We start from the raw sequence: 115,343 nt of genomic DNA on the forward strand, positions 1-115,343 counted from the left end.
CCGAACCGGGGGCAACTGTTCAGTCGATCGATAGTCCGCATTAACCGCACGGTTGCTGTACCCCGTCAAAGTCTGCCGGGTGCGAACAGGTCCGGAACGGGTGCTCCCGCGACCGCGAGGCAAGGGCCTGCGGAATCGTCCATGGCAGGACTACGCGCTGTTCGCCGTGCTCGTGGTGCCGAATCTGGCGTTGCTGACGCTGTTCGTGTATCGGCCGCTGCTGGACAATATCCGGCTCTCCTTCACCGACTGGAACATCTCCGACCCGGTCGCCACCTACATCGGCTTCGAGAACTACCGGGAGTGGTGGAGCAGGGCCGACTCGTGGGAAATCGTCACCAACACGGTGGTTTTCACCCTCGCCGCGGTGGTGGGCAGCATGGTGCTGGGCTTGGCGCTGGCGCTGCTGCTGGACCGGAAGTTGTTCGGGCGCAACGTGGTGCGCTCGGCGATCTTCGCGCCGTTCGTCATCTCCGGCGCCGCCATCGGCGTGGCGTTCCAGTTCATCTTCGATCCCAGCTTCGGCCTGGTGCAGGACGTGCTGCACCGAATCGGCGTCACCGCGCCCGATTTCTACCAGGACCCGGGCTGGGCGTTGTTCATGGTGACGGTCACCTACATCTGGAAGAACCTCGGCTACACCTTCGTCATCTATCTGGCCGCGCTGCAAGGAGTTCGGGCCGAATTGATGGAGGCCGCCGAGATCGACGGCGCGAGCCGCCTGCGCACCTTCACGAAAGTGCTGCTGCCGCAATTGCGTCCGACGACGTTCTTCCTGTCCATCACGGTGCTGCTGAACTCGCTGCAAGTGTTCGACATCATCAATGTGATGACCAGGGGCGGGCCGCTGGGCACCGGCACCACGACGATGGTCTACCAGGTCTACAACGAGTCCTTCCGTAATTTCCGCGCGGGCTACGGCGCGACGGTGGCCACGATCATGTTCCTGGTGCTGCTGGTGGTGACGCTGGTGCAGGTCCGCGTCATGGATCGGAACGAGCGATGAAACACACCGGTGTGCGGACACTTTCGTATCAGCGGCGCCAGCGCTTGGTGACCGTACTCGGTTACGCCGCGATGCTGTGCGTGCTGGTGATCGTGGGCGTGCCTTTGTTCTGGATCCTCATCACCTCGTTCAAGGACCGCCCGGACATCTACACCCAGCCCGCCATCTACTGGCCGCGCTCCTGGCATCCGGAGAACTATTCGCACGCCACCACGACGTTGCCGTTCTGGACGTTCCTGCGCAATTCGGTGATCGTCACCGGAATCGTCGCGGCGGTGAAATTCGTGCTCGGCGTGTTCAGCGCGTACGGATTGGTGTTCCTGCGCTTCCCCGGCAAGAACATCGTGTTCCTGGTGATCATCGCCGCGCTGATGGTGCCGAACCAGATCACCGTGATCTCCAACTACGCCCTCATCGCCCAACTCGGCTGGCGGAATACCTTCCAGGGCATCATCATTCCGCTCTGCGGCGTCGCCTTCGGCACCTTCCTGATGCGCAACCACTTCCTCTCGCTGCCCGCCGAGGTGATCGAGGCGGCGCGCATGGACGGCGCGGGCTGGTGGCGGCTGCTCACCCGGGTGGTGCTGCCGATGTCGGGCCCGACCATGGTCGCGTTCGCGGTGGTCACGCTGGTCAACGAGTGGAACGAATACCTCTGGCCGTTCCTCATGGCCGACGACACCCGCGTGGCGACCCTGCCGGTCGGCCTCACCCTCTTGCAGAACACCGAGAACCCGAGCGTCACCAACTGGGGGCCGGTCATGGCGGGCACGCTGCTCACCATGCTGCCGATCCTGGTGGTGTTCCTGCTGCTCCAGCGCCACATGATCAAAGGCCTCACCTCCGGTGCGGTCAAGGGTTAACCGATACAGGAGAAAGCACGTGTCCACATCACAGTTCCCCGCGCTCTCGCGGCGCGGATTCCTCGGACTGGCGGGCGGCATCGCCGCGGGTGCGGCGCTCACCGCGTGCGCGGGCACCGGCGGGGGCGGCGGTCAGGGCGGCGACGCGAACACCATCACGTTCTGGTCCAATCACCCCGGCACCTCGAAGGATTTCGAGTCCGAGCTGATCAACCGCTTCCAGGCGAAGTTCCCCGACCTCACCGTCAATCTGGTCGACGCGGGCAAGAACTACGAGGAGGTGTCGCAGAAGTTCAACGCGGCGCTCTCCGGCGGCGAACTGCCCGATGTCGTTGTGCTGTCTGATGTCTGGTGGTTCAACTACGCGCTGAACGGCACCATCGAACCGCTGGACGGGCACTTCGGCGACGCCGGGGTGGATCTGAGCGACTACGTGGACTCGCTCGCCTCCGACTACGCATTCAACGGCAAGCACTACGCGTTGCCCTACGCCCGCTCGACGCCGCTGTTCTACTACAACAAGGACGTGTGGGCCCAGGCCGGTCTGCCCGATCGCGGACCGGAGAGCTGGCAGGAGTTCGACGAGTGGGGCCCGCGCATCCAGGAGATCGTCGGCGACGGCAAGCTCGCGCACGGCTGGGGTGACGCCAAGAACTACCTGGCCTGGACCTTCCAGGGACCGAACTGGACCTTCGGCGGCGCGTACTCCGACGAGTGGACGCTGAAGTTCACCGACCCCGGATCTGTCGCGGCGGGCACGTTCCTGCGCGACATGATCCACACCAAGCGCTACGCGGGCATCAAGCCGCAGATCGCCGTCGACTTCGGCACCGGCGTGATCGCCTCGACCATCGCCTCCACCGGCGATCTGCGCGGCATCCAGAAGAACGCCGAGGGCAAGCTGGAATTCGGCACCGCGTTCTTGCCGCACCCGAACGGGCCCGGCGTCACCACCGGCGGTGCGGGACTGGCCATTCCGGCGCGGATCTCCGACGAGCGGAAGGTGAACGCGCTCAAGTTCATCGAGTTCATCACCAATACCGAAAGCACCGTGTACTTCTCGCAGAACACCGGGTACATGCCGGTGCGCAAGTCGGCGGTGAACGACCCGGCCGAACAGACCTTCCTCGCGCAGAATCCGAAGGCGAAGGTGGCCATCGACCAGCTGTCGGTGACGAAATCCCAGGACTACGCACGGGTTTTCGTGCCGGGCGGCGATCAGATCATCGGCACCGGGCTCGAGCAGATCGGCTTGCAGAACGCCGATCCGGCCGCCGCGCTGGCGAGTGTGCAGAGCCAGATCCAGACCATCATCGACCGGCAGATCACGCCGAAGCTGCCCAAGTAAGCACAGACGAGGAGATCGACGGCCATGGCGAGCGTGCGTTTCGACGGGGTGACCCACCGGTATCCGGGGGCGCCGTCGCCCGCCGTCGATCGACTCGAATTGGACATCGCCGACGGGGAATTCATCGTCCTCGTCGGCCCGTCCGGCTGCGGGAAGTCGACCAGCCTGCGCATGCTGGCCGGACTGGAGGCGGTGGCCGACGGGCGCATCCTCATCGGCGACAAGGATGTGACCGGCTTGCCGCCGCGCGCCCGTGACGTGGCGATGGTGTTCCAGAGCTACGCCCTCTACCCGAACATGACCGTGGCGCAGAACATGGGCTTCGCGCTGCGTAACGCGGGAATGAGCAAGTCCGACACCATGATCCGGGTCCGCGAGGCCGCGAGGATGCTGGAGCTCGAGGAGCTGCTCGACCGCAAACCGGCGAAACTCTCCGGCGGCCAGCGCCAGCGGGTGGCGATGGGGCGCGCCATCGTGCGCCGCCCGCAAGTGTTCTGCATGGACGAGCCGCTGTCGAATCTGGACGCCAAGCTGCGGGTGAGTACCCGCTCGCAGATCGCCGCCTTGCAGAAACGCCTGGGCACCACCACGGTTTACGTGACCCACGACCAGGTCGAGGCGATGACGATGGGCGACCGGGTGGCCGTGCTGCGCGACGGCAAGCTCCAGCAGATCGCCGCGCCCCGCGAACTCTACGACGATCCGGTCAACACCTTCGTGGCCGCGTTCATCGGCTCGCCCGGCATGAACCTGCTCGAGGCGCCCGTCGAGGACGGTGCGGCGGTGCTGGAAACCCTGCGAATCCCCTTGCCCCGCACCGTGAAAACGGGCGAGCGGGTGATCGTCGGCATCCGCCCCGAGTCGTGGGAGGTGACCACCGACCCCGTCGGTTCACTGACCGTCGAGGCCGAACTCCTCGAAGAGCTCGGCGCCGAATCGTTCGTCTACGCCCACGGCGTCACCGACACCTGGCGCAGCCGGTCCACCAAACTCATCACCCGGGTGGACCGCCGCTTCCAGGTCTCGCTCGGCGACCGCCTGCACCTGCGTCCCAACCCCGAGGAAGTGTTCTTCTTCGACGCCGAATCCGAGAACCGGCTGCGCTGAACAGTATTCACCGCACCGCTTCATCGAGGGCGCGGCGGTGGTCGGCCGGTGCGCGCAACGCCTTCGCGGCCGACCCCTGGAATGCGCCGATCCCGCGACGGAATCGGCGCGCGGCCCGCCCTCACCAGATCTTCACGCGCTCCGCGGGCGGGAGGTAGAGGGCGTCGTCGGGTTGGATGGCGAACGCCTCGTGGAAGGTGTCGATATTGCGCACCACCGCGTTGCAGCGGAACTCCGGCGGGGAGTGCGGATCGGTCGCGAGGCGGCGGATGGCCTCCTCGGGACGGGCCTTGGTGCGCCACACCTGCGCCCAGCCGAAGAACACGCGCTGCAAGCCGGTGAGCCCGTCGATGACCGGGGGCTCCTGGCCGTTCAGTGAGATCTTGTACGCCTCCAGCGCGATCGACAGACCGCCCAGATCGCCGATGTTCTCACCGATGGTGAACTCGCCGTTGACGTGGTGATCGTCGGCGAGATCCTTGGGGGACAGGGCGTTGTACTGGTCGATCAACGCCTTGGTGCGCTTGCCGAATTCGGCGCGATCGGCGTCGGTCCACCAGTCGACCATGTTGCCGTCGCCGTCGTACTTGGCGCCCTGATCGTCGAAGCCGTGGCCGATCTCGTGCCCGATCACCGCGCCGATGCCGCCGTAGTTGGCGGCGTCGTCGGCGTTCATGTCGAAGAACGGCGGCTGCAGGATCGCGGCGGGGAACACGATCTCGTTCATGCCCGGGTTGTAGTAGGCGTTGACGGTCTGCGGCGTCATGAACCACTCGTCGCGGTCCACCGGGCCACCCAGCTTGCGCAGATCTCGGTCGTGCTCGGCGGCGTAGCCGCTGCGGTAGTTGCCGACCAGATCGGCCGGGTCCACGGTCACCGCCGAATAGTCGCGCCAGCGGTCCGGGTAGCCGATCTTGGGCGTGAACTTCTCCAGCTTCACCAGCGCGGCCTCGCGCGTGGCCGGGCTCATCCAGTCCAGCTGGGAGATGTTGCGCCGGTAGGCCTCCTGCAGATTCTCGACCAGCTCGAGCATCCGCTCCTTGGCCTCGGGCGGAAAGTGCTCGGCCACATACAGTTTGCCGACCGCCTCGCCGAGCAGTTCCTGCACCAGCGACACGCCGCGCTTCCAGCGTTCGCGGTTCTCCTGCGCGCCGGTCAGCGTGCGGCCGTAGAAGTCGAAGTTCTCCTCGACCAGATCGTCGGTGAGATACGGTGCGCGAGCGCGCAATACGCGCCAGGCTGCCCAGGCCCGCCAGTCCTCGAGGTCCTCGGCGGCCCAGGTCTGGGCGAAGGTGCGCACGTAGGAGGGCTGGCGCACGACCAGTTCGGCGAACAGCTCCGCGCCCGGCTTCTCCACCGCCTCGGCGGTCGCGGAAACCCAAGCGGCCCAGTCGAACTCCGGGTAGTCACGGGCCAGGTCGGCGAACGTGGTGAGGTTGTAGCCCAGTTCGGCGTCGCGGCGGCGCACCACATCCCAGTGGCCCGCGGCGAGTTTGCGCTCCAGCTCGAACACCCGCTGCCCCACGCCCTCGAGGTCGGCGGGCAGCAGCGCGGCGATCCTCGGGTCGGCGGCGGCCAGCGCGAACATGCGCCCGATGTGGGCGATGTAGGCGGCGCGGATCTCGGCGAACTCGTCCTGCCGGTAGTAGGACTCGTCGGGCAGGCCGATCCCGGACTGCACGGCGTGCACCAGGTAGCGGCTGGAGTCCTTGTCGTCGGTGTCGACGTAGAAGCCGACCGCGCCGCCGATGCCGACCCGCTGGAACCGGCCGAGCAGGGCGGCGAACGCCGAGCGGTCGGGCACCTCGCGCACCGCGGCCAGCTCCGCCGAGATCGGCGACAGGCCCGCGGCGGCGACCGTCTCGGTGTCCATGAAGCTGGTGTACAGGTCGCCGATCTTGCGCGCGTCGGTGCCAGGCTCGGCGTCGGTGGCGGCGGCGTCCTGGATGATCTTCTGCACGTCCAGCTCGGCCTGGTCGTACAAGGCGCGGAAGGCGCCGTCCACCGCGCGGTCGGCCGGGATCTCGTAGGAGTCCAGCCATTTGCCGTTGACATGCGCGAACAGGTCGTCCTGGACCCGCACCGCCTGGTCCAGATAGCTCAGATCGATACCGGAAGGGCTGGTCAGTTCGGAAGTCACGACCTCCAGTATGCCCATCAGCGTGGGGTGCGCGGGACGGTTGCCCGCGGCCCGCGCCGAACTCCGGACACTGAAGAGCCCCGGGCGAGCCGGGGCCGGAGACGGTCAGACGGACAGGGGAGCGCGGTCGAATTCGCCGTCGCGAGCGCCGGCGAGGAAGGCCTCCCATTCCTCGGGGGTGTAGTCGAGGGTGATGTCGCCGTGGCGCAGCGTGGTGGCGCCGTCCGCGGCGGTGTGGGCGATCAGCTCGGTATGAGCGCGCCCGCTGTCGAGCAGAGCGAGGAACGCGGTCCAGACGCTCGCGGTGACGGTGATGATGGGCTCGTCGGCGGGGCGGTTGGCCGGATTGCGGCGGTATTTGCTGTCACGGATGAGCACCGCATCACCATCGAACCGGATCTCGACGCACTGGTTCCCGTTATTGGATCGGGTCGACGTATACCAGCCGGTAGTGCCCGGCCGGAGGCTAGCGGTGGTGGCCATGCGCAGGATTTTACCCGAGTGCGCACCGTCTGATCAGCGCGGATGATTCGGTGCGTGAGAGCGATTGCTCGACGGCGCGCTGATAGGCGAAGCGCAGATCGCGCACCAGATCGGGATCGTCGACCGCACCGCCGAAAACGGCGCTCTCCGCCCAGCCGAAGGTGGGCAGTCCCTCCCCGGGGAAGTCGATGAGATGGAAGCTGCAGCCGCCCAGCGTGGCGCCCGCGGTGGCCGAGAACGGGATGACCCGCACCTCGAGGGTGTCGAGCTCGTCGATCAGATCGGCCAGGTGCTCGAGCTGGCCGCGCAGTACCTTGGGACCGCCGGTCTGCTGGTGCAGGGCGGCCTCGCCGATCACCGCGGTGAGCTCCACGCGGTCGGGTCCGTGCAGTCTGGCCTGTCTTCGCATCCGGATCGCGACCAGCTGCTCCACCTGCACCGGCCGGATCATGACGTCGGCGCTGATCAGGGCTCTGGCGTAGTCCTCGGTCTGCAACAGGCCCGGCACGATGAGGCTGTCGTAGCTGCGGATGCTGTGCGCGCCGAACTCCATGCCGTAGAGGCGCTGCAACTCGGGGCCGATCAGCGCGGAGGATTTGGCCCACCAGCCGCGCTCCTTGCTGGCGTCGAGCAGGGCGAGCAGTTCGGCGCGTTCCTCGGCGGTCACCTCGAGCAGGTCCAGCACGGGTTCGATGGTGTTGGTGGTGAGCACGCGTCTGCCCTTCTCCACGTGCGACCAGTTGGCCGGGGTGAAGCCGACCTGTCTGGCGAAGCCCGCGGAGTCGAAGCCGCGTTGTTCGCGCAGCTCCCGCAGTCGCAGCACCAGTTCCCAACGCGCGACGGTAGGCGAGACGGGTGCCATGACACGCGATGCTACGCCTCATCGTTTCCCCCGCTTGTGACTATTGTCATAGTAGTTGCCCAGGGCTAGGGTCCATGGATAGCGGCCGATTCACCCGTCACGTTCACTCCGCATCGAGGCGAGGTACGTCATGAGCAGGTCCCGCATCGCATCTGGCAGTCACCCGCAGGCCGGGCCACCGGACATCCGGTCACCGCAGGCCGCCGCGCAGGAATTCACCGCCACCCAGGACGCCTTCGCCCGCTGCCGCCGCTACCGCAAGGAGAACGGCCTGTTCGCGGTGGTCGAGCCCGCGCTCGGGCGCATCATGCTCGAGATCGGCTCGGTCGGCGCCGTGGTGATGCCGGGCGTGCTGGGCGAGCGGGTCCGCACCCTGCTCACCGCGCACGGTCAGCCCGGCGGGCCGATCATCGCCCACCCCCGCTCGGGGCGCTGGACGTTCCTCACCGGCCCGACCGACAACTCCTACCTGGACATGGCGCTGTTCGCGGACCTGTTCCGGGTGTGCGCCTCGGTCGCGCTGCCCGGCAGCCGGATCGTGCTGCCCTCACCCGCCGACGAGCACAGCGGCTACCGCACCTGGGTGGCGCCGCCCGCCGGCGACCACCGGCCCGACCTGCCCGAGGTGATCGCCGCGACCAGGGCCGCGGCGCTCCCCTCACCGCCCTGAGGTCTACGGCGTGGGCTGCGGCGTCAGCGTGATGCTGAAGCGGTCCTCGATGTTCTGCTCCCACTTGCGTTCGCACTCGTCGATCGCCGCCTGGTCGTTGCCCGCCTTGTTCAGGCAGTCGATCAGGTCACGGCCGCCGGACTCCACGAAGAAGCTCCAGCCGACGATGCCGATGAGGATCGACCCGATGATGGCCAGCACGCTCAGCACCAGACCGGTCACGGCCATGCCGGTGCCGCCGCCGGTGCCGCGGCGGGTCTTCACGAACGCGATGATGCCGAAGATCAGGCCGAACAGACCGAACAGCAGGCCGCCGACCACCGACCAGAAGGTCAGCAGCGCGAGGATGCCCAGCACCAGCGCGGTGATCGCCATGCCCTTGCCCTTGGGCGATTCCTGCCAGTACTGGCCCTGGCCGGGGGGCGGGTAGTTGCCGGGCGGCGGCGGGTAGTTGCCGGGCGGCGGCGGGTACTGACCGGGCGGGGGATATTGCGACATGGACTTCCTCTCAGTCGGTGCCGCTGGACAGGACTCACGCGACAATGCGCACCCGGCGGACGCGCTCGACAACTGATCGCGCACACCGGGTTCGGATGTTAATGGGACAAACCGTACGTCGCGCTACGCCGCGCTCACTGGCCGCCGAGGCGCGCGTGCATCTCCCACACCAGGATCTCGGCGGGGCCGCGCGCGGTGATCCGCTGCCCGCCGCTGCGGGTGAGGCGCACGGCGTCACCCGCGTACAGCGCGCCGACGCCCTCCATCTCGACCTCACCGCGCGCGACGAAAAGATGCAGGTAGGGGGCCTCGGGCAGGTCTATCGCGGCGTCGGTCCTGGCGACGTGCAGCGCCGAATGCGAGCTGTTGATGGCGATGGCCGTGCGGTCGCGGTACTTCGGCAGCCCCGAGGCCACCGTGACCAGGCCGCCGCGCGCGAGCTCGTCATCGATCTCGAGCTGCTGGTAGCCGGGGGTGAGGCCGGGCTCGTCGGGCACCACCCACATCTGCACGAAATGCACCGGGTCGTCGTGTTCGGCGCCGTTGTCCAGGCGCCAGGAATCGTTCTTCTCCGAATGCATGATGCCGGTGCCCGCGCTCATGCGCTGGGCGAGGCCCGGATAGATGACACCCGCGTGGCCGAGCGAATCCTGGTGCACCAGGCTGCCGTCGAGGACCCAGGTGACGATCTCCATATCCCGGTGCGGGTGGGTATCGAATCCCTGGCCGGGCAGGACTATGTCCTCGTTGTTCACCAGCAGCAGGCCGTGGTGGGTGTTGTCGGGATCGTAGTGCTCGCCGAAGGAGAAGGAATGCTTCGAATCCAGCCAGGACACCCGCGTTTTCCTGCGGTCGCCGCCGCGGTGGACGTCGATGTGCGGCGTCGTGAGTGTGGACATCGCGGTCCTCCTCTCCACGGCGTGGCCCGGTTCGCCATTCGGGGCGCGCGCTCGACGTCGCGATACTCGCCATTCCTAGTAGATTGTGCTGCACTCGGCATTTTACGCGAGCGACGCGGGGGTGAACGGCAGGCGAGCACTGCCGCCTACTGTCGCCCTCGGCGGCGGCCACCGCGTGGCGTACGACCGACCGGAACGGGCCCGTCCGGCGTGTTTCCCGCGTAACCCGATGCGTCCCAACGGAACCGGAGGTGAGAGCGGCATGCGACCCGAAGCGCTCGCGCGGATCGAACGACGGCTGCGCACCGAGGCGCACCGCGACGGCATCAACGATTTCGTGGTCGGCGTGGCGGTGTTCCGGCAGCGCCGCCTGCTGGTGGTACGGCGGGTGCCCGACGACTACAACGGCGGACTGTACGAACTGCCGGGCGGCGGCGTGGAATCGGGCGAGACCTTCGCCGATTGCGCGGCCAGGGAATTGCTCGAGGAGACCGGACTGCGCTTGCGCGGTATCACCGAATTCCTCGGCGGTATCGATTACGCCACCCGCACCAAAGCCCGCGTCCGCAAATTCAGTTTCGTCGCCGAGGTGGAGCCCGGCGAGGTCGAGCTGGCCCCCGGCGAACACGACGATTACGCCTGGATCGACGCGAACGAACTGGAAGACCTCCCCATGGCCCCGGATATGCGCGCCTCCGTGCGCTCCCTGGTCCACGCCATTTGAGCGGTACGCGCGAACCATCCCGACACGCCCAAGCACGGCAACGCAACGCAACGCAAGATACGCGCTCTCCCAGCCACGTCGGGGAGGGAGCCCGACGACCGACCGTTCGCGCGCGCCAGCGCGCCAAAAACACAGCCCGTACACCCGCCCCGGGCTCGGCCCAACCATCACCGCCACCGAACCGTCCGACCCCGTCCTTCGAGCGCGCCGAGAACACTGCACAATCGGGGCGGTGTCGATCGGTCGCCCAGAGGATGCGCAGTCACTGCCGCTGCGGACAGCGTTGCGGGAGAGTCCCGGGGTGGGGCGGCTGGCGATCGTGCGGTTCGCGGGGCAGTTCGGCGACGGGATGTTCCAGGCGGCGCTCTCGGGGGCGATCCTGTTCAACCCGGAGCGCGAGACCGATCCGCTGGCGGTGGCGGCGGGGTTCGCGGTGCTGTTGCTGCCGTATTCGCTGATCGGGCCGTATGCGGGGGCGCTGCTGGACCGGTGGGATCGGCGGGCGGTGCTGCTGGTGGCGAATGTGTTGCGGGCGGCGCTGATCGGTGTGGTGAGCGTCGGGCTGCTGGCCGGCGTGGGGGAGACGCCGCTGCTGTTGCTCGCACTGGCGGTGGTGGGTATCAGCCGGTTCGTGATGGCGGGCGTGTCGGCGGCGTTGCCGCGGGTGCTGGCGCAGGAGTGGCTGGTGCCGATGAATTCGGTGCTGGCGACGGTGGCCTCGGGCTGTGCGGGGGCGGGTGCGGCGATCGCGGTGGCGATCATCGGGGTGATCGGGGCGGGTGATCAGGGTTCGGCGGTGGCCGTCGCGGTGAGTGCGACCGGTTCGGTGCTCGGGGCGGTGCTGGCGGCCGGGTTCCGCCCAAGGGTGCTGGGGCCCGAGGGGAAGATCCGGACGGAGCGCGGCGCGGTGCGCGCGATCGCGACGGGTCTGCGCACCGGCGCGACGGCGGTGTGGCGCTCCAAGCACGTGACCACCGCGATGGTCGGGATCGGCACGCACCGCGTGGTGTTCGGCGCGAACACGCTGATCATGGTGCTGGTGCTGCGCCAGGACGCGTCCGGGCCGACGGGCGGGCTGATCGGTTTCGGGGTGGCGATCGCGGCGACGGCGACCGGCATGCTGGTGGCGGCCGTCCTCGCGCCGCTGCTGATCCCGCGGCTGGGCCGCCCGCGCACGGTGGTGGCCGGGCTGGTGACGGCGATGCTGGTGCAGCTCACGCTGGTGACGCCGACCGCCCTCGCGGCGCCCGACGCGGCGGACCGCGCGCATCAGCTCCTGCTCGCGGGCGCCTTCCTGTTCGGCCTGGCCGGGCAGACCATCAAGCTCACCGGCGACGCCACCATGCAGATCGACATCGACGACGACCGCCGCGGTCAGGTGTTCGCCCTCCAGGACACCGTCTTCAACATCACCTTCGTCCTGGCCATCGCCGCCACCGCCCTGGTGGTCCCCGCCGACGGCCGCTCCCTCCCGGTCGTGCTGACCGGCGCCCTCGGCTACGCCGTCGGCATCCTCGCCATCGCCTTGAACTCGCGTAGGCCGACCAAGTAGCCGAAGAAGCGCCTGGGCGGGCAGGCAGGTGGAACTGCCGAGTCCACGGGACGGTCGAGTGCCCGGTCGAGCCGGTCGGCTCACGCGCCCTGTACCGATCAGGAGGACGGGTGGCGATCGGACGTGGGTTCGGCCTGGTCGGCGGTGGCGAGTGGGTCGCGCAGTTCTGGCCACGGCTGAGTGGGCGGGTACATCGCGATCGGGTCGGTGCGGGGCAGGTAGGCCGGGGGGATTGCTTCGACCGGCAGCGCCGTGACGTCGAGGGGGTAGTCGGCCAGCGCCTCGGTGACCGGGTCGGCCTGCGGTGCCGGGGGTTCGGTGTAGGAGCGGAGGAGTTGGTCGGCGGCCGGGTCGGCGGTGCCGGTGATCTGCTGGTTCCAGGTGCCGAGGCCGGTGGGGTCGAGGAAGAAGGCGTCGAGCAGGCCGTCGTCGTCGAGGTCGAGCGCGGCCACGTCGGCGACGCCGGTGCCGCGCGAATCCCACAGCGCGTCGTCGGCCAGACCGTCGCCGTCGAAGTCCAGCTGGAGGGCGTCGGCGGTGCCGGTGCTCGCCAGATCGAGATCGGCCGGGCTGGTCCAGGTGCTGACGACGCCGTCGCCCGTCCCGAACACGTACTCGATGTCAGTCATACCCGGTTGGACGCACGCGCGGCCCGCGCGGTTCCACGATTTGTCCACAAGACCGCACCGGACCGCGAACCTGTGGACAACCAGCCCGCCGGGCCCGCCGCATACGTCCGATTCCGGTAAGTTGATCTCGCCCCGCACGAATCGACCAGGGAGCCACCGCATCATGGGAGCGATGCCGAAGCGTCTCGACGTGCCCGCGCTGTTCGGCGTCGTGCTCGCCGGCATGCTCACGGTCCCCACGGCCGCGCACGCCGCGCCCCACCCGTGGGCGCCGCCACCGGTGAACATCTGCGGTGAGACCGGCTTCGATCCGCTGGCGCGCGAACCCGATCCGAGCCTGCCGCCGCCACCGCCGATCAGCATCCCGCCGCGCATCGACATCCCGATCCCGTGGCCGGAGATCACCACGGTGCCGATTCCCGATCCGCCGCAGGACAACACGCGCATCGTCGCCGAGCCGCTGCCCGACGACCCGTGCCGCAACCCGTGCCCCGACATCCGCGACACGCCGAAACCCGATCCCGAGGCGACCGAGCCCTCCGATCAGGGCACGGGGTCCGGCTCTGGCTCGGGTTCGGGATCTGGCTCGGGTTCGGGGTCCGGGTCCGGTTCGGGGTCCGGCGGTTTCCAGATCCCCACGATCGAGATCCGCCCCGAGATCGAACCCATCCCGATCCCGGTCCCCGGCGGCCCCGGCGAGGAACCCCAGCCGGCCCCGCCCGCCGTGGTGAACCCGGCCGAGCCCGGCCCGGCCGCCGCCGCGCCCCCGCGCCCACAGGTCGGCGCCGTGGATCTGGTGAGTCAGGTGACCGGCCACGGCTCGGACAACCGCACCGATATGCGCTGGCAGGTCGACGGCACCGACCTCGGCCTGATGTGGGAGACCAAACCGGGCGAGATCGCGATCGTCTTCGGCGACACCTTCGGCGAGGGCTGGCAGCTCGGCGGCGCGGGCGGACCCGACTGGCGCAGCAACGTGCTCGGCTACAGCACCGACCGCGACCTCGCCGACGGCCTGACCATCGACACCATGGTGCAGGACAGCCGCTGCCACGCCGCGGAGTTCCTGAGCAGCCGCAAGATCAAGAACTGGGAGACCACCGTCATCCCGACCTCCGGGTTCGCGATCGGCGAGCGCCAGTACCTGAGCTACATGTCGGTGAACCGCTGGAGCCGCATCCCCGGCCTGTGGGTCACCAACTTCGGCGGTATCGCCTGGTCCGACGACAACGGCAGCACCTGGACCAAGGATCAGCACGCCCGCTGGGACAACCTGTTCGGCCTCGGCCGCTTCCAGGTGGCGGCCATGGTGCCGCACGGCGAGTACGTCTATATGTTCGGCACGCCCAACGGGCGGGTCGGCGTGGTCGGCCTGGCCCGGGTGCCGAAGGACCAGGTCCTGAACAAGACCGCCTATCAGTACTGGGTGGACGGCACTTGGGCGCCCGCCGCCGAGAACCACGCGACGCCGCTGTTCCTCGGCATCGCCAGCGAGGTGTCGGTGCGCTACGACGCCGTGGGCGAACGGTGGCAGATGGTGTACCTGGACTCGGCCGCGGGCGCGATCGTGCTGCGCGAGGCCGCCGAACCGCAGGGTCTGTGGACCGAGGCCGCGCCACTGGCCTACACCTCCGACTACCCGAAGGCGTACGGCGGGTTCATCCACCCGTGGTCGCCGGAGGGCGAGCTGTACTTCACGATGTCGGCGTGGGACACCTACAACGTGTATCTCATGCGCGCCGAGGTGAACTGAGTTCGGCGCTGCGGAAGCGCAGGCGCTGCCCGGGTCTGGCCTGGGCGACGGCGTCCACGTCGGCGTCCAGCACCACGGCGATCACCGGGTAACCGCCGGTGATCGGATGGTCGGCCAGGAACACCACGGGCTGCCCGCCGGGCGGCACCTGCACCGAGCCGAGCGCCACGCCCTCCGTGCGCAATTCGCCCTCGACGCGGCGGTCCAAGGGTGGTCCGGACGCGCGGTCCAAGCGCGCGCCGATGCGGTCGGTGTCGGTGGAGATCGTCCATTCGCCCGCGAACAGCGCCCCGGGATCGGTGAACCAGTCCGCGCGCGGTCCGGGCAGCGCTCTAACCGTCACCAGGTCGGCCGGCGGCGCGAGCGGCGCGTGGTCGACCAGCGGGAGTGCGCGCGGCGGCGGCCCGACCGGCAGCGCGTCACCCGCGCGCAAGGGTTCGGGGCCGAGCCCGGCGAGTGTGTCGCGGCTGCGCGAACCGAGCACCTCCGGCACGGTGAACCCGCCGCGCACGGCGACGTAGCTGCGCAGTCCGCTGGCCGCGTAGCCGAGTCGCAGGGTCTGTCCTTCGTCGAGTTCGAGGACGCACGCGTGCCCGACGGGGATGCCGTCCACGGTGGCCTGCCCGGGCGCACCCGTCACCGCGACGGTGTGGTGACGGTCGGCACGCAGCACCAGCCCGCCGAGCAGCACCTCGAGCGCCGCCGCGCCCTCCGGGTTCCCGACGAGGCGGTTGGCCAGCCGCAGCGACGCCCGGTCGGCCGCGCCCGCCACCCCGACGCCGGAGTGGAACCAGCCGGGCCTGCCCAGATCCTGCACGGTGGCCAGCGGACCGACCCGCTCGACGCGCATCATCGGGCCACCTCGAAACGGACGGTCGCCCCGGCGCGGATCAACGCCGGCGGATCGCGATCGGCGTCCCACATGGTGAGGTCGGTGTGCCCGATCAGCCGCCAGCCGCCCGGCGACACCCGTGGATAGACCGCCGAGAAGCCGCCCGCCAGGGCGACCGCGCCCGCCGGTACAGCCGTCCGCGAGACGGGGTGGCGCGGGACGGCGAGACGCCCGTCGGGCGATTCGAGGTACCCGAAGCCCGGTGCGAATCCGACGAAGGCGCACCGCCATTCGGTGCCGGTGTGCGCGGCGATCACGTCGTCCGTCGTCATGCCGAGCAGTTCGGCGACGTCGTCGAGATCCGCACCGTCGTATCGCACCGGGACGGTCACCACGTGTTCGGCGGACCCGTTGCGCGACAGTGTTCCACGGGAAACATCGCCCGAATCCGTCTCCTGTGCAAGCTCTTCCAGCAGGGTGCCGAGGGCGCGGCGCACCGGTTCGGCGTCGGCGGGGGCGCGCAGGGTGACCAGCACGGTCTCGGCGGCGGGCAGCACGTCCTGCACACCGGAGATCCGCGCGGCACGCAGCACGGTGGCGACCCGCACCGGATCGCCGAGCGTGATCAGGAACGCCCGGTCACCCGCGGGCCGGACACATTCCACCGCAGCCGATTTCCGATCCGCCATACCGCCCCCGGTCACGCGAACGATTCGACCGCGACGCCCGACTCCGCGAGCGCGGCACGAATGCGGCGCGCCATCTCCACGGCGGCGGGTGTGTCGCCGTGCACGCACAGACTCGACGCGGGTACCACGATGGAGCCACCCGCCACGGTGCGCGCCGACCCCGAGGAGGCGATCGAAATGGCTTGGGCGACAGCGTCGTCGGCGTGCAGCACAGCGCCCGGCACGCCGCGCGGCGCGAGCGAGCCCTCCGGTGTGTAGGCGCGGTCGGCGAAACCCTCACCCACGAAACGGATCTTGGCGTCGACGGCGGCGGCCTCCAGCTGCGTGCCCGCCGGGCCGAGCAGCGCCAGGCCGGCGTCGTACTCCGTCAGCGCCGCCAGCACGGCGTCGGCGATCTCGCGGTGCCCGGCGGCCGAATGGTAGAGCGCGCCATGCGGTTTCACGTAGCGCACCCGGTCGCCCGCGACCTTGACGAACGCGTCCAGCGCGGCGATCTGGTACAGCACCTCGTCGCGCAACTCGTCGGGGGAGACGGCGATCTCCCGCCTGCCGAACCCCACCAGATCGCGGTGGCCCACGTGCGCGCCGATGCGCACCCCGCGCTCCACCGCGAGCGCGCAGGTGCGGCGCATGATCGACGGATCGCCCGCGTGGAAGCCGCAGGCGATATTGGCGCTGGTGACGATGTCGAGCATGGCGGCGTCGTCACCCATCGCCCACGGGCCGAAGCCCTCGCCGAGATCGCTGTTCAGATCCAGCGGCATCGGAAATCCCTCCTGCGTCGATCGGTGTCTGCCCTCCATTGTCGTCGCCCGGCGCACGGGCGGACACGCGATCGGCGCGGACCGATCAGGTATGTCACGGTTCACAAGATCGTCCGCGGGGGATTCGGGTCGCGACGGATGGTCGCGCCGAGCGGGGGCTTGTACGCTCGGAGCAATCATGGCCACGTATTTCGATCCGAAGTCATGGTCACCTCTGTGGGCCGTCGACCTCGGCAAGCGGCTGTTCGACCAATCCTGGGTGGAACAGTGGCTCGCGACCACCACCTCGTGGGTGGACCCCGTAGTCGACCTCGGCTCCGGCACGGTCACCGCGCTGATGCCGGATGTGCTGATGACCGTGCTCAGCGAGGGCATCCTGAGCCGCTTCGGCGGGCGGGAGATCGCCGCGACCCTGCTCGGCCACCAGCTCACCGCCACCCTGGACGTGCTGAAAGTGCGCAGGCGCGGCGCGCACTTCCAGACCAAGACCGTGCTGTCGGGCCTGCTGTGGGACGGCCATCCGATCGAGACGGTCACCGTGATCGCGCACGGAATGCGGCTCATCCCGGGCGTACCGACCAAGGTGCGCACTGCCTCGCTCGATATCGAAGGCACGGTCACCACCGCCGCGCTGCTGGGCTGGCTCAACACCCAGCCATTGGACTGGGAACTGTCCACGCACGAGAGCGGGCTGATCCGGGCCGCGCACCGCAAGCGCGGGCTGACCGCGCTGGTGGACGCCACCATCGAGAACAACCTGCTCACCGTGCGCGTGCACCGCGCCACTTGGTTCGGGATCCGGCTGCCGAAGCGGATGATCACCGATCCGGCCATCCTGCTGGAGAACCTGCCGCAGCACGCGCGGATCGCGCACGCCGCGCGCGAGGGGGATCAGGTGCGGTTCCGGGTGGATCTGCCCGAGACCACCGGATCGTTCGACCTGGCGCAGATCCGCGACGCGATCGTCGCGGGCACCACCCTCATCGTGTTCTGACCTGCGAAAAGCTCAGTCCTGCTGGGTCTTCCACCACGCCAGCAGCGCCGCCTCCGCCTCGTCGCGGGTGAGCGGGCCGCGATCCAGGCGCAGTTCCTTCAGGAAGCGCCACGCCGTGCCGACCTCGGGGCCCGGCGCCAGGCCGAGCAGCTCCATGATCGCGTTGCCGTCCAGGTCGGGGCGGACCTTGGCCAGGTCCTCCTCCTGCCGGAGGCGTTCGATACGCGCCTCGAGGTCGTCGTAGGTGGCGCGCAGCGCGGCGGCCCGGCGCTTGTTGCGGGTGGTGCAGTCGGCGCGGACCAGTTTGTGCAGGCGGGGGAGCAGGTAGTCGGCGTCGGTGACGTAGCGGCGGACCGCGGAATCGGTCCACTGGCCCTTGCCGTACCCGTGGAACCGCAGGTGCAGGAAGACCAGGCGGGCCACGTCCTCGGTGAACTGCTTCGGGTACTTCAGCGCGCGCATGCGCTTGCGCACCATCTTCGCGCCCACCACCTCGTGGTGGTGGAAGCTGACACCGCCGCCCGGCTCGTTGCGCTTGGTGTCGGGCTTGCCGATGTCGTGCAGCAGTGCCGCCCAGCGCAGCACCAGGTCGGGATCGCCGTCCTCCAGGTCGATGGCCTGTTCGAGGACGGTGAGCGAATGCCAGTACACGTCCTTGTGCTGATGGTGCTCGTCGATCTCGAGCTTCATCGCCGGGACCTCCGGCAGCACGCGCTGGGCCAGCCCGGTCTCGCACATGATGTCGATGCCGTCGATGGGGTGCGCACCGGCGATGAGCTTGTCCAGTTCGGCGCGGACGCGCTCGGCGGTGATGCGGTCGATCTCGCCGGCCATCGCGACGATCGCCGCGCGCACGCGCGGCGCGAGTTCGAACCCGAGCTGGGAGACGAACCGGGCCGCGCGCAGCATGCGCAGCGGGTCGTCGTGGAAGGAGTCCTCGGGCGCGGCGGGGGTGTCGAGCACCCCGGCCAGCAGCGCGTCCATACCGCCGAGCGGGTCGACGAATTCGAGCGATCCGTCGGAGGCGATCGTCACGGCCATCGCATTGACGGTGAAATCGCGGCGCACGAGATCCCCCTCGAGCGTGTCGCCGAAGGTCACCTCCGGATTGCGCGAGACGCGGTCGTAGGAATCGCTGCGGAAGGTGGTGATCTCCAGCTGCTGATCACCTTTTGCCGCGCTGACCGTGCCGAACGCCAGACCCCCCGTATCCCACAGGTGGTCGGCCCAGCCCCGCATGATCTCCTGCACCACCTCGGGCCGCGCATCGGTGGTGAAGTCCAGATCGGTCCCCAACCGCCCGAGCACCGCGTCGCGCACACTGCCCCCCACCAGGTAGAGGGCGTGCCCCCGCGCCGCGAACAGTTCGCCGAGCGGGGTCAGGATGCCCGACAACCCGCCGAGCGTCACCGCCGCGGCCGCGAGCAACCGCGTACGCCGTTCCTCGGCGGGAATCAGGGCGGAACCGGTCACGTGCGCATCCTCGGACTTGGGCGAAACCACGAAAGAGCAGCTTACCGAGCCCCCGCCACCCCTTTTCCCCCGCACGATCCCCACCCCCGCGCCATATATAAGGACGCCCGCATAGTGCCACGTAGGCCTGCATCCATCCCACCGATTCTCTGGCACAGCCTGCTGAGCCCACCCGAAACCCGCCAACCCGCCACGACACCTACAGCCCTCAACCACAACGCACCATCCGCACTCTCCCAACCACCTCGGGGAGGGAGCCATACGACCGACCGTTCGCGGCCCGGCGCGCCACAAGCACAGCGCCGCACACCAGCCCCCGACCTCGCCTCAACGATCACCCGAAACGCACACTCCGCACTCTCCCAGCCACCTCGGGGAGGGAGCCCGACGACCGACCGTTCGCGGCCGTCTCGCGTTCCAGCGCTCGAAGCGCATGCGCGCAGCGCGAGTCTCGAGCGCTGGAACGCGAGACATCAAGGGCCGCGAACACGCGCGCGCCAGCGCGCAAAAAAACACAGCTAGGATTGCCAGGTGTCTCCGGCGGATCGTGCGAACAGTCGACGCCGCCAGCCGCGGCGCCGCGGTTCGGCGGGGAATGCGGCTAAGCCTCGTATGCGTACGGTGCGGGAGACTTCGGCCGGGGGATTGGTCGTGGACGGTCTGGACGGGCCGAGCGACAAGCGGAGCGCGGCGTTGATCGGGCGGACCGATCGGCGCGGCCGGTTGCTGTGGTCGTTGCCGAAGGGGCATATCGAGGAAGGCGAGACGGCGGAGCAGACCGCCATTCGCGAGGTGGCGGAGGAGACCGGTATCCAGGGGGTGGTGGTGGCCGAGCTGGGCAGTATCGATTACTGGTTCGTCACCGAGGGTCGCCGGGTACACAAGACCGTGCATCATTTTCTGTTGCGTTCGGTGGGCGGCGAGTTGTCCGACGCCGACGTGGAGGTCACGCAGGTGGCGTGGGTTCCCTTGAGCGAGTTGGATTCCCGGCTGGCGTACGCGGACGAGCGGCGGCTGGCCGAGGTGGCGAATCGGCTGATCGATCGGATGGAGATCGGCGAGCGATGACGCGTGGACTGTGCCGGATCATCGTGGCGGTCCTGACCTTGCTCGCCGCGGTGGCCGCGCCCCTGGTGCTGGCCGGGCCGGGGTCGGGGCAGCCCAACGGGTCCAACACCACGTCGGGGCCGCAGTTCTTGAAGTTGTCGCTGGATTCGGTGTCGCCCTCGGCGGTGACGGTGACAAGCGATCCGCTGCTGACGGTGTCGGGCACGGTGACCAATATCGGCGACCGCGTGGTGGACGACATCAGCGTGCGGTTGCAGCGCGCGCCCGCGGTGTCGGAGCCCAGCGGGCTGCGGTCGTCGCTGAGCCTGGACCAGGTGAACTTCGATCTGTCCGGCCCGTTCGAGGAAGTTGTCGACCGGCTCAGTCCGGGGCAGCGCAAGCAGTTCACGTTGAGCATGCCGTTGCGCCAGGACGGCAGTGGTGAAGCGTCGCTGGGGATTTCGGAACCTGGCGTGTATCCGCTGTTGCTGAACGTCAACGGCGAACCGGCGTACGGCACGCAGGCGCGACTGGACGACGCCCGGTTCCTGTTGCCGGTGCTGGGCCTGCCGCCGGTGGAGCCCGACGGCGCGCAACCGGTGCCGCCGCCGGCGAATCCGCCGGTGGCGACGACGTTGCTGTGGCCGCTGGCGGATCGCCCGCGGTGGGTGGCGGGCGTGCCGGGTTCGGTGAACGGGATGGCGGAGCTGACCGATGACGAGCTGGCCGCCTCGCTGAGCAAGGGCGGGCGCCTGGAGCAGTTGCTGGGCGCTTTGGAATCCGCGATCGGCACCGGGGTGACCCGCAGCCGCGAGCTGTCTACCTCGGTGTGCCTGGCGGTGGACCCGGATCTGCTGCTGACGGTGCAGGCGATGACGAGCGAGTACCGAGTGCTGGCGAGCCCGTCGGATCCGGACGGCGCGACGCGCGAGGGTGCGGGCACCGAGGCGGCGCAGAACTGGCTCGACCGGCTGCGCGCGCTGGCGTCCTCGCTGTGCACGGTGGCGTTGCCGTTCGCGCAGGTCGATGTGACGGCGTTGGCGGCGGTGAACGATCCGGACCTGTCGGCGCGCGCCCTGAACGCGCCCGCCGACCTGGTGGATTCGATTCTGGGGGTGCGTTCGCTGCGCGGGGTGAGCCTGCCGGATTCGGGGACCGTCGACGCGGGCGGCGGAATGCTGCTGCGCGGCCACGGTGTCACGACGGCGGTGCTGGCGGATTCGGCGGTGGTGCCCGAGGGTTCGGCGGGTTCGATGACGGCGCGCCAGTCCGTCGATGTGCCGGAGTCCGCCGCGCCGGAGCTGGTGTCGGTGCCGAGCGTGACCGCTCCGCCCGCCCCGGCGCCCACTCCGGAAGCGGCGCAACCGGATCCGGGTCTGCGGGTGGCGACGTTCGACATCTGGTCGGCGACGGCGCTGGCTGCGGTCGGCTCCAATCCGCCGACGCCCTCGTTCACGCCGAACCGGGTGCGCTACGAGGTGATGAACGATTCGCGGACCGCGCGCCTGCAGGACGCGCTGGGTGCGATCTCCTGGAGCGCGCTGAATCCGCAGGCGGGCGGGCCGCGCTCGATGCTGTTGTCGCCGCCGCAGCAGTGGGGCGCCAACCGCGACGAGGCGACCGCGCTGCTGAAGCAGGTGGAGCTGCTGATGCGCGGCAATCTGGCCACACCGCGCGCGTTCGCCGATCTGGTCGCGCTGCCGCCGGATCCGCGTCCGTTCGAACTGTCCTATCTGTCGCAGGCGGCGGCCGACGCGGTGCCGGAACGATTCGTGCTGCCCGTCCGCGACCAGGGCAGGCGCGTCTCGGAGCTGATGCGCGCGCTGGTGGACGTGCCGGAGTTCGAGCCGACGCCGGGGCAGTTCCTGACCCCGTTGCGCGACGACCTGGTGCGGGTGCTCTCCCTCTCGGATCGGCGCTCGGGCAACGCCTCGACCCCGGACACGTTCGCGCAGCGGCGGTTGGACCAGACCACCCGCACCATGGACGAGCTGTTCGGCTCGGTGTCGGTGCTGCCGCCCGGCGGCGTGTACACACTGGCGTCGGAGCAGAGCCCCCTGCTGCTGGTGGCGCGCAACGATCTGCCGGTCGCGATCCGCATCCGATTCCGCATCGAGGCCCCCGCCGAGACGAAGATCACCGATATCGGCGAACAGCAATTACCGCCGAAGGGGACACGGTCGTTCCAGATCCCTACCGAGGTCAGCGACAGCCGTAACCTGGTGATCCCCATCTCGCTCACCACGCCGGAGGGCATCGGGCTGGGCGAGGCCACCTCGGTGTCGGTGCGGTCCAACGCGTACGGCCAGGCCCTGGCGATCATCACGGCGAGCGCGGGCCTGCTGCTGTTCGTGCTGGTCGGACGCCGGTTGTGGCGGCGCTTCCGCGGTCGTCCCGACCCGGCCGACGAGGGTGTCGGCCCGGATCTGCGCCGCCGGGCGAGCAGGTACCGTCGGGCACGCAAACGCGCGCTGCGAAAGGCAGGACAGGAGGCACGGTGAGGGATGATCGATCGGGCGCCCTCACCGTGCGGAACAATCGGTGGGGACGCGCGTCCGCGACGGGGCGGGATCGCGGGACGGCACGACGGGGGACGCTCGACGGGCGAAACGCCGATCGGGCATGCCGGATGCACGGGTCCGGTACGACACAGGAGGCATGATGAGCGACGATGATTCATCCGCTCATCGGTCTCGACCTGATGAACGACCTGACGGGCCGCCCGCCCGCCGGGCCCCCGCCGCGCCGTGGGAACGCGCGCCGCGACCGCCGGAGGAACCCGGTGTGACCCGCCGCGATCCGAACGTCCCGCCCCCGGTGCCCCGGGTGAGCAGGCCGCAGGACGGCCGGATGCCGCCCCCTCCCCAGCGCCCGCCGCATCCCGGGCGCGGTCCGGCGCGTCCCGGTCATCCTGTCCCGCCCGAGTACGATCCGCGCGGCCCCCGTCGCGGTCCCGGTGAGTCGGGCGCGATTCCCGCGCAGCGCGGCCCGGCGCGCCCCGGGCCTGGTCAGCGCGCACCCGAACTCCCGCGTCGCCCGATGCCGGGTGGGCCGGAGGACTTCGCGGCCGGACGCGGTCCCATACCCCGCCCACCCGACGATCTCCCGGGCGGACGCGCACGCGTGCGGGGCACGCCAGAAGACTTCCCGGCCGGCCGCGACCCCATCCCCGGCGGACCCGACGACTTCCCCGATCGCCGCCCGATACCTGCCGAATCCGACGACTACCCGGCGGGGCGTCCCGGCGCGTATCCCGCGCAACGCGGTCCCGGCCCCGGCCAGTCCGGTGCCATCCCGGCGCAACGCGGCCCTCGACGCGGGCCGGAGCCCGGCCAATCGGGAGCGATCCCGGTCCAGCGCGGCCCCGAAGGCGGCCACCCGGGCAACATCCCGGCCCAGCGAGGTCCCGCGTCCGGTGCGATTCCCGTCCAGCGGCCGACCCCGTCGGGCCACTCCGGCCCCATCCCCGCGCAGCGCGGACCTGGTCAGCCGCCGAACCGTGGCCCCGGTGTTCCACCCGGTCCGGCTCACGCCCGCCCGCCCGCGCCACATCCCGGGCAGGGCGCGTACTCCGCCCAGGAAGACGGCGTCCTGGCGAAACCCGTGCGCGTCCCGCCGCAGCGTTTCGCGCCGCCGGACACCCGCCACGACCCGGCCGACGACGTCACCGTGCGCACGGCGCCCCCGCCGCGCTACGAACCCTCGCGCCCGCGCGAACAGGACGAACCGGAGGAGCCGCAGCCCAAGCAGAGCGCGTCGGCGCGCCTGCTGCGCGACTCCGGGTCGATCGCGATCGCCACCCTGGTCAGCCGGATCACCGGCTTCGGCAAGGTGCTCATGCTGGCGGCCGTGCTCGGCCCGGCCATCGCCAGCGCGTTCACCTCGGCCAGCCTGATCCCGAACATGATCGCCGAGCTGGTGCTCGGCGCGGTGCTGACCGCGATCGTGGTGCCCACGCTGGTGCGCGCCGAACAGGAGGACGCCGACGGCGGCGCGGCGTTCATCCGCAGGCTCGTCACGGCCGCGTTCACCGTGCTGGCCGTGGCCACGCTGTTCACCACCGCGGCCGCGCCCATCCTGGCCACCAGGGTGTTCGTCGACTCCGACGGCGCGGTGAACACCGATCTCACCACCGCGCTCACCTATCTGCTGCTGCCCGCGATCGTGTTCTACGGCATGTCCGCGCTGCTCACGGCCGTGCTGAACACCAGGCAGAACTTCAAACCGGGCGCCTGGGCGCCGGTGGTGAACAACGTCGTGGTGCTCACGGTGCTGGCCGTGTACGCGCTCACCCCGGGCGAGATCACCCTCGATCCGGTGCGGATGAGCGATCCGAAGCTGCTGGTGCTGGGCCTCGGCGTGACCTTCGGCGTGGTGTCGCAGGTGCTGATCCTGCTGCCCGCGATCCGCCGCGAGGGCATCGACCTGCGGCCGCTGTGGGGCATCGACAACCGGCTCAAGCAGTTCGCCGCCATGGGCGCGGCCATCATCCTGTACGTCCTGATCAGCCAGGTCGGCATGATCGTGGCCAATAACGTCGCGTCCAAGGCCGACGCGGCGGGCCCGGCCATCTACTCCTACACCTGGCTGCTGCTGCAGCTGCCCTACGGCGTGCTCGGCGTCACGCTGCTCACCGCGATCATGCCGCGCCTGAGTCGCAACGCCGCCAACGACGACACCCCCGCGGTGGTCGACGACCTGTCCGTCGCGACCAGGCTCACCATGATCGCGCTGGTGCCCGTGGTGGTGTTCTTCACCCTCGCCGGGCCCCAGATCGGTGAGGCGCTGTTCGGCTACGCGCGGTTCTCCGGCGATGCCGGGCGCCTCGGCGACGCGCTGAGCTGGTCGGCCTTCACCCTGATCCCGTACGCGCTGGTGCTGATCCACCTGCGGGTCTTCTACGCCAGGGAACAGGCGTGGACGCCGACCTGGATCATCCTCGGCATCACCGGCGTCAAGATCGTGCTCTCCGCGCTGGCCCCGGTGTTCGCCAGTTCCGGCGACCAGGTGGTGATCATCCTCGGCGCGGTGAACGGCGTGAGCTTCGCCGTCGGCGCGGTGATCGGCGGCTATCTGCTGCACCGCAGCCTCGGCGATCTGCGGATGATCAACGTGGGGCGCACCGTCACCCGCGTGGTGCTGGCCGCGCTGGCCGCGGGCGCGGTGATGCTGATCGTGGACAAGGTGCTCGGGCTGGACCGGATCACCAGCGCGCCAGGCTCGCTGCTGCGCGTGACAATCGACGCCATTGTGCTGTTCGCGGTGGCGTTCGGGCTCATGCGCCTGGCGGGGATCCCCGAGATCGTCGCGATCACGGTGGCCGTCTCGCGCCGTCTGGGCATCACCCCGCCCGCACCGGACCTCGACCTGGACGGACCGGTCGAGGACGAGTACGCCACCCAGGTCATGCGCAGGCCGCATCCGTACGCCTACTCCGGATTCGACCCCGTCATGGACACCCAGACGATGGTGCTGCCCGTGATCCGTCCCGGAGCTGTCGACCTGACCGGCAAGGGACAGTTCCCGTACCCTGTTCGGCAGGTGGGCACTCGTGGCGAGTACGCCGAGACCTCGACATACCAGGGCGAAGGAGGACCGAGGGTGAGCGACGACGCGGCGGCGGGCAGCGTCCCAGCCGCCGAACCTCCTGCGGGTGGGGCGGGCAGTCTGTCCACCGACAATCCCCCCGCGGCCGAGCAGCCACAGGGGCCGGGCGAGGCCGGCAGGCCCCCGCACGCGCCGGTGGGTCCCGCCGCGGCGCCCCCGCCCCGCGACGCACCGCCGCCGCAGCAGGCGCCGCCGCGCGATCCGATGTACGACACCGGCATGATCCCGGTGCCGCAGCTGCCGCCGCAGCAGCCCGTCGACCCCGGTCAACGCCGGGTTCCGCGCGGCCCCAAGCTGATGCCGGGCGCGTCGGTGGCGGGTGGCCGCTACCGGCTGCTGGCCAGCCACGGCGGTGCGCGCGGGCTGAAGTTCTGGCAGGCGCTCGACATCAAACTCGACCGCGAGGTCGCGCTCACCTTCGTCGACGCCGACCAGAAGGCCGGCGAGAACTCCGGTCACGACGGCCCGCAGGCGATCCTGTCGCGCACGCTGCGTCTGGGTCGGATCAACTCACCCGGCCTGGCCCGCGTGCTCGACGTGGTGCGCGGCAGCTCCGGCGGCATCGTGGTGGCCGAGTGGACGCCCGGTCGTTCGCTGCGTGAGATGGCCGAGACGGTGCCCTCACCGATCGGCGCCGCCCGCGCCATCCGGGCGCTCGCCTCGGCCGCCGAACTCGCCCACCGCGGCGGCGGTTCGCTGTCCATCGACCATCCCGACCGGGTGCGCATCAGCGCCTCGGGCGACGCGGTACTCGCCTTCCCCGGCACGCTGGCCGATTCCGACGCCCAGTCCGACGTGCGCGGCCTCGGCGCCATGCTCTACGCGCTGATCACGGCGCGCTGGCCGATCCGCTCCGGCGGGCTGACCGGGTCCGCCGCCACCGTCGGCGGCCTGCGTCTGGCCGATTTCGGCGCCGACGGCACGCCGGTGGAGCCGCGCCAGATCCGGCCGGAGGTGCCGTTCGAGATCTCGGCCGTCGCGGTGCGTTCGCTGGAGTCGAACAAGGGCGTGCGCACCGCGGCCACCGTGCAGCACGTGCTGGAGCAGGCGTCCGTGGTCGACCAGAAGACCGATTTCATCCCGGTGCTGCGGCTGGGTCAGCGGGCCCAGCACGTGCCCGCCGACGAGTCGCTGGCCGATCCGGAACTGCTCGCGCAGGAGCGGGAACGCTCGCAGCGCATGATGTGGATCATGGTGGGCCTGGGCATCCTGGCCGCGCTGGTGGTCGGCGTCGTGATCTGGTGGATGGTCAGCGTGTTCGCGCCGGGCGCATCCGACGCGCCGCTGGACGAACAGCGCAATATCGGCCTCACCACCAACAGCACACCGGCGCCCGCGCCCGCCCCCGGCGCGGTGCCGAGCACGCCGACGGGCGGAGTTCCGGTCCCGGTCACCGGCGTCACGGTGTTCTCGCCCGAGGGCACGCCCGACGGTGTGAACAACGTGGCGGCCGTGCTGGACAACGATCCGGCCACCGTGTGGCGCACCGACCAGTACTTCCAGCAGTTCCCCGCGCTCAAGAAGGGCGTGGGGCTGCTGGCCACGCTGCCCAGCCCGGCGCGGCTGACCAACGTCTCGATCACCTCGCCGAGCCCGGGCACCTCGGTGGAGATCCGCACGTCGCCCACGAATTCGCCCACCCTGGACCAGACCCAGCTGATCGGCACGGCCCAGCTGGGCGACGGGGTCACCGAGATCCCGGTGCAGGCCGACCAGGCGGTGCGCTACGTGCTCGTGTGGATCACCGGGCTCGGCACCACCGGCAGCCAGTTCCAGTCGGCCATCGCCGACCTGCGGTTCGACGCCGCCCCCTGACCTTTTCCTTTCTCTGCCACCACCGTTGCGGCGTGGCCGGCATCCCGCTCGGTCTGGTTGCTGCCCCTTCGGCCCTGCCGATATGATCGGCACGCGCTCTCGGCAGGGGAGCTTCCCGGATTCTGGTGACGCGATTCCGGATGCTGCGAAAGTTTTCGGTGACAGGTGATCCACGCTGTCGCCCGGTGAGCGCCGTCGAGGGGTTGGATTGTCGGAGAGGAACGAGGGTTCCCGCGCGGGAAGTTCGCGGCCGGTCGCGGCCCGCGAGCGCTCGTTCGTGCCCGACGACCTCACCGACGCGCAGTTGCTGCGGGCGCACGTCGACGGGGAGCGCCACGCCTTCGCCGAACTGTTGCGCAGGCACAACGACCACCTCTGGCAGACCGCCCTGCGCACTTCCTACACCAGGGAGGACGCGGCCGATTCGCTGCAGGACGCACTGCTCTCGGCCCATCGCACCGCAGGTTCGTTCCGCGCGGAGGCCGAGGTGCGCAGCTGGTTGCACGCCATCGTGGTGAACGCCTGCCTGGACCGCATCCGGCGCAACAAGACCCGGCGCGCGGTGTCGTTCTCGCCGGATTCCATGCCGGAACCGATCGACGAGCGCGATGAGTTCGCCCACCTCGAGTTGTCGATCGTGGTGGATCGCGCCCTGTTCTCGCTGCCGCCCGATCAGCGGACCGCGCTGGTTGCGGTCGATCTGGAGGGGTATAGCGTGGCGGAGGCGGCCGCCATGCTCGGCGTCCCGGAGGGGACCATCAAGAGCCGGTGCGCGCGGGCACGGCAACGTTTGCAGGAACGTTTGGAATTTCTGCGCGATCCGCGGAACCGGAACTAGTGGCGCTGCGTCATTAATAGTGACGAACCACTGAGCGATGTATTCAGGGGCGGCCCGGTAGGCGGTCGCCATGGCGAACGGGACAGCAATGTCCGATGGGAATTACGGAGGTGCGATGGCGACCCGGTCAGTTCCGCAGCCTCCGTTCTCCACGGAGTTGCTGGCCGACCTGCATGCCGACAACATCGACCCCGAACTCGGAGCCCAGCTGTGGCCCCTGGTCCGCGCCGATGCCGACGCCAGCCGGTATCTGGACTCGCTGGACGAGGTGCGCGGCCACGTGCGCGAACTAGGTGCCGTCGACCCGGTACTCCACCCGATGCCCGACGACGTGTCGGTGCGCCTGTTCTCGTTCCTCGAGGATCTGGAGTCCGGCGAGGAGCCGCGCGCCACCGTCCACCGGCTGCCGGAACCTTCCGAAACATCTTCCGCCCCAACAGGTCCGAGTGAACACCTCGCCCCGCCCGTCTCGCTGGACGAACGCCGCGGCCGCCGGTTGCGCTGGCTCGCCGCCGCGGCGGCCGTGGCGGCCGTGGTCGCGGGTGTCGGGATCGGCGCCTCGGTGCTGGGCGGTGACGAGGAGGGCACGCCCGTCGCGTCACCGACCGAGAACCAGATCGGCGACGACCTCACCGCCACCGCCGCGCTCGCCGCGCTCGGCCGCAACGACGTCACCGGCCCGCTCGCCGACTACGCGGCCCGCGACGCCTGCGTGGCCGCGGCGGGCCTGACCCGCCCGGTGCTCGGCTCGATGAACATGACCTACAGCGGCCAGGCCGCGGTGCTCATCCTGCTCGGCGGCGCCGACCGCGGCCAGATCACCGCGCTGGTGGTGGGGCCGGGCTGCGCGCCGGGAGATCCGCAGGTGAAGAACATCACCGACATCGGGTAGCGACGGGGCCGGGCCGCGCGGGAACATCAGCGTTTACCCTGTTGTTGAGTTTCACGTTCCCCCAGATCACCCCAGATCACCTCGGAAGGGCGCCATGATTCGCGACCTGATCATTGTCGGCTCCGGCCCCGCCGGTTACACCGCCGCCGTCTACGCGGCGCGCGCCGAGCTGCAGCCCTTGCTGTTCGAGGGCACCCAATTCGGCGGCGCGCTGATGACGACCACCGAGGTGGAGAACTTCCCCGGCTTCCGCGACGGCATCATGGGCCCCGACCTGATGGACCAGATGCGCGAGCAGGCCAAGCGTTTCGGCGCCGACATCCGCACCGAGGACGTCGACGCCATCGACCTGAGCGGTCCCGTGAAGACGGTCACCGTGGGCGAGGAGACCTACCAGGCGTACGCGATCGTGCTGGCCATGGGTTCGGCCGCGCGCTACCTGAACGTGCCCGGCGAGCAGGAACTGCTCGGCCGCGGCGTGAGCGCCTGTGCCACCTGCGACGGCTTCTTCTTCAAGGGCCAGGAGATCGTGGTGGTCGGCGGCGGCGACTCGGCCATGGAGGAGGCGACCTTCCTCACCAAGTTCGCGTCCAAGGTCACCATCGTGCACCGGCGCGAGGAGTTCCGCGCCTCGCGCATCATGCTGGAGCGGGCCAAGGCCAACGAGAAGATCGAGTTCGTGCTGAACGCGGAAGTCGTTCGGGTGCACGGGGACAACGCGGTGACCGGTCTCACGCTGCGCGACACCCGCACCGGCGAGACCTCCGAACTGGCCGCGACCGGCCTGTTCGTCGCGATCGGCCACGACCCGCGCAGCGAGCTCGTGCGCGGCCAGGTCGAACTCGACGATGAGGGCTACGTGCAGGTCCGGCATCCGGGCACCGCCACGAACGTCGAGGGCGTCTTCGCCGCGGGCGATCTGGTCGACCACACCTACCGGCAGGCCATCACCGCCGCGGGCACGGGCTGCCGCGCCGCGATCGACGCCGAACGCTGGCTCTCCGAGCAGGGCGATATCACCGCGAACACCCTGGACCACGCGGGACAGCCGGTCGCCGCGAACGCCCACTGATCTCGCCCACATCCCGATCAACGAGGAGAAACCCATGGCCGACAACGGCAACACGGTCACCGTGACCGACGCGTCCTTCGCCGACGACGTGCTGCTCAGCGAGAAGCCCGTCCTGGTCGACTTCTGGGCGGATTGGTGCGGACCGTGCAAGATGGTCGCCCCCGTGCTGGAGGAGATCGCCGGCGCGCACGCCGACAAGCTGACCATCGCCAAGCTGGACGTCGACGCCAACCCGTCCACCGCCCGCGAATACCAGGTGCTGTCGCTGCCCACTATGATGCTGTTCCGCGGTGGGAAGCCGGTGAAGCAGATCGTCGGCGCCAAGGGCAAAGCGGCCCTGCTGCGCGAGCTCGCGGACGTCATCTGACGGACGCGCTCGACGACGCGCCGTAGGATGCCCGTGGCGGCGGTAATTGCCGTTTTCGGGGCCAGGTCTGAGACAATCGACCGACGCTTCGCGCGAGGGTGTACGCCGTCGCCTGAGTGGGTACCCGGTTCGACGGAAGGAAAGGGCTCTCACGCATGCACCGACTTCGTCACGGCGATACCGGTCCAGCCGTAGCAGAGGTTCGGAGCACCCTGGCCAGTCTCGGATTCCTGCACGCGCATGCCGCCGATTCGGCCGACGGGCACGAGTACTGGAAAGACACCGAGGCCTCCTTCGACCACCACCTCGATTCCGCGGTCCGCGCGTTCCAGCAGCATCGCGGTCTGCTCGTGGACGGGGTGGTGGGTCCGGCGACCTACCGGGCCCTGAAGGAGGCGTCCTACCGGCTCGGCGCGCGCACCCTCATCTACCAGCTGTCAGCCCCCCTGTACGGCGACGATGTGGCCACCTTGCAGCGCAAACTGCAGGATCTCGGCTTCTACGTGCACCGCGTGGACGGCTATTTCGGCCCGCACACCCACGATGCGCTCACCGCCTTCCAGCGGGAGATCGGGCTGTCCGCCGACGGTATCTGCGGGCCCGACACACTGCGCTCGCTGGAGTTGCTCGGCGCGCGTGTGACGGGCGGCAACCCGCATCGCATCGCCGAGGAAGAGGTGGTGCATCGCGCGGGCCCGCAGCTGACGGGCAAGCGCATCGTGATCGACCCGGGCCTGGGCGGACCCGACAAGGGGCACGCGGTGCCCACCGAATACGGCGACGTGTACGAGTCGGAGATCCTGTGGGATCTGGCCAGCCGGTTGGAGGGCCGCATGGCCGCCACCGGGATGGAGACGTTCCTCTCCCGCCCGTGGGGCGCCAATCCCACCGACGCCGAACGCGCCGAGACCTCCAACGCTTTCGACGCCGATCTGATGATCTCGCTGCGGTGCGCCACCAACCCGAGCCCCTCGGCGAACGGGCTGGCCAGCTTCCACTTCGGCAATTCGCACGGTTCGGTATCGATGATCGGGCAGGTGCTGGCCGGGTTCATCCAGCGCGAGGTAGTCGCGCGAACCTCGTTGCAGGACTGCCGGACTCACTCGCGTACGTGGGATCTGTTGCGGCTCACCAAGATGCCCACCGTGCAGGTCGACATCGGTTATCTCACCAACGAATACGACGCGTCGGTGCTCACCAACCCGCGCATGCGCGACGTGATCGCCGAGGCCATCCTCATCTCGGTCAAGCGGCTGTACCTGCTGGGGCAGGACGATCAGCCCACGGGCACCTACACTTTCGCCGAACTGCTGGCCGAGGAATTGGCGGCCGCCGACCGGACCTGAGGCTGCCCAGTACTTTTCGAGAACGCCCTGCCATCCTTCGGGTCGGCAGGGCGTTCTCGTGTCAGCGGGCGCCCGCGCGGGTGGGCGCGGTGATCGACGCGGCGGCGAGCAACTGGTCGAGCGCGCGCTCCACGTCTTCCTTCCAGCCGTGGTCGGAATCCAGCTCCAGGCGCAGCCGCGGGAACCGGTGGTGCGCCGCGACGACCTCGAAACCGAACTCCTCCAACAGGTCCGCGTCGATCATGCAGGTCTGCGGCGAACACTCGGCCGACGCCGATGCGGCCGATCCGCGCAGCGGCGCGCCGATCCGCTCCATGAGCGTCATCGAACCCACCAACCGGTCGGTCAGGCGCTTGGCCGGCGGCTCGGACCGCAATCCGAACGCCTCCAGCGCGCGCACGCCACGGCGGATCAGATCCGTCACGACGGCCCGTAGCAGCGCGTGCGCGACATCTTCGTCGCGGTAGGGGAGTTCGGTGCGCAGCGTGGTCAGCAGCACCGCGTCCGGGCTCACCGGAGAAGTCGGGAACAGGCCGGCACGCGGCACGGCGCTCGGCGGCGAGTACAGCGCGCAACCGGCGACCTTGCCGTCCACGTTCGCCACCTGTCCGCAGGAACCCCACTCCAGCATGACAGTCGAGAGCCAGGCTTCCTTCTCGAACACCGGGTCGCTGAACGCCCGGGAGTCCTCCGCCACGGCGGGATCGATCTCCCAGAACACGCAGCGGCGGGCATGCGCGGGAAGGTTGTCCAGGCCGCCGAGGGTAAGTGCTGTGACGCTGGTCGACACCGCTCTGCTCAGCCTCCAGCTGTCCGATTCATCCACGCTCACGCCGCATCAATGTCTTCTCGCCAGCAAGGATATGCGATCAACGCGAAGCCGCCTCATTCCAGGTCGCTGTGCTGTTGTGTCCGAGTCCGGCGGTTCCGCGCGAACGCGTCACCGCGGCGGCGAAAACCATGCCGTCACAGTGACGTTTCCGCGCCGGACCCGTCCCTACGGGATACACGGGGCTATTTCCGCCACTTCTGTCACGAACCGAGTTGCTGTTCCATCATGTTCACGATGCGCTCGAGATCTTCGACCGATCCGAACTCCACCACGATCTTGCCCTTGCGCTTGCCCAGGCTCACCGTGACGCGGGTGTCGTACGAATTCGACAGTCGCTCGGCCACATCCTGGAGTCCCGGCATCTGGATCGGCTTGCGCCGGGGGGCCGGGGGAGCGGCCGCATCCGGATCGCGGTTCGCCAGCGTGACCGCTTCCTCGGTGGCGCGCACCGACATTCCCTCGGCGACAATGCGCGCCGCGAGCGCCTCCTGCGCGTCCGCGCCCGCCTCCAGACCGAGCAGGGCGCGGGCGTGGCCGGCCGACAGCACGCCCGCCGCGACCCGCCGCTGCACCGGGATCGGCAGCTTCAGCAAGCGGATCATGTTCGTCACGACGGGGCGGGACCGCCCGATCCGGGTGGCGAGTTCCTCGTGGGTGACGCCGAACTCCTCGAGCAGCTGCTGATAGGCGGCTGCTTCTTCGAGCGGGTTCAGCTGCACCCGGTGGATGTTCTCCAGCAGGGCGTCGCGCAGCATCGACTCGTCGGCGGTCTCGCGGACGATCGCCGGGATGGTCTCGACGCCCGCCTCCTGGCAGGCGCGCCACCGCCGCTCGCCCATGATGAGCTGATAGCGCTCCTCGTCACCGTCCAGGCGGCGCACCACGATCGGCTGCATGAGGCCGAATTCGCGGATGGAGTGCACCAGTTCGGCCAGCGCCTCCTCGTCGAAGACCTGGCGCGGCTGCTTGGGATTCGGCTCGATGCGATCGGGCGGGATCTCCCGGTAGACGGCGCCGCCCTCGGCCAGCTCCGTCTCCTCGGCGGGTTCGGGGACCCGGTGCAGGAACGCCGACGCCGGCTGCGGGCCGATGGGATCGAGCCCGATCACGACGTTCGCCGCCGCGCTGCCCAGCCCCTGGGTGTTCAACCCCTGGGCATTGGCCGGGCCCGTCGGAATCAGCGCCGCCAGACCACGGCCTAGCCCACCCTTCTTCGCCTGACTCATCGACCCACCGATCCCTTCCCTCGTCCGCCACCTGTCCGGGTCGTGCCGACCCGAGCCCGGATCACTCCGCGCCGTTCGCAGCCTGCTCGGCCAGCGCCCGCTGAGCCATCTCGCGTCCGGCGTCGAGGTAGCTCATCGCACCCCGGGAGCCTGGATCATAATCGAGCACCGTCATCCCGTAGCCCGGCGCCTCCGACACCTTCACCGAACGGGGGATCACCGAGCGCAGCACCACGTCACCGAAGTGACCGCGCACCTCCTCGGCGACCTGATCGGCGAGCTTGGTGCGGCCGTCGTACATGGTGAGAATGACGGTGGAGACGTGCAATTCGGGATTCAGGTGCGCCTGCACCAGACCGATATTGCGGAGCAGCTGGCCGACGCCCTCCAACGCGTAGTACTCGCACTGGATCGGGATCAGCACCTCCTTGGCGGCGACGAGCGCGTTGACCGTCAGCAGGCCCAGCGAGGGCGGGCAGTCGATCATCACGTAGTCGATGTCGTAGCCGGCGATATTCGCTTCCTGGATGGCGCCCTTGAGCCGCCCCTCGCGCGCCACCATCGAGACGAGTTCGATCTCGGCGCCCGCCAGGTCGATGGTGGCGGGGATGCACAGCAGCCGCTCGTTGTGCGGGCTCTGCTGGATGGCCTCCTTGACGGAGACCTCACCGATGAGCAGCTCGTAGCTGGAGGGGATGCCCGAGTGGTGGTCGATGCCCAGCGCGGTGCTGGCGTTGCCCTGCGGGTCGAGGTCGATGACGAGCACCTTCATGCCTTGGTGCGCCAGGGCGGCGGCGAGATTCACCGTCGTGGTGGTCTTTCCGACGCCACCCTTCTGGTTCGCGATGGTGATGATCCGTTGCTCGCGCGGTTTCGGCACTGTCACCTTTCCTGGATGCAATATCTGACTGGCACGCTGAGCTTCGGCGGCGATCGGGGTCTCGCTGGGGGAGATGTTCCCGAACGGGGTGCTTCCGAAAGCCTCCGTGTCGAAGTTGCTGGAGTCCAGCATCCCCGGCACTCGCGACGTTGTTTCCCGTGAAACATTCGCCGGACCGCTCGACATAGACAGCTCCTAACCCGAGAACTACAGACCACGCGCCTCGGGCCAACGCCGATGCCGTGTCTTCACACTGCTGTGTCGGATCGAACATGATGCTCCGTCGGGACGGCGCCCGATCAAACGACCGAGCGGAGCAGTCCCGCACACCCACATCCCACCGTGGCACCAACGCTCACGCCCGACGCTCACTAGCTTGCCAGCACTCAGCCCCAGAAGAAAGTTGAATCGCGGCGACACGCGAATACGCGCCGAACGGAGTGCGAGAACGGAGGAATTCCGGCCCGGGGGAGCGGAATTCGGACGATCCGGAGCGCGATTCGGGGAGGTTCGACCATCGATGTTTCCCGTGAAACCTCGGCATCCCTCTCGGCGGAACACGCCGACCGCGCATTCCGCGGATACGCGCGCCGCCGCGATCGCCGAGACTCCCGGGATGGGGTGCGCCCACTTCGGAACTCGTGAGCGATCCGACCGGCGAGCCACTTCCGGGGCGGACGGATTGCCCGCACGCGGGACTTCGCACCGACCGGCCGTCCGCATTGCTTCACGTGAAACATCGCAGCGGCCGACCGTGGTCACCGCGCGGCTCGCGGCGTCCCGATCGATGTTTCACGTGAAGCATCGATCGGACCCCACCGGATCGGAGACCTCAGACCCGCCACACTGGCACCTCGGGCGACCGCCACACCGGCACCTCGAGAGAGGAACGCACCGGGGCCCCGAGGGGAGTGACTTGTCCACGCACGGCACAGCGAGGGAAGAGCCTCCGGCGACTCCGGTCGCTGGCCCGGTCGCCATCCACTCACGACACCACGGGCAAAGGGACTACTTCCCTGAGCGACGCCCCCGCGTAATCCCCCGACGCAGTCCCGGCGACGCATCCCCGGCACCCACCCTGTCTCGGCGACGAGCGACGCGCTCGGCGCGGGGGAGGCGCTCGGCGCTGATCACCAAGGTGGGGGTTTCGACGATGCCGACGCCGCACTCGAGGACTTCGAAATTGCCGGCGCCGGCGCGGGCGAGGGAGTCACCGTCGCGCTCGAGTTCGTCGGCGGCGCTGACGCCCTTGAGCGCGAGCATCCGCCCGTGGTCGCGCAGTAGCGGCAGCGACCACTGCGCCAGTTTGGCGAGCGGGGCGACGGCGCGGGAGGTGACGATATCGGCACCGCCCGCTTCCTTCATCACGCCGGACTGTTCGGCGCGGCCGCGGACGACGGTGATGTCGAGTCCGGCCTCCTCGATGAACTCACCGAGGAAGGTGGTCCGGCGCAACAGCGGCTCCACGAGGGTGATGCGGAGATCGGGCCGGGCGATGGCGAGCGGGATGCCGGGCAGTCCGGCGCCGCTGCCGATGTCGACCACCGTGACGCCCTCCGGCATCAGCTCGGCGACCACGGCGCAGTTGAGGATGTGGCGGTCCCACAGCCGCGGCACTTCGCGCGGACCGATCAGCCCGCGCTCCACACCGGCGGTGGCGAGCGCCGCGCAATAGCGCCGGGCGATATCGAGCCGCGCGCCGAACACCGTCGCGGCGGCCGGCGGTGCCGTCTCGGTCGGCAGCGCGGCACCTGCACCGGGTTCTCGTTCCACGTGAAACATCCTTCCGAGCTCGAGGTCGACCACACATGGAGAAGGCCCCCGGCCCGAGGGGGCCAGAGGCCAATCCAATCATCAATCGTCAGCGTGACGAAACGCGACGGGCTCCCGGGTCAGGACGGGACGACCACCACGTAGCGATTCGGCTCCACACCTTCGCTCTCGCTGCTGACTCCGTCGACGGCGGCGACCGCGTCGTGCACGATCTTCCGCTCGAACGGCGTCATCGGCGACAGCGATTCCGGCGCCCCCGACGCCAGCACCCGCTTGGCCGCTTCCGCGCCCAGCGAGCTCAGCTCCGAGCGGCGCTTGGCCCGCCAGCCCGCGACGTCCAGCATCAGCCGGCTGCGCACTCCGGTCGCCTGCTGCACGGCCAGCCGGGTCAGCTCCTGGAGCGCGTCCAGCACCTCACCGTCGCGGCCGACCAGCTTCGACAGATCGCGCCCGCCGTCGATGCTGACGACGGCGCGGTCGCCCTCCACGTCCAGGTCGATATCGCCGTCGAAGTCCAGCACGTCGAGCAACTGCTCGAGGTAGTCGCCCGCGATCTCGCCCTCCTCGATGAGCGCCTCTTCGGCGTCGCTCACCACATCGTCGGCCTCGGCGTTCACCACGCTCGTCGCCACGGTGGCATCCCCTCCGTCGGTCTCAACAGTCATTTGGTTTCCTTCATCTCCTCCATCGCGCGGGCCGCTCGGCGCCGACGGCGCGCGATCACGAATGGTCGATGGCGATCAGCGACGGCGCTTCTGATTGGCGCGTCCACGCCCGCCGGAGCGCTTGCCGGCCCCCTGCTTGCGCTGCCCCGCGCCGCCCTTGTTCGCGGTCGTCTTCGACTTCGAGGTGCCGTTGGCCGAAGCCGTGCCGTTGGCCGAGGGCTCGGCATCGGACGGCTCGACGGCGTCGGTGACCTTCTCCGTGGACACCGGACGCTTCTTGGTGCTCACCGGTTTGGCGCCCGGCTTCGGGGCATTCTGCGCCCGCTGCTCGAGCTTGGCCTGTTTCTTGGCTTCCTCTTCCTTCTCCATGCGCCCGAAGACCAAATGCTGCTGACCGTAGGTCCAGATGTTGTTGGCGACCCAGTACATCAGGATGCCGATCATCAGGAACGGGCCGCCGACGAGCACACCGAGCGGGAACACGTACAGCGCCAGCTTGTTCATCAGCGCGGCCTGCGGGTTGGCCGCGGCCTCCGGAGACTGCCGCGCCACCGACGCGCGCGCGTTGAAGTGGGTCGCGATGCCCGCGATGATCATCAGCGGGATGGCGACGGCCGCGATGCTGAGCTTGGAGGGCACCCCGCCGTAATCCTCGAACGCGAGCAGTTCGTTGGCCGGGGCGATGATGTGGGCGGCCAGCGGCGCGCCGAAGATGCGGGCGCTCAGGAAGGACTGCACGTCCTCGGGGCTGAACGCGTAGTTGGCCAGCGCGGCGTTCTGCTCGGGAGTGAGGCCGAGCTGACCGAAGCCGTGGCCGGTGCGGTTGAACGAGCGGAGCACGTGGAACAGACCGAGGAACACCGGCACCTGCGCCAGGATCGGCAGGCAGCCCATGAGCGGGTTGAAGCCGTGGTCCTTCTGGAGCTTCTGCATCTCCAGCGCCATCTTCTGGCGGTCGTTCTTGTACTTCTTCTGCAGCTCCTTGATCTGGGGCTGCAGTTCCTGCATCTGTTTGGTGGTGCGCACCTGTTTGACGAACGGCTTGTAGAGCACCAGGCGCAGCGTGAAGACGAGGAACACGACCGACAGCGCCCAGGCCAGACCGTGGTCGGGGCCGAGGAACGGGATGGCCCCGAACACCTTGTGCCAGAACCACAAGATCCAGGACACCGGCCAATAGATGAAGTCGAGCACGGCTCTATGTACTCCCGTCGTTCGTGTCGCCTGACACCGCGTGCGGCGATCCTTTACAAGCGTGTGGCGCCGACGACGTGTCGGCGACTGCCCCGTTCCGCGCGCGGGATCGGCGCTCGGGAACGGGGTCCCACCCACCAGGGTGCCAGGGCGCGCATTTGGCCAAGCGCACGACCGTCAGTCCGAGGCCGACGAACAGGCCTCGGGTGCGCAGCGCGGTGACCGCGTACTCGCTACAGGTCGGCGTGAAGCGGCACACCGGCATGCGGGTGGGGGAGACATAGGTCCGGTACAGCTCGATCAAGAAGATCAGCGTGCGTGCGGGCAACCGGGCCAGGGAGGTCACGACCTTCACGTGCGCCCCGGTGCCTGTGCTACCCCCAGTTTGCGCAATCCGCCGCGCAGTTGGCGCAGCAGTTCGGCGGAGTCGGCGTGGGCGGCGCCGGGCAGCGCGCGGATCACCACGTCGGCGTCGGCCGGGAGTTCGGCGAGCACCTCGGCGCACATATGACGCAGGCGGCGGGCCACCCGGTGTCGTACCACCGCGGAGCCCACCGCCTTGCTGACAATCAAACCGAACCTCGGCCCGCCGACGCGGACGAGCGATCCGGTGTCCACCGGATCGCCGTGCCGTACGTGTGCGCCCACGATTCCTTCGTACTCGCGCACCAGCGCGTGCACTACCAGATCCCGCCTCCCGATTCGCTGGCCACGGCGCACCGTCCGGGAGAAGTCGGCACGATGATGCAACCGATGCGGCTCAGGCAACACCCGAGCGTCCGAGAGCGAGGATCAGGCAGTGAGGGAGGCGCGGCCCTTGCGGCGACGCGCCGACACGATGGCGCGACCCGCACGGGTGCGCATCCGGAGGCGGAAGCCGTGAACCCGCGCCCGACGACGGTTGTTCGGCTGGAACGTCCGCTTGCCCTTGGCCACGGTCAACACTCCTCAGGTAGGTGGGCATCGGTCGACGCCCGAAGTTTTCGGTGATACGTATGTGCGCGATGAATCGCGGTGTCATCATCGGCGCGAGTCGGTCCTGGCGCACACGGTCGTTCAAATGACCACACGCGGTCAGCACGGGACCGCCACCGCACCAAGGGGTGACTGTACGAGGGTACTGACCAGGCTCGGACGGGTCAAACTCGGCCCCCGGCTCGCCATATCGGCCGCCCGATCCGGTGACCTCGTCCACACCCCTGGGCAGGTCCGGCGGTCACCCGATCGTCACGTTGCCGCGAGGTTGCTGACAAACCGCAGGTCGGCGCCCGATACCGCCGTGACCCGGGGCGAAAGGCGAATTCCCCAGGGTTCTCCACATCTGTGGATAATTGTGTGGAAAGACCCTTGGAGTGGCATATTCGTAGAGCCGACGGCGCAGTGCCGCTGCCAGGAACGGGGGAATCCGAGCAGCGTCCCCACCGGCTGCGGACGTACGCGGGATCACAGAATAGCCCATGTCCGCCCGCAACCCCAGCCGTCTGCTCCCATCGACCTACTCCCGGGGAGGACACTGCATGGACGACGAGCAGAACGTGCTGGCCACCGTGTGGCCCGAGGTGATCGCCGAGCTCACCACCGGCTCCGCCGACGGCGCGATCCAGGCCGTGACCAGGGCCCAGCAGGCCTGGCTCAAGCTGGTCAAGCCGATCACGGTGGCGCAGGGGTTCGCTCTGCTCTCGGTGCCCTCGTCGCTGGCCCAGGAGGCCATCGAGCGCGATCTGCGCGAACCGATCCTGCGTTCGCTGGCCCGCAGGCTGGGTCCCCAGGTCGAAGGTCTGGGTGTGCGCATCGCGGCGCCCGCCACCTCGAGCAGCGCGCGAGCGGCGGCCGATCCCCGGCACGCGCGCATGACGAGCAGGCCCGAACGCACCAGGGAGGCCCCGCGCGCGCCCGCCGGATTCCCCGGCGAGCCGCCGAGCCGCACCGACTACCCGGCCCCGCGCTACGCGCAGCCGGGCGAGTTCTCGCCCGCGCCGGAGTACCCGGGCTCCTCGGATTATCCCCAGGCCGCCGAGTACGCGCCGAGCGCCGACTACACGCCGAGCAAGGATTACCCGGGCGCCGACGACTACCCCACCACCGTGTACCGCGCGCCGGTCGCGGGGGAGTACCCGGGCGACGCCGCGCAGGTGCCCTCGGTGTCCACGCCGCCACGCCGCGAAGCGGGCCCCGGCTCGCGACGGGATTCCGCGCCGCCCGGACAGGAGTCGCTGTTCACGCCGGAACCGGTCCGCGGCCCGGCCCGGATGCCGCTGCGCGAGCAGCCCGCCGCCCACGAACCGGTGCGTGAGCAGGGCGAATCGCCGCGCGCCGAGCCCGAGGACGAGCCAGTCGTCGACGTGCGCAACTCGTGGCCCACCTATTTCGGCAAGAGCCAGGAGAGCGCGCCCGCGCCGGCCAACTCCTCGGCCAGCCTGAACGCGAAGTACACCTTCGAGACCTTCGTCATCGGCGCGTCCAACCGGTTCGCCCACGCGGCGGCCGTCGCGATCGCCGAGGCGCCCGCCCGCGCCTACAACCCGCTGTTCGTGTGGGGAGCGTCCGGCCTGGGCAAGACCCATCTGCTGCACGCGGCGGGTCACTACGCGCAGCGGTTGTTCCCCGGGATGCGGGTGAAGTACGTGTCGACCGAAGAGTTCACCAACGACTTCATCAACAGCCTGCGCGACGACCGCAAGGTCGCGTTCAAGCGGCGCTACCGCGAGACCGACATCCTGCTGGTCGACGACATCCAGTTCATCGAGGGCAAGGAAGGCATCCAGGAGGAGTTCTTCCACACCTTCAACACGCTGCACAACGCCAACAAGCAGATCGTGGTGTCCTCCGACCGGCCGCCCAAGCAGCTGGCCACCCTGGAGGAGCGGCTGCGCACCCGGTTCGAGTGGGGCCTGATCACCGATGTGCAGCCGCCCGAGCTGGAGACCCGCATCGCGATCCTGCGCAAGAAGGCACGCATGGACCGCCTCGATGTGCCGCACGACGTGCTCGAACTCATCGCCAGCCGGGTGGAGCGCAATATCCGCGAGCTGGAGGGCGCGCTGATCCGCGTCACGGCGTTCGCCTCGCTCAACGGCCAGCCGCTGGACCTGCCGCTGGCCGAGGTGGTGCTGCGCGACCTCATGCCCGACACCGCGGCGCTGGAGATCAACGCGAGCACGATCATGGCGGTCACCGCCGAGTACTTCAACACCACGCTCGAGGAGCTGACCGGCCCGGGTAAGGCCCGTCCGCTGGCCCAGGCCCGGCAGATCGCCATGTACCTGTGCCGCGAGCTCACCGATCTGTCGCTGCCGAAGATCGGGCAGGCGTTCGGCCGCGACCACACCACGGTGATGTACGCGGAGAAGAAGGTCCGCAAGGAGATGACCGAACGGCGCCGCGTCTACGACCAGGTGCAGGAACTCACAGCCCGGATCAAGCAGCGCTCGCGCTGAGCTTCCTCCACACCCTCGCACCGCCCCTGACCTGGGGCGGTGCTTTTTTGTGGCCTGTGGATTCCTCGAGGAATCCCTGTGGAGTCCTCGAGGAATCCACCGGTTTGTCCACCGATTCGTCCACAGGCCGTCGCGCGCGCTACTCACAGGCGGGTATCCACATCATCCACATCGATTCCACCCACAGGCCCTGACCTGGGCGGGGACCTGTTCATCCCTGTGGATTCCTCGAGGAGTCCGTGTGGAGTCCTCGAGGAATCCACCGGTTCTCCACCGGATGGTGCACAGGTGTGAACAACTGGGTGAATCCGGTGGAACAACTCGAGGACGACTCGAGGATGAACGGTGGACAGTTCGGGGCGCTCCACAGTCGTCCCCGATTCATCCTCGAGTCACCCCACGGTCATCCCCACGCCACCACGCCTACTGACCAGCGACAACGGCCGCAGTCCACAGATTCCACAGTGCCTACTACTACTTCAGTTCTTCTTCTAATAGATCTCTCTTCAAAACAGGGTGTGTGGAAAGTCGGGCCGAGAGGGTCACGTCCGGATCGGGGCGAGTTACACAGGCAAGGAGGAGAAGGGACACGGCCGATCCGATGCGAGGGGCGGACTAGGTTCACGCGCCGCGCGCGGGTAGGTTTTATGTCGGCCGTCTGTGCCAGACTTCGATAGGCGGCCGGACACCCCCTGAGTAGAACCAAGGCTGACCATTGGGGTCGCCGGGCCACACGGCTCGCGCGCCGCGCAGGTACGGATCACGGAACCGGGAGAGGACAGATCGGGCGATGGAGCTTGCCAGCATGAAGTTTCGGGTCGCTCGGGAGGATTTCGCCGAGTCGGTCGCCTGGGTCGCGCGCAGCCTGCCGTCCCGGCCTCCGGTGCCCGTGCTCGGCGGTGTGCTCCTGGTGGCCGGTGAGGACGGGCTGACCGTCTCGGGCTTCGACTACGAGGTCTCCGCGCAGATGCGCGTGGCGGCCGAGGTCGCGGGCCCCGGCGAGGTGCTGGTCTCCGGCCGGCTGCTCGCCGACATCACCAAGGCGCTGTCCAACAAGCCCGTCGACGTGTCCGTCGACGGCACCCGCGTGCTCATCACCTGTGGCAGCGCCAAGTTCTCGCTGCCCACCATGCCCGTCGAGGACTATCCCCAACTGCCCGAGGTCCCGCAGGTCACCGGTGAACTGGGTGTGGATGTGTTCGCCGAGGCGGTCGGCCAGGTCGCCGTCGCCGCGGGCCGCGACGACACGCTGCCCATGCTCACCGGCATCCGGGTCGAGATCGAGGGCTCCAAGGTCGTGCTGGCCGCCACCGACCGCTTCCGCCTCGCGGTGCGCCACATCGAATGGCAGCCCGCCCAGGCCGATATCGAGACCGCGGTGCTCATCCCGGCGCGCACGCTCTCGGAGTCGGCGAAGACCCTCGGCCCCTCCGACTCGCCCGTGCAGCTGTCGCTGGGGACCGGAGCGGGCTCCGACGGCCTGCTCGGCATCGTCAACGCGGGGCGCCGCACCACCACCCGCCTGCTGGACGCGGAATTCCCCAAGTTCCGCCAGTTGCTCCCCAAGGAGCACACCTCCCTGGCCACCCTCGAGGTCGCGGCTCTCACCGAGGCCATCAAGCGCGTGGCCCTGGTGGCCGAGCGCGGCGCGCAGGTGCGACTGGAGTTCTCCACAGAGGGCCTGCTGCTCTCGGCGGGCGGCGACGACGCGGGCCGTGCCGAGGAGTGGCTGGCCGCCGACTTCCGCGGTGAGTCGCTCACCATCGCGTTCAATCCCGGCTACCTGGTCGACGGACTGTCCGCGCTGCACGCCGACCGCGTGACCTTCGGGTTCACCACGCCCAGCCGTCCGGCGGTGCTGCTGCCCGCCGGCGAGGAGGAGCCCCAGGCGCTCGACTCCGGCGCGTTCGCGGCCCTGGACAGCCCGTACACCTACCTGTTGATGCCGGTCCGGCTCCCGGGCTGAGCGCGGGTGCGCGATCGAGCGCCCCGCCTCGTCGGCGGGGCGGGCTAGCCGATGTTCGTCCGGGCACTGTCGCTGCGTGATTTCCGCTCGTGGGAACACGTGGAGCTGGAGTTGTCCCCAGGCCGCACGGTATTCCTGGGGGCGAACGGCAACGGGAAGACGAATCTGCTGGAGGCGGCCGGCTACCTGGCCACCCTCGGCTCGCACCGGGTCGCCGCCGACGCGCCGCTGATCCGCATGGGCACCCAGCGCGCGCGGATCGGCGCGACGGTGGTGAACAACGGCCGGGAACTGCGCGTCGACATGGAGCTCAACCAGGGCGCCGCGAACCGGGCGCAGATCAACCGTTCGCCGGTGCGCCGTTCGCGGGAGATCCTGGGGATACTCCAGACCGTACTGTTCGCACCGGAGGATCTGGCGCTGGTGCGCGGCGATCCGGGAGAGCGGCGTCGCTTCATAGACGAGTTGTGCACAGCCCGTCTCCCCAGGCTGGCCGGTGTGCGCTCGGATTACGACCGGGTGCTGCGCCAGCGGTCGGCGCTGTTGAAATCCGCTGGGCGACAGGCCAGATCGCGCGCCGATCTGAGCACCCTGGACGTGTGGGACGGGCACCTGGCCGGGCACGCGGCGGTGCTGCTGGGCCAGCGATTGCGGCTGGTCCACGACCTGTATCCCCATCTGGCGCAGGCGTATCGGTCCATCGCGCCCGAATCCCGGCCCGCCGCAATCGGTTACCGCAGTTCGTATCTGCCCCCCGAATTCCTCGATCCGGCGCGTTCTCCACAGCCCGACGACGCCGAGACGCTGGAGGCGATTCTGCTGCGCGAGCTGGCCGCGGCGCGTCCCAAGGAGCTCGACCGCGGCGTCTGCCTGGTCGGACCGCATCGTGACGATCTCGAGCTCATGCTGGGTGACGCGCCCGCCAAGGGGTTCGCCAGTCACGGCGAATCCTGGTCGTTCGCGCTGGCGCTGCGGCTGGGCGCCTTCGACCTGCTGCGCGAGCAGGGCACCGAGCCGGTGCTCCTGCTCGACGACGTGTTCGCCGAACTGGACCGCCGCCGCCGCAAGGCGCTGGCCGCGGTGGCGGCGGGCGCGGAGCAGGTGTTGATCACCGCCGCCGTGCCGGAGGACGTGCCCGCGGAGCTGGAGGCCACACCCTTGCGCGTGGAGGCGGTGGGGGATGCCGCGCACCGGATCTCCCGCATCGCCGAACCCACCCCGGGAACCGTCACCTGACGATCTGTCCACAGGTAACCCCGATGTTGTGCACAGTTTCTCGGCCGCCACTGGACGCCGGATTCGTCGGCTGGTTCACGTACAGTGACCCGTACGCCGAGGTCCGCGGCGGTTCGCGGGTTCATCCCCAGGATCTGTGGATAACTTCGGCGGCGTGTCACCGCTCCCGTGCGGCGGCCGCGACCTCGCGGTCTCGGCCACCACCTGGGAAAAGTGCCACGAACAGGCGTTCGACCTCCGGGTCGGCGCGGTGCGGGCCCGGCGCGCGACGCGCCGAACGAGACCGCGCGGCCTGGGGACAAACGGTGAGAACTGGGGACAAACCCCGCGGGTGAAGGGAGCCGGCTGATGAGCGAGCGGCAGGAACCCGTGCCCCAGCAGCCCGGTGGCGAACCGGAGCTGCGCGGCATCGACCTGGCCCGGCGCGCGCTGGAGGAGGCGCGCGCGGCCGCCAAGGCGAGCGGCAAATCGGTGGGCCAGGGGCGCGCCTCGCCGGTCCGCAAACTGCGCACCGGCGCGCGCAAGCGTTCGGGATGGTCCGGCGCCCGCCCCGACGACCGCGATCCCCAGTTGCTCTCCCAGTTGGCCTCGCGCATCGCGAAGTCCAGGGGCTGGGACGGCAAGGTCGCCGAGGGCACGGTGTTCGGCCGGTGGGCCGGTGTGGTCGGCGAGGACATCGCCGCGCATGCCACGCCGGTCGCGCTGCGCGACGGGGTGCTGACCATCGCCGCCGAGTCCACCGCCTGGGCCACCCAGCTGCGCATGCTCCAGAGCCAGATCCTGGCCAAGATCAACGCGGCGGTCGGCCAGGGCGTGGTCACCCAGCTGAAGATCTCCGGGCCCGCGGCGCCGAGCTGGCGCAAGGGGGAGCGCCACATCAAGGGCCGCGGGCCGCGCGACACCTACGGCTGACCGGCCCTGGCGACTGTCCGGTACCTGGTGTTACGTTCATCCACACCATCCACCGGGGACCCACCATGTGGTTCCACGTGAAACGCTCCCGACCCGATGCCGCGTCGGCCTGACGGCCGCGCGGTGCCGGCGACGGGCAGGAAAGGCGCAGCGACGATGACCACCACCACCGCGGGACCGTTCCCCGCCGCGGCCACGGCCACGGTACGCCGTGGCGATGTGGACCTCGCGGTGTTCGAATGCGGTGATCCCCAGGGCATTCCGATCCTGCTGGTGCACGGCTGGCCCGACACGCACGTGCTGTGGAACGACGTCGCCGCCCGGCTGGCCGCCCGCTTCCGCATCCTCGCGGTCGACAACCGCGGCGCGGGCGCGAGCAGCGTGCCCGATGACGTCGCGGCGTACCGGCTCGAGGAGCTGGCCGCCGACGTGCGTGCGGTCGCCGACGCGCTCTCGCCCGACCGCCCGGTGCACATCCTGGGCCACGACTGGGGTTCGGTCATCGGCTGGGAGCTGGTCGCCGACCCCGGCGCGGTGAGCCGCATCGCCTCGTTCACCTCGGTCTCCGGCCCCAACCTGGACTTCCTGGGCGCCTACCTGCGCGGACCGCTCTCCCCGGCCCGGGTGCGCGGCGCGCTGGCCCAGAGCGTCGCGTCGGCCTACACCGTCGCGTTCCAGATCCCGGGGCTGCCGAATCCGGTGCTGCGCGCGCTGTCGAGCCGGTGGCCGCGCTTCCTGTCGTTCTTCGACGGACTCGACCCGGCCGTGGTGCGCACCGCGCCGACTCTGGAGCGCGACATGATCAACAACCTGAAGCTCTACCGCGCGAATATCCGTGCGCGCCTGGGCCGTCCGCATCCGCGCCCGGTGGACGTGCCGGTGCAGCTGATCGTCTCGACCGGCGACCGCGCGGTGCGCCCGGTGGTGCACGCCGAGGCCGACCGCTGGGTCGCCGACCTCACCCGCACCGAGATCCCGGCCCGGCACTGGTCGCCGTTCACCCATCCCGCCGAGCTGGCCGACCGCACCGCGGAGTTCGCCACGCGCCACGCGTGAGCGAACGGATACGCCGGCTCGCCGCGCGCACGCAGCTGAGCGTCAGCGCGGCGGAGACGTGAGCGAACGTGGCGAGCGAACGGATATGCCAGTGCTCCGCGCGCACCGGGGCCCAGTGTCGGCGAGGCGGAACCACGCGCCGCGAGCGGCCGCCGGGCACACCGGTCTGAGAACATCGGAGAGTCCCTGAAACCGTCGCGAGGCGGACCGGACACGTCGAGATCCGATTTCTCGCAGCCACGACGCCGTCAGGGGTGTCGTAGGTGCATTGTGAGTCGGGTCTACCAGTAGGATGGTGGCGTAACTAGCGGCGAACCTTCGGCGCGCCCGCGCATCGTCCGCGTCTGACCGGTGTATCTCGACCATTTCCACACCCCCGGGCCAGACGTGTGCGACGCGGTCGACGCGCACCGTGGTCAGCAAGTAAGGAGAGCTACCGACCAGTGGCTGCCAAGGACTCCAACGAATCGACCCAGGCGAAATCAGGCGATTACGGTGCCTCCTCCATCACCGTCCTCGAGGGACTCGAGGCGGTGCGCAAACGTCCCGGTATGTATATCGGCTCCACGGGCGAACGCGGTCTGCACCACCTGATCTGGGAGGTGGTCGACAACTCCGTCGACGAGGCGATGGCGGGCCATGCCTCCCAGGTGTCGGTGACGCTGCTGGCCGACGGCGGTGTCGAGGTGGTCGACGACGGCCGCGGCATCCCGGTGGCGATGCACGCCCAGGGCGTCCCGACGGTCGAGGTCGTCATGACCCAGCTGCACGCGGGCGGCAAGTTCGACTCCGACTCCTACGCGGTGTCGGGCGGTCTGCACGGCGTCGGCATCTCGGTGGTGAACGCGCTGTCCACCCGGGTGGAGGTGGAGATCGACCGCGACGGCTACCACTGGAGCCAGACCTACAAGGACGCCTCGCCCAGCAAGCTGATCCAGGGTGAGCCGACCGAGCGCACCGGTACCACGGTGCGGTTCTGGGCCGATCCGGAGATCTTCGAGACCACCACCTACAACTTCGAGACGGTCTCGCGCCGCCTGCAGGAGATGGCGTTCCTGAACAAGGGCCTCACCATCGTCCTCACCGACGAGCGGGTCTCCGACTCCGAGATCACCGACGAGGTGGTCAGCGACACCGCCGAGGCGCCCAAGCACGCCGAGCCCGGCACCGAGGCCCCGGTGGAGCACAAGGTCAAGACCAGGACCTACCACTACCCGGGCGGTCTGGAGGACTTCGTCCGCCACATCAACCGCACCAAACAGGCCATCCACAACTCGGTCGTGGGATTCACGGGCAAGGGCACCGGGCACGAGCTCGAGGTCGCCATGCAGTGGAACTCCGGCTACTCCGAGTCGGTGCACACCTTCGCCAACACCATCAACACCCACGAGGGCGGCACTCACGAAGAGGGCTTCCGCGCGGCGCTGACCACGGTGGTGAACAAGTACGCCAAGGACAAGAAGCTCCTCAAGGAGAAGGACGGCAACCTCACCGGTGACGACATCCGCGAGGGCCTGGCCGCCATCGTGAGCGTCAAGGTCGGCGATCCGCAGTTCGAGGGCCAGACCAAGACCAAGCTCGGCAACACCGAGGTGAAGTCGTTCGTGCAGAAGACCTGCAACGAGCACCTCACGCACTGGTTCGAGGCCAACCCGGCCGACGCGAAGACCATCGTGCAGAAGGCCGTGTCCTCGGCGCAGGCCCGGGTGGCGGCGCGCAAGGCGCGCGAGCTGGTGCGCCGCAAGTCGGCGACCGACCTGGGCGGCCTGCCCGGCAAGCTGGCCGACTGCCGCTCCAAGGATCCGAGCAAGTCCGAGATCTACATCGTGGAGGGCGACTCCGCCGGCGGCTCGGCCAAATCCGGTCGCGACTCGATGTACCAGGCGATCCTGCCGCTGCGCGGCAAGATCATCAACGTCGAGAAGGCGCGCATCGACAAGGTCCTCAAGAACAACGAGGTCCAGTCGATCATCACCGCGTTCGGCACCGGCATCCACGACGAGTTCGACATCGCCAAGCTGCGCTACCACAAGATCGTGCTGATGGCCGACGCCGACGTGGACGGCCAGCACATCTCGACCCTGCTGCTGACGCTGCTGTTCCGCTTCATGCGCCCGCTGGTCGAGCACGGGCACGTGTACCTGGCGCAGCCGCCGCTGTACAAGCTCAAGTGGCAGCGCGCCGATCCGGAGTTCGCCTACTCCGACCGCGAGCGCGACGGCCTGCTCGAGGCGGGCCTGGCGGCGGGCAAGAAGATCAACAAGGACGACGGCGTGCAGCGCTACAAGGGTCTGGGCGAGATGAACGCCAAGGAACTGTGGGAGACCACCATGGACCCCGCGGTCCGGGTGCTGCGCCAGGTGACGCTGGACGACGCGGCCGCGGCCGACGAGCTGTTCTCGATCCTGATGGGCGAGGACGTGGAGGCCCGCCGCAGCTTCATCACCCGCAACGCCAAGGACGTTCGATTCCTCGACGTGTAGTGCGCGCGTGCCAACGCCCCGACACGTCCTGCCCTTCTGAGGAGACTTCATGACCGAGACCACGCTGCCCCCGAACGGCGGTGCGGGCGACCGGATCGAACCGGTCGACATCCAGAACGAAATGCAGAGCAGCTACATCGATTACGCGATGAGCGTGATCGTGGGCCGCGCGCTGCCCGATGTGCGCGACGGCCTCAAGCCGGTGCACCGGCGCGTGCTCTACGCCATGTACGACAACGGCTACCGGCCCGACCGCGGGTACGTGAAGTCGGCCCGCCCGGTCGCCGAGACCATGGGCAACTACCACCCGCACGGTGACGCGTCGATCTACGACACCCTGGTCCGCATGGCCCAGCCGTGGTCGCTGCGCTACCCGCTGGTGGACGGGCAGGGCAACTTCGGTTCGCGCGGCAACGACGGCGCGGCCGCCATGCGCTACACCGAGTGCCGCCTGACCCCGCTCGCGATGGAGATGCTGCGCGAGATCGACCACGAGACGGTCGATTTCACGCCGAACTACGACGGCCGCTCGATGGAGCCGACCGTGCTGCCGAGCCGGGTGCCGAACCTGCTGATGAACGGCAGCAACGGCATCGCGGTCGGTATGGCGACCAATATCCCGCCGCACAACCTGACCGAGCTGGCCGAGGCCATCTACTGGGCGCTGGAGAACTACGACGCCGATGAGGAAGCCACCCTCGCCGCGTGCATGGAGCGGGTGAAGGGCCCCGACTTCCCGACCCACGGCCTGATCGTCGGCAGCCAGGGCATCCACGACGCCTACACCACCGGCCGCGGTTCCATCCGCATGCGCGGTGTGGTGGAGATCGAGGAGGACAACCGGGGCCGCACCACGATCGTCATCACCGAGCTGCCCTACCAGGTCAACACCGACAACTTCATCAACTCGATCGCCGAGCAGGTGAAGGACGGCAAGATCGCCGGCATCTCCGATATCCACGACGAGTCCTCCGACCGCGCGGGCCTGCGCATCGTGGTGACGGTCAAGCGCGACGCCGTCGCCAAGGTGGTGCTGAACAACCTCTACAAGCACACCCAGCTGCAGACCAGCTTCGGCGCCAACATGCTGTCCATCGTGGACGGGGTGCCGCGCACGCTGCGCCTGGATCAGATGATCCGCTACTACGTGGAACATCAGCTCGAAGTGATCATCCGGCGCACCCGCTACCTGCTGCGCAAGGCCGAGGAGCGGGCCCACATCCTGCGCGGCCTGGTCAAGGCGCTCGACGCGCTGGACGAGGTCATCGCCCTGATCCGGCGCTCGGCCAACACCGACACCGCGCGCACCGGCCTGATGCAGTTGCTCGACATCGACGAGATCCAGGCCACCGCGATCCTGGACATGCAGCTGCGGCGCCTCTCGGCCCTGGAGCGGCAGAAGATCGTCGACGAACTGGCCAAGATCGAGGCCGAGATCGCCGACCTCAAGGACATCCTGGACAAGCCGGAGCGCCAGCGCGCGATCGTGCGCGACGAGCTCGCCGAGATCGTGGACAAGTACGGCGACGAGCGGCGCACCCAGATCGTCTCCGCCGACGGCGATGTCGCCGACGAGGATCTGATCGCCCGCGAGGACGTGGTCGTCACGATCACCGAGACCGGCTACGCCAAGCGCACCAAGACCGACCTGTACCGCTCGCAGAAGCGCGGCGGCAAGGGCGTGCAGGGCGCGGGCCTCAAGCAGGACGACATCGTCAAGCACTTCTTCGTGACGTCCACGCACGACTGGCTGCTGTTCTTCACCAACAAGGGCCGGGTGTACCGGGCCAAGGCCTACGAGCTGCCCGAGGCCAACCGCACCGCGCGTGGCCAGCACGTGGCGAATCTGCTGGCGTTCCAGCCCGATGAGCGGATCGCCCAGATCATCCAGATCAAGTCCTACAACGACGCGCCCTACCTGGTGCTGGCCACCCGCAACGGCCTGGTCAAGAAGTCGCGCCTGGTCGATTTCGACTCCAACCGCAGCGGCGGCATCGTCGCGGTGAACCTGCGCGATTCCGACGAGCTGGTCGGTGCGGTGCTGTGCTCGGCCGACGACGACCTGCTGCTGGTCTCGGCGCAGGGCCAGTCGATCCGCTTCTCCGCCACCGACGAGGCGCTGCGCCCGATGGGCCGCGCCACCTCCGGTGTGCAGGGCATGCGGTTCAACGCCGAGGACGAGCTGCTCTCGCTCAACGTGGTGCGTCCGGACACGTATCTGCTGGTGGCGACGTCCGGCGGCTACGCCAAGCGGACCGCCATCGAGGAGTACACGGCCCAGGGCCGCGGCGGTAAAGGCGTATTGACTATCCAGTTCGACGCCCGGCGTGGCACCCTGGTCGGTGCGCTCATCGTCGACGACGAGGATGAGTTGTACGCGATCACGTCCGGCGGTGGCGTCATCCGGACGGCGGCCAAGCAGGTTCGTAAGGCGGGACGACAGACCAAGGGCGTGCGATTGATGAACCTCGCCGAGGGCGATACGTTGCTTGCTATCGCGCGCAATGCCGACGAACCCGACGCGGTCGACGGCGGCGACGACACCGGTTCCTCTCAGCAGTAACCCACAAGCGGCGGCAACGAACGGATCTGAGGATTCCCATTGACCACTCCGAATCAGCCGAATGACGGGCACCAGAGCAACGGTGTGACCGAGCGGATCGCACCGTCCCCGATTCCGCCGCGGCCGATCCCCCGGCCGAGCGGTACGGCCGAGAACGGACCGCAAGGCGGGGGCCAGCCGCACGAGGCGCCCGGCAATCCGGGTCCCGAGGGCGGCGAGGCGCCGCAGGAGGGCTTCGACCAGGAGACGGTGCGGATGGGTCAGTCCGAGCAGGCGAAGGGCCCCGAGTCGGGGCCCAAGCCCGGCGCGGGCGGCCAGTCGCAGTACAAGGAGGGTTGGTCGCAGCTACCGCAGCGGGAGCCGCAGTCCAACCTGTACCGGCCCGGTCAGTCGCCGGTGTCGGGGCGACCGCCGGCCAGCGGCAACGGTGGCGGTGTCGGGCTCGGCGGCGGCGTCTCCAACGCGCGCACCACGGCCGACCTGGCCGCCAAGGCCGCGCGCAAGGAAGCCGCGATGGTGAAGTCCGTCGGCATCGACGGGCCCACCCGCAGCATCGCCCGCCCGGAACTCATCAAGGACATGCCCGACCTGTCCGAGATCCGGCACCCGCTGCCGCCCTCCGAACCCGCCGCGCCGTCGGCGCCCACGCCGTCCTCGCCCGCCATGCCGGTCGCCGTCGCGGCCACCGTGTCGGGCGACCCGCTGCGCGCCACCGTGCAGGTCCGCCGCATCGACCCCTGGTCGACGCTGAAGATCTCGCTGGTGATCAGCGCGTCGCTGTTCGTGGTGTGGATGCTGGCCGTCGCGATCCTCTACATCGTGCTGGCCGGTATGGGCGTGTGGGAGCGGCTCAACAACACCTTCACCGACATGGTGTCGCAGGAGAGCGGCTCCGTCGGCCTGATCGACGCGGGCACCGTGTTCGGGTACGCCGGTGTGATCGGGTTGATCAACGTCGTGCTGTTCACCGCCCTGGGCACCGTGGCGGCGTTCATCTACAACCAGTGCTGCGACCTGGTCGGCGGAATCCAGGTCACGCTGGCCGACCCGGACTAGTCCGGTCTGGACGATGACGGCCGGTGTCCGCGAGCTTTGCGGACACCGGCCGTTCCTGTTCCGGGGGGAGTTCCGCGCGGTATCGGGTGCACTCCGATCGCCCGCCCAGGGGCTCGCCCGCCCGTTCGGGCAACGCCCGTTTCGGGCCCTTTACCAGCCGTTTTGGTTCGGTGGGCGGGTGTTGTGTAGTCTCTACTGGTCCGGCCAGCACGGACACGATCGGAACACGGGCCTATAGCTCAGGCGGTTAGAGCGCTTCGCTGATAACGAAGAGGTCGGAGGTTCAAGTCCTCCTAGGCCCACTCCCGAACATCACAGTAGGGTGGGAACCATGAAAATTCTCCTGACGCTCGGCGTCGCGGTGGCGGTTCTCCTCGGCATCTCCAAGCTGCGCAAGCGCGACGACGCCGACCTCTGGCACGAGGTCACCACCCGCTGACTCACCCGATCCCGGGGCCTTAGCTCAATTGGCAGAGCACCGCCTTTGCAAGGCGGGGGTTAGGGGTTCGATTCCCCTAGGCTCCACTCGATGGCGGACCCATGCCCACCGAGGGCGTGGGCCGGTTCTCGTTTCGCGTGTTTTGTGGGGGCGGAGCCCCCACGCCCCGCCCGGAGGGGCTTTGCCCCCCGGACCCCCCTTGTTTGGGCCGCGCCTGATTTGTTGTGCGGAGTCCATATGTCGGTTCCCAGGTGTGCCTGCTAGGTGGTGCCGTGTTCGCAGGTAGTGGTTGCGAGGGCCGTTGAGGCGCGTTGGTTCCTGATTTGGACAGCGTGTTGGTGCGGTTGGTCGCCCGGCCTTGCGGGGGCTTTGGGTCGCGTTGGTTTCTGATTGGACAGCGTGCGGGCTCGGTTGGGTTGGCCGGGGTTGCGGACGCCGTTGATTTGCGTTGAATCTCTCGATCAGCCAGTACGTCGGGCGCGGTCGGTTTGGGCGCTTACCGATGACATCCCTTGGTGTTTCAGCCCTTTCAGTTCCCCCAGCGTTCGGCGTCGTTGGCGGCCAGGACTCGGGCCAGGAGGGTGGTGAGGGTTTTCTGTTCGGCGGGGGTGAGGACGTCGAGGAAGCCTTTCTGGGATTCGGTGGCTACGGGGCGTAGTTCCTTGGCGAGGGTTTCGCCGGTGGGGGTGAGGGCGATCTTGTTGCGGCGGCGGTCGTCGGGGTCCTGGGCTCTGGTCACGAGGCCGCGGCGCTGGAGTTCGTCGATGCGGCCCACCAGGTGGCTCTTGTCCAGGTCCAGGGAGTCGGCGAGCTGCTGCTGCGACAGGGGGCCGAAATCGTCCAGGGCGCTGAGCACGGCCTGATGACCCAGGCGCAGCCCCCGTTCGGCGAGCGCGGCCTCCAAACGCTTACGCCCGAACTTCGACACCTGCGAGGCCAGATACGAAGGCTGGGCGAGCAAAGACGGCGGGCGCTGCCGGTGGACTGCCATCACGCGACTATAGCGACGGCACAAACTGTTGCACTCCGCTACTATTGCGATAGGCCACTAATTGAGGGATACGCTCATGAACCACACGGACCAGGGATCCCAACGCATCGGCGCCGATCGATCAGCTCTCGCATTGCTGACCGGCGACGCTCCCCGATCGCTCATCGACGGCGCTCTCCTACTGCTTCGCCTGGCTCTGGGGGTGATCTTCTTCGCCCACGGGATGGACGCGTTCCAGAATCTCGGGGTGTCGGGGGTGATCGACGCCCAGCGCGAGGCGGGCATCCCGCTTCCGGAAATCGCGGGACCCTTCACGGTGTTCGTCGAGCTCCTCGGCGGCCCGTTGCTGGCTCTCGGAGCGCTCACCCGCCCCGTCGCGACCGCGCTGGGCGTGATCATGGTGGGGGCCTTCGCCTTCATCCACGCCCAGTACGGCCTGTTCGTCGAAAACGGCGGCTACGAACTGGTTCTCGTCCTCGCGGCCGCCTGCGCACTGCTGGCCGTGCAGGGTTCGGGCCGCTTCGGCGTCGATGGCCTGCTCGCCACCCGGCGCACCGGGAACACTCCGGTGCGCGCGAGCGGCCGGGTATGAGTGCGGGAGCACCGAACCGCCGGACGATCCTGACCGCGCTCGGGGTGGGGCTGGCCGCGGTCGGCTGCGGCGTGGACCGTCCGGTCTCGACCGCCCCGCCCGGCGGTTCCGCGCCCGCCTGCGTGCTCACCCCGGAGGGCACCGAGGGGCCGTACTACGTGGACACCGATCTGGTGCGCGGCGACATCCGGGAGGACAGGTCCGGAATCCCACTGGCACTGCGCGTTTCCGTGGTCGACGCGGGCGCGTGCGCACCGCTGCGCGGCGCCGCCGTGGACATCTGGCACGCCGATGCCCACGGCGACTACTCCGGTCTCGGCGAGGGCAGCCGGTTCCTGCGCGGGATCCAGCACACCGATGACGCCGGAACAGCTACGTTCGCCACGATCTTCCCCGGCTGGTACGACAACCGCACCGTCCACATCCACGTCAAAGTGCACGTGGGCGGGCGGGAAATCCACACCGGCCAGCTCTACTTCGACGACGAGATCACCTCGGCGGTCGCGACTTTCGCGCCGTACACCGACCGCACCGAACCCCGCACGCGCAACGACCGTGACTTCCTCTTCCGGCGCGGCCACGCCCTCTTGGCGGTGTCCGGCCACCCGAGCGAGGGCTACCGGGCCGAGATCACCCTCGGGATCGTCACCTGAACGACCGCGAGGTCCGCGTCACCCGATCCCGTCGGCCGTGCCCCCGAAGCCGGATCGGGAATCCTTGCGACAAGCCGTGATTCGGTTCGTTGACCGGGCTCACATCCCCGCGACTTCGATGAGCGGGGGTGGGTAGTCGGTGGATTCGCGCCAGGGGGTGTGGATTCGGGGGCCGGGGAGGTGGGCGAGTTCGGGGATCCAGCGGCGGGTGTAGGTGCCGTCGGGGTCGTAGCGCAGGGCTTGGCGCAGGGGGTTGAGGACGCGGTTGGGGCGGGTGTCGGTGCCGGTGCCCGCGACCCACTGCCAGTTGAGCTGGTTATTGGCGAGGTCGGCGTCGACCAGCCAGTGCAAGTAGTGGGCGGCGCCGATACGCCAGTGCACGCGAAGGGATTTGGTGAGGAAGCTGGCGGCGATGAGGCGGGCGCGGCCCGGCACCCAGCCCTCGGCGCGCAGCTGGCGCATCGCGGCGTCCACCACGGGGTAGCCCGTGCGGCCCTCGCGCCAAGCGTCGAGGCCGGCGGGATCGTCGCGCCAGCGGATGTCGCGCGGGCGGTAGTCGTCGCGGGCGGCGGCGGGGCGGGCCGCGAGCAGCTGGTGGTGGAAATCGCGCCACGCGAGCTGCCGGGCGAACGCCTCGCCGCCCGCGGAGCCCAGGTCGAGGCGGTGCACGAGTTCGGCGGGGGAGAGGCAGCCGAAGTGCAGGTAGGGGGAGAGGTGGGAGGTGGCGTCGGCGGCGAGGTCGTCGTTGAGCTCGTCGTAGTCGCCGATCGGTCCGGAGAGCCAGTCGCGCACCAGTTTTCGAGCCGTGGCTTCGCCGCCCACCGCGAGCTGCGGGGACGACTCGCCGACGGCGAGGTCGCCGGGTCCGGGGAGGGGCTCGCTCGTGAGCCGGGGGACCGTGAGTGCGCGCGGTTCACCCAGCGGCGTGCGGTGGTGGACCTCGGTCCAGCGCCGGAAATACGGTGTGAAGACGGCGAAATGGTCGCGTCCGGTGGAGGGGCGCAGCGATTCCGGATCGACGGCGGTGATGGACGCGGCGTGCGTGCGAACCTCGCAGTCGTGCTCGATGAGCTTGTCCCGCAACGCTTTCACTCTGGCGCGACTGTAGCCGCTCACGTCCTCGGCGAGATGCACACTCCCGGCACCGGTTTCGCGCACCACGCGTGCCACTTCGTCCACCACCGCGCCGCGCCGGATCACCAGCCGGCCGCCGATCGCGCGCAGTTCCTCGTCGAGTTCGGCGAGCGCGGCCGAGAGGAACCGAGCCCGGTTGGGCGGACAGCGATCCGGGACGAGCGCGGTGTCGATCACGAACAGGGGGACGACCTCGTCGGCCGACCGGTGCGCCGCCGTGAGCGCGGGGTTGTCGCGCACCCGCAGGTCGCGGGTGAACAACGCGACAGCGACGCTCATCGCGTGCACAGCGGCTGCAAGGCGGACTGCCCGCCGGTGGCCGGCGTCGTGAGGAACAGGCAGGAGTTCTGACCGTTCGCGCTGATCGCGGCATCGACGGCGGCCCAGGCGTTTTCGTCCAGCGCGGGCGTGCGGGAGAGCACGAAGCCGGACAGCCGCGACGGGTCGGTGACCAGCGCCCACGAATAGTCGGGACCGAGCGCGGTGACGATGTAGTTCGTCGGGCCGTCCAGCTGATCCTGAGAGGGCACGCCGGGGAAGCTGACGTGCAGTTGGGCGCGCGTGACGGGATCGTTCACGCGCGCGGTGCCGCGGATCTCGCTCGTGCCGCCCGTCCAGGTGGTGCAGCGATTGTGGACGGCGATGTCACCGCGCGCGTCGAGCGTGTACTCGGCGGTGGTGTCGCGGGCGCATTCGAGGTTGAAAGGCTGTGGCACCGCGGCCAATTGACGCCAGACACCGAGGTACCGATCGAGCTCGAGCGACGGTACCGGCTGCGGTGGTGCGGCCGAGGCGGCGCCCGCGGCGGCGAATGCCGCGACGCTGACGGCCACGGCGGCCGCAGCGCGGGTGGTGCGGCGAGAGTTCATGGAGACTCCTCGGGTCGGCGATGCGGCCATGCTACCAAACGAACGATGCATAATTGATTCATCGCGAGGAGGTGAGGCGCCGTGACAGTGGGGCGTACACAGCGCACCGCGGGGCGGGTCGCGCGTCCGGCGGGCGGCACCGGGCAGAATGAGGCGATGCCCGCCGGTTCCACGCACGCTTCCGACACGGCCGGTTACACGGTGCGCGCGGTGGCGGACCGTCTCGGCATCCCCACCGCCACGCTGCGCAGTTGGAACCGCCGCTACGACATCGGCCCCGCGCAGGATCGCCCCGGCCGCCATCGTCTGTACACCGAGGCAGATATCGCGCTGCTCGAGCGCATGGTCGAACTTGTGCGCGGGGGTGTGAGCCCGGCCGGTGCGGCCTCGGCGGCCCGTGGCCCCGCCATCGCGCTCGGCGACCGTGTCACGCTGCTGACCGCGGCATTCACGCTGGAAACGAGCACGGTGTCGACCCAGCTGGAATCCCATATCCGCACCTACGGCGTGGTCGACACGTGGGAGCGGCTGTGCCGCCCGGCTTTCGCGGAGATAGTCGAGCGGCAAGGCGGCGGCGAGGGATGCATCGACGTGGAGCATCTGCTCTCGTGGTGCATAGTCGCCGCGGTGCAGCGCACCAATCCGCCCGTGGGTCCGGCCCGCGCCGTCTTGGCTTGCACGAGTGGCGAGACGCATTCGCTGCCGCTGGAAGTGCTGCGCGCCGCGCTGGCCGAACGCGATGTCGGTGCGCGCATGCTCGGCGCCGATGTCCCGACCGCGGCCCTGGTCGACGCCCTCGCGCGCGACACCGCCACCCCGCTGCCCGTCCTGCTCTGGTCGCAGCGGGAGTCCACCGCGCTGAGCTCGGCCCTGCGCGCCTGCCTGGCGGCGGGGTCGCGGGTGCTGGTGGGCGGTCCCGGCTGGGACGAGGTCATCCTGCCCGGCGAGGTCGAGGCGGTGCCGAGTCTCGCCGCCGCCGTCGACCGGCTCGGCTGACGAACGATTCGCCGCGTCAGGCGAATGTCGCTCCCCTCAGCCCACCTTCCCCAGCAGATGACGCAATGTCGGCTCCAGCTCGGCCGTGCGGAACGTATGTCCGCGTTCCCCGAGCCGAGCGGGCAACACACGCTGGCTGGCGGCGGCCAACTCCTGCGCCCCCTGTCGACCGAGCAGGAGGGCGGGGCCGAAGTCCGGTACCGGAAGCACCGCGGGTCGGTGCAGCACCCGCGCCAAAACCTCGGTGTATTCACTGTTCCGGACGGGCTGGGGCGCGACGGCGTTCACCGGCCCCGACAGCTCGGCGTCCCACAGCGCGCGGTGGTACACGTCCACCAGGTCGTCGATCCCGATCCAGGAAAACCATTGCCGCCCATCGCCGATGCGCCCACCGAGTCCGGCGGAGAACAGCGGTCGCAGCAGCCGCAACGTTCCCCCGCTGGGTGACTGCACGATCCCGGTGCGCACCCGCACCACCCGCGCGCCTCCATCGGCGGCGGGCGCGGTGGCCGATTCCCATTCGGTGACCACGTCGGCGAGGAATCCGTCGCCGCGCTCGGCCGATTCGGTGAGCGTCTCGTCGCCGCGGTCGTATCCGTAGAAGCCGATCGCCGACGCGCTGACGAACGTGCCGACGCCCGCGCGGGCCGCGAGTTCGGCCAGGCGCCGGGTGGGTTCGATCCGGCTGTCGGCGATGGCGCGCCGGTGGGCGTCGGTGAAGCGTCCGGCGATGGAGGCGCCGGCCAGATGCACCACGGCGTCCACCCCGTCGAGCAGCGCCGGATCGGGATCGTCCGGCGCCCAACGGCGCTCGCCCGCGTCGCGCGGCTGCCCGCGGACCAGCCGCACCACCCGGTGCCCGCCGGTGCTCAGAAATGCCGCGAGCGCGCTGCCGACCAGGCCGGACGCGCCTGTTATCGCGATGGTCGCCGGCGCGTATCCGGCGCGGGTGTGCGCGAGGAGATCACCGCGAAGCTGGCGGTACCGGTAGTCGAACAGCGGCCGCAGCACGGCGGCCGGAACCGGCGTCTCCACGCGGTCGATCACCCGGCAGTTGTCGGCGTCGACTTCTTCGAATTCGTGCACATGCCGCCAGCGCACCAGGCGCGCCACGGGCTGGGAGGCGAGTCCGTCGGCGGCGACGGCGTCGACGAAACGATGCGGCGGCCGGTATTCGCCGGGATCGTGGCGCGCGACCCAGCGCAGACCGCCCGGCAGGCCGAGCACGGCGGTGCCGTCGGCCAGCGATTCGGCCTCGCGCAGCAGCGTCACCGGCTGCCACGGCGGCGCCAATCTGGCGAAAGCACCGGGACGGGCGTACCAGGCGAAGACGTCCCGCCGGGACGCCGGGACGACGCTCGAACAGTCGATGCCCATCACCCGACTGTAGCTCGCGCCGCGCGAATCGCACCGTTCCTGCAGCGATTCGGCCGCGCGAGTCCGGTACCCGCGCCTCGGCGCCCTGAAGCATTCCCTGCGTTCACGCCCGGTTCCGCGAGCGGTAGCGTGCCCTGCGCGATGAGCACCGCGGCCAGGCGGCGCGACTCGGCCTCTTCGTAGGCGGTAGTCACTCAGTGACACCGACCCGCGCCGGAATCTTCCGACCCGTGCGGAAGCGGGCGTGGGAACCCGCTCCTCACACCGCGGCGGCCTCGGCTTCGTCGTAAGCCGTCCTCGCGGCGGCGATCTCGCGCTGATGCGTCTCGGTCCAGTCGACCAGCGCCTGGATGGTGTGGTGCAGGCTGCGGCCCAGCGGGGTGAGTTCGTAGTCGACGCGCGGGGGCACCACGGGGTACACCGTGCGGCGCACCAAGCCGTCGCGCTCGAGGTGGCGCAGGGTGCGGGTGAGCATGCGCTGGCTCACGCCGTCGATCTCGCGGCGCAACTCGGTGAAGCGCATCGTGCGCCCGGACAGCAGTGCGATGGTGAGCAGTGACCACTTGTCGGCGATGCGGTCCAGGATCTGGCGGACGTCGCAGTCGGCGCGGGTGTCCCACTGGCGCGCCGAATAGTCGGTATCCGCGCAGTAACCGAGTGACTCGTAAGTGCCTTCTTCCACAACAGTCCATGCTGACCGAGGATGCTCATGGTTACAAGAAGTAACCGGCAGGCCTATCGGTAACCGGAGGTGGGAGATGACGGTCGAAGTGGCGGACTACACCGAGATCGAGGCGGAGTTCGACCAGTACGTGGGACGCATCAACTACGCCACCATGGTCACCGTCGACAGCAGGAACCGCCCGCGCACGCGCGTGCTGATCCCGGTGTGGGAGAAGGTGGACGGCGCGCCGCTGGGGTGGCTCGCGACCTATCACACGCCGGTCAAGGCCGCCCATATCGCGCGCAACCCGCACGTCAACTTCTCGTACTGGGATCGGCGCAACGACTCCGTGGCCGTGGACGTGGTCGCCGAGTGGGTGCCCGATCTCGCCGTGAAGCAGCACGTCTGGGATCTGTACGAGCGGACGAGTCCGCGCGGCGCAGGCTATCCGCTCGGGCAGTTCTGGAAGGCGCCCGACGATCCGGAGCTGCACGTGATGCGGTTGGCGCCGTGGCGGATCCAGGTGATCCGGGGCGCGGACCTGCGCAGCCGCATCTGGCAGTCGGGCGGCTAGCGTGCAGGGGTGGAGTGCGTCTTCGATTTCCTGCTGACCGAACCGCCCGCGCCCGCCGCGGATTCCGTCGCCGCGGCGTGGGCGCGGCACCGCGCGGTCGCCGCCCGTTTCGCCACGCCGCTGGACGCGGCCGTCGCGGGTGGGTACAGCGCCGACCGGATCGGGTACGCGTTCCTCTCCGGGTATCAGGAGGCGCTGCGGGCGCTGCTGCCCGCGCTGCCGGAGGGGCCGGGCGCGCTGGCCGCGACGGAGGAGGGCGGCGGGCATCCGGCCGCGATCCGCACCGCGCTGACGGGTGCGGACGGCGCGTGGACCGTCAGCGGCACCAAGACTTTCGCGACGCTCGGCAGTGCCGCGCGATGGCTGGTGGTGATCGCGAGCGCGGGCGCCACGCCGGAGGGGCGCAACCGGCTGCGCGCGGTGCTCGTGGCGAGCGCGGGGCCGGGCGTGACCGTCACGGATCGCCCGCCGCTGCCGTTCGCCCCTGAGATCCCGCACGCCACCGTCGTTTTCGACGGCGCGCCCGCGACCGTGTTGCCCGGCGACGGGTACGCCGATGTGCTCAAACCGTTCCGCACGGTCGAGGACGTCCACGTGCTCGGTGCGGCGCTGGGGTGGCTGGTGCGCGTCGGTCGCGGCTCCGGATGGCCCGCGCCGATGATCGAGCGGCTGCTCGCCGCCGTGGCGTCGGTGCGGGGGATCGACCTCACGCACGCGTCCGCGCCGGGTACGCATATCGCGCTGGGTGGTGTGTACGCGGAGTTCGGCCGGATCGTGGCCGATTCGGAGCCGCTGTGGGAACTCGCCGGCACGGAGATCACGGCGCGCTGGGCGCGCGATCGCCCGCTGTTCGAGGTGGCCGGACGGGTGCGCGCGCAACGGCTGGCAACCGCCTGGCGTGCGGTGGATTCGGCGGTCGGGAACTAGCGCGAGAAGGTCCGGAAATGGGGAGCGGGCCTCGGCGAAGGGGGGGAGTTAGCCGAGGCCCGCGTAAGGTCGGCCCGGGGGGGAGGGGCCGACGTGACTGATCCTACGCGAAGTTCCGCGATTGTGTGTACAGGGGGCCCATTAGTTTCGAAGAAATTTTTCGGCGGTTGCGGAGTGGGAGTCGGGCGTGACCGGCGTCGGTGCCCCCGGCGTCGGTGGTGAGGTCATCCCGCTCACCTGGGCTTTGTCAAAGGTGTTGCGGTGCAATCTCTTCCATTCCCGAACGGCAATTCCCCGGTGTCGCGTTCGTTCCATCAGGAAACAATCCGACCGGTCTGCGTGTGGTGCGAATCCCTTCCGGACGGGGTGTCGGCGGGTGTGCCTGGCGGGTTTCGTCGCGTGTCGCACAGCCCGCGGTGGCCGGGGCGAGCGTCACACGCGGCAAACCTGTCGGACCCCGGTGCCAGGATGTGTTCGTGTTCACGGACGCGGCCTCCACAGCGGTCCCGGCGCGGGTGCGCCGGGCTGTTGCGGTGCGTCCGGATCGAGTAGCTCACCGGGCCGATTCGGGTAGCCGGCTACCCGTGTTCGCACCGCCGCGGCCGGGGGAGTATCGAGCCGGTCGCATCCCGTGCCGGTACCCCGAGCACCGCCTGGTACGGGATGCGGCCTCTGTCGTGTCCGGGCCGGCGAATCGGATGCGAGTCTCGCGCGCCGCGACGATACTGACGCGGGTACGGATCATCAGCCCGATCCGAGCCGCGGGAGTCGACGGGGCGCGCGGGGACGTCGCACGCCGATCCGCCATCGAGAATTCACGAACGTCAGGAGAATCATGCCCGACGCAATAGTCGCCGAGGGGCTGGTCAAGCGATACGGGCGGGTCGTCGCGCTCGACGGTCTCGACCTGCGGGTGCCGGAGGGCACCGTCACCGCGCTGCTCGGGCCCAACGGCGCGGGCAAGACCACCACCGTCCGCGTGCTCACGACCCTGCTCGTCCCCGACGAGGGCACCGCCACCGTCGCGGGCATCGACGTGCTGCGCGATCCGCAACTGCTGCGCTCGCACATCGGTACGTCCGGCCAGTACGCCGCCGTCGACGAGTACCTCACCGGTTTCGAGAACCTCGAGATGGTGGGCAGGCTCTATCACATGGGGGTGCAGCGCAGTAAGGAGCGCGCCCGCGAACTGCTGGACCGCTTCCGGCTCAGCGACGCCGCCGACCGGCCGGTGCGCGGCTACTCCGGCGGTATGCGCCGCAGGCTCGACCTGGCCGGGGCACTGGTCGCCAACCCGCCGGTGCTGTTCCTGGACGAGCCCACCACCGGGCTGGACCCGAGGGCACGGCTCGATCTGTGGGACGTCATCGAGGAACTGGTCGCGGGCGGCACCACGCTGCTGCTCACCACGCAGTACATGGAGGAGGCCGACCGCCTGGCCGACGCCATCGCCGTCATCGACCACGGCAAGGTGATCGCGCGCGGCACCGCCGACGAGCTCAAGACCCTCGTCGGCGGCGATCGCATCGAGCTCACCGTCGACGACGCGGCCAAGCTCGGTGCCGCCCAGCAGGCGCTGAGCGGGCTCGCCGACGGCGAGATCCACCTGGAACCCGGACTGCGCAAGATCATTGTCCCGGTCAGCAACGGCTCCCAGGCGCTGGTCGACGCCATCGGCCTCCTCGCGAAGGCGGGCGTGCGGATCCACGACGTCGGCCTGCGCAGGCCCTCGCTCGACGACGTGTTCCTCACCCTCACCGGCCACGAGGCCGAGGACTACGTGAACGGCGACGACGTGGACGCCGAACGCGCGGAAGCTACGGAAGGACATGCCCGATGACCGCGGCCGTGCACACCCCCGGCGTGGGGCACCGCCCCACCCTGTCGGAACGACTGTCCATCGTCGTCAGCGACAGCCTGACCATCGCCAAGCGCAACGTCATCAAGATCAAGCGCGTCCCCGACGTGCTCATCTTCAGCACGCTGTCGCCGATCATGTTCGTGCTGCTGTTCGCCTACGTGTTCGGCACGGCGATCAAGGTGCCCGGCCTGGAGGGCGGTTACCGCGAGTTCCTGATCGCCGGCATCTTCGTGCAGACCGTGGTGTTCGGCGCCTCGTTCACCGGCGCGGGCCTGGCCGAGGATATGCAGAAGGGCATCATCGACCGGTTCCGCTCGCTGCCGATGGCTCCGTCGGCGGTGCTGGTCGGGCGCACCCTCAGCGACGTGGTGATCAACGTCGTGAGCCTGGTGGTGATGTCGCTGACCGGTCTGCTGGTGGGCTGGCGCATCCGCGGCTCGTTCCTGGACGCCGTGCTCGCCTACCTGTTGCTGCTGCTGTTCGCCTACGCCGTGTCCTGGATCATGGCCGTGGTCGGCCTGCTGGTGCGCACGCCCGAGGTGTTCAATAACGCCAGCTTCATGGTGATCTTCCCGCTGACGTTCCTGGCCAACACCTTCGTGCCGATCAACGATCTGCCCACGGTGCTCAAGGTGTTCGCGGAGTGGAATCCGGTGTCGGCGCTGGCGCAGGCCACCCGCGAGCTGTTCGGCAACACCAGCCCGCTGGGCCCGGCCTCGGACGCCTGGTCGATGCGCAACCCGATTGCGACCACGCTGATCTGGGTGGTCGTGATCCTGGTGGTGTTCGTGCCGCTGGCGCTGCGTCAGTACAAGCGCACGGTGAGCCGCTGAGCGCGGATCAGTGCCCGGTCTCCGCGCCGGCTCCCGGCACCGGGACCGGCGCGGAACCGTTGCGGGAGTAACCCAGGCGCGGCGGTTCGGGCGCGGGCTCCGGCGGCACCGGCCGTTTGCTGCGGACCAGCCACGCCACACCGCCTGCGAGCGCGACGAGGCTCGCGGCGATCAATCGGTTACGAGATCGTGCGGATACGTGCAGACGCCCCTGTGCCATAGCGACCACTTTGGCACAGCCGTGGTGACGGCGCAGTAAGTACTGGTCGCCGACACCGTCGCGGCGCCGCACCGGAACGCGGGCGCGCCCTGGATAGCATGGCGGGGTGACCTCACCGACCCAGACCGCCGGGGTGACGCTGTGCACCGACCACGGCGATATCAAGATCGCGCTCTTCGGCTTTCACGCACCGAAGACGGTGCGGAACTTTCTCGGCTTGGTGGACGGCTCGGCCGCGTACACCACCGAGAACGCGAGCGGTGGCACGTCGGGCCCGTTCTACGACGGCTCCACCTTCCACCGGGTGATCGACGGGTTCATGATCCAGGGCGGTGATCCCGGCGACAGCGGCCGCGGCGGCCCCGGCTACGAGATCGCGAGCGAGTTCCACCCGGAGCTGCGGTTCGACCGCGGCTACCTGGTGGCCATGGCCAATATCGGCGTGCGCACCAGCGGTTCGCAGTTCTTCATCACGGTGAGTCCGCAGCCGCACCTGAATCGCAAGTTCACCATCTTCGGCGAGGTCCTCGACCCCGACTCACGCAAGGTCGTCGACGCCATCGCCGCCACCCCGACCGACCGCAACGACCGTCCCAAGGACGCCGTCCGCATCGCCACCGCCACGATCGATTGAGCAGATGAACCCTCAGCCGCCCGCACCCACATGCGTCCGCCATCCGAATCGTCCCACCGGCCTGGCGTGTACGCGCTGCGGGCGGCCCGCCTGCCCCGACTGCCTGCAACCGGCCGCCGTCGGCCAGCACTGCGTCGACTGCGTGCGCGCATCAGGCAGGCAGGTGCGCCCCGTCCGCACGGTCGCGGGCGCGCCCGTCGCGAAATCGGCCACGCCGCTGGTGACCTACGGGCTGATCGCGCTCAACATCCTGTTCTTCGGCATCACCGCCGCGCAGGCGGGCAGCGTGGTGGACAACTTCCGCTCCGAGCTGTTCCTGCGCTGGGCGCTCGTGCCCACCCTGGTCGCCGACGGCGAGTGGTTCCGGGTGATCGGCTCGGGCTTCCTGCACTGGGGGCCGCTGCACCTGGCGCTCAACATGTTCGCGCTCTACATCGTGGGCATCCAGCTCGAACCGGTGCTCGGGCGGGTGCGGATGCTCTCGATCTATCTGGTGTCGCTGATCGGGGGCTCGGCCGCGGGCCTGCTGCTGGAGCCGGTGAACACGGTGGGCGCGGGCGCGTCGGGCGCGGTGTACGGCATGTTCGGCGCGATCGCGGTGACCATGTTCCGCCTGCGGATGAACCCCACCCAGATCCTGGTGATCATCGGCATCAACGTGCTGCTGAGCCTGTCCATCCCGGGGGTCTCGCTGTGGGTGCACCTGGGCGGCCTGCTCGCGGGCACCTCGGCCACCCTCGGCGTGCTGTTCGTGCCGCAGTGGGTGGGTGCGAAGAGTCAGGAGTCGGCGCGCACGATCGGCTGGGTGTCCATCGGGGTGGTCGGTCTCGCCTCGGCCGCCGCCATCGCCGCGGCCGCGATGATGATCGGGTAGGCGTCGCGAGCGAAAGCTCGCATTGCTTCACGTGAAACTACGCGGGAACTACTCCGACCGCAGGAACGCGATCCGGTGCACGACCAGGGCTTCGAACACGTCCTCCGGGGACGCGCCGAGATCCCAGCGGCCGAAGATCAGCAGGCGTTCGTCGTCGCCGTGGCGGACGTCGATCTCGAGCATCGGCACCTTGCGCCCGAGGCGGCGGTAGCTCACGATGCGCGCCCGGATGATCTGATCCGGGCGGTAGTCGGTGGGGCCGGTGAGCGTGCGCACCACCAGGCGCGGCTGCGCGCCGGGCACGACCGTCAACCGGGGCCGCTGCCGGTAACCCAGCGCGGCCAGGCCCAGCAGTCCCGCCGCGGCCAGCCCGACGAGCAGACGGCTCGGGGCGTCGGCGGCGAAGAAGGTGGCACCGGCCAGCACGACGCCGCCGACGGCCACCGCGACGAGCGCGGGCAGGGGTGTGGTCCACTCCAGGCGCGGCGGTGGATCGGGTGAATCAGGGTTCACGCGGGCAGTCTCCCCGGTCGGTCCTCGATTTGTCCACAGGCTTCATCCACAGGTGTGCATGAATGACACCGCTGTAATCCCCTGGTCCCGGGGCTAGCGCCACCTCATGGTCATGATCAGCCCCACCACCATCAGGCCGAACCCGATCAGGAAGTTCCAGGCGTTCAGATCGTTCATCCAGCTGATCTCTTCGGCCGCCAGGTAGTACACCAGCAGCCACACCAGCCCGGCCAGCATGAAGCCGAGCATGATCGCGACGTACCAGACCGGCGACGGGCCCGCCTTCACCTTCACCGGGATCCGGCTGGCGGGGTTGATCGTGTAGTCGGTCTTCTTGCGGACCTTCGACTTGGGCATGACGTCCTCGTATTCGGCGTGCAGGTCGGTACCGGGGGCTGATTCAGTTGGCGTGTGCCGGGCCGCTCGACGGCCATCCGGCGACAGCACGGACGGCCCGGTCGGGCCGTGGCGCCCTCCGGTGTTCTCCCTAGGCTATCCCAACTGGTAATGGATGCGACGGCCCGCCGGGCCGCCACGTAATCTCGAACCATGCGTGTATTGGTCGTCGACAACTACGACAGCTTCGTGTTCAACCTGGTGCAGTATCTGGGCCAGCTGGGAGCCGAGGCCGTCGTCTGGCGCAACGACGACGCGAACCTGGCGGATCCGCGGGCCGTGGCCGCCGAATTCGACGGCATCCTCATCAGCCCCGGGCCCGGCACGCCCGACCGCGCGGGCGCGAGCATCGATCTCGTGCGCGCCTGCGCGGAGCGCGAGACGCCGTTGCTCGGGGTCTGTCTCGGCCACCAGGCCATCGGCGAGGCGTTCGGCGCGACCGTCACCAGGGCGCCCGAACTGCTGCACGGCAAGACCAGTTCGGTGTACCACCTCGGCGCGGGCGTGCTGGCCGGCCTGCCCGACCCGTTCACCGCCACCCGCTACCACTCGCTCACCGTGCTCGAGGACACCCTGCCCGCGGAGATCGAGGTGCTGGGCCGCACCGAATCGGGGATCGTGATGGCGATGCGCCACCGCACCTTGCCGATCCACGGTGTGCAGTTCCATCCCGAGTCGGTGCTCACCCAGGGCGGGCACCGCATTCTCGCGAACTGGCTCGAGGTGTGCGGCGAGCGCCCGGCCGAGGGCCTCATCGAGGTGCTGGAGGCGGAGGTCGCCGCGCTGGTGACGCAGTGATCCGTTACGGCGGCGAAAAGCTCTGCGGCGGGCGGCCGTACGTGGTGCTGTCGGTCGCGATGAGCCTGGACGGCTACATCGACGACGCGAGCCCCGACCGGCTGCTGCTCTCGGACGCGGAGGATTTCGAACGCATCGACGGTGTGCGCGCCCAGATGGACGCGATCCTCGTCGGTGCGAGCACTCTGCGCCGCGACAATCCCGGGTTGCTGGTCAAGCACCGAGGCCGCCAGGACTCCCGGGCCATCATGGGGATGCCGTTTCAACCGACGAAGGTGACCATTACGGCGAGCGGGGATCTCGACCCCGGCCTGCGGTTCTTCTACGAACCGGGTGCGAAGCTGATCTACACCACCGACGAGGGCGCGGTCCGGCTCGAACGGCACGCCCGCCTGGCCGAGGTGGTCTCGCTCGGCCCGGAGATCGACTTGCGCGCGATGCTGGACGATCTCGGCCGCCGCGACGTCATCCGGCTCATGGTGGAGGGCGGCACGTCGGTGCACACCGCCTTCCTCGCCGCCGATCTGGCCGACGAACTCCACATCGCCGTCGCGCCCATCCTGGTGGGCGATCCGGCGGCCCCGCGATTCGTGCACCCGGCCGAGTTCCCCGGCGGCCCGACCCGCAGGCTGCGCCTGGCCGAGGTGGGGCAGGTCGGTGATATGGCGGTGATGATCCACCGGCGCGCGGAACCCGATCACCATTTCCTGCGCCGGGCGATCGAGCTGGCGCACCGGTGCCCGCCGAGCGACACCGCGTTCTCGGTCGGCGCGGTGATCGTGGCCGACGGCGCGGAGATTGCCACCGGCTACTCCCGCGAGACCGACGCGAAAGTGCACGCCGAAGAGGCGGCACTGAACAAGCTCGACCCCAAAGATCGGCGCCTGGAGCGCGCGACGCTCTACAGCACCCTCGAACCGTGCTCGAAGCGCGGCACGGCCGACCGTTTGCCCTGTACCGACCGCATTCTGGAAGCGGGCATTCGGCGCGTCGTCATCGCGTGGCGCGAACCGGCCACGTTCGTGGAGAACTGCGTGGGTGTGGAGAAGTTGCGCGAGCACGGCGTCGAAGTGGTCGAGCTGAGCGATCTGGCCGAGGCGGCGATGGAGATGAACCGGCATCTGAAGCTGAGCTGACTCCCAGGTCCGGCCGCCGGTCCCACCGGCTGACCTCGCCCGCTGTTGTCAGCGATCGCTACGGCGCGAGCACTCCGGTTCGCGCACAGCACGACCCGGCGTCCGGGACGGCCGCCCGAACGCCGGGGACGCACACCTGTCAGGGTCGCCCGTACACCGCCGTGACGAACTCGCCCAGCTGGTTGTCGTCGAGATGCCTGGCCAGATCGGCCTCGCTGATCATGCCGATCATGCGCTTGTTCTCGATCACCGGCATGCGCTTGATCCGGTGACTCTCCATCTCGTCGAGGACCTGCTCGACGTCGGCGTCGGCCGCGACCCAGCGTGGCGTCGCCTCGCACAGGTCGGCGGCGAGGGTGGTGCTCGGCGCGCGGCCCTGGGCCACGCACTTCACCACGATGTCGCGGTCGGTGATGATGCCGCACATCCGTTCGTTCTCATCCGCGATGACCAGGGCGCCGACCCCGAGTTCCGCCATCAGGCGGGCGGCTCGGCCGACGGTGTCCTGTTTCGAGATCCACTGGGCGCCGGGCTTCATGATGTCCCTGGCAGTGGTCATGGGGCTGCCTCCTGTTCCACGCTGTCGCTGGTTCGGATGGAGCAGCTCAATTCTCACCCCGGTGACACCGACCGGTCGGCTCTTTCGGATAACGATCAGGGCGGGCCCAGCACCGCCGTGGTGATGGTGATGGTCTCGGTCTTGGAGATCGACTGCCCGGCCGAGGGCTGCTGGCTGACGATCCGGCCGACGGTGCCCGCGTCGAAGGTGCCGGTGGTGTTCTGGTTGATCTGACTGGTGCTGCCGGTCCAGCCGGCCTGGCGCAGCCGGTCCACCGCCTGCGAGGGCGTCAGGCCCACCACGTTCGGCATGCTGATCTCGTCGCCCGCCGACACCTGGACCGTCACCGTGGAACCGCGGTCGGCGCGGGTGCCGCCCGCCGGGTTGGTGGCGATCACCTCGCCCTTGGGCCGCGAGGACGCGACCTCCTCGATGACGATCTGGAATCCCGCGCTGTCCACCAGATTCGGCTCGGCGACGCTGATGTCCTGGCCGACCAGGCGCGGCACCGACACCTTCTCCGGGCCCGAACCCACCGACACCACGATGGCCTGGTCCACGTCCACGCGCGCGCCCGCGCCGGGCTCGGTGCCGATCACCTTGTCCACGTCGGCCGCGCTCGACTCGCGGCGCACCACGTTCGGGTCCATCCGCAGCCCGACGGCGTTGAGCTCCTGTTCGGCCTGCTGCACCGTGAGCCCGTCCAGCTTGGGCACCTGCACCTGCGCGGGCCCGGTGGACACCTGCAACGTCACCGTCGAACCCTTGTCGATGCGGGACCCGCCGAGCGGCTGGGTGGCGATGACGTTGCCGTTGGCCACCTTGCCGTCGGGCTTCTGCTGGATGGCGACCGAGAAGTCCAGCCGCTCGAGCTCGTCCTGCGCCTGCTGCGCGGGCATGTTCGACAGATCGGGCACCGCGATCTGCTCGGGCTTGCTGCCCGGCCCGATCAGCACCCAGAACAGCGCGAACACCACGAGCACCGCGGCCGCCGCGCCGAACGCCAGATACAGGGTGCGGCGCGGGTTCTCGGACTCGGCGGGCTCCTGCTCGGCGGTGTCGTCGCTGGTCTCGACGGTGCGGAAGGTGCGCGGGCCGGGCTCCTCCGAGCCGAACACGGTGGTGCGGTCCTCGTCGGTCATCACCATCGGCGCGGCCGGTTTCTGGCCGCCCAGCACACGGATCAGGTCGGCGCGCATCTCGGCGGCCGTCTGGTACCGGTTGGCCGGGTTCTTGCTCATCGCCTTGAGCACCACGGAATCCAGCTCGCGCGGGACACCGGAGTGCACGTGCGAGGGCAGCCGCGGATCTTCCCGGACGTGCTGGTAGGCCACAGCGACCGGCGAGTCGCCCGTGAAAGGCGGCTCGCCGGTGAGGATCTCGAAGAGCACACAGCCCACCGAGTAGACGTCGGATCTGGCGTCCACGCTCTCGCCGCGCGCCTGCTCGGGCGAGAGGTACTGGGCGGTGCCGATGACGGCGGCGGTCTGGGTCATCGGGTTGGCGGCGTCGGCGATCGCGCGCGCGATGCCGAAGTCCATCACCTTCACCGCGCCGGCCCGGTTGATCATGATGTTGGCCGGTTTCATGTCGCGGTGCACGATGCCGGCCTTGTGACTGAAATCCAATGCGGCGCAGACGTCGGCGATGATCTCCATGGCGCGCCGCGGCGCCAGCGGGCCCTTGCCGCGCACGATGTCGCGCAGCGTCTCGCCCTCGACGTACTCCATGACGATGTAGGGCAGCGGACCGCCGTCCACTTCGGCCTCGCCGGTGTCGTACACCGCGACGATGGCCGGATGGTTCAGCGCGGCCGCGTTCTGCGCCTCACGCTTGAAGCGCAGGTAGAACGTGGGGTCACGGGCCAGGTCGGCGCGCAGCACCTTGATCGCCACGTCCCGGCTCAGGCGGACGTCGCGCGCCTTGTGCACCTCCGACATCCCGCCGAAGCCGATGATCTCGCCCAGCTCGTAGCGGGAAGAGAGATTCTTCGGCGTTGTCATGGCTGTCCTTGTGACGGAGTGGCGGGCGCGCTACGAGTGGCATCTGGCCGTCCCTGAGCGGGATTCTCCGGAAATGGTAAGTCGAGAGTCGGGAACCAGGTGCGCGTGGTCGTCGGCGACTGCGTCCTGGTCGGGCGGGTCGTCGTCGGCTCGGCGGTGGGTTCCGGTGTGGTCGTGGTGGGTTCCGGAGTCGTGGTGGTCGGCTCGGGAGTCGTGGGCTCCGGCGTCGTGGTGACGGGCGGAGGCGGCGGCACGAACTGGGTGGTGGTGGTCGGCTGTTGCGTCGTGGTGGTGACCGGGGGCGCCGGCGCGAACGTCGAGGTGACCGGTTCGCGCACCGGATCGGTGTTCGGTTCGCCGCCGAACAACAGCCAGATCGCCGCACCGCCCAGCAGTACCGCGCCCGCGCCGAGCGCGGCCAGCGCCTTCTGGCTCGTGGTCCACGGCTTCTTGCCCGGCGGCGGGGTGGCCTCGCCCGCACCGGAATTCATCATGGTGGCGGGGGCGGCCGCGGTGGACGCGCCGGCGGGCGGGGTGTTGTAGCGCACGGTCGGGCCGTCGGCCTGGCCCGCGGGCAGGATCACGGTGGGGCCGGGCGGCAGCACCCGGGTGGCGCCCTCGGTGAGCGGACCCGCCGCGGCGCCCGCGTTGCGGGGCGGCGGCGGACGGTGACCGGCCCGCACCGCGGCGACCGCGTCGGCGAACTCGCCGCCGCTGGCGTAGCGCAGGTTCGGGTCCTTGCCCATGGTGATCTCGATTAGCTCGCGCACGTTCGGCGGCAGATCGCCCGGCATGGGCGGCGGCGTCTCGCGGACGTGCTTCATCGCGACGGTGATCGCGCCGTCGCCGGCGAACGGGCGCTGCCCCGACAGCGCCTCGTAGCCGACCACACCGAGGGAGTACACGTCGCTGGCCGCGGTGGCGTCCTCGCCGACGGCCTGTTCGGGCGCGATGTACTGGGCGGTGCCCATCACCATGCCGGTCTTGGTGACCGGGCTGGCGTCGACGGCCTTGGCGATGCCGAAGTCGGTGATCTTCACCTGACCGGTCGGCGTCACCAGGATGTTGCCCGGCTTCACGTCGCGGTGCACCACACCGGCGGCATGGGCCACCTCCAGCGCGCGGCCGGTCTGCTCGAGCATGTCCAGACCCTGGCCCACCGAGAGCTTGCCCAGCCGGTTGAGCACCGCGTTGAGCGGTTCGCCCTGCACCAATTCCATGACCAGGTAGGCGGTTTCGCCCGCGCTCGGGTCGTAGGTCTCGCCGTAGTCGTAGATGCCCGCGATGCCGGGGTGGTTCAGCTGCGCCGTGGTCTTGGCCTCGGTGCGGAACCGGTGGCGGAAGGTGGGGTCGGCGGAGAACTCCGCCTTGAGCACCTTCACCGCGACGCGGCGGTCGAGCCGGGTGTCCAGCGCCTCCCAGACCTGGCCCATGCCGCCGGTGGCGATCAGGCGCTGCAGGCGGTAGCGATCGGCGATCATCGCGCCGTTGTTCAGCATCGGGGCCCCCGAACCTCTCCTCGCACGTTCATATCGATCAACTCCCCCGCAGGCCCGCGTCCAGCACCGCGCGGGCGACGGGGGCGGCCACCGAACCGCCGGTCGCGGCCAACGCCCGGTCTCCGCCGTTCTCGACGATCACCGCGATGGCGATCTTCGGGTTCTGCGCGGGGGCGAACGCGATGTACCAGGTGTGCGGCGGCGTGTTGCGGGGATCGCTGCCGTGCTCGGCGGTGCCGGTCTTGGACGCGATCGTGTACGGGGTGTTGCCGCCGCCGGAGAACTGTTCGGAACCGATCATCATGGTGGTCAGCTGAGACGCTACCTCGGCGCTGATCGCCTGTCCGACCGAGACCGGCTCGGTGCGCGAGAGCTCACTGAGGTCGGGTCCCTGACGCTGATCCACCAGGTAGGGCTCCATCCGGACCCCGCCGTTGGCGATGGTCGCGGCGATCACCGCGTTGTCGAGCGGGGTGAGCGCCACATCGCGCTGGCCGATGCTGCTCTGGCCGAGCGCGGCGTCGTCGGGGATGGTGCCGACGGTGCTCTCGGCGACCGGGATCGGGATGCCGCGATGCGGGCCGATGCCGAAGGCGGCGGCCTCGTCCTTGAGTTCGGTCGCGCCGACCCGCAGGCCCAGCTCCACGAACGCCGTGTTGCACGACCGCGCGAACGCCTCCGACAGCGAGGCCGTCGGTCCGTCGCCGCAGGTCGACCCGTTGTAGTTCTCCAGCGTGGTCGAGGTGCCCGGCAGGGTGATGTTGGGCGCGGCGGTGAACTGGTCGTCGGGACCCGCGACCCCGTTGGACAGCGCCGCGGCCGTGACCAGCACCTTGAACGTGGAACCGGGCGGGTAGGTCTTGGAGACCGCGCGGTTGAGCATCGGCTGTTCGGGATCGCTGGTCAGCGTCTCCCAGGCCTGGGTGTTGCGCGCGCCGTCGTGCCCGGCCAGCAGGTTCGGGTCGTAGCTCGGCGTGGACACCATCGTCAGGATCTTGCCGGAGCTCGGCTCGATGGCGACCACCGAACCGGTGTAGCCCTTCGACGTGAGCTGCTCGTAGGCGACCTGCTGCATCACCGGGTTCAGCGTGGTGAGCACGTTGCCGCCGCGCGGATCGCGGCCGGAGACCAGGTCCACCAGGCGGCGGCCGAACAGCTGGCTGTCCGAGCCGTTGAGCACCTGGTCCTCGGCGTGCTCGAGCCCGGCGCTGCCGTACTGCATCGAGTAGAAGCCGGTCACCGGCGCGTACGCCTGCGGGTCGGTGGGGTAGGTGCGCAGGTACTTGTAGCGGTCCTCGGTGGCGACCGAGCCGGCCAGCACCGTGCCCGCGGCCGAGATCTGGCCGCGCTGGCGCGAGTACTCGTCGAGCAGCACGCGGGAGTTGCGCGGGTCGGCGCGGTAGTCGTCGGCCTTGATGTACTGGATGTAGGTCGCGTTGAGCAGCAGCACGACGATCATCGCCATCACGGCGACCGCGACCCGGCGTAGCGGCGTGTTCATCCTTGCGACCTCGTCTCCGATCGGCGCAGCAGTTCGGTCGGCGCCTCGGCGATGGGCGCCGCGGGCTCCTTCCTGCGCACCGGCGCGGGAGCGCGCGCCGCGTCGGACACCTTGATCAGCAGCGCCAGCAGCGCGTAGTTGGCCAGCAGCGAGGAACCGCCATAGGAGACGAACGGGGTGGTGAGGCCGGTCAGCGGGATCAGCTTGGTGACGCCGCCCACCACCACGAACAACTGCACCGCGATGGTGAACGAGAGCCCGGCGGCCAGCAGCTTGCCGAAGCTGTCGCGCACCGCCAGCGCCGTGCGCAGCCCGCGCAGGATCAGCACCAGGAACAGGACCAGCACCGCGGTGAGCCCGATCAGGCCCAGCTCCTCGCCGATGGTGGTGATGATGAAGTCGGTCTTGGAGAACGGCACCTGATTGGGGCGCCCGCTGCCCAGACCGGTGCCCGCCAGCCCGCCCGTCGCCAGCCCGAACAGCGATTGCGAGATCTGGTAGCCGGTGTTGTGGTAGTCGGAGAAGGGGTCGAGCCAGGTGTGCACGCGCACCCGCACGTGCCCGAACATCTGGTAGGCGAAGAAGAAGCCGACCGAGAGCAGCGCGCCGCCGATGATCAGCCAGCCCACCCGCTCGGTGGCGATGTAGAGCATCACCAGCACGGTGCCGAAGATCAGCAGCGAGGTGCCCAGATCCTTCTCGAACACCAGCACCGCGATGCACACCAGCCAGACCGCCACGATCGGGCCGAGGTCGCGGGCGCGCGGGAACTCCATGCCCAGCATGTGCTTGCCCGCGGTGGTGAACAGTTCGCGCTTGGCGACCAGCACCGAGGCGAAGAAGACGATCAGCAGGATCTTGGCGAACTCACCGGGCTGCACGCTGAAGCCGGGCAGCCTGATCCAGATCTTGGCGCCGTTGGTCTCGGAGTAGGCGGCGGGCAGCAGCGCCGGGATCATCAGCGCGACCAGGCCGATCAGGCCCAGGGTGTAGCTGTATCGGGCCAGCGTGCGGTAGTCGCGCAACACGACCAGCAGTGTGATGAACACGACCATCGCCAGGCCGGTCCACAGGATCTGCTGGTTGGCGTCGGGAGAGGGGATCGGCATCGAATTGAACTCGGCGTTCTGCGCCGCGCCCAGATCGAGGCGGTGGATCAGCACCAGCCCGAGGCCGTTGAGCAGCGCGACGATCGGCAGCAGCAGCGGATCGGCGAACGGGGCGAAGCGGCGCACCGCCAGATGCGCGATCGCGAACAGCCCGAGGAAGGCCAGGCCGTACTTGGCGATGTCCCAGGTGATGGACTGCTCCTGGCTGGCCTCCACCAGGAACAGCGACACCGTGGTGATCAGCGCGGCGAACGCGAGCAGCAGCAGTTCCGCGTTACGCCTGGTCGACGGTGGCGGCGCAGGCGCGAACCCGCCCGGGGGACTGGGAAAGGCCCCCGCGGACGGCGGTGGCGGTGCGGACATCAGTCCGTCACCCGGCAGTTCTCCCCCGAGGACTGGGGGTTCGACGCGGGCTCGGACGGGCCGGTCGGCGTCGGCGTCTGCAGGTCGGTCGCCGGCGGAGCCTGCGTGGCGTTCGGATCGGCGGGCGGCGGCGCGGGCTCGGTGGGCGCGGGCTCACCGGTCGGCGTCGGCTCACCGGTCGGCAGCACACCGGGCTGCGGAACGCTCGGCTCGGTCTTGCGCGCGGGGCACGGCGGCAGCAGTTCCTGCTGGGCCAGCAGGCGCATCTGCTCCTCGGCCTTGGCCAGCGAACCGGGCGGCAGCCCGTTGTTGACCTTGTCGCGGCCGGTCTGCTCCAGATCGCTCACCCGCAGCTGCTTGCACCCCGACGGCAGATCCGCGCCGGTGCCCAGCAGCGTCAGCTCGCCGCCCTTGTCGACGCAGCCGACGGTGGCGACGTCGTGGATGGAGTACCCGAGTACCGAACCCGGCAGCCCGCGCAGGATCACCACCTGGCCGTTGTCGGCGCCCACGTAGTAGTTGTTGCGGATCATCTTGTAGCCGACCACCAGACCCACCGCTACGGCCACCACCAGCGCCACTCCGAGCAGCACCCAGCGCAACTTGTGCGATTTGGCGGGCGGCGGCGGCTCCGGCGCGGCCGCGCGGCGCGGCGGGGCGGCGCGCGGCGGGCGCATGGCGGCGGCCCGGCCCGCGGCGGTGTTCGGCGGCGGGGTGTCCTCGTCCTGCCCCGACGCGGCGCCCGCCACGATGGGGTGGCTCTGGCCGTAGTCCAGGTCGATGACGTCGGCGACCACCACGGTCACGTTGTCGGGGCCGCCGCTGCGCAGCGCCAGCTCGATGAGCCGGTCGGCGCACTCGTCGGTGGTGCCCTCGCGCAGGGTATTGGCGATGGTCTCGTCGCTCACCACGTCCGACAGGCCGTCCGAGCAGAGCAGGTAGCGATCGCCCGCGCGGGATTCGCGCATGATCAGCGTCGGCTCGATCTCGTTGCCGGTGAGCGCGCGCATGATCAGCGAGCGCTGCGGGTGGGTGTGCGCCTGCTCCGGCGTGATGCGGCCCTCGTCGACCAGCGACTGCACGAACGTGTCGTCGCGGGTGATCTGGGTCAGTTCGCCGCCGCGCAACAGGTAGGCGCGCGAGTCGCCGATGTGCACCAGGCCGAGCTTCTTGCCCGCGAACAGGATGGCGGTGAGCGTGGTGCCCATGCCGTCGAGTTCGGGCTCCTCCTCGACCTGATCGGCGATGGCGGCGTTGCCCGAGCGGGTCGCGGCGTCGAGCTTGCCGAGCAGATCGTCGCCCGGCTCGTCGTCGTCGAGGTGCGCCAGCGCCGCGATCATCAGCTGCGAGGCGACCTCACCGGCCGCGTGCCCGCCCATGCCGTCGGCGAGCGCGAGCAGGCGGGCGCCCGCGTAGACGGAATCTTCGTTATTGCCTCGGACCAGACCACGGTCGCTGCGCGCTGCGTAGCGGAGAACGAGTGTCACGATCGGAGCTCGATCACTGTCTTGCCGACCCGGACCGGGGTGCCGAGCGGGACGCGGACGGCGGTGGTGACCTTCGCGCGGTCCAGGTAGGTGCCGTTGGTGGAGCCGAGATCCTCGACATACCAGTCGTCACCCCGCGGGGACAGCCGCGCGTGGCGGGTAGAGGCGTAGTCGTCGGTGAGTACCAGCGTCGAATCGTCCGCACGCCCGATCAGCACCGGCTGGGTGCTGAGCGAGATGCGGGTGCCGGCGAGTGAACCTTGAGTCACCACAAGATATTTGGCGCCCTTCTGGCCTCGGCGCAGGGACGGCAGCACCGCGGAACCGCGCGCGGCCCTGGGCTGGATCCTGATGCCGGATGCCGCGTAGATGTCGCTGCGCAAGGTCCGCAATACCGCCCAGACGAACAGCCACAGCAGCAGGAGGAACCCCGCACGGGTCACTTGCAGGATCAGTCCCTGCACGGCGTTCCACCTCCTGTCCAGTCCGTAGGTACGTCGGTGCCGTGGGCGCGGTGCGACCGCCCCACGGCCTCGCCGGCTCCGGTACGGAGCCGCGCGCGTTTGGCAGCATCATAGGGCCGTCGACCGACTCCGATCACGATACGACCGACGAGTACGCCGGAACGATGTCGTGATCCGCATCGCGAGCTTACGGGATCAGACGATACGGATCAGGATCTCGGAATGCCCGGCACGGATCACATCTCCGTCGGCGAGCTGCCAGTCCTGCACCGGCGAACCGTTCACCAGCGTGCCGTTGGTCGAGCCGAGATCCGACAGCATCGCCGTCTGGCCGTCCCAGCGGACCTCGATGTGGCGGCGCGAGACACCGGTGTCGGGCAGGCGGAAATGCGCGTCCTGGCCGCGGCCGATGATGTTGCTGCCCTCGCGTAGCTGGTAGGTGCGCCCGCTGCCGTCGTCGAGCTGGAGCGTGGCCGAGTAGCCCGATCCCGCGCCCGCCGCCGCGCCGTAACCCGGCTCGGCGTACCCGGCCTGCTGGCCGTAGCCGGGCTGTTGCGAGTACGCCTGGCCGTAGCCCTGTTCCTCGGGGGCGGCGTAGCCCTGGTCGCCGTAGCCGGCCTGCTGGCCGTAACCGGGGTCGGCGTATCCCTGCTGGCCGCCGCCGTAGCCGCCGCCCTGCTGGGCGTAGCCCTGCTCGCCGTACCCGGCCTGTTGGCCGTAGCCCTGATCCGCGTAACCCTGGTCGCCGTAGCCTTGCTGGCCGTACCCCTGCTGCTGGCCGTAGCCCTGGTCGGCGTAGCCGCCGCCCTGCTGGCCGTAGCCGGGCTCCTGGTAGCCCTGCGCGCCGTAGCCCTGGTCGCCGTAGCCTTGCTGGCCGCCGCCGTAGCCGCCGCCCTGCTGGGCGTAGCCCTGCTCGCCGTACCCGGCCTGCTGGCCGTAGCCCTGATCCGCGTAACCCTGCTGGCCGCCGCCGTAGCCTTGCTGGCCGCCACCCTGTTGGTAGTCGTAGCCGTTCTGATAGTCGCCGTAGCCCTGCTGGCCGTCGGGCGCCTGATAGTCGGCGGCACCGTACGACGCGCCACCGCGCGCGTAGTCGTCGCGGTACGCACCGTTCTGGGGACCTCCGGGCCGCCCCCCTGGCGGCGGTGCGTACCCGCGATCGCGTGGATCGGACTCCGCGGGCTCACGGCTCGGGTCGTAGCCAGAGTTCTGCGTCATGGGGCCAGCTCCTGGTTGCGGGTGTGCAGGTCGTTGTGGCGTGGGTTCCGGGCGGGGAGCCGACGAGCCCCCACGGCCGGCGTCCGGATCGACGCGGCCGCTCGCCCTGAACTGTCCGGTGTGCAGCGTAGGTGATGCCTCGAACGCTACGTGTACTTCGCCATAGGTCTGCCACCCTTGATCGCGGATGTAGTCCTGGAGATGTTTGGCGAACGCGCGGGTCGTGAGGTCGTGGTCGGAAGCCAGTTTCTCGTGGTCGGACGGGTTGATGGTGATCACATAGCTGTTCGGCACCAGACGGTGTCCACCGTCGAGTTGCCGCACGTTGTCGGTGGCTTCGCGCTGCAGCGCGTCCTCCACCTCCTTGGGCACCACGCTGCCGCCGAACACCCGGGCGAACACGTCGTCGAAACCGCGCAGGCGACGTTCGAACCTCGAGACGATGCCCATACCGGCCTCCCTTCGATGTGCTACACCCTGATGACTTCCCAGCTCCATAACAACGACACGCCGACATGGCGTGTCGCGGCACGACCACGGTCATTGCATGATATCCACGATCCTCCACACCTGTAACTCCTGGAAACGTCCGGAGGTTCCCCGGACGTCTCGGACACGTCACAATGGGCTCTGAACAGGCGATTTCTTGTGACGCCGATACCCGTGATAGTGTTCCGGAGTCGCTCGGGCGAGTGGCGGAATGGCAGACGCGCTGGCTTCAGGTGCCAGTGTCCTTCGGGACGTGGGGGTTCAAGTCCCCCTTCGCCCACTGCACTCGATAAGAGGCTCATGCTCACGGAGAGCGTGGGCCTTTTCTCGTTTCGTGTGTTTTGTGGGGGCGCAGCCCCCACGCCCCGCCCGGCGGGGCTGTGCCCCCCGGAGCCCCCCATTTCCACAGGTGTACCCGGGGGTTGCGTTATCGCAAGTGTGCTCGCCGCGGGATCCCGTGGCGCTGGTGGTTCGTTCCCGAGTTGTGGCCGAAGTGTTGGGGTGGTGTTGTGATCGCCACTGTTCGGGTGGGGGCGGGGTGGGTGTGCCGGTGGGCACAGGGGTGGGAGAGCCCTTCTATATAGGGGTGGTGGGTTGGGGCTCCTACCCTTGATTCCTGACGAGAACCTGTTCTAATTTTTGGCATGCGTAGATATGAGGGTCGTCGGGTTCTGGTCACCGGAGCGGGGTCGGGTATCGGGCAGGGGATCGCGTTGCGGCTGCTCGACGAGGGGGCGCGGCTGGTGGGCGTGGACGTCGACGAGGCGGGTCTGGCCGGGACGGTGGAGAAGGCCGGTGACGTCGACGGGCGGCTGCACACGCTGCGGATCGATATCGCCGATCCGGAGTCGGTGCGGGCCGGCACCGAGGCGGCGCTCGAATTCCTGGGCGGCGGGCTCGACGTGCTGGTCAACGCGGCGGGCATCCTGCGGCCCGCGCGCACCCACGAGATGCCGCTCGAGGTGTGGAACCAGGTGATCACGGTGAACCTCACCGGCACCTTCCTCATGACGCAGGCCGCGCTGCCCGCACTGGTGGACTCCGGGCACGGCGTCGTGGTCAACCTCTCGTCCACCGCGGCGTTCAGCGCCTCGCCCTATCTCGCCGCCTACGCCGCGTCCAAGGGCGGGGTCAACGCGTTCACCCACTCCATCGCGCTCGAATACGCCAAGCAGGGGCTGCGCGCGGTCAATATCGTGCCCGCGGGCATCACCAGCGGCATCACCACGAAGTCGATCCTGGACCAGCCCGACGGGGTGGACTACTCGCTGTTCGCGCGCCTCACCGGCTGGCTCAACAATGGCGCACTCGGTACACCCGAGGACATCGCCGGCGTCGTCGCCATGGTCGCCTCCGACGACGGCCGGTACATGACGGGCACCGAAATCCGCGTCGACGGCGGCGCGCTGATGTGAGTGGGGGCGCCGCCACGTCGTCCCACCGGGCGACCCGATCCTGTTGAGGCTCCGCATGATTCGCGCACCGTATGTTCTGCTCGCCGCCTGCGCGCTGGCGCTCGCCCCGGCCGGGCAGGCGCGGGCGGCGGAGTATTGGGGCCCGCTCGCGCCGCCGAATCCGCATCTCGGGCCGGTCGGCACCGTCACCATGCACGGTGACGCGGGGTCCTCGGATGTCACGCCGCTGCCGGGGCCGGGCCTCGGGCAGCAGCCGGTGGGCGCGTATCCGCTGGCGGCGGCCTGCCCGACGCTGCTGCAGGGTTCGGACGGGCTGGTCGTCGCGCTGTGCACGACCATCGCCGGACGCACGCCGACGGTGTACCTGCTGGATCCGGACGCGGGACCGCTAGGTGGCCCGCTCGCCTCGCTGGCGCTGCCGAAGGGCAGCCTGCTCGGCGGCGTCTACGCCTACCTCGACAATGCCGACCGGCTGGTGGCCGTCGACGGTGACCGCGCCCTGGTGCGCATCGCACACGCGCGCGAAGGCGGGCGCTGGACACTGCGGGTGGACGAACGCGTCGATCTGGCCGCCGCGATTCCGGAGGGGGACAACGTCACCGGACTGGTCCCCGACTGGTCGGGCACGGTGTGGTTCGCGACCGGGCGGGGGTTGGTCGGCACCGTCGCGCCCGACGGCACCACGGCGACGCTCGCCCTGCCCGATCCGGCCGGCGGCGAGACCGTCGCCAACAGCATCTCGTCCGCGCCGAGCGGCCGCGTCGCCGTCGCCACCACGCACGCCCTCTACGAACTGGCCGCCACCGACGGGAGGCCTGAAATCCTTTGGCGCGCACCGTACGATCGCGGCACCGCGCGCAAACCGGGACAGCTGAGCTGGGGCACCGGCTCCACCCCCACGTACTTCGGCCCGCGCACCGGCGCCGACTACCTCACCATCGTGGACAGCGGTGACGAACAAGTGCGCGTCCTCGTCTACGCCTCCGGCACCGGCGAGCTGCTGTGCTCGCGGCCCGTGCTCACCGAAGGCGGTGCGGGCAGCGAGAATTCGCCGATCGGGATCGGGCGGTCGGTGTTCGTCGCGAGCACCTACGGCTATCCGTACCCGGCCGTGCCGGACGACGCGGGGCCGGCCGTGCCGCCGAGCGCGCCGTTCACCGGCGGCATGACCCGTGTCGATGTGGACGACGCGGGCGGCTGCCGTACGGTGTGGGAGAACTCCGTGCGCAGCGCGGCCGTTCCGCATCTGTCAGCGGCCGACGGCTACGTCTACACCCTCACCCGGATCGGGCCCGCCTCGGCGACACCGCTCGACGGGTACGCGTTCACGGTGCTGGATTCCGGTACGGGACAGGTGGTTTCGACCTCACCGCTGCCCGGCACCCTCGCCAACGATCCGCTCCAGATGTCGCCGTTGTGCACGGCGGGCGGCCGGGTGCTCCAGGGCACCGTCACCGGGGTGCTACGCATCGGCTGACCACGTTGTGCACAGGCGGAGTCAGGTGCTGAACACGCTGTGCACAAGCCGTGTCACCTGTGGATATCTCGGCTCCACCTGTGGAAAACGTGTGTGCCGAGGGGATGCCGACACCCTGTGGACAACTTGCGGGCCGACTGGTGAAACCTCTTGCGCACCAAGAGTTCTACCGCCGACGCCGACTTATCAACAGCGAATTTCCGCTGGTAGAGCCGATAATCCGGAACGCCAACACCCTGGTGATGCCGGTGGATGAATCCGCGCCACCGGCGGAGAATCCTTCGCTCACACCATGTTCGCGGATTCATCCACAGGTAGGCGCAGGTCTGTGGATGCGGCGCGATCAGGGCCGCGGATCCCACTGGAAGGCATCGGCATTCGGCCCCGTCGCGAGTCCGCGCCGCACCACCGTCAGCACGCGCGCGATGGCGGCCTCCCGCGCTTGGGGCCCCTCGTCGGCGATCGCGCGCTCGACGAGCAGCGCCGACATCCCGTGCACCATCGACCAGGCCGCCAGTTCGGCGTCGGGCCGGTCGGCCGGATCGGTGAAGCCGATCTCCACCAGTTCGTCCAGCAGATCGGAGAGCAGGTCGAAGGCGGGGGAGTTCCACTCCTCGGAGTTCTTGCGGTCGCGATTGCCGAACGCGGTGCGGAACAGGCCGGGCTCGCGCAGCGCGAACGTCACGTAGCCGCGGCCGACGGCGAACAGCCGCAGCACCGCGTCGGAATCGGGATCGAGTTCGTCCAGCGTCTCGGCCATGGCCCCGAACAGGCTGCGCTGCGCCTCCTCCTGCGCGGCGCCGAGCAACTGTTCGTGATTGGTGAAGTGCCGGTAGGCGGCGGTGGGGGTGACGCCGACCCGGCGGGCGGCCGCGCGCACCGTGACGGCTTCCGGTCCGCCCTTCTCGGCGAGTTCGGCGGCCGCGCGGACCAGGGCATTGCGCAGGTCGCCGTGGTGATACGAGCCTGCGCGGGCGCCCCGGGTGCGAGTGGCTTCCGAATTCGTCATCGATTCGATGTTGACACCTGTGCACATCCGGTGGCAAGTTAACACCCATAAAGTTTACGCATGGCAACATGCCCGTCCGGAGGTTCGCGATGTTCGAACGACTCGGCCGTTTCACGGTCCGGCATGCCCGCTGGATACTCGTCGCCAGCGTGCTGGCCCTCATCGCAGGCAGCGCGTTCGGCGTCACGGCGTTCAGCAAGATGCAGTCCGGTGGCCAGGAGGACCCCGGCGCCGAATCCAGCGCCGCCACCGCGCAATTGGCGCAGAAGTACGGTTCCGACACCGACTTCGTCTTCCTGATCCGGGCCGAGCAGGGCACCGTCGACGCCGAACCGGTCGCAGGGTTCGGCCGTGAACTGGCGGGTGAACTGGCCGCCGACGCCCGGCTGGTCAATGTGATCTCCTACTGGGACACGGGCTCGCCCGCGATGCGCTCCGAGGACGGCACCGCGGCCGTGATCCTGGCGGGCGGATCCAACACCGACCCCAGCCAGGACAACCGGATCGCCGAGGAGATCATCGCCGCCTACGGCACGGATGGGCCGATCGCGCAGGTCGGTATAGGCGGCAACGACGCGACGTTCGCGGCCGTCACCGAGCAGATCGGCAAGGATCTGGCGCTCGCCGAGGGCATCGCCGTGCCGCTCATCCTGGCGCTGCTGGTGCTCGCGTTCGGCAATGTGATCGCCGCGCTGCTCACTCTCGTGGTCGGCGGCGTCGCGATTCTGGGGACGTTCGCCGAACTGGCGATCCTCGGCTCGCTCACCGACGTGTCGGTCTACGCGGTCAACCTCACCACCGCCCTCGGGCTCGGCCTGGCCGTCGACTACGGACTGCTCATGGTGAGCCGCTTCCGGGAACGCCGTGCCGAGGGGGCCGAACCCGGCGACGCGGTGGTGCACGCGGTGTCGACGGCGGGGCGCACCATTGTGTTCAGCGCGGCCACCGTGGTCGCGGCGCTCTCCTCGCTGGTGATCTTCCCGCAGTACTTCCTGCGGTCGTTCGCCTACGCGGGCATCGGTGTGGTGGTGATCGCGGCCTCGGCCGCCGTGCTCACGCTGCCCGCGCTGCTCGCCGTGCTCGGCACCCGGTCCGACGCCTGGCGGGTGCCGGGGGTGCGCGGCATCCGCGGTGACGCCGCGCCGTTCTGGGCCGGGGTCGCGACGTTCGCTATGCGCAGGCCACTGGTCGCGGGCCTGCCGGTGGTGGCGCTGCTGCTGCTGGCCGCCGCGCCGCTGCTCAACGTGCAGTTCGGCACCCCGGACGATCGCGTGCTGCCGGTGAGCACCGAGGTGCGCCAGGTCGGCGACGCGATGCGTGAGGAATTCGGCGGCGGCGACACCAACGCGCTGTCGGTGGTCACCACGTCGGGGGTGGAGGCCGGTCCGCTCGCCGACTACGCGGCGGCGTTGTCGCAGGTGCCGCACGTGACCCAAGTCGATTCCGGTGCGGGCACTTTCGTCGACGGCGCGCGCGTCGCCACCTCACCCGCCGACGCCCGCTTCACGCGGCCCGACGCGCAGCGCCTCAACGTGCTCACGGATCTGGACCGCAACTCGCCCGAGGCGCGCGACCTGGTGGACCGGGTGCGCGAGGTGCCCGCGCCCACCACGGCGCTGGTCGGCGGTCAGGTGGCGGAGCTGCGCGACAGCCTCGCCTCCATCGGGTCGCGACTCCCGGTGGCCGTGGGCTGGATCGTGCTCACCACCTTCGTGTTGCTGTTCCTGTTCACCGGCAGCATCGTGCAGCCGCTGCGGGCGCTGCTGTCGAACGTGCTGAGCCTGGCGGCGACCCTCGGGCTGATGGTGTTCGTGTTCCAGGACGGGCACTTCTCGGGGCTGCTCGGGTTCACGCCCGCGCCGCTGGACGTGTCGATGCTGCTGCTCCTGTTCTGCATCACCTTCGGGTTGTCCATGGACTACGAGGTTTTCGTGATCAGCCGGATCAAGGAGCTGCACGACCGGGGCGCCACCACCGAGCAGGCGGTGGTGGAGGGGCTGGCGCGCACCGGCCGCCTGGTGACCACGGCGGCCGCGCTGATCTCCATCAGCTTCCTGGCCTTCGTCACCAGTGACGTGCGGTTCATCCAGTTCTTCGGGCTGGGTGCAGGCCTGGCGATCCTGATCGACGCCACGTTGGTGCGCGGCGTGCTGGTGCCGGTGGCGATGCGGCTGCTCGGGCCCGCCGCGTGGTTCGCGCCGAAGCCGTTGCGCGTGGTGCACGCGCGCTTCGGCCTCGCGGAGGCGTAGGGGGCGATCGGGAACCGTCCGGCCGAGGGGTGATCGCCCCTCGGCCGGACGTCGTCGCGGGGCGGTGACCCGCGTTTCCGCAGGTCCGTCACGCGAGTGAGGCGAAGATCACACCATCGATTCCGGTAGCGGCCGCGGTGCTGAACCCGGACGAATCGGGCGCTCGCACACTGGCGATTTCGCCTCCGGCAACCTCCCGGAGGTACCCGACCGGAGTGGGTCGAAAACCGGTGTGACCGGGTTCTGATCTTGTTTGATCCGAGATAAACAGACCTCAGGTCTCTTTTGGTTTGAGCAATGTTCAGCTACCTGAATCGTTGGTTACGAAATCGCAGGTAGAAAGCTCGCAAGTGATACATACCGATGTTTCGAATCCGCTCCGGCAAACCATGCCGCAGTCCATTGTTCGGTGCCGGTTCGTCCGTTTCGACGGGGTGTGAGTGGGTATGCCTGGAAGTTCGCCTTCGGCACGCACGGGGCAGCCGCGGGTTAGCTGGAAGTGTGAAGTAGACCGTCGTGACCGGGGTTTGCCAGCGGGCTGCTTTATACGCTTGACATCCGGCGTGGAGGGTTGCGCGGGCATAACGATTGTGTAGAGTCATCGGTAACGCTGGCCGCAGCTGAGCACGACTCGCTGCGGCCAGCGGAACTCAAATGGGGGATATCGCAACACATCCGAGACCTGGCGTTGCTGCCGATTGTCCGGAGTCGTTCAGTTCATCGTGTGCCCGACGTTGTCTGGGCTCGTGCCGTCGCCGGCAGCGCCAGCCAGTCCGTGTCGTCGCCCGGCGTGTGCGCCTGTCGCGCTTCCTGCTCCAGCACCGCGCGCCGCCCGACGCCGAACACGTAGACCAGGAACACCAGCTCGGCCGCCACGCCGATGCCCACCCGCACCGGCGCGGGCAGCGCGCTCGGCGTCACGAAACCCTCCAGCAGACCCGAGACGAACAGCACGCCCACCAGTCCGAGCGCGATCGCGGCGGTCGCCCGGCCCTGTCGCGCGACCGCCTCGACGCGGCTCAGTCGTCCCGGATCGATGAGCGTCCAGCCCAGCTTCAGGCCCGCACCGCCCGCCACGAAGATCGCCGTGAGCTCCAGAATGCCGTGCGGCAGGATGAATCCGAAGAACGAGTCCAGCCGGTCGGCCTCGGCCATGAGCCCCGCCGTGATGCCGACGTTGAGCGCGTTCATGAACAGCAGGTACACGGCGGGCAGGATCAGCACGCCCAGGAACAGGGCCATCGCCGCCACCCAGGCGTTATTGGTCCAGACCTGCGCGGCGAACGCCTCGTTCGGATGCTCGGTGTAGTAGGTCTCGAACGCGCCGCCCGGCGCGGTGACCCATTCGTTCTCGTCGGGGATGCCGAACAGGTCGCGGGCCCGGCCCGAGCCCTCGATCCACCGGGCCAGCCCGGCGGCGGTGGCCACGAACGCCGCCGCGACCGCCACCCACCACGGCCACGTGCGGTACAGCGCGGCGGGGAAGGTGTGGGTGAGGAAGCGGCCGATCTCGGTCCAGGTGCTCGATTTGGTGCCCAGCACCTTGCCGCGCGCCCGGGTGAGGATCGCGCTCAGGCCCGCGATGAGTTCCGGGTCGGGACTGTGCGATTGCAGGCGCGCCAACTGCTGGGAGGTGCGCCGGTACAGGACCACCAGTTCGTCGGCTTCGGCGCCGGTCAGCCTGCCGCGCCGGGACAGCTGATCCAGCCGCGCCCAGGCGCCGCGATGCGCGTAACTGTAAGCGTCGACGTCCATTCGGTTGCCTCCCATCCCCGCCGATGGAAAGAATGCTATCGACATGGCTGAGTTCACCACCGGCGAAGCGGTTGCTCTGGAGCTGCCGATCGCCCGCATCCCGACCCGCGCCGCCGCGTTCCTCATCGACCTGGCGGCGCAGTTCGCGCTGGCCGTGCTGCTGATCCTGCTCGCCGCGGCGATCTTCGCGAGCGCCGATCTGGACTCGGCCTGGCAGGACGCCGCCGTCACGGTGTGCATGGTCACCGTGCTGGTCGGCTATCCGGTCACCTGGGAGACCGCGACGCGCGGGCGCACGCCCGGCAAGATGGCGCTCGGGCTGCGGGTGATCCGCGCCGACGGCGGGCCGGTCGAGTTCCGGCACAGCCTCACCCGGGGCCTCGGCGGGGCGATCGTGGACTTCTGGCTGCTCGGCATGTTCGGGCTCGTCGCGGTGGTCACCTCGCTGTGCTCACCCAACGCCCGTCGCGTCGGCGACGTGCTGGCGGGCACCGTGGTGGTGCACGCCCAGCAGCCGCTGCCCGTGCCCGCCCTCGCCTACGCCCCGCCGTGGTTGGCCGGCTGGGCCACCCGCCTCGACCTGTCCGGTGTGCCGGAGGATCTCGCGCTCGCCATCCGCCAGTACCTCACCCGCCTGCGCACCCTCACCCCGGCCGCCCACGACACCCTCGGCCCCGCCTTGGTCAGCGCCCTGTGCACCCACCTGCGCGTCCCCCCACCCGCCGGCTACCCACCCGTCCAAATCCTCGGCGCCGTGATCTCCGAACGCCAACGGCGCGTGCTGGCGCCGGGACCCGGGCTGGTCCGCACTCGCTGAGCGCCTTAGAGCGACCCCGACTGTTTCAGCTCCAGATACTCGTCCGCCAGCGCTTCCGGCAACCGTCCCGGCGGGGCCGACACCACCGCGACGCCCTTGCGGCGCAGGGATTCCTGGACCAGGGCGCGTTCGGCGAGGACGGATTCGGCGGCGGCCGCGGTGTAGGGGTCGGCGCGGTGGGTGGCGGCCGCGGCGATCTCGGGGTCGATGACCGAGACGATGAGCACGCGGTGGCGGTGCGCGAGGGTCGGCAGGACGGGCAGCAGGTTCTCCTCGACGGCCGCGCCGTCCAGGCTGGTGAACCACACGACCAGGCTGCGGCGGCGGGCCCGCTGCACGGCCGCGCGCACCAGGCCGGCGCTGTCGGTGTCGACGAGGGCGGGCGTCACGCCGGCGAGCGCGTGCATGAGCTTGGGTTGCAGGCCCGCGCCGCGCACGCCCCGCACCTCGGTGCGCACCGAACGGTCGAAGGCCAGCAGGTCGACGCCGTCGCCCGCCGCCGAGGCCAGCCCGCCGAGCAGCAGCGCGGCCTCGATGGCGGCATCCAGGCGGGTGCCCTCGCCGACGCGTCCGGCGCTGACCCGCCCGGTGTCCATGAGCATCAGCACGTGCCGGTTGCGTTCCGGGCGCCAGGTGCGCACCAGCACGTCGGTGGCGCGGGCGGTGGCGCGCCAGTCGATGGCGCGCACGTCGTCGCCGGCCACGTACTCGCGGAACGAGTCGAACTCGCTGCCCTGGCCGCGGGTGTTGGCCACGGCGCGGCCCTCGAGGTGTTGCAGCCGTTTGACTTTCGAGCGCATCAGCCGTTCGCTGCGGAAGGGCGGAAGCGCCCGCACCCGCGCGGGCACCGTGCGCCGGGACTGCCTGCCCGCCATGCCGAGCGGGCCGAGCAACCGCAGCGTCACCGGGCCCGCCACGCGGTCGCCGCGGAACCGGGGCGTGACCGTGGTGTGCAGGCGCACCTTGGTGTTCGGCGCGAGATCGAGGGTGTGGGTGCGGTTCTCGGTGCGCATGCTGTCGGGCCAGTCGTCCCAGAGCTGTCCGCGTACGTGGCGCTCGCCGGTGTTCACCACCGTCAATTCCACCGCGACGGTGCGGCCTTGGCGCACCACGGTGAGCTCCTTGCGCGACAACGTGAGTCCGGCGACCCGGCCCACCGCCGCCACGTCCACCAGCACCGCCGTGAGCAACACGCCCGTCGCGAGCGCCACCCCGTACCAGGACGGCAGCACCACCGCGACGAACACCGCCAGCACGGCCGCGAGGGCGACCAGACGACCCGTGACGACCACGGCTACACCGGAACCGGAACCGTGTGCAGCAGCGCCGACATCACGCTCTCGGTGGTCACCCCGTCCAGCTCCGCCTCCGGCCGCAGCTGCAACCGGTGCCGCAGCACCGCCACCGCCACGAACTTCACGTCGTCGGGCGTGACGAACGCGCGCCCGTTCAGCCACGCGAAGGCCCGCGCCGCCGCCATCAGCGCGATCGCGCCGCGCGTCGAGGCGCCGTGCTGCACGGCGGGCGCGGTGCGGGTGCCGCGGCACAGGTCCACGCAGTAGGCGAGCACCTCGGGGCTCACCGTGACGCTCGCGACGGCGGCGCGCCCGGCCGCGATGTGGGCGGGCCCGGCGACGCGGCGCAGCCCGGCGGCGGTGAGGTCGCGCGGATCGAATCCGGACGCGTGCCGTTGCAGGATGCGGAACTCGTCGTCGCGGTCGGGCAGCCGCACGTCGACCTTGAACAGGAACCGGTCCAGCTGTGCCTCCGGCAGCGGGTAGGTGCCCTCCTGCTCGATGGGGTTCTGGGTGGCGATCACCACGAACGGGTCGGGCAGCGGCCGGGGCTTGCCGTCCACCGACACCTGCCGCTCCTCCATCGACTCCAGCAGCGCCGACTGGGTTTTCGGCGGCGTGCGGTTGATCTCGTCGGCCAGCAGCAGGTTGGTGAACACCGGGCCGTGCCGGAAGGTGAACTCGGCCGAATGCGGATCGTAGATCTGCGAGCCGGTCACGTCGCCGGGCATGAGGTCGGGGGTGAACTGCACGCGGGCGTGTTCCAGATCCAGCGCGGTGGCCAGCGAGCGCACCAGCAGCGTCTTCGCCACGCCCGGCACACCCTCGAGCAGCACGTGCCCGCGGCACAGCAGGGCGAGCACCAGGTAGAGCACGGCGTTGTCGTTGCCGACCACCGCCTTGCCGATCTCCTCGCGCAGCGCGCCGAACGCCGCACCGGCCTCCGCCGCGGTGGGGGGTTTGCCGATGTCCGTGGTCATCCGACCTCCTGTTCGATGTATTCGAGTTGGGCGGCCACGTGCCGCAGCGCCGCCGCGTCGGGGACGTCGCCGTAGAGCGCGTGGTCGGCGACCTCACCCGGAATGCCGCGCGCCGTGAGCGCGGCGACCAATCGTTCCCGGCCGGCTTCCGCGCCGAAGCCCAGCGTGGGGCGCAGCCTGCGCACGGTCGCCGCGCGCAGTTTGCCCGCGACGTAGGCGTGGTCGCGGGAGCGGCGGTACAGCGCCGCCTGCCCGGCGAGCAGTTCGTTGGCGGCCACCTCCACCGGGCGCGGTTCGCGCACCAGGGCGCCACGCCGCCGGGCCCGCCACCAGATCAGCAGGCCCAGCAGGATCAGCAGCTGGAGCCCGCCGAAGGCCACGGTGCCGGGGAGCCGTTCGAAGATCGAGCCCGAGCCGGGGCCGAAATCCGGGAGGTCGACGTCGCGGTCCCCGGTGTCGGGACTTTCCGTGGGCGGCAGTTGCGGCTCGGGCGGCTTCGGCGCGATCGGCCCGCCGCACGCTTGCAGCACGCCGTAGAGCAGCAGCAGGACCACCGCCGCGCCCGCCACCGCCGCCCAGAATCGCGGATCGCGCAGCAGCTCGGGCAGTTCCGGCAGGCCGCGGCGGGTGCGCGGCGCGACCTCCACCGCCTCGCGCTCCACCGGCTCGGGTGCGGGCGGCGGCGCGCCGGCGGAGAAGCGGTCGGCGTATTCGAGGCGGCGGTACTCGTCCTCGGTGGCGCGCCGCCCGCCGTAGACGACCTCGTCGAAGCTGCGTGCGGCGGGCTGGAGTTCGCTCGCGACCTCGAGCGGGAGGTCGGCGGCCGAGGCGTCGTCGACGGTTTCGTCGGCCGTCCGGGAGCGCCGCACGTCGAGCACGCCGTGCTGTTCCATCCCGCGCAGCACGGCGCGGAACCGTTCGCGCAGGGCGCGGTCGTAATCCCGGTGCTGGGCGGCCTGTTCGGCGGCCGAGCGGTGTTCGTCGGCCGGGCCGAGCCGGGGGACGCCGGGGACGGGGGGTTCGCCGTGGACGGGCTGGTCTTGCGGCCGAGTCTCCGGCGGGGTCGGGGGGTAGTGGAGGGGAGCTCCGGGGCCGTGCGGAGGTTGCGCGCCGACTTGCGGCGGGGCAGCCGGATCATGCGGCGGGACAGCCGGGTTCGGCCGCGCGGGCTGCCCGTCGCCTGGTGTCCCGTCGTCGCGGGTGGGCCCGGTCATCGGCGGGCCTCCGGGACGCGGATGTCCAAACCCTCACGGCGGCAGCGCCGGTCGACGTAGGAGACCACGCGTGAGCTCGAGTCGACGATCTCGGCGAACGCCGCGATCAGCAGCGCGGCGCCGGTGAGGAGCGCGATCACGGCCCAGCGGCGGGTGCCGGAGAAATCGGAGACGAACCAGGGCAGCGCGAGCAGCGGCACGGTGAGCAGCGTGTACAGCATCCGCTGGCACAACCACAGCCCCGTCAGCGACCATTCCGCCTCGAACACCAGCACTTTCGTGCGCTGCACCGCCGCGCCGTAGTCGGCGCGCTCGGCGAAGATCACCGGCACCACCAGGAACCTCTTGGCGCGCAGGTAGCCGAGCCCGACCAGCGCGAACGGCAGCGTGACGATCAGGAATCCGCCGCCGACCAGTACGGCCAGACCGGTCAGCGTGAACATCAACTGCGCGATCAGCAGCGGCGTGAACCTCGCGGTCATGCGTTCGAACGCCGTGCGCAACCCGATGGGGGAGCCGCCCACCGTGGCCAGTCCGAGCGGCACGGTGACGCCGCGCAGGAACAGCCGCACCAGCCACGCGCAGCCCAGGGTGCCGAGGATCGCCGCCCACGCGGTGCCCGCATCGGACCCGTCGGTGAGGTGTGAACCGAGCCCGGTGATCCCGACGACCACCAGCTCGGCCAGGACCAGCGCCAGGCCCGCGGCGGCGGCCAGCGCCTTGATATCGGCCTGGATCAGGGCGAACGGCAGGTCTAGCTGTTCGCGGAAGGTCAGCGGGCGGACCGGCACCGTCGTTCCAGGGGACCCTGGTACCGGATCGTTTCCCGCCCCGACGGCACCGGCCGGGTCAGCGGCTGGCAACACGCGGCCGAGTCTAACCGGCCCGGCGGCCTCGAGTGCGATCGCCGCTCAGCGGCCCAGCAGGTGATCCACCACCCGGCGGTAGCGCTCGGGGTCGACCGAAGGCATGCCGAGCAGGGCGCGCAGGTATACCCCGTCGCCCACCAGGCGGATCAGGTCGGCGCGCACCGGGTCGTCGATCTCGTCGTCCAGGCCCTCCGACCACGTGCCCATCAGGTCCTCGAGCGCACGCTGCACGTCGTCGGTCTCGGCGCCGGCGTCGACGGTGCGCATGGTGGCGAGCATCGAGCGGTAGAGCTCGAGTTCGACGGCCTCGGTGGCGTTGGCCGGGTTGGGGGCTTGCAGGTACCACTCGGCGGCCGAGGTGCCGTGGGCGCGCGCCTCGGCGAGCTGGTGGTTCACGCGGTCGGCGAGGCGGCGCACCAGGCCGGTGAGCAGCGCGTCCTTGCTCTTGAAGTGGTAGAGCAGCCCGCCCTTGGAGACGCCGGCGGCGGCCGCGACGTTCTCCAGGGTCACGTGCGCCATGCCCTTCTCGAGCAGCAGCGTCTCCAGTGCGTCCAGGAGGCGGTCCCTGGTGTTCGGCGTCACGGCCGCGAACTATACCGGCTGGACGGTCCAGTCTGCTACTGTACCGGCTGGACGGTAAACAACCGAGACGACGGAAGTCGAGAAAGTCGATGAACGCCCACACCTCCGCGGTCACCACCGCCCCCGATGCGACCGCCCCGCCGCGCGCCACCGCGCGCGAATGGGCCGGCCTGTCCGTACTCGCCCTGGCGCTGCTGCTGCTCGCCGTCGACGCCACCGTGCTCGACCTCGCGGTCCCCGCCATCAGCGCCGATCTGGCGCCCACCACCCCGCAGCTGCTGTGGATCATCGACGTGTACTCGTTCGTGCTCGCCGGCCTGCTCGTGGTGATGGGCAACCTCGGCGACCGCATCGGGCGCCGCAGGCTGCTGCTGATCGGCGCGATCGGCTTCGGTATCGCGTCGGCGTTCGCGGCGTGGGCCGTCTCGCCCACCATGCTGATCGCCGCCCGCGTCCTCCAGGGCGTCGCCGGCGCGACCCTCATGCCCGCCACGCTCGGCCTGATCCGCGCCATGTTCCTCGACCCGCGCCAGCGCACCGTCGCCATCGCGGTGTGGAGCGCCATGGCGGGCGGCGGCGCGGCGGCCGGTCCGCTGCTCGGCGGCTGGATGCTCGAGCACTTCTGGTGGGGCTCGGTGTTCCTGGTGAATCTGCCGGTCATGCTGGTGCTCGTCGCGCTGGGGCCGCTGCTGATCCCGGAGTCGCGCGATCCCAACCCGGGCCGCTTCGACCTGCCCAGCGCGGCGCTGTCGATGCTGGCGCTGGTGCCGGTGGTCTACGCGATCAAGGAGACCGCGGCCCACGGCCCGAGCGCGGGTCTGGGCGTCGTCGCGGCGCTGGGTGTGCTGGCCGGTGTGCTGTTCGTGCGCAGGCAGCGCGTGCTGGCGAACCCGATGCTGGATCTGCGGCTGTTCGCGCTGCCGCGATTCCGCACGGCGGTGCTCACCAACCTGCTGGCGGTGTTCGCGCTGGCCGGTGTGCTGTTCTTCGGCTCGCAGTACCTGCAATTGGTGCTGGACCGCTCGCCGATGCAGGCGGGTGTGCTGCTGCTACCGGGTCTGGTGGCGAGTGTGATCGCGTCGCTGGCGGCGGCGTGGCTGGTGAACCACCTGCGTCCGGGCGCCGTGCTCGGCGGCGCGCTGGCGACGGCCGCGGCCGGAGCGCTGCTGTTCCTGTGGCTCACGCCCGACGTCGCGACCAGCACCTGGCCGTTCGTGCTGGGCTTCCTCGCGATCGGCGCGGGTGTGGGTGTGGCGTTGACGGTGTCGTCGGACATGGTGGTGAGCTCCGCGCCCGTGGAGCGCGCCGGCGCCGCCGCGGCGGTCTCCGAGACCGCCTACGAGACCGGCATCGCCCTCGGCGTCGCCCTGCTGGGCAGCGTCGTGATGGCGATCTTCCGCGCCGGACTGGACGTCTCGCAGCTGCCGAGCGCCGACGCGGGCGCGGCGGGCGAATCCCTCGGCGCCGCCACCCAATTCGCCCGCGACCTGCCGGAATCGGTGGCCGACGGCTTCCTGCTCTCGGTGCACGAGGCCTTCGTCTCCGGCATCCACCTGGCCGCCCTCGGCACGGCCTCGGTCCTGCTGCTCGCCGCGGTTATCGCCTTCCGCCTGCGCACCCCGCAGGCGTAGGAGCACAACGGAGAAGGGGTCCGCACTACTCATGGTGCGGGCCCTTTCAGCCCCGCCCCGACCTCAGGAACGATTACCGCGTGCCGGCCGCGCCACCACCGTCGCCGTCGGCCTCCCTCTCAACGTCACTTCTTCCCCCCGCTCCCACTGCGCCGCCTCCCGTGCCGCAGCGGCGTCCACCGTCGCCCCCGACGCCAGCAACAACCCCGGGTCGGACTTCGACAGTTCGCACAGGCGCGCCGCCTCGTTGACGGCGTCACCGATGACCGTGAACTCGTAGCGCTGGTCGGCCCCGACATTGCCCGCCACCACGCGCCCAGCCGCCACGCCGATGCCCGCTCTGAGTTCCGGGATCTCACCGAGGCGCGCCTGGATGGCGCGCCCGCACGCCAGCGCCGCGCCCGCCGCGTCGGGCAGGGGAGTGGGGGTGCCGAAGACGGCGAGCGCGGCGTCGCCCTCGAATTTGTTGAGCAGGCCGCCGCGCCGCTGCACCTCGTCGACCACCACGCCGAAGAAGCGGTTGAGCAGCGCCACGGTCTCGGTGGCCGGACGGGTCGCGGTGAGGGTGGTGGAGCCGATGATGTCCACGAACAGGGCCGCCGCGTCGGTCTCCACCCCGCCGAGCGCGGGTTCGGCGGCCAGCGCGGCGTCGGCGACGTCCTGCCCGACGTGCCTGCCGAACAGGTCGCGGATCTGTTCGCGTTCCCGCAGACCCGCCACCATGTGGTTGAAACCGCTTTGCAGCTCGCCCAATTCGGTGCCGTCGTACATCGCGAGCGAGACGTCCAGATCGCCGCGCTCCACCTGCCGCATGGCCTGGCGCACGCCGTTGATGGGCGCGACGGTGGCGCTGAGCGTCTGCGCCATGAGCAGCAGCCCGAACACCAGCGTCGCCCCGCCGAGCGCGAGCACGCACACCGCGAGCCGTTCGGCGGTCACGTGATCGAAGACCAGCGCCAGCACCGCGATCACCATCATCCCGGCCACCGGCACGCCGGAACCGAGCAACCACACCAGCAGCGACCGCCCGAACACGCCGATACCGCGCCGCTTGCGCGCCGGGGCGGCCTCGAGGACCCGCGCGGTGACCGGGCGCAGCGCGAATTCGATCACCAGGTAGCTGTTGGCGCACACCACCACGGCGCTGAACCCGAGGGCGAACATGATCTTGGGGATCAGCTCCGGCTCGACCAGCCCGTACAGCGTGGTGAGGACTAGCAGCCCGCCCAGCCACAGCAGGCCCTGGTGGATCACCAGTTTGCGCGGCACCGCCCCGGCCGCGGCCTGTTCGGCCTCGGTGGGCACGTGGTCGGGGTCGATCGCCCAGCGCAGGGAACGCAGGCTGCGCGAGGTGCCCCAGTAGGTGCCGATCAGCAGCGCCAGCCCCGAATACACCGGCGCGGCGATCACGTTGAGCAGCAACAGGTCCCGCGTGAACACCGTCGGGCCGGGCAGGACGAACCCGGCGAGCGCGATGGACACCACCATCCCGGTCAGGTTGGCCAGCACCAGCGACAAGGTCAGCAACAGCTGGATGCGGATGCGCCGCACCCCCGTCGACTCGCGCTCGGTCCCCAGCAGCCGGGAACCCCACGGCGCGGGCGCGCGCGATTTCACCTCACCGACCGCCATGCGTTGCAGCGTAGACCGCGCGCGGGCCGCCGCACGGCGCGTCGCGCGCCGACTGTGAACCTTCCCATTCCGGATACGCGGAAGCCCGCGCCCGACCTCCCGGTCCGGCGCGGGCTCCGGTGCGTTCCCCCTGCGCGACGTCAGCGGCTCATTTGCCGCAGTTGTCTTCCACGTGCTTGCTGAGACGCGGCGCGACCTCGCCGAGCTTCTCGGCGGCCTCCTGCGCGGCGGTCGCGTTGGCCTGCATGTCCTGCAACGACTGCTCCGGGTTGGTCAGGTCCAGATCGGAGGTGGTCTTGGAGACCTGCTCCTGGGCGTCGGCGAACGCCTCCCAATCGGCCTTGATGTCCGAGGGCGCCACGTCGGCGACCTTCCTGGACTTGGTCACCAGATCGCCGGAGCTGTTCGGGGTGGCGGTGATGCCGCCCAGATCCTCGACCGCCTGACAGTAGGCCGAGTTCGAGCCGGACGAATCGTCGCCGAAGCAGCCGGACAGTACTCCGGCGCCGAGGGCGGCGATGGTGACGGCCATGATGGTACGACGCATGTGAAACGGGACCCTTCCGTTATGGGTGAGCGGAACGTGTTTCGTTCCGCCCGTCCGGAATCCGGACAGGGCAACGTATCAAATCGGACATTCGCCCGCAGCGCGAGCGGGCGCCTACTTGCCCGGCGGCAGTTCGCGCGGCCCGCGGTAGGGGAGTTCGCGGTGGTCGGCGGCGGGCAGTTCGGACCGGGGGTCGGCGGGCGGCAGCGGATGGCCGGTGCGCGGGTCCGTGTAGGGGAGTGCCGCGTAGCGCGGATCGTGCGTCGCGGCGGGCGCGTCCACCACGGCCGAGGCGATCCGGTGCGCGTGCCACGCCTCGGGGGAACCGGGCGGCAGCTGGTAGCCGACGGGGGCGGTGACGGTCTGCTGCGGCGCGTGCGAATCCTGGGTGTCGACGGTGACCTTGCGGGTGCGGCGCAGCGTGAAGGTGATCTCCTCGACCTCCTCGAACGCCTGGCGGGCGGTGCGCAGCGGGTGCGTGGCGGTGTCGAGCGCGTTGGCGACGAAGGAGGGCACCAGCGGGCGGATCCAGCGGGCGGCGGTGTCGGTGAACGGCACGGTGCCGATGATCGGCAGCTCCAGCCCGCCGCCCTTGGGCTCGGCGGGCCGCCCCGCGCCCTGGGCGGGCACGAGCTGTCCGCCCGCGGCCGCCGGCGCGAGGACACCCGGGCTGACGGTGGCGGGCAGGTTCGCGGTCTCGTGGGGCACGGAGCCGTCCTTTCGGTCGGTGGCCTGCGCGGCAGGCAGTTCGGGGCGCTTCGACTCCTCGAGGCGCTGCGGTTCGGTGATGCCGATCTCGAGCCCGCCGATGGCCGCGATCACGCGGGTGCGCTGGCGCTCCCTGTCGATGGCGGCGTCGGCCTCGACGGCCAGCCGGGCGGCGGTGAGCTGCTGCTCGGCGCGCAGCCGCTCGGCCTCGGCGTGCACCTCGGCGCGTTTGACCGCGATCGCGGCCTCGGCCTCGCGGGCCGCCCGGTCGGCGACGGCGCGGGCGGCGTTGTGCCGGTCGAAGGAGGTCTCACCGCGCCACCGGCGCAGCAGCAGCGGCAGCAGGGCCAGCAGGACGAACCCGGCCAGGGCGGCCAGGCGCACCAGCAGCGCGCCGGACTCGGTGGTGTGGTCGTGCATCGCGGCCCAGCGCGCGCCGAGCCCACGATCGCCCTCGGTGAGAGCGGCGGATCGGGCTGCGGCCGTTGCCCTTTCGGCCGCGGCGGCGCGCTCGTCCAGACCGGCGGCGCGGTCCTGGGCGGCGGCCAGGCGCTCGCGGGCGTCGTCGAGCATCTCGTTGGCGGTCTGCGATTCGGGGCCGCGCCCGGGGACGCCGGTGATGCGGGTCTGCGGGCACTCCGGGGTGGGGTTGTACTCGCACCGGGCGATGACCAATGCGCGGTCGATGTCCTGTTCGGCCTTGGTAATGGTCTCGTTCAGGGTGGCCCGGTCGGCGCGGGCCTGTTCGGCCTCCGCGCGGGCGGCCACCACACCGGGTGCGGATTCGGTGGCGGCGTACGCCTTTTCGTCGAGTACCCGGTCCACCGAGCCGCCGAAGATCACGGTGCTCGCCAGCTCGGCGAGTAGCACACCGGTCAGCACCGCGACGGCGACGCGGCCGATCTGGCCGACGCGGTCGGGCCCGCCGCTCGCGCGCGGGGTGGCCAGCGCGCGCCCGAGCGCGCCCGCCAGCAGCGTGACGATCAGCACGACGGGCACGATGGCCACGGCGGGCCAGGTGCCGGTCGCGGCCGTAGCCGCCGCCACAACACCGCCCGCGACCAGCGCGAACAGTGCGACGACGGCGCCGCTCAGCGTGTAGCTCGTACGTTCGTGGCCCTCGGCGATCTCGCCCGTGCGACCTCCGCCTAGCCAGGTGAACAAGCCGGTGATGGACATGGATCACACCCTCCGAGTCCCTCATGACAGCTCGGCGAAACTGTCACGGATTCGTTGTCCCAGCGTGACAGGCCGGGGCCCGACTCACCGAGTGCGCCGGGGCCGATGTGGCCAGCCTCACATTCCGGTCCGGCGGGGTGCTCGGCCGCCGCGCGCCGAAGGCCTACGCTGGCAGGGTGATTCGGCCTCGGGGGAACGGAGCATCGGATGCGCGCTCGAACACTCGCCCTGCTCACGGGATTGCTCGTGGCGTTCGCCGGTAGCGCCGCGGCGCAGCCGCCGGACCCGCTGGACCGTCTCGTCGGACTCGTGGAGCAGCGCCTGAACACCGCCGACGCGATCGCCGCCGCCAAATGGGCCGACGCCGCGCGCGACGGCGTGCCGCCCCGGATCGACGATCCGGAGCGCGAGGCCCTGGTCTACGACGCCATGGTCCGGCTCGGCGCGGGCCACGGGCTGTCCGCGCCCCGGGTGCGCGCGGTGTTCACCGGGCAGATCGAGGCGGGCAAGACCGTGCAGTACGGCCTGGTCACCCGCTGGCGGTTCGATCCGGCCGCCGCGCCCGCCACCCCGCCCGACCTCTCCGAACTGCGCCGGGTGATCGACCGGCTCAACGCGGGCATCGTCACCGAACTCGCCGCCCATCGCGCGCTGCTGGCCGCGCCCGACTGCGCGGTTCGCTTGGCGCCCACCGTGTTCGCGCGCTTCCCCGCCGCCGACGCGCTGCACCGGGCGGCCCTGGTCCGGGCCTCGGTGGCGCTGTGCGGCCCCGCCTGAGCACGCCTGCGCCGACTGTGTCCGACACCACCGAACGGAAGTTGCCGAACGTGTGCTGAAAGCCACAGGCGGCAAAAGAGTCCGGACGGTCGGATCGGTGCCGTGGCTTGTCACACCCCTGTCACAGATGTCTCAGCGCGGCGCGGGCGGAGTTAGCCGCCCCACGTTTGGTTTGTCCTGACCCGGGCCGGGGAAATCCACTTCGATGCAGGTGAGCGCGGTTTCTCCGGCCGGAGACGGCGGTGGCGCACGCCGCGCGAAGGGCTGTTCGAACCCCCCGGCACCCGGTGCCGGGGGATCGATCCGCGCCCGCGCGCTGCTTTACACTGGACGACGCGCACACGTGGAGGACCGACTTGAAGAAGCCCAGCTAGAACGGGTAATTAGTGCAACCTTAGTTGGTTGGGCCCCGGACCTGACTTATCGTTTGCTCTTACGCCGAACACAAAAGCTCGGCAACGTCGCCCGCTCGGGCACACCATGGCAGGTGGCCAGAGTAGCGGGCGAACACCCGCGTGGAGGTAAGGATCGCGTAAGCGATGCGTTACCGCCAGCACCCCACACGAAGCGGGTGGACAACTGGAGACGTGACTGCACGCCGAAGACCATCAGCGCGGCTGGTTTCCGGACCGTACGGGCGCAGTCTTGACGGAGGCGTTCGACGAAAGGCCGTTTTTCTTCGAAGGCCACTTTCTTGAAGGCAGAGGCATGACGCAACTTCCTGGCCACCGGTCACCCGGATCCATTGGTCTCTATGACCCGGCGAACGAACACGACGCCTGCGGTGTCGCATTCGTCGTCGATATGCACGGCCGCCGCAGCCGCGACATCGTGGACAAGGCTATTACGGCCCTTCTGAATCTGGAGCACCGCGGTGCCGCGGGCGCGGAGCCGAACTCCGGCGACGGCGCGGGCATCCTGATCCAGATCCCGGACCGCTTCTTCCGCGCGATCGTGGACTTCGAGCTGCCCGCCGAGGGTGCCTACGCGTCCGGAATCGCCTTCCTGCCGCAGGCCCGCCGCGAGGCCGCCCGCGCCGCGTACGGCGTGGAGAAGATCGTCAAGGAAGAGGGCCTCGAGGTCCTCGGCTGGCGCGAGGTACCGATCGACGAGTCCTCGCTCGGCGCGCTCTCGCGCGACGCCATGCCGACCTTCCGCCAGATCTTCATCGCCTCGCCCAAGGGCGCCGCCGAGCAGCTGACCGGTATGGACCTGGAGCGGCGCGCCTACGTCATCCGCAAGCGGGTCGAGCACGAACTCGGCAACGCGGGCCCCGGCGAGGGCTCGATGGGCCGCGAGTCGGTGTACTTCCCCAGCCTGTCCGGCCAGACCTTCGTGTACAAGGGCATGTTCACCACGCCCCAGCTGCGCGCGTTCTACCTGGACCTGCAGGACGACCGGGTCGAGTCCGCGCTGGGCATCGTGCACTCGCGCTTCTCCACCAACACCTTCCCGTCGTGGCCGCTGGCGCACCCGTTCCGCCGCGTCGCCCACAACGGCGAGATCAACACCGTCACCGGTAACGAGAACTGGATGCGCGCCCGCGAGGCGCTGCTGAACAGCGACGTGTTCGGCATCGACTCGGCGGGCAAGAACCGGCTCGAGAAGATCTTCCCCGTCTGTACCCCGGGGGCGAGCGACACCGCGCGCTTCGACGAGGTGCTGGAACTGCTGCACCTCGGCGGCCGCAGCTTGCCCCACGCCGTGCTGATGATGATTCCCGAGGCCTGGGAGCGCAACGACACCATGGACGCGCAGCGCCGCGCGTTCTACGAGTACCACTCGATGCTGATGGAGCCGTGGGACGGCCCGGCCTCGGTGTGCTTCTCCGACGGCACCGTCATCGGCGCCGTGCTCGACCGCAACGGCCTGCGGCCGAGCCGCATCTGGGTGACCGACGACGGCTTGGTCGTGATGGCCTCGGAGGTCGGCGTCCTCGACATCGACCCCGCCCGCGTGGTGAAGAAGGCCCGCCTGCAGCCCGGCCGCATGTTCCTGGTCGACACCTCGCAGGGCCGCATCATCAGCGACGACGAGATCAAGTCCGAGCTGGCCGCCGAGCACCCCTACCAGCAGTGGCTGGACGAGGGCGTGACCCGCCTGGCCGATCTGCCCGACCGCCCGCACGAGCACATGTCGCACGACCGGGTGCTGATCCGTCAGCAGATCTTCGGCTACACCACCGAGGAACTGAACCTGCTGCTCTCGCCGATGGCCAAGACCGGCGGCGAGGCATTGGGCTCGATGGGCACCGACACCCCGATCGCCGTGCTCTCCTCGCGTCCGCGCCTGCTGTTCGACTACTTCTCGCAGCTGTTCGCGCAGGTCACCAACCCGCCGCTGGACGCCATCCGCGAGGAGGTCGTCACCAGCCTCAAGCGCAACCTCGGCCCCGAGGCCGACCTGCTGCACCCGGGCCCGGAGTCCTGTAAGCAGATCGCCATCGAGCAGCCGATCCTGGACAACGACGAGCTGTCCAAGCTGGTGCACATCAACGACGACGGATCGCAGCCCGAGCTGCGCTCGGTCGTGGTGCGCGGCCTGTACCCGGTGAAGAAGGGCGGCAAGGGCCTGCGCAAGGCGCTCGAGGCCATCAACGTGCAGGTCTCGGCGGCCATCGAGGGCGGCGCGGCGATCATCGTGCTGTCCGACCGCGAGTCCAACGAGAAGCTGGCGCCGATCCCGTCGCTGCTGCTGACCTCCTCGGTGCACCACCACCTGGTGCGCGAGCGCACCCGCACCAAGGTCGGCCTGATCGTGGAGGCCGGTGACGCCCGCGAGGTGCACCACATGGCCATGCTGGTCGGCTTCGGCGCGGCCGCGATCAACCCGTACATGGCCTTCGAGACCCTCGAGGACATGCTCGAGCGCGGCGCGCTGGAGCTGCCCGGCAGCACCGGCGACCTGGCCGCCGACAACCGCAAGGCCGTCGCCAACTACATCAAGGGCGCGGGCAAGGGCGTGCTGAAGGTGATGTCCAAGATGGGCATCTCCACCATGGCCTCCTACAACGGCGCGCAGCTGTTCCAGGTCATCGGCCTGTCGCAGGAACTGGTGGACGAGTACTTCACCGGCCTGCGCTCGCACCTGGGCGGCATCGGGCTCGACGAGATCGCCGCCGACGTGGCCGCCCGCCACCGGACCGCGTTCCTGGAGAACCGCAACGAGCGCGCGCACCGCGAGCTCGAGGTGGGCGGTGAGTACCAGTGGCGCCGCGAGGGCGAGTACCACCTGTTCAACCCGGACACGGTGTTCAAGCTCCAGCACGCCACCCGCACCGGCCAGTACTCGATCTTCAAGGAGTACACCAAGCTGGTCGACGACCAGTCCGAGCGCTTGGCCTCGCTGCGCGGCCTGTTCAAGTTCAAGACCGGTGAGCGCGCGCCGATCTCGATCGACGAGGTGGAGCCCGCGAGCGAGATCGTCAAGCGGTTCTCCACCGGCGCGATGAGCTACGGCTCCATCTCCGCCGAGGCGCACGAGACGCTGGCCATCGCCATGAACCGGCTCGGCGGCCGCTCGAATTCCGGTGAGGGCGGCGAACATCCGGCGCGCTTCGAGGTCGAGGAGAACGGCGACTGGCGCCGCAGCGCGATCAAGCAGGTGGCCTCGGGCCGCTTCGGCGTGACCGCGCACTACCTGACCAACTGCACCGACATCCAGATCAAGATGGCCCAGGGCGCCAAGCCGGGCGAGGGCGGTCAGCTGCCCGCGCACAAGGTGTACCCGTGGGTCGCCGAGGTGCGTCACTCCACCCCGGGCGTCGGCCTCATCTCGCCGCCGCCGCACCACGACATCTACTCGATCGAGGATCTGGCCCAGCTCATCCACGACCTGAAGAACGCGAACCCGCAGGCGCGGATTCACGTGAAACTGGTCGCCGAGCCGGGCGTCGGCACCGTCGCCGCCGGCGTGTCCAAGGCGCACGCCGACGTGGTGCTGATCTCGGGCCACGACGGCGGCACCGGCGCCTCGCCGCTCACCTCGCTCAAGCACGCGGGCGGCCCCTGGGAGCTCGGCCTGGCCGAGACCCAGCAGACGCTGCTGCTCAACGGTCTGCGCGACCGCATCGTGGTGCAGGTCGACGGCCAGATGAAGACCGGCCGCGACGTGATGATCGCCGCGCTGCTCGGCGCCGAGGAGTACGGCTTCGCGACCGCGCCGCTGGTGGTGTCGGGCTGCATCATGATGCGCGTCTGTCACCTCGACACCTGCCCGGTGGGCGTCGCGACGCAGAACCCGATCCTGCGCGAGCGCTTCACCGGCAAGCCGGAGTTCGTGGAGAACTTCTTCCTGTTCATCGCCGAGGAGGTGCGGGAACTGCTGGCGCAGTTGGGCTTCCGCACGCTGGACGAGGCCGTGGGCCGGGTCGACCTGCTCGACACCGCCAAGGCCAAGCAGCACTGGAAGGCCAGCAAGCTGGACCTCTCGCCGATCCTGGACGACGTCGAGACGGCGTTCATGTACCAGGACCGCCGCTGCACCAAGGCCCAGGACCACGGTCTGGACAAGGCGCTGGACCAGCAGCTGATCACCCAGAGCCGCGATGCGCTCGAGCGCGGCGAGCCGGTGAAGTTCGAGACCAAGATCACGAACGTGAACCGCACCGTGGGCACCATGCTCGGCCACGAGCTGACCAAGCTCTACGGCGGCACCGGCCTGCCCGACGACACCATCGACATCACCTTCACCGGCTCGGCGGGCAACAGCTTCGGCGCGTTCGTCCCGGCCGGCATCACGCTGCGCGTGCAGGGTGACGCGAACGACTATGTCGGCAAGGGACTTTCGGGCGGGCACATCGTGGTGCGCCCGTCGCCGAACGCGCCCGCCGATTTCGCGGCGGAGCAGAACATCATCGCGGGCAACGTGATCCTGTTCGGCGCCACCAGCGGCAAGGTGTTCATCAGCGGCGTGGTGGGCGAGCGGTTCGCCGTGCGCAACTCCGGCGCCACCGCGGTGGTCGAGGGCGTGGGCGACCACGGCTGCGAGTACATGACCGGTGGCAAGGTCGTCATCCTCGGGGAGACCGGGCGCAACTTCGGCGCGGGCATGTCCGGCGGCGTGGCGTTCGTCTACGACCCGGAGGGCACCTTCGCCGAGCGGGTCAACTCGGAGCAGAGCGAGGCCATCGAGCAGCTCGGCGGCGACGACTTCACCTGGTTGCGCGACATCATCACCGAGCACCGCGACCAGACCGGTTCGGCGGTCGCCGAACGCATCCTGGGCGACTGGTCGCAGCAGGTGAATCATTTCGTGAAGGTCATGCCTCGCGAGTACAAGAAGGTTCTGCTCGCCATCTCCGAAGCCGAGAAGAGCGGCAAGGACGTGGACGAGGCGATCATGGAGGCGGCACGTGGCTGACCCACAAGGTTTCTTGAAGCACACCTCGCGGGAACTGCCCAAGCGGCGTCCGGTCCCGCTGCGCCTGATGGACTGGAAGGAGGTGTACGAGGAGAACTTCTCCCACGACACCCTCCGCACCCAGGCCAGCCGGTGCATGGACTGCGGTATCCCGTTCTGTCACAACGGTTGTCCGCTGGGGAACCTCATCCCCGAGTGGAACGACCTGGTGTACAAGGACCGCTGGCGCGAGGGCATCGACCGCCTGCACGCGACCAACAACTTCCCGGAGTTCACCGGCCGCCTGTGCCCGGCTCCGTGCGAGGCGTCCTGTGTGCTCGGCATCAACCAGGACCCGGTGACCATCAAGCAGGTCGAGGTCGAGATCATCGAGAACGCCTTCGACGAAGGCTGGGTCACCCCGGTGTACCCGACCCGCATCACGGGTAAGAAGGTCGCGGTCGTCGGCTCCGGTCCGGCCGGTCTGGCCGCGGCCCAGCAGCTGACCCGCGCCGGGCACACCGTCACGGTGTTCGAGCGCGCCGACCGCATCGGCGGCCTGCTGCGCTACGGCATCCCGGAATTCAAGATGGAGAAGCGCTTCATCGACCGCCGCCTGGCGCAGATGGAGGCCGAGGGCACCATCTTCAAGACCGGCGTGAACGTGGGCGTGGACATCACCGCCGACGAGCTGCGCGAGCGGTTCGACGCGGTGGTCCTGGCGGGCGGTGCCACCCAGGCCCGCGACCTGCCGATCCCCGGCCGCGAGCTGGACGGCATCCACCAGGCCATGGAGTTCCTGCCCTGGGCCAACCGGGTGCAGCTGGGCGACGACGTCGCCGATGCCGAGGGCCTGCCGCCGATCCACGCGCGCGGCAAGAAGGTCGTCATCATCGGCGGCGGCGACACCGGCGCCGACTGCCTGGGCACCTCGCACCGCCAGGGTGCGGCCTCGGTGCACCAGTTCGAGATCATGCCCCGCCCACCGGAGGAGCGCGCCTCCTCCACCCCGTGGCCGACCTACCCGCTCATGTACCGGGTGTCCTCGGCGCACGAGGAGGGCGGCGAGCGGGTGTTCTCGGTGAACACCGAGCGTTTCGTCGGCAAGGACGGCAAGGTCACCGGCCTCGAGGCGCACGAGGTGAAGATGGTCAACGGCCGTTTCGAGAAGGTCGACGGCACCGACTTCACTCTGGAGGCGGATCTGGTGCTGCTGGCCATGGGCTTCGTCGGCCCCGAGAAGCCGGGCCTGCTCAGCGATCTCGGTGTCGGCTACGACCAGCGTGGCAACGTCCAGCGCGACAAGAACTGGGCCACCAACATTCCCGGCGTGTTCGTCGCCGGCGACATGGGCCGTGGCCAGTCGCTGATCGTGTGGGCTATCGCCGAGGGCCGCGCCGCGGCCGCCGCGGTGGACAGCTTCCTGGAGGGCGAGACCGCGCTGCCCGCGCCGGTCACCCCCACCATGGTCGCCCAGCGCTGACCGGCTGATCACGAGGCGCCCGCGGACGAAAGTTCGTGGGCGCTTTCGTATGTCGGAAATCGGCCAAGTCCCGGGACTCGAATGGCGTGTGTGACGGCCGAGCCCTATTGTGGTGTCCGTTGTACGGGCGCATTTCCGGATTCGGGGTCTGGTTGCGCCCGTCATAGTGGCGGGTAACTCGAGTTAACCCGGCGTGCACTGGAACGACATCCGTCGGGTTCAGCATGTTAGCGGCAACTCGTCGGGGAACAGCCCCTCCAATCGGGGCTCAGGTGTGAACTGGAGCGGTATGCGGTTGAAGAAGATTGTCGCGGCTGTGGGAGCCTCCGCGGCGATTGCGTCCGGACTCGTGCTCGGCAGCGGGACCGCGGCGGCGGACAATTGCCCCAGCCTGTACGTGGTGGCCATCCCCGGCACCTGGGAGACCGGCCACGACAAGAAGCCACAACCCGGCATGCTGGCCGGGGTCACCCGGGGCCTACCCGCGAACACCAAGGTCGACTATGTCACCTACGCGGCCACCGCCTTCCCGTGGGAGGGCGAGGTCTACGGCAACTCGAAGAAGCAGGCCACCAACGCCGCGCGCGGCCTGCTGTCGGCGATGGCGCAGCGCTGCGGCGGCACCAAGTTCGCGCTCGTGGGCTACAGCCAGGGGGCGGACGCCGCGGGCGATGTGGCCGCCGAGATCGGCACCGGCCTGGGTGCGGTGCCCGCCGACCGGGTCGCGGGCGTGGGCCTGATCTCCGATCCGCGCCGTTCGCCCACCGATATCCAGGTGGGTCCGCCCGCTCCGGGCGCGGGCGCCGGTGGTCCGCGCGTGGGCGGCTTCGGCTGGCTGGCCGACCGCACCCGCACCATCTGCGCGGTCGACGACCTGTACTGCGCCACCGCGACCGACGATTTCGTCACCCGCTTCGCCGGCTTCCTGGCCCAGAGTTCGGACGCCAACCCGGCCAACGTCTGGCGCTACCAGCTCGAGGCGGGCGCGATCCTCAACGACCTGTTCGCCCACGGTGGCGTGCCGACGTTGCAGGCGCAGCTCTCCGACAGCGCGAACCAGCAGCGCGCCAAGGATCTGGAGCGCTTCTACCGTTCGCAGGCGCACACCGTGTACGGCAACTACTCGGTGGGCGGCGGGCAGACCGCCATCTCCTGGATGCACAACTGGATCCGGGGCATGGCTTGATCACCCGGTGAACGCGGCGAAGGTCGCCTCCCCCGCGCGGGAGGCGACCTTCGTGTTTCTGTCAGCTGCTGCCCGCCGATCCCGTCGCGGGCAGCGGGAAGGCGGGCTCGCGGAATTCACGGAACCGCACTCGCGGGCCCTCGCCTTGATCGGGCGGGAACTGGCGGAACTCCACGCGGGGTCCCTCACCCGGCCGGGCCGGGATGGCCGGGCGGGTCCGGTCGAAGCCTGGTTCGCCGGGACGGGTCACCTCGGCGCCCTCCTCGAGGTGGATGGTGACGGTCTCGGCCGGGTCGGTCGCGGCGGGGTCGGCGCTCGCGGTAGCGGCCAGCGTGGCCAGCGGTACGGCGATCAGCGCGCCCGCCATCGCGACCCGCACCGCGCCTCTGCGTATGTTGTCGGTGAGCAACACGGAATCCCTTCTCTCGTCGGGTGATCACCCTCGCGGTGATCCCGCGTCCCATGGAAGGACGCCGCGCTGTGACCACGGTGCGACGAGACTGGTAGTCCGCTGTGAGCGCGGCGCTCAGTGCTCACGCGGGGCGAGGTTGCGCGGCAGCAGATCCCACACGTGACCGTTCTCGTTGACGGTGGCGGCCGTGCGGCGGCCGGTGCGGGAGAACAGGATTCGCGTCACCGAGCAGTAGTCGATCGGGAAGGTCAGCGGCCGGGGCAGTTCGAGCACCTCTTGCAGCAACACGTTGATCACGCCGCCGTGCGCGAACGCGACCACCGTGTCGGCGTGGTCGGCCGCCGCGACGATCTCCTCGATGGCGGCGCGCACCCGCGCCACGAACGCGGGCCCGTCGATCTGCTCGGGGAGGTGCCCGGCCTTGATCCGGTCGTAGGTCTCGCGGAACTCGCGCTTGGCGTCCTCGATCGGAATATAGGCGGGCAGATCTCGGTCGTACTCGGCCAGTCCGTCCACGACGTCCACCCCGAGCCCCAGCTTCGCCGCCGTGGGCGCGGCGGTCTCGCGCGCCCGGCGCTGCGGACTGCTCACCACCCGCACCACCCCGCGCCGCGCCAGCACCTCCGTCACCCGCCCGGCCTGCTCCCGCCCCAACTCCGACAACTCGGGATCAGCGGGCCCCGAACTCCCCTCCACCCGCACCGGCTGCGCATGCCGTACCAGAATCAACTGCACAGCGCCACTCTGCCCGATCGGGTCCAGTAGTCGCCGAGGCGGGTGGCGCCTGATACCTACTGGGTAGGTGCTCATAAATCCCGAACCCTTCCCGCAGTGGCTACGTCCTCCGCCGGGAGGTTTCGTGGCCGAGGATCTGGATCGCCTGCCCGACCTTCCCCCGCACACCGAGTTGATCGAGGGGAGCCTCGTTTTCGTGGGCCCGCAGGCGAAGTTCCACGTGCTGGCGATCACTCTTCTCGACGCGGAACTGCGGCGGCACGCACCGGAGTATCTTCGCGTCCGACGCGAGATGACCGTGACGCTCGCCCCGGACCAGCGGCCCGAACCGGACGTCGTGGTGGTGCTCGCCGAGCGTGACGGCGGTCCCGACCTCACGGGTTATCAAGCGGACGATGTCGTGATGGCCATCGAGGTGGTCTCGGCGGAATCGCGCTACCGGGACCGCGATCGCAAGCCCCGGCTCTACGCGGCGGCGGGTATCCGCCATTTCTGGCGCGTCGAGAACGTCGACGGCCGACCGGTTGTCTACGTGTACGAACTCGACCCCGCCGCGTCGGCGTACGCGCTGACCGGCATCCATCACGACCGGCTGAATCTCACGGTTCCGTTCGACATCGACATCGACCGTGTGGCGGCCGGGTTGGTGTTACCCGGCCGCGGACGTGTCGAACCCGGATTCGCCTCAGCGGGGTTTCACCAGCGGGAACGGCAGGGTCTCGCGGATGCTGCGGCCGGTGATGAGCATGACGACCCGGTCGACGCCCATCCCGAGCCCGCCCGTGGGCGGCATGGCGTGTTCGAGGGCTTGCAGGAAGTCCTCGTCCAGCTCCATCGCCTCCGGATCGCCGCCCGCCGCCAGCATGGACTGCTCGGTGAGACGGCGGCGCTGTTCCACCGGATCGGTGAGTTCGCTGTAGGCCGTGCCGAGTTCCACGCCCCACGCCACCAGATCCCAGCGTTCGGTGACCCCCGCGATGCTGCGGTGCGAGCGCGTCAGCGGCGACACCGAGGTGGGGAAGTTGATGTAGAACGTGGGCGCCTCGGTGGTGGCCTCCACCAGGTGCTCGTACATCTCCAGCACGATCTGCCCGGCGTCCCACCCGTGCAGGTAGGGCACCCCGACCCGGTCGCAGATCGCCTGGAGCTCTTCGGCATTCGTCTCCGGCGACACCTGCGCGCCGACCTTCTCCGACACCGCGCCGTGCACCGTCTTCACCGGCCACTCGCCGGAGATGTCCACCTGCTCGAACGACCCGTCCGCGGCGGGCCGCAGCGCGACCATCGACCCGTTCGCCGCCATCGCCGCGTTCTGGATCAGGTGGCGGCAGGTGTGCATCATCCGCTCGTAGTCGCTGTGCGCCTCGTACGCCTCCAGGATGGTGAACTCGGGATTGTGGCTGAAGTCCACGCCCTCGTTGCGGAACGTGCGCCCCAGCTCGAACACCTTCTCCATCCCGCCCACACACAGCCGCTTGAGGTAGAGCTCGGGCGCGATGCGCAGGTACAGGTCCAGGTCGTAGGCGTTGATGTGGGTGAGGAACGGCGTGGCGTTGGCGCCGCCGTGCACCTGTTGCAGGATCGGCGTCTCCACCTCCAGGTAGCCCCACGAGTTCAGCGAATCGCGCAGCGAGCGCACCACCGCGCTGCGCTTGGCCATCACCTCGCGGGTCTCGGCGTTGATCGCCATGTCCACGTAGCGCTGGCGCACGCGCGCCTCGGGATCGGCCAGGCCCTTCCACTTGTCAGGCAGCGGGTGCAGGCATTTGCCGTTCATCCGCCAGTCCGCCGCCAGCAGCGACAGTTCGCCGCGGCGGCTGCGCCCGATCTGGCCGCTCACCTCGATGAGGTCGCCCAGGTCGAAGTACTCGCCGAATTCGGCGCTGCGCCGCGCGCCGACCCGTTCGCGGTCGATGACCAGCTGGATGTCGTCGGTCCAGTCGCGCAGCACGGCGAAGATCACGCCGCCGTAGTCGCGGATGCGCAGCAGCCTGCCGCACACCCGCACGGTGGTGCCGCGCGGGGAGCGCCGCGCCGCCGCGACGGTGTGCGTCGGGGGATAGGCCACGGGGTAGGGGTCGACGCCGGCCGCGACCATCCGGTCCAGCTTGTCCATGCGCACCCGCACCTGCTCGGGGCGCTTCGGAAGCTGTTCGGCCAGTTCGTCTTCCGACGATTCCGGCGGGCTGCCGTCGGGGTGCAGACCGGTGACGCCCGGGGGCACCGCGCTGTGCAGGCCGGTGTGCGCGCTGGCGTCGGGCTCCTTGCCCAGGCGCGGCAGGAAGCCCTCGGCCAGGGCGCTGGCCATCGCCACCCGCGGCAACTGCCTGCGCTCCTCGAACAGGAAGAATCGCGGCACCCAGTGCGGCTGGTACTTCACGTTCGACCGGTACAGCGCCTCGAGCTGCCACCAGCGCGAGAAGAACAGCAGCACCCCGCGCCACATCCGCAGCACCGGGCCCGCGCCGATGCGCCCGCCCTCCTCGAACACCGCGCGGAACACCGCGAAGTTCAGCGACACCTTGGTGATCGCGTACTGGTCGGAGTTCAGCGCGAGCTGGGAGATCATCAGCTCCATCACGCCGTTGGGGCTGTGCGGATCGCGGCGCATCAGTTCCAGCGAGGCGCCGGTGCGGCCCCACGGCACCAGCGACAGCATGCCGAGCACCTTCTCCTGCGGGTTCACCGCCTCCACCAGCAGGCAGTCGCCGTCGAGCGGGTCGCCGAGCCGGCCCAGCGCCATGGAGAAGCCGCGTTCGGTCTCGGTGTCGCGCCAGGCCTCGGCGCGAGCGATGATCGAGGCGAAATCCTCGGCGGGAATGTCGCGGTGGCGGCGGATGCGCACGGTCACACCGTGTTTGCGCAGCCGGTTGGCGGCCTGGCGCACCTGCTTCATCTCCGGGCCCGCCAGCGAGAAGCTCCGCGTGTCCAGGATCGCCTCGTCGCCGAGCCGCAGCGCGGAGAGGCCCGCGCGCCGGTAGGCCGTCGCGCCCAGTTCGCTCGCGCCCATCACCGCGGGCGCCCAGCCGAACTGATCCGCCATGCGCAGCCAGGCGTCGATCGCCTGCGGCCAGGCCTCGCGCCCGCCGATCGGATCACCGGAGGCCAGGCAGACGCCCAGCTCCACGCGATAGGTGACAGCCGCCTTACCGCTGGGCGCGAAGACCACCGCCTTGTCGCGCCGGGTGGCGAAGTACCCGAGCGAATCCTCCACGTCGGAGCGTTCCAGCAGGCCGCGGATGGCCGACTCGTCGAGCCCGGTCATCGCGTTCTCCGCGCGCTGCGAGCGCAACAGCACGATGACCGCCGCCAGCAGCGCGAGCGCGCCGAACAGGCCGAGCAGGAAGTTCACGAACGGGCGCGGATGCCCGTCGAAGTGCTCGTTCTCCACCAGGATGGCCGCCGTCACCCGGTACACCGCCCACGCGGGCCGCTGCCAGCCACCGGGCAGCGAACCCGGGAACAGTTCCACCAGCCCCCAGCCCAGCAGGCAGCCCGCCGCCAGGCCGCCGGCCAGCACGCCCAGCGCCTTGCGCACCGCACCCGGCCGCACCCGCGTGTAGAACTCGCTCCACGAGGCGATCAGCACGCCGATCACGGCGAGCTGCACGACCATCGCGATCAACGCGTGGACGTTGCCCTCCCCGGCGAACTCCAGCACGTTCGCGAAGGCGAACAGCGCCAGGTAGCCGACCAGCAACCACCAGGCGATCCGCTTGCGGCTGGCGATAGCCCCCGCCAGCAGTCCGACGATCAGCGCCCACATGAGGTTCGTGTCGGGCGCGTCGAAGTAGTAGTCGTCGATGTAGCGGCGCGGCGCCTGGGTCAGGAACCGCAGCGCGGGCGAGAGGCTCCACAGGAAACACAGCACCGCGAAAACGCCCAGCACCGTCCCCGCGATGTGCGGGACCCGCACGAACCTGCCGTGCCCACGGTGCGGAACCGGCGGCGCCGGGGTGTCCGGCGCCGCGTCGATCTCGGTGCGTTGGCCGTCCTGCGTGGAAGTCACCGATCCAGTGTGTACCTGGGGACGTTGCGTGATCGAACCGGCGCGCCGTGGGCCCCCGACAGTGACAGCGCGCGCAGCAGGCACAGCCAGCCCGCGCCGCCCAGGGCCATGCGGGCGTAGTTCAGCCCGGTCCACCAGGTGACGAAGGTGTCCACCCGCTCCGCCGACCAGTCCGCACCCCCGGACTGGAACATCAACATCTGCGGCACGAAATACGCGTAGCTGACCACGGCGTAGGCGGTCATCACCGCGGCGCCGAGCAGCCACCACCGCCGCATCGGTGCCGGCGCGCGGCGCGCCAGCAACAGATTCACCACCGCGAGCAGCGCCACGACCGGCGAGACGAACGGCCAGAACGCCCGCCCCGCCCGTTTCATGCCGGACTCCTCCATGGCGGTGAGGGTCTGGTCGGTGGGCACGTCCGTCCACAGCGGGACGATCGCCAGCTTCTCGTACCACCCCGCGCCGAACTGGATGCCCACGAAGATCACCAGCGCCCACAGCGCGATCGTTCTCCCGGTCGTCATCGGTCACTCTCCCTGAGCCGGTGATACTCTCGGAGTTCGAGTATCTCTATTTCAGAGAGAGTAGGAGGCGTGCGCGCCCATGACATCGGGGAAAGCCCGGACCGAGACCCTGAACTCGCTGCTGCGGGAGTTGCGCACCCAGGCCGTGCGCACGGTCGTGTTCCACTCGGCCGTCGCGGCGCGGCTCGGCATCACGATCACCGATCTGAGCTGCCTGAACATGCTCTCCATGGACGGTCCGAGCACGCCGGGGGAGCTCGCCCGCCGCATCGGCATCACCAACGGCGGCGCGGTCACGGCGATGGTCGACCGGCTCGAGCGCGCGGGTTATGTGCGGCGCGAACGCGATCCGGGCGATCGCAGGCGGGTGCGGGTCGAGTTGGTCGCCGAGCGGGCGGCCGCCGCGGTGACGCCGCTGTTCGCCGGGCTGGGCGCGGGCGTGGCGGGCGAGCTCGACCGTCGTGACGACGCGGAACTCGCGCGGCTACTGGAGTTCGTCGGCGCGCTCAACGGCGTGCTCGGCGCGGCCGCCGCCGCGCTGCGCGACGGCACGGCGCCGGCACCACCAGGCGAACGCGCCGGCCAGTAGCGGCGCGATCGCGGCGAGCGCGGCCGCGGGCAGGGCGCCCAGATCCGGGGCGAGCGCGCTCGTCAGCGACATCGCGCCGAAGAACAGGAACAGCAGGGCCGAGCCGAGGCCGATGGCCCGCTCGGGCAGGTGCTTGCCGACCAGGATGCCGACCGCGATGGCCAGCGCGTCGGCGATCACCATGCCGATGGTGGAGCCGATCCA

The 115,343-nt window shown here is 69.9% G+C and carries 97 protein-coding genes, 3 tRNA genes and 1 pseudogene (1 of these 101 only partly in view); 51 read left to right on the forward strand and 50 right to left on the reverse strand.

Translation table 11 applies throughout. The annotated features are described in order from the left end of the window. Window positions 1-79: 79 nt before the first annotated feature. From DFR74_RS14595 to DFR74_RS14610, 4 genes are read left to right on the forward strand one after another with little or no spacing between them, the layout of a single operon-like run. On the forward strand, window positions 80-1,006 hold the full coding sequence (locus DFR74_RS14595) for a carbohydrate ABC transporter permease (protein WP_067503334.1): 927 nt from the start codon (window positions 80-82) through the stop codon (window positions 1,004-1,006). Next, window positions 1,003-1,869 (forward strand): carbohydrate ABC transporter permease, encoded by an 867-nt coding sequence (locus DFR74_RS14600; RefSeq protein WP_067502876.1) that lies wholly within the window; start codon window positions 1,003-1,005, stop codon window positions 1,867-1,869. The genes DFR74_RS14595 and DFR74_RS14600 overlap by 4 nt, the downstream gene beginning before the upstream one ends. Window positions 1,870-1,888: 19 nt before the next feature. Beyond that, window positions 1,889-3,217 carry an ABC transporter substrate-binding protein gene (locus DFR74_RS14605; protein ID WP_067502873.1) on the forward strand — a complete coding sequence of 443 codons (1,329 nt, stop codon included), beginning with the start codon at window positions 1,889-1,891 and terminating at the stop codon, window positions 3,215-3,217. Window positions 3,218-3,241: 24 nt separating this feature from the next. Beyond that, entirely contained in the window at window positions 3,242-4,324 is a 1,083-nt protein-coding gene (locus tag DFR74_RS14610) for an ABC transporter ATP-binding protein (protein ID WP_067502870.1), read from the forward strand. 121 nt (window positions 4,325-4,445) lie between these two features. Here the strand turns inward: DFR74_RS14610 and DFR74_RS14615 are convergent, their stop codons facing one another. The 3 genes from DFR74_RS14615 to DFR74_RS14625 form a co-directional block, all read right to left on the reverse strand. Then, a complete protein-coding gene (locus DFR74_RS14615) occupies window positions 4,446-6,482 on the reverse strand; it encodes a M13 family metallopeptidase (RefSeq protein ID WP_067502866.1) in 2,037 nt (678 codons plus the stop codon). Window positions 6,483-6,569: 87 nt separating this feature from the next. Then, window positions 6,570-6,947 carry a DUF397 domain-containing protein gene (locus DFR74_RS14620; protein WP_067502863.1) on the reverse strand — a complete coding sequence of 126 codons (378 nt, stop codon included), beginning with the start codon at window positions 6,945-6,947 and terminating at the stop codon, window positions 6,570-6,572. A gap of 10 nt (window positions 6,948-6,957) precedes the next feature. Beyond that, the gene (locus DFR74_RS14625; protein ID WP_067502860.1) at window positions 6,958-7,809 is read right to left on the reverse strand and encodes a helix-turn-helix domain-containing protein; all 852 of its coding nucleotides are present in this window, start codon (window positions 7,807-7,809) and stop codon (window positions 6,958-6,960) included. Window positions 7,810-7,939: 130 nt separating this feature from the next. On the opposite strand from DFR74_RS14625, the gene DFR74_RS14630 reads away from it, so the two are divergent. Further along, the gene (locus DFR74_RS14630; protein WP_067502858.1) at window positions 7,940-8,479 is read left to right on the forward strand and encodes a hypothetical protein; all 540 of its coding nucleotides are present in this window, start codon (window positions 7,940-7,942) and stop codon (window positions 8,477-8,479) included. A 3-nt stretch (window positions 8,480-8,482) separates the two neighbouring features. Here the strand turns inward: DFR74_RS14630 and DFR74_RS14635 are convergent, their stop codons facing one another. Then, window positions 8,483-8,977, reverse strand: a complete 495-nt coding sequence (locus DFR74_RS14635) for a DUF4190 domain-containing protein (protein ID WP_067502856.1) — start codon at window positions 8,975-8,977, stop codon at window positions 8,483-8,485. A 134-nt stretch (window positions 8,978-9,111) separates the two neighbouring features. After that, complete coding sequence (locus tag DFR74_RS14640; protein ID WP_067502854.1) at window positions 9,112-9,876, reverse strand: pirin family protein; 765 nt, start codon at window positions 9,874-9,876, stop codon at window positions 9,112-9,114. Between the two features lie 262 nt (window positions 9,877-10,138). On the opposite strand from DFR74_RS14640, the gene DFR74_RS14645 reads away from it, so the two are divergent. Then, window positions 10,139-10,600, forward strand: coding sequence for an NUDIX hydrolase (locus DFR74_RS14645; RefSeq protein WP_067502852.1), 462 nt, complete (start codon window positions 10,139-10,141; stop codon window positions 10,598-10,600). A 232-nt stretch (window positions 10,601-10,832) separates the two neighbouring features. After that, window positions 10,833-12,152: an MFS transporter gene (locus DFR74_RS14650; protein WP_084537278.1), complete on the forward strand. Its 1,320-nt coding sequence runs from the start codon at window positions 10,833-10,835 to the stop codon at window positions 12,150-12,152. A gap of 98 nt (window positions 12,153-12,250) precedes the next feature. On the opposite strand, the gene DFR74_RS14655 is transcribed toward DFR74_RS14650, so the two are convergent. Beyond that, on the reverse strand, window positions 12,251-12,781 hold the full coding sequence (locus tag DFR74_RS14655; RefSeq protein WP_067502849.1) for a hypothetical protein: 531 nt from the start codon (window positions 12,779-12,781) through the stop codon (window positions 12,251-12,253). A 163-nt stretch (window positions 12,782-12,944) separates the two neighbouring features. Here DFR74_RS14655 and DFR74_RS14660 point away from each other — a divergent pair, with 163 nt between their 5' ends. Further along, the gene (locus tag DFR74_RS14660; RefSeq protein WP_067502846.1) at window positions 12,945-14,534 is read left to right on the forward strand and encodes a DUF4185 domain-containing protein; all 1,590 of its coding nucleotides are present in this window, start codon (window positions 12,945-12,947) and stop codon (window positions 14,532-14,534) included. On the opposite strand, the gene DFR74_RS14665 is transcribed toward DFR74_RS14660, so the two are convergent. From DFR74_RS14665 to DFR74_RS14675, 3 genes are read right to left on the reverse strand one after another with little or no spacing between them, the layout of a single operon-like run. Next, window positions 14,512-15,387 (reverse strand): 5-oxoprolinase subunit C family protein, encoded by an 876-nt coding sequence (locus DFR74_RS14665; RefSeq protein ID WP_067502843.1) that lies wholly within the window; start codon window positions 15,385-15,387, stop codon window positions 14,512-14,514. The genes DFR74_RS14660 and DFR74_RS14665 overlap by 23 nt on opposite strands. Continuing rightward, on the reverse strand, window positions 15,384-16,055 hold the full coding sequence (locus DFR74_RS14670) for a 5-oxoprolinase subunit B family protein (RefSeq protein WP_067502840.1): 672 nt from the start codon (window positions 16,053-16,055) through the stop codon (window positions 15,384-15,386). Before DFR74_RS14670 ends, DFR74_RS14665 begins: the two co-directional genes overlap by 4 nt. A gap of 11 nt (window positions 16,056-16,066) precedes the next feature. Next, entirely contained in the window at window positions 16,067-16,819 is a 753-nt protein-coding gene (locus tag DFR74_RS14675; RefSeq protein WP_113975110.1) for a LamB/YcsF family protein, read from the reverse strand. A 178-nt stretch (window positions 16,820-16,997) separates the two neighbouring features. On the opposite strand from DFR74_RS14675, the gene DFR74_RS14680 reads away from it, so the two are divergent. Then, window positions 16,998-17,813 carry a hypothetical protein gene (locus DFR74_RS14680; protein WP_067502838.1) on the forward strand — a complete coding sequence of 272 codons (816 nt, stop codon included), beginning with the start codon at window positions 16,998-17,000 and terminating at the stop codon, window positions 17,811-17,813. A gap of 12 nt (window positions 17,814-17,825) precedes the next feature. On the opposite strand, the gene DFR74_RS14685 is transcribed toward DFR74_RS14680, so the two are convergent. Next, complete coding sequence (locus tag DFR74_RS14685; RefSeq protein ID WP_067503322.1) at window positions 17,826-19,286, reverse strand: CCA tRNA nucleotidyltransferase; 1,461 nt, start codon at window positions 19,284-19,286, stop codon at window positions 17,826-17,828. Between the two features lie 531 nt (window positions 19,287-19,817). On the opposite strand from DFR74_RS14685, the gene DFR74_RS14690 reads away from it, so the two are divergent. From DFR74_RS14690 to DFR74_RS14730, 8 genes are all read left to right on the forward strand, one after another. Beyond that, window positions 19,818-20,354: an NUDIX hydrolase gene (locus DFR74_RS14690; protein ID WP_067502835.1), complete on the forward strand. Its 537-nt coding sequence runs from the start codon at window positions 19,818-19,820 to the stop codon at window positions 20,352-20,354. Further along, entirely contained in the window at window positions 20,351-22,834 is a 2,484-nt protein-coding gene (locus DFR74_RS14695; protein ID WP_067502832.1) for a DUF6049 family protein, read from the forward strand. The genes DFR74_RS14690 and DFR74_RS14695 overlap by 4 nt, the downstream gene beginning before the upstream one ends. Window positions 22,835-24,002: 1,168 nt before the next feature. Continuing rightward, on the forward strand, window positions 24,003-27,755 hold the full coding sequence (locus tag DFR74_RS14705; RefSeq protein WP_113975135.1) for a murein biosynthesis integral membrane protein MurJ: 3,753 nt from the start codon (window positions 24,003-24,005) through the stop codon (window positions 27,753-27,755). A 277-nt stretch (window positions 27,756-28,032) separates the two neighbouring features. Next, complete coding sequence (sigM, locus tag DFR74_RS14710; RefSeq protein ID WP_067502826.1) at window positions 28,033-28,593, forward strand: RNA polymerase sigma factor SigM; 561 nt, start codon at window positions 28,033-28,035, stop codon at window positions 28,591-28,593. A 115-nt stretch (window positions 28,594-28,708) separates the two neighbouring features. Then, the gene (locus tag DFR74_RS14715; protein ID WP_067502796.1) at window positions 28,709-29,485 is read left to right on the forward strand and encodes a hypothetical protein; all 777 of its coding nucleotides are present in this window, start codon (window positions 28,709-28,711) and stop codon (window positions 29,483-29,485) included. Between the two features lie 94 nt (window positions 29,486-29,579). Next, window positions 29,580-30,557, forward strand: coding sequence for a thioredoxin-disulfide reductase (trxB, locus tag DFR74_RS14720; protein WP_067502793.1), 978 nt, complete (start codon window positions 29,580-29,582; stop codon window positions 30,555-30,557). A gap of 34 nt (window positions 30,558-30,591) precedes the next feature. Then, window positions 30,592-30,924, forward strand: a complete 333-nt coding sequence (trxA, locus tag DFR74_RS14725; protein WP_067502790.1) for a thioredoxin — start codon at window positions 30,592-30,594, stop codon at window positions 30,922-30,924. A gap of 155 nt (window positions 30,925-31,079) precedes the next feature. Beyond that, on the forward strand, window positions 31,080-32,270 hold the full coding sequence (locus DFR74_RS14730) for an N-acetylmuramoyl-L-alanine amidase (protein ID WP_067502787.1): 1,191 nt from the start codon (window positions 31,080-31,082) through the stop codon (window positions 32,268-32,270). 61 nt (window positions 32,271-32,331) lie between these two features. Here the strand turns inward: DFR74_RS14730 and DFR74_RS14735 are convergent, their stop codons facing one another. The 9 genes from DFR74_RS14735 to rpmH all read right to left on the reverse strand — a co-directional run bounded on the left by DFR74_RS14735 (window position 32,332) and on the right by rpmH (window position 39,776). After that, the gene (locus tag DFR74_RS14735; protein ID WP_067502784.1) at window positions 32,332-33,060 is read right to left on the reverse strand and encodes a hypothetical protein; all 729 of its coding nucleotides are present in this window, start codon (window positions 33,058-33,060) and stop codon (window positions 32,332-32,334) included. A 242-nt stretch (window positions 33,061-33,302) separates the two neighbouring features. Further along, the gene (locus DFR74_RS14740; RefSeq protein WP_067502781.1) at window positions 33,303-34,328 is read right to left on the reverse strand and encodes a ParB/RepB/Spo0J family partition protein; all 1,026 of its coding nucleotides are present in this window, start codon (window positions 34,326-34,328) and stop codon (window positions 33,303-33,305) included. A gap of 61 nt (window positions 34,329-34,389) precedes the next feature. Next, complete coding sequence (locus tag DFR74_RS14745) at window positions 34,390-35,340, reverse strand: ParA family protein (RefSeq protein ID WP_228789760.1); 951 nt, start codon at window positions 35,338-35,340, stop codon at window positions 34,390-34,392. A gap of 876 nt (window positions 35,341-36,216) precedes the next feature. Continuing rightward, on the reverse strand, window positions 36,217-36,990 hold the full coding sequence (gene rsmG / locus DFR74_RS14750) for a 16S rRNA (guanine(527)-N(7))-methyltransferase RsmG (protein ID WP_084537277.1): 774 nt from the start codon (window positions 36,988-36,990) through the stop codon (window positions 36,217-36,219). 110 nt (window positions 36,991-37,100) lie between these two features. After that, a complete protein-coding gene (locus DFR74_RS14755) occupies window positions 37,101-37,646 on the reverse strand; it encodes a Jag family protein (RefSeq protein ID WP_067502771.1) in 546 nt (181 codons plus the stop codon). Between the two features lie 75 nt (window positions 37,647-37,721). After that, window positions 37,722-38,840: a membrane protein insertase YidC gene (gene yidC / locus DFR74_RS14760; RefSeq protein ID WP_067502768.1), complete on the reverse strand. Its 1,119-nt coding sequence runs from the start codon at window positions 38,838-38,840 to the stop codon at window positions 37,722-37,724. 4 nt (window positions 38,841-38,844) lie between these two features. Next, entirely contained in the window at window positions 38,845-39,186 is a 342-nt protein-coding gene (gene yidD / locus DFR74_RS14765; RefSeq protein ID WP_195125005.1) for a membrane protein insertion efficiency factor YidD, read from the reverse strand. 5 nt (window positions 39,187-39,191) lie between these two features. After that, window positions 39,192-39,611, reverse strand: a complete 420-nt coding sequence (rnpA, locus tag DFR74_RS14770; RefSeq protein WP_084537274.1) for a ribonuclease P protein component — start codon at window positions 39,609-39,611, stop codon at window positions 39,192-39,194. Window positions 39,612-39,632: 21 nt separating this feature from the next. After that, window positions 39,633-39,776 (reverse strand): 50S ribosomal protein L34, encoded by a 144-nt coding sequence (gene rpmH, locus DFR74_RS14775; protein ID WP_006550910.1) that lies wholly within the window; start codon window positions 39,774-39,776, stop codon window positions 39,633-39,635. A 581-nt stretch (window positions 39,777-40,357) separates the two neighbouring features. Between rpmH and dnaA the strand changes: the two genes are divergently transcribed. The 11 genes from dnaA to DFR74_RS14825 all read left to right on the forward strand — a co-directional run bounded on the left by dnaA (window position 40,358) and on the right by DFR74_RS14825 (window position 54,074). After that, complete coding sequence (gene dnaA / locus DFR74_RS14780) at window positions 40,358-42,277, forward strand: chromosomal replication initiator protein DnaA (protein ID WP_067502765.1); 1,920 nt, start codon at window positions 40,358-40,360, stop codon at window positions 42,275-42,277. Window positions 42,278-43,067: 790 nt separating this feature from the next. Continuing rightward, window positions 43,068-44,243 carry a DNA polymerase III subunit beta gene (gene dnaN / locus DFR74_RS14785; protein ID WP_067502761.1) on the forward strand — a complete coding sequence of 392 codons (1,176 nt, stop codon included), beginning with the start codon at window positions 43,068-43,070 and terminating at the stop codon, window positions 44,241-44,243. Between the two features lie 51 nt (window positions 44,244-44,294). Beyond that, a complete protein-coding gene (gene recF, locus DFR74_RS14790; protein ID WP_067502758.1) occupies window positions 44,295-45,479 on the forward strand; it encodes a DNA replication/repair protein RecF in 1,185 nt (394 codons plus the stop codon). Between the two features lie 348 nt (window positions 45,480-45,827). Then, a complete protein-coding gene (locus DFR74_RS14795) occupies window positions 45,828-46,391 on the forward strand; it encodes a DUF721 family protein (RefSeq protein ID WP_067502755.1) in 564 nt (187 codons plus the stop codon). Between the two features lie 156 nt (window positions 46,392-46,547). Next, window positions 46,548-47,447 (forward strand): alpha/beta fold hydrolase, encoded by a 900-nt coding sequence (locus DFR74_RS14800; protein ID WP_067502751.1) that lies wholly within the window; start codon window positions 46,548-46,550, stop codon window positions 47,445-47,447. A 443-nt stretch (window positions 47,448-47,890) separates the two neighbouring features. Further along, a complete protein-coding gene (gene gyrB, locus DFR74_RS14805) occupies window positions 47,891-49,930 on the forward strand; it encodes a DNA topoisomerase (ATP-hydrolyzing) subunit B (protein WP_067502748.1) in 2,040 nt (679 codons plus the stop codon). A 49-nt stretch (window positions 49,931-49,979) separates the two neighbouring features. Continuing rightward, window positions 49,980-52,493: a DNA gyrase subunit A gene (gene gyrA / locus DFR74_RS14810; protein WP_067502745.1), complete on the forward strand. Its 2,514-nt coding sequence runs from the start codon at window positions 49,980-49,982 to the stop codon at window positions 52,491-52,493. Window positions 52,494-52,532: 39 nt separating this feature from the next. After that, window positions 52,533-53,549 carry a DUF3566 domain-containing protein gene (locus tag DFR74_RS14815; RefSeq protein WP_067502742.1) on the forward strand — a complete coding sequence of 339 codons (1,017 nt, stop codon included), beginning with the start codon at window positions 52,533-52,535 and terminating at the stop codon, window positions 53,547-53,549. A gap of 228 nt (window positions 53,550-53,777) precedes the next feature. Continuing rightward, window positions 53,778-53,851 (forward strand) — tRNA-Ile (locus DFR74_RS14820). A 29-nt stretch (window positions 53,852-53,880) separates the two neighbouring features. After that, entirely contained in the window at window positions 53,881-53,988 is a 108-nt protein-coding gene (locus DFR74_RS36660; protein ID WP_211334139.1) for a DLW-39 family protein, read from the forward strand. Between the two features lie 13 nt (window positions 53,989-54,001). Continuing rightward, window positions 54,002-54,074: transfer RNA gene (locus DFR74_RS14825), tRNA-Ala, on the forward strand. 443 nt (window positions 54,075-54,517) lie between these two features. Here DFR74_RS14825 and DFR74_RS14830 read toward each other — a convergent pair. Next, a complete protein-coding gene (locus tag DFR74_RS14830; protein WP_067502739.1) occupies window positions 54,518-54,979 on the reverse strand; it encodes a MarR family winged helix-turn-helix transcriptional regulator in 462 nt (153 codons plus the stop codon). A 76-nt stretch (window positions 54,980-55,055) separates the two neighbouring features. Between DFR74_RS14830 and DFR74_RS14835 the strand changes: the two genes are divergently transcribed. Next, window positions 55,056-55,571, forward strand: a complete 516-nt coding sequence (locus DFR74_RS14835) for a DoxX family protein (protein WP_084537273.1) — start codon at window positions 55,056-55,058, stop codon at window positions 55,569-55,571. Further along, window positions 55,568-56,224, forward strand: coding sequence for an intradiol ring-cleavage dioxygenase (locus DFR74_RS14840; RefSeq protein ID WP_067502736.1), 657 nt, complete (start codon window positions 55,568-55,570; stop codon window positions 56,222-56,224). Before DFR74_RS14835 ends, DFR74_RS14840 begins: the two co-directional genes overlap by 4 nt. A gap of 99 nt (window positions 56,225-56,323) precedes the next feature. Here DFR74_RS14840 and DFR74_RS14845 read toward each other — a convergent pair whose 3' ends face one another. Next, a complete protein-coding gene (locus DFR74_RS14845) occupies window positions 56,324-57,637 on the reverse strand; it encodes a cryptochrome/photolyase family protein (RefSeq protein ID WP_067502816.1) in 1,314 nt (437 codons plus the stop codon). Continuing rightward, the gene (locus tag DFR74_RS14850; RefSeq protein ID WP_067502733.1) at window positions 57,634-58,227 is read right to left on the reverse strand and encodes a lipocalin family protein; all 594 of its coding nucleotides are present in this window, start codon (window positions 58,225-58,227) and stop codon (window positions 57,634-57,636) included. The genes DFR74_RS14845 and DFR74_RS14850 overlap by 4 nt, the downstream gene beginning before the upstream one ends. A gap of 156 nt (window positions 58,228-58,383) precedes the next feature. Here DFR74_RS14850 and DFR74_RS14855 point away from each other — a divergent pair, with 156 nt between their 5' ends. After that, the gene (locus tag DFR74_RS14855) at window positions 58,384-59,223 is read left to right on the forward strand and encodes a MerR family transcriptional regulator (RefSeq protein WP_067502812.1); all 840 of its coding nucleotides are present in this window, start codon (window positions 58,384-58,386) and stop codon (window positions 59,221-59,223) included. Window positions 59,224-59,259: 36 nt separating this feature from the next. Here DFR74_RS14855 and DFR74_RS14860 read toward each other — a convergent pair whose 3' ends face one another. Then, complete coding sequence (locus tag DFR74_RS14860) at window positions 59,260-60,600, reverse strand: TIGR01777 family oxidoreductase (protein ID WP_067502731.1); 1,341 nt, start codon at window positions 60,598-60,600, stop codon at window positions 59,260-59,262. A 259-nt stretch (window positions 60,601-60,859) separates the two neighbouring features. After that, complete coding sequence (locus DFR74_RS14865) at window positions 60,860-61,282, reverse strand: winged helix-turn-helix transcriptional regulator (RefSeq protein ID WP_067502728.1); 423 nt, start codon at window positions 61,280-61,282, stop codon at window positions 60,860-60,862. A gap of 76 nt (window positions 61,283-61,358) precedes the next feature. On the opposite strand from DFR74_RS14865, the gene DFR74_RS14870 reads away from it, so the two are divergent. The 4 genes from DFR74_RS14870 (at window position 61,359) to DFR74_RS14885 (ending at window position 65,459) form a co-directional block, all read left to right on the forward strand. Beyond that, window positions 61,359-61,838 (forward strand): pyridoxamine 5'-phosphate oxidase family protein, encoded by a 480-nt coding sequence (locus tag DFR74_RS14870; protein WP_067502725.1) that lies wholly within the window; start codon window positions 61,359-61,361, stop codon window positions 61,836-61,838. A 9-nt stretch (window positions 61,839-61,847) separates the two neighbouring features. After that, window positions 61,848-62,765, forward strand: coding sequence for an acyl-CoA dehydrogenase family protein (locus tag DFR74_RS14875; RefSeq protein WP_067502722.1), 918 nt, complete (start codon window positions 61,848-61,850; stop codon window positions 62,763-62,765). A gap of 835 nt (window positions 62,766-63,600) precedes the next feature. After that, a complete protein-coding gene (locus DFR74_RS14880) occupies window positions 63,601-64,605 on the forward strand; it encodes an ATP-binding cassette domain-containing protein (RefSeq protein WP_067502719.1) in 1,005 nt (334 codons plus the stop codon). Next, window positions 64,602-65,459 carry an ABC transporter permease gene (locus DFR74_RS14885; RefSeq protein WP_084537272.1) on the forward strand — a complete coding sequence of 286 codons (858 nt, stop codon included), beginning with the start codon at window positions 64,602-64,604 and terminating at the stop codon, window positions 65,457-65,459. The genes DFR74_RS14880 and DFR74_RS14885 overlap by 4 nt, the downstream gene beginning before the upstream one ends. A 7-nt stretch (window positions 65,460-65,466) precedes the next feature. On the opposite strand, the gene DFR74_RS14890 is transcribed toward DFR74_RS14885, so the two are convergent. Next, window positions 65,467-65,634: a hypothetical protein gene (locus DFR74_RS14890; RefSeq protein ID WP_228789745.1), complete on the reverse strand. Its 168-nt coding sequence runs from the start codon at window positions 65,632-65,634 to the stop codon at window positions 65,467-65,469. 151 nt (window positions 65,635-65,785) lie between these two features. On the opposite strand from DFR74_RS14890, the gene DFR74_RS14895 reads away from it, so the two are divergent. Continuing rightward, complete coding sequence (locus DFR74_RS14895; protein ID WP_067502713.1) at window positions 65,786-66,313, forward strand: peptidylprolyl isomerase; 528 nt, start codon at window positions 65,786-65,788, stop codon at window positions 66,311-66,313. Between the two features lie 4 nt (window positions 66,314-66,317). Further along, window positions 66,318-67,187, forward strand: a complete 870-nt coding sequence (locus tag DFR74_RS14900) for a rhomboid family intramembrane serine protease (RefSeq protein WP_084537271.1) — start codon at window positions 66,318-66,320, stop codon at window positions 67,185-67,187. Between the two features lie 48 nt (window positions 67,188-67,235). On the opposite strand, the gene DFR74_RS14905 is transcribed toward DFR74_RS14900, so the two are convergent. Together DFR74_RS14905 and crgA are read right to left on the reverse strand one after the other, a co-directional pair. Next, window positions 67,236-67,700, reverse strand: coding sequence for a PH domain-containing protein (locus DFR74_RS14905; protein ID WP_067502709.1), 465 nt, complete (start codon window positions 67,698-67,700; stop codon window positions 67,236-67,238). A gap of 93 nt (window positions 67,701-67,793) precedes the next feature. Next, window positions 67,794-68,057 carry a cell division protein CrgA gene (gene crgA, locus DFR74_RS14910; protein ID WP_067502706.1) on the reverse strand — a complete coding sequence of 88 codons (264 nt, stop codon included), beginning with the start codon at window positions 68,055-68,057 and terminating at the stop codon, window positions 67,794-67,796. Between the two features lie 192 nt (window positions 68,058-68,249). Between crgA and DFR74_RS14915 the strand changes: the two genes are divergently transcribed. Then, complete coding sequence (locus DFR74_RS14915) at window positions 68,250-68,894, forward strand: aminodeoxychorismate/anthranilate synthase component II (RefSeq protein WP_067502704.1); 645 nt, start codon at window positions 68,250-68,252, stop codon at window positions 68,892-68,894. Next, window positions 68,891-70,030 (forward strand): dihydrofolate reductase family protein, encoded by a 1,140-nt coding sequence (locus tag DFR74_RS14920; protein WP_232331611.1) that lies wholly within the window; start codon window positions 68,891-68,893, stop codon window positions 70,028-70,030. The genes DFR74_RS14915 and DFR74_RS14920 overlap by 4 nt, the downstream gene beginning before the upstream one ends. Before the next feature lie 139 nt (window positions 70,031-70,169). On the opposite strand, the gene DFR74_RS14925 is transcribed toward DFR74_RS14920, so the two are convergent. From DFR74_RS14925 to DFR74_RS14960, 8 genes are all read right to left on the reverse strand, one after another. Beyond that, window positions 70,170-70,589 (reverse strand): CBS domain-containing protein, encoded by a 420-nt coding sequence (locus DFR74_RS14925; protein ID WP_067502700.1) that lies wholly within the window; start codon window positions 70,587-70,589, stop codon window positions 70,170-70,172. A 95-nt stretch (window positions 70,590-70,684) separates the two neighbouring features. Continuing rightward, complete coding sequence (gene pknB / locus DFR74_RS14930; protein WP_067502697.1) at window positions 70,685-72,592, reverse strand: Stk1 family PASTA domain-containing Ser/Thr kinase; 1,908 nt, start codon at window positions 72,590-72,592, stop codon at window positions 70,685-70,687. Further along, complete coding sequence (locus DFR74_RS14935) at window positions 72,589-74,091, reverse strand: protein kinase domain-containing protein (RefSeq protein WP_067502693.1); 1,503 nt, start codon at window positions 74,089-74,091, stop codon at window positions 72,589-72,591. The genes pknB and DFR74_RS14935 overlap by 4 nt, the downstream gene beginning before the upstream one ends. Window positions 74,092-74,128: 37 nt before the next feature. Then, window positions 74,129-75,592, reverse strand: coding sequence for a peptidoglycan D,D-transpeptidase FtsI family protein (locus tag DFR74_RS14940; protein WP_067502688.1), 1,464 nt, complete (start codon window positions 75,590-75,592; stop codon window positions 74,129-74,131). Next, window positions 75,589-77,064 (reverse strand): FtsW/RodA/SpoVE family cell cycle protein, encoded by a 1,476-nt coding sequence (locus DFR74_RS14945; protein WP_067502685.1) that lies wholly within the window; start codon window positions 77,062-77,064, stop codon window positions 75,589-75,591. Before DFR74_RS14945 ends, DFR74_RS14940 begins: the two co-directional genes overlap by 4 nt. Continuing rightward, window positions 77,064-78,551: a PP2C family protein-serine/threonine phosphatase gene (locus tag DFR74_RS14950; RefSeq protein ID WP_113975112.1), complete on the reverse strand. Its 1,488-nt coding sequence runs from the start codon at window positions 78,549-78,551 to the stop codon at window positions 77,064-77,066. The genes DFR74_RS14945 and DFR74_RS14950 overlap by 1 nt, the downstream gene beginning before the upstream one ends. Continuing rightward, window positions 78,548-79,015 (reverse strand): FHA domain-containing protein FhaB/FipA, encoded by a 468-nt coding sequence (locus tag DFR74_RS14955; protein WP_067502681.1) that lies wholly within the window; start codon window positions 79,013-79,015, stop codon window positions 78,548-78,550. Before DFR74_RS14955 ends, DFR74_RS14950 begins: the two co-directional genes overlap by 4 nt. Before the next feature lie 195 nt (window positions 79,016-79,210). Then, window positions 79,211-80,683 (reverse strand): DUF3662 and FHA domain-containing protein, encoded by a 1,473-nt coding sequence (locus DFR74_RS14960; RefSeq protein WP_067502678.1) that lies wholly within the window; start codon window positions 80,681-80,683, stop codon window positions 79,211-79,213. Between the two features lie 236 nt (window positions 80,684-80,919). On the opposite strand from DFR74_RS14960, the gene DFR74_RS14965 reads away from it, so the two are divergent. From DFR74_RS14965 to DFR74_RS14975, 3 genes are all read left to right on the forward strand, one after another. Further along, window positions 80,920-81,002: transfer RNA gene (locus DFR74_RS14965), tRNA-Leu, on the forward strand. Between the two features lie 364 nt (window positions 81,003-81,366). Then, entirely contained in the window at window positions 81,367-82,137 is a 771-nt protein-coding gene (locus DFR74_RS14970) for an SDR family NAD(P)-dependent oxidoreductase (protein WP_067502675.1), read from the forward strand. Between the two features lie 55 nt (window positions 82,138-82,192). Next, window positions 82,193-83,614 carry a hypothetical protein gene (locus DFR74_RS14975; protein WP_067502671.1) on the forward strand — a complete coding sequence of 474 codons (1,422 nt, stop codon included), beginning with the start codon at window positions 82,193-82,195 and terminating at the stop codon, window positions 83,612-83,614. A gap of 343 nt (window positions 83,615-83,957) precedes the next feature. Here DFR74_RS14975 and DFR74_RS14980 read toward each other — a convergent pair whose 3' ends face one another. Continuing rightward, window positions 83,958-84,623, reverse strand: coding sequence for a TetR/AcrR family transcriptional regulator (locus tag DFR74_RS14980; protein WP_067502668.1), 666 nt, complete (start codon window positions 84,621-84,623; stop codon window positions 83,958-83,960). Window positions 84,624-84,712: 89 nt separating this feature from the next. On the opposite strand from DFR74_RS14980, the gene DFR74_RS14985 reads away from it, so the two are divergent. Next, a complete protein-coding gene (locus DFR74_RS14985) occupies window positions 84,713-86,872 on the forward strand; it encodes an MMPL family transporter (RefSeq protein WP_067502665.1) in 2,160 nt (719 codons plus the stop codon). 717 nt (window positions 86,873-87,589) lie between these two features. Here the strand turns inward: DFR74_RS14985 and DFR74_RS14990 are convergent. Beyond that, a complete protein-coding gene (locus DFR74_RS14990) occupies window positions 87,590-88,627 on the reverse strand; it encodes a stage II sporulation protein M (protein WP_084537269.1) in 1,038 nt (345 codons plus the stop codon). Between the two features lie 43 nt (window positions 88,628-88,670). Here DFR74_RS14990 and DFR74_RS14995 point away from each other — a divergent pair, with 43 nt between their 5' ends. After that, window positions 88,671-89,444 (forward strand): RDD family protein, encoded by a 774-nt coding sequence (locus DFR74_RS14995; RefSeq protein WP_067502662.1) that lies wholly within the window; start codon window positions 88,671-88,673, stop codon window positions 89,442-89,444. Between the two features lie 5 nt (window positions 89,445-89,449). Here DFR74_RS14995 and DFR74_RS15000 read toward each other — a convergent pair whose 3' ends face one another. The 5 genes from DFR74_RS15000 to DFR74_RS15020 are packed head-to-tail and all read right to left on the reverse strand — an operon-like array spanning window position 89,450 to window position 94,384. Continuing rightward, window positions 89,450-90,736, reverse strand: a complete 1,287-nt coding sequence (locus DFR74_RS15000) for a DUF58 domain-containing protein (RefSeq protein WP_067502659.1) — start codon at window positions 90,734-90,736, stop codon at window positions 89,450-89,452. A 2-nt stretch (window positions 90,737-90,738) separates the two neighbouring features. Continuing rightward, the gene (locus tag DFR74_RS15005; RefSeq protein ID WP_113975113.1) at window positions 90,739-91,719 is read right to left on the reverse strand and encodes an AAA family ATPase; all 981 of its coding nucleotides are present in this window, start codon (window positions 91,717-91,719) and stop codon (window positions 90,739-90,741) included. Next, the gene (locus DFR74_RS15010; RefSeq protein WP_084537267.1) at window positions 91,716-92,933 is read right to left on the reverse strand and encodes a DUF4129 domain-containing protein; all 1,218 of its coding nucleotides are present in this window, start codon (window positions 92,931-92,933) and stop codon (window positions 91,716-91,718) included. The genes DFR74_RS15005 and DFR74_RS15010 overlap by 4 nt, the downstream gene beginning before the upstream one ends. Next, window positions 92,930-93,799: a hypothetical protein gene (locus DFR74_RS15015; RefSeq protein WP_232331609.1), complete on the reverse strand. Its 870-nt coding sequence runs from the start codon at window positions 93,797-93,799 to the stop codon at window positions 92,930-92,932. Before DFR74_RS15015 ends, DFR74_RS15010 begins: the two co-directional genes overlap by 4 nt. A gap of 45 nt (window positions 93,800-93,844) precedes the next feature. Continuing rightward, the gene (locus DFR74_RS15020; RefSeq protein ID WP_067502648.1) at window positions 93,845-94,384 is read right to left on the reverse strand and encodes a TetR/AcrR family transcriptional regulator; all 540 of its coding nucleotides are present in this window, start codon (window positions 94,382-94,384) and stop codon (window positions 93,845-93,847) included. 89 nt (window positions 94,385-94,473) lie between these two features. On the opposite strand from DFR74_RS15020, the gene DFR74_RS15025 reads away from it, so the two are divergent. Then, complete coding sequence (locus DFR74_RS15025; RefSeq protein WP_067502645.1) at window positions 94,474-96,015, forward strand: MFS transporter; 1,542 nt, start codon at window positions 94,474-94,476, stop codon at window positions 96,013-96,015. 63 nt (window positions 96,016-96,078) lie between these two features. Here DFR74_RS15025 and DFR74_RS15030 read toward each other — a convergent pair whose 3' ends face one another. From DFR74_RS15030 to DFR74_RS15040, 3 genes are all read right to left on the reverse strand, one after another. Continuing rightward, a complete protein-coding gene (locus tag DFR74_RS15030) occupies window positions 96,079-97,647 on the reverse strand; it encodes an adenylate/guanylate cyclase domain-containing protein (protein WP_067502642.1) in 1,569 nt (522 codons plus the stop codon). A gap of 148 nt (window positions 97,648-97,795) precedes the next feature. Beyond that, a complete protein-coding gene (locus DFR74_RS15035; protein ID WP_147265835.1) occupies window positions 97,796-98,194 on the reverse strand; it encodes a hypothetical protein in 399 nt (132 codons plus the stop codon). A 114-nt stretch (window positions 98,195-98,308) separates the two neighbouring features. Beyond that, complete coding sequence (locus tag DFR74_RS15040) at window positions 98,309-100,081, reverse strand: DUF4407 domain-containing protein (protein WP_113975114.1); 1,773 nt, start codon at window positions 100,079-100,081, stop codon at window positions 98,309-98,311. A gap of 207 nt (window positions 100,082-100,288) precedes the next feature. Here DFR74_RS15040 and aroQ point away from each other — a divergent pair, with 207 nt between their 5' ends. The 4 genes from aroQ (at window position 100,289) to DFR74_RS15060 (ending at window position 108,867) form a co-directional block, all read left to right on the forward strand. Beyond that, window positions 100,289-100,858, forward strand: a complete 570-nt coding sequence (aroQ, locus tag DFR74_RS15045; protein ID WP_067514565.1) for a gamma subclass chorismate mutase AroQ — start codon at window positions 100,289-100,291, stop codon at window positions 100,856-100,858. A 708-nt stretch (window positions 100,859-101,566) separates the two neighbouring features. Then, entirely contained in the window at window positions 101,567-106,219 is a 4,653-nt protein-coding gene (gene gltB, locus DFR74_RS15050; protein WP_067514567.1) for a glutamate synthase large subunit, read from the forward strand. Then, window positions 106,212-107,681, forward strand: a complete 1,470-nt coding sequence (locus DFR74_RS15055) for a glutamate synthase subunit beta (protein WP_067514569.1) — start codon at window positions 106,212-106,214, stop codon at window positions 107,679-107,681. The genes gltB and DFR74_RS15055 overlap by 8 nt, the downstream gene beginning before the upstream one ends. Before the next feature lie 289 nt (window positions 107,682-107,970). After that, window positions 107,971-108,867 (forward strand): cutinase family protein, encoded by an 897-nt coding sequence (locus tag DFR74_RS15060; protein WP_084538246.1) that lies wholly within the window; start codon window positions 107,971-107,973, stop codon window positions 108,865-108,867. Between the two features lie 61 nt (window positions 108,868-108,928). Here the strand turns inward: DFR74_RS15060 and DFR74_RS15065 are convergent, their stop codons facing one another. Further along, window positions 108,929-109,279, reverse strand: a complete 351-nt coding sequence (locus DFR74_RS15065; protein ID WP_067514571.1) for a hypothetical protein — start codon at window positions 109,277-109,279, stop codon at window positions 108,929-108,931. Window positions 109,280-109,393: 114 nt separating this feature from the next. Further along, the gene (locus tag DFR74_RS15070; RefSeq protein WP_067514573.1) at window positions 109,394-110,014 is read right to left on the reverse strand and encodes a histidine phosphatase family protein; all 621 of its coding nucleotides are present in this window, start codon (window positions 110,012-110,014) and stop codon (window positions 109,394-109,396) included. A gap of 124 nt (window positions 110,015-110,138) precedes the next feature. Between DFR74_RS15070 and DFR74_RS15075 the strand changes: the two are divergent. Next, window positions 110,139-110,555: pseudogene (locus DFR74_RS15075) on the forward strand (Uma2 family endonuclease); the annotation flags it as partial. 144 nt (window positions 110,556-110,699) lie between these two features. Here DFR74_RS15075 and lysX read toward each other — a convergent pair. Continuing rightward, window positions 110,700-114,023 (reverse strand): bifunctional lysylphosphatidylglycerol synthetase/lysine--tRNA ligase LysX, encoded by a 3,324-nt coding sequence (gene lysX, locus DFR74_RS15080; RefSeq protein ID WP_067514580.1) that lies wholly within the window; start codon window positions 114,021-114,023, stop codon window positions 110,700-110,702. Then, window positions 114,020-114,550 carry a DUF1772 domain-containing protein gene (locus tag DFR74_RS15085; RefSeq protein WP_067514581.1) on the reverse strand — a complete coding sequence of 177 codons (531 nt, stop codon included), beginning with the start codon at window positions 114,548-114,550 and terminating at the stop codon, window positions 114,020-114,022. The genes lysX and DFR74_RS15085 overlap by 4 nt, the downstream gene beginning before the upstream one ends. 79 nt (window positions 114,551-114,629) lie before the next feature. On the opposite strand from DFR74_RS15085, the gene DFR74_RS15090 reads away from it, so the two are divergent. Then, the gene (locus DFR74_RS15090) at window positions 114,630-115,139 is read left to right on the forward strand and encodes a MarR family winged helix-turn-helix transcriptional regulator (protein WP_113975115.1); all 510 of its coding nucleotides are present in this window, start codon (window positions 114,630-114,632) and stop codon (window positions 115,137-115,139) included. Here DFR74_RS15090 and DFR74_RS15095 read toward each other — a convergent pair. Next, on the reverse strand, window positions 115,035-115,343 hold the final stretch of the coding sequence (locus DFR74_RS15095; RefSeq protein WP_113975116.1) for a TMEM165/GDT1 family protein. 420 nt of this gene lie beyond the right edge of the window; 309 of the gene's 729 nt are visible here — the last part of the coding sequence; the start codon falls outside the window, past its right edge; its stop codon occupies window positions 115,035-115,037. The two genes, DFR74_RS15090 and DFR74_RS15095, sit on opposite strands and share 105 nt — an antisense overlap.

This window comes from Nocardia puris (assembly GCF_003315035.1).
Lineage (GTDB): Bacteria > Actinomycetota > Actinomycetes > Mycobacteriales > Mycobacteriaceae > Nocardia > Nocardia puris.

Excerpts from the sequence above, each read along its gene's own strand:
- DFR74_RS14960 (WP_067502678.1), bottom strand. The coding sequence starts at position 80,683 with ATGGGCATCGTCTCGAGGTTCGAACGTCGCCTGCGCGGTTTCGACGAC.
- DFR74_RS14640 (WP_067502854.1), bottom strand. The coding sequence starts at position 9,876 with ATGTCCACACTCACGACGCCGCACATCGACGTCCACCGCGGCGGCGAC.
- DFR74_RS15025 (WP_067502645.1), top strand. The coding sequence starts at position 94,474 with ATGAACGCCCACACCTCCGCGGTCACCACCGCCCCCGATGCGACCGCC.
- dnaA (WP_067502765.1), top strand. The coding sequence starts at position 40,358 with ATGGACGACGAGCAGAACGTGCTGGCCACCGTGTGGCCCGAGGTGATC.
- DFR74_RS14995 (WP_067502662.1), top strand. The coding sequence starts at position 88,671 with ATGGCTGAGTTCACCACCGGCGAAGCGGTTGCTCTGGAGCTGCCGATC.
- pknB (WP_067502697.1), bottom strand. The coding sequence starts at position 72,592 with ATGACAACGCCGAAGAATCTCTCTTCCCGCTACGAGCTGGGCGAGATC.
- DFR74_RS15030 (WP_067502642.1), bottom strand. The coding sequence starts at position 97,647 with ATGGCGGTCGGTGAGGTGAAATCGCGCGCGCCCGCGCCGTGGGGTTCC.
- DFR74_RS14835 (WP_084537273.1), top strand. The coding sequence starts at position 55,056 with ATGAACCACACGGACCAGGGATCCCAACGCATCGGCGCCGATCGATCA.
- DFR74_RS14675 (WP_113975110.1), bottom strand. The coding sequence starts at position 16,819 with ATGCCGCTGGATCTGAACAGCGATCTCGGCGAGGGCTTCGGCCCGTGG.
- DFR74_RS14620 (WP_067502863.1), bottom strand. The coding sequence starts at position 6,947 with ATGGCCACCACCGCTAGCCTCCGGCCGGGCACTACCGGCTGGTATACG.
- DFR74_RS15035 (WP_147265835.1), bottom strand. The coding sequence starts at position 98,194 with ATGCGTCGTACCATCATGGCCGTCACCATCGCCGCCCTCGGCGCCGGA.
- DFR74_RS14945 (WP_067502685.1), bottom strand. The coding sequence starts at position 77,064 with ATGTCCGCACCGCCACCGCCGTCCGCGGGGGCCTTTCCCAGTCCCCCG.
- crgA (WP_067502706.1), bottom strand. The coding sequence starts at position 68,057 with ATGCCCAAGTCGAAGGTCCGCAAGAAGACCGACTACACGATCAACCCC.
- DFR74_RS14975 (WP_067502671.1), top strand. The coding sequence starts at position 82,193 with ATGATTCGCGCACCGTATGTTCTGCTCGCCGCCTGCGCGCTGGCGCTC.
- DFR74_RS14840 (WP_067502736.1), top strand. The coding sequence starts at position 55,568 with ATGAGTGCGGGAGCACCGAACCGCCGGACGATCCTGACCGCGCTCGGG.
- DFR74_RS14880 (WP_067502719.1), top strand. The coding sequence starts at position 63,601 with ATGCCCGACGCAATAGTCGCCGAGGGGCTGGTCAAGCGATACGGGCGG.
- DFR74_RS14695 (WP_067502832.1), top strand. The coding sequence starts at position 20,351 with ATGACGCGTGGACTGTGCCGGATCATCGTGGCGGTCCTGACCTTGCTC.
- DFR74_RS14800 (WP_067502751.1), top strand. The coding sequence starts at position 46,548 with ATGACCACCACCACCGCGGGACCGTTCCCCGCCGCGGCCACGGCCACG.
- DFR74_RS15005 (WP_113975113.1), bottom strand. The coding sequence starts at position 91,719 with ATGACCACGGACATCGGCAAACCCCCCACCGCGGCGGAGGCCGGTGCG.
- DFR74_RS14985 (WP_067502665.1), top strand. The coding sequence starts at position 84,713 with ATGTTCGAACGACTCGGCCGTTTCACGGTCCGGCATGCCCGCTGGATA.
- DFR74_RS14655 (WP_067502849.1), bottom strand. The coding sequence starts at position 12,781 with ATGACTGACATCGAGTACGTGTTCGGGACGGGCGACGGCGTCGTCAGC.
- DFR74_RS15040 (WP_113975114.1), bottom strand. The coding sequence starts at position 100,081 with ATGTCCATCACCGGCTTGTTCACCTGGCTAGGCGGAGGTCGCACGGGC.
- DFR74_RS14730 (WP_067502787.1), top strand. The coding sequence starts at position 31,080 with ATGCACCGACTTCGTCACGGCGATACCGGTCCAGCCGTAGCAGAGGTT.
- DFR74_RS14990 (WP_084537269.1), bottom strand. The coding sequence starts at position 88,627 with ATGGACGTCGACGCTTACAGTTACGCGCATCGCGGCGCCTGGGCGCGG.
- DFR74_RS14755 (WP_067502771.1), bottom strand. The coding sequence starts at position 37,646 with ATGACTGTTGAGACCGACGGAGGGGATGCCACCGTGGCGACGAGCGTG.
- aroQ (WP_067514565.1), top strand. The coding sequence starts at position 100,289 with ATGCGCGCTCGAACACTCGCCCTGCTCACGGGATTGCTCGTGGCGTTC.
- DFR74_RS15010 (WP_084537267.1), bottom strand. The coding sequence starts at position 92,933 with ATGACCGGGCCCACCCGCGACGACGGGACACCAGGCGACGGGCAGCCC.
- rsmG (WP_084537277.1), bottom strand. The coding sequence starts at position 36,990 with ATGTTTCACGTGGAACGAGAACCCGGTGCAGGTGCCGCGCTGCCGACC.
- DFR74_RS14630 (WP_067502858.1), top strand. The coding sequence starts at position 7,940 with ATGAGCAGGTCCCGCATCGCATCTGGCAGTCACCCGCAGGCCGGGCCA.
- DFR74_RS14980 (WP_067502668.1), bottom strand. The coding sequence starts at position 84,623 with ATGACGAATTCGGAAGCCACTCGCACCCGGGGCGCCCGCGCAGGCTCG.
- DFR74_RS14940 (WP_067502688.1), bottom strand. The coding sequence starts at position 75,592 with ATGAACACGCCGCTACGCCGGGTCGCGGTCGCCGTGATGGCGATGATC.
- DFR74_RS14715 (WP_067502796.1), top strand. The coding sequence starts at position 28,709 with ATGGCGACCCGGTCAGTTCCGCAGCCTCCGTTCTCCACGGAGTTGCTG.
- gltB (WP_067514567.1), top strand. The coding sequence starts at position 101,567 with ATGACGCAACTTCCTGGCCACCGGTCACCCGGATCCATTGGTCTCTAT.
- DFR74_RS14600 (WP_067502876.1), top strand. The coding sequence starts at position 1,003 with ATGAAACACACCGGTGTGCGGACACTTTCGTATCAGCGGCGCCAGCGC.
- DFR74_RS14885 (WP_084537272.1), top strand. The coding sequence starts at position 64,602 with ATGACCGCGGCCGTGCACACCCCCGGCGTGGGGCACCGCCCCACCCTG.
- DFR74_RS14745 (WP_228789760.1), bottom strand. The coding sequence starts at position 35,340 with ATGCTGGACTCCAGCAACTTCGACACGGAGGCTTTCGGAAGCACCCCG.
- DFR74_RS14915 (WP_067502704.1), top strand. The coding sequence starts at position 68,250 with ATGCGTGTATTGGTCGTCGACAACTACGACAGCTTCGTGTTCAACCTG.
- DFR74_RS15085 (WP_067514581.1), bottom strand. The coding sequence starts at position 114,550 with ATGACGACCGGGAGAACGATCGCGCTGTGGGCGCTGGTGATCTTCGTG.
- dnaN (WP_067502761.1), top strand. The coding sequence starts at position 43,068 with ATGGAGCTTGCCAGCATGAAGTTTCGGGTCGCTCGGGAGGATTTCGCC.
- DFR74_RS14925 (WP_067502700.1), bottom strand. The coding sequence starts at position 70,589 with ATGACCACTGCCAGGGACATCATGAAGCCCGGCGCCCAGTGGATCTCG.
- DFR74_RS14645 (WP_067502852.1), top strand. The coding sequence starts at position 10,139 with ATGCGACCCGAAGCGCTCGCGCGGATCGAACGACGGCTGCGCACCGAG.
- trxA (WP_067502790.1), top strand. The coding sequence starts at position 30,592 with ATGGCCGACAACGGCAACACGGTCACCGTGACCGACGCGTCCTTCGCC.
- DFR74_RS14830 (WP_067502739.1), bottom strand. The coding sequence starts at position 54,979 with ATGGCAGTCCACCGGCAGCGCCCGCCGTCTTTGCTCGCCCAGCCTTCG.
- DFR74_RS14935 (WP_067502693.1), bottom strand. The coding sequence starts at position 74,091 with ATGCTGAACAACGGCGCGATGATCGCCGATCGCTACCGCCTGCAGCGC.
- DFR74_RS14610 (WP_067502870.1), top strand. The coding sequence starts at position 3,242 with ATGGCGAGCGTGCGTTTCGACGGGGTGACCCACCGGTATCCGGGGGCG.
- DFR74_RS14845 (WP_067502816.1), bottom strand. The coding sequence starts at position 57,637 with ATGAGCGTCGCTGTCGCGTTGTTCACCCGCGACCTGCGGGTGCGCGAC.
- DFR74_RS14615 (WP_067502866.1), bottom strand. The coding sequence starts at position 6,482 with ATGGGCATACTGGAGGTCGTGACTTCCGAACTGACCAGCCCTTCCGGT.
- DFR74_RS14740 (WP_067502781.1), bottom strand. The coding sequence starts at position 34,328 with ATGAGTCAGGCGAAGAAGGGTGGGCTAGGCCGTGGTCTGGCGGCGCTG.
- gyrA (WP_067502745.1), top strand. The coding sequence starts at position 49,980 with ATGACCGAGACCACGCTGCCCCCGAACGGCGGTGCGGGCGACCGGATC.
- DFR74_RS14795 (WP_067502755.1), top strand. The coding sequence starts at position 45,828 with ATGAGCGAGCGGCAGGAACCCGTGCCCCAGCAGCCCGGTGGCGAACCG.
- DFR74_RS14665 (WP_067502843.1), bottom strand. The coding sequence starts at position 15,387 with ATGATGCGCGTCGAGCGGGTCGGTCCGCTGGCCACCGTGCAGGATCTG.
- DFR74_RS14850 (WP_067502733.1), bottom strand. The coding sequence starts at position 58,227 with ATGAACTCTCGCCGCACCACCCGCGCTGCGGCCGCCGTGGCCGTCAGC.
- DFR74_RS14970 (WP_067502675.1), top strand. The coding sequence starts at position 81,367 with ATGCGTAGATATGAGGGTCGTCGGGTTCTGGTCACCGGAGCGGGGTCG.
- DFR74_RS14670 (WP_067502840.1), bottom strand. The coding sequence starts at position 16,055 with ATGGCGGATCGGAAATCGGCTGCGGTGGAATGTGTCCGGCCCGCGGGT.
- DFR74_RS36660 (WP_211334139.1), top strand. The coding sequence starts at position 53,881 with ATGAAAATTCTCCTGACGCTCGGCGTCGCGGTGGCGGTTCTCCTCGGC.
- DFR74_RS14660 (WP_067502846.1), top strand. The coding sequence starts at position 12,945 with ATGGGAGCGATGCCGAAGCGTCTCGACGTGCCCGCGCTGTTCGGCGTC.
- DFR74_RS14855 (WP_067502812.1), top strand. The coding sequence starts at position 58,384 with ATGCCCGCCGGTTCCACGCACGCTTCCGACACGGCCGGTTACACGGTG.
- DFR74_RS14625 (WP_067502860.1), bottom strand. The coding sequence starts at position 7,809 with ATGGCACCCGTCTCGCCTACCGTCGCGCGTTGGGAACTGGTGCTGCGA.
- DFR74_RS14870 (WP_067502725.1), top strand. The coding sequence starts at position 61,359 with ATGACGGTCGAAGTGGCGGACTACACCGAGATCGAGGCGGAGTTCGAC.
- DFR74_RS15090 (WP_113975115.1), top strand. The coding sequence starts at position 114,630 with ATGACATCGGGGAAAGCCCGGACCGAGACCCTGAACTCGCTGCTGCGG.
- trxB (WP_067502793.1), top strand. The coding sequence starts at position 29,580 with ATGATTCGCGACCTGATCATTGTCGGCTCCGGCCCCGCCGGTTACACC.
- recF (WP_067502758.1), top strand. The coding sequence starts at position 44,295 with ATGTTCGTCCGGGCACTGTCGCTGCGTGATTTCCGCTCGTGGGAACAC.
- DFR74_RS14635 (WP_067502856.1), bottom strand. The coding sequence starts at position 8,977 with ATGTCGCAATATCCCCCGCCCGGTCAGTACCCGCCGCCGCCCGGCAAC.
- DFR74_RS15060 (WP_084538246.1), top strand. The coding sequence starts at position 107,971 with ATGCGGTTGAAGAAGATTGTCGCGGCTGTGGGAGCCTCCGCGGCGATT.
- DFR74_RS14680 (WP_067502838.1), top strand. The coding sequence starts at position 16,998 with ATGGCCACGTATTTCGATCCGAAGTCATGGTCACCTCTGTGGGCCGTC.
- DFR74_RS14900 (WP_084537271.1), top strand. The coding sequence starts at position 66,318 with ATGAACCCTCAGCCGCCCGCACCCACATGCGTCCGCCATCCGAATCGT.
- DFR74_RS14860 (WP_067502731.1), bottom strand. The coding sequence starts at position 60,600 with ATGGGCATCGACTGTTCGAGCGTCGTCCCGGCGTCCCGGCGGGACGTC.